This is a genomic window from Variovorax sp. VaC1 (genome assembly GCF_043658315.1).
Lineage (GTDB): Bacteria > Pseudomonadota > Gammaproteobacteria > Burkholderiales > Burkholderiaceae_C > Variovorax.
Map to the genome: position 1 here is coordinate 891,901 of NZ_JBIGLT010000003.1, position 96,050 is coordinate 987,950.

Sequence of the window (96,050 nt, forward strand, 5' to 3'; positions counted from 1 at the left end):
GAAGACGATGTCCGACTTGTCGAGCAGCGAGATCGCGTTGTCCTCGAACGGAAAGCTCGCGGGTTGCTTCGTGGGGTCGGGCATGTTGGGCGCGTCGGACTTCAGCCGCTTCGGGCCCCATGAGCCCATGTGCAGCCAGATCGAGGCGGAGCCGGGGCCGCCGTTCCACAGGAAGGTCACGGGGCGGTCTTGCTTGGGCAGGTCGTCCCGGGTGTACGAGGTGTAGAAGATGGCCGCCTCGGCCTTCTTTGTGGCGCCGACACCTTTGTAGGCCACCAGATGCCCTGCGCGCGCCACGTAGTTCAGGGCCTGGCCGTCGATGGTGATCGTGTGCTGCTTGAGGGAGGTGTCCTCGTTGATCGACGACAGCGCGATCGAGCCGGTCCGCGTCGTGTTGTAGGTGTTGGGATCGTCCAGAACCTTGTCCACCACGGCCACATTGGCCGGCGGATTGCTGACGTTCGGCGCGGGTGCGTCTGCGGCTTCCTTGGACGCGGGTGCACTTGAAACCGGCGCGAATGACGAGGCGCTGTCGCCCCCGCCGCCGCACGCCGCCAGGGCGGCCGCTGCAAAAGCCGTGAAGACGGCTCGACTCAAAGTTCTGCGATGCATGGATGCGATCTCCGAGAGGTCAAAAAAAGAACGGCAAGCTGGTGGGCGCCGTTCGCCTTCGAGCCAGGTCGCGATGCCATCCGACTGCGAATGGACGCGCACCCCGGCTCGTTTCGGCGCTCGTTGTGCAAGCACCGAAATTCGATGATCTTTCAGTCTTCCCTCTGTGCTGAGAATTCAAAAAACGCTCGCCGAATCTGAATTGAACGGCAGAGCCGTTGGTTTTCAAAAATCAGAAAATGAATGTTTTTGAATCAGCTTCTCGAAAAATACTATGCAAGCATTAAAGGAGAATTCCAAAAAATGGAACGTTGTTTTTAATTTCTCCCGGGATGACGTTTAATTAATATCTCTTACACCATGGAGAAATGCATTCTTTTTATTTCAGACCTTTAATCGATGAATTAATTATTTGGCAGGCGAATTTATTTTTCGCCACCTGACTGTCAGCTGACTTGAATTGATTCAAAAGAAATGCAAATGCTGCGCGTGACTCTGCAGCCTCGACCGAGAGGGGAAAGGAAAAGCGTTGGGATTTGTGTCGGGCGATCCGCGTTGCGGGGCCCGATTGAGACCGGGAGGTCGGTCTGCGGACGCCGTTGCAGCGCCCGCCTGGCTTTGTTCAGTGCCTACATCGACGCTTCGAGCATCGCCCTGTAGTCGTCGCGCGAGGCCAGCCGCGGATTGGTCTTGTGGCAGTGGTCGGCCATGGCGCCGTCGATGATCTGCTCGAACAGCGCGGGCGTCACGCCCACTTCGGCCAGGCCCTTGGGCAGGCCCAGGCGCGCATTCATGTCGCGGATGGCATCGCCGAGGTCGCCCGCCGAATCGAGGTGCATGGCCTGTGCCATGCGCTGCAGGCGCTGTTCTTTCTGCACCGATTCCGCGCCCGCGTTGAAGTGGATCACGGCGGGCAGGAAGAGGGCGTTGAGCGTGCCGTGGTGCAGGCGCGGATCGACGCCGCCCAGGCTGTGGCTCAGCGAATGCACGCAGCCCAGGCCCTTCTGGAAGGCCATGGCGCCTTGCATCGAAGCGCTCATGAGGTTCAGGCGCGCCTCGCGGTCGCTGCCGTCCTTCGTGGCGCGTTCGATGTGGCCCCAGGCGCGCTCCAGGCCATCGAGGCCGATGCCGTCGGCGGGCGGATTGAAGGCGGCCGACATGAAGGTTTCCATGCAGTGCGCGATGGCGTCCATGCCGGTGGCAGCCGTGAGCCGGGGCGGCAGGCCGAGCGTGAGCTCGGGGTCGCAGATGGCGGCCTTGGGCATCAGGAACCAGCTGTGGAAGCCCAGCTTGCGGTGGTCGTCGACGATGACGATGGCACCCCGCGCCACTTCGCTGCCGGTGCCGCTGGTGGTGGGCACGGCGATCAGCGGCACCGCGCGCTCGGTGATCCGTGGCGAGCCGCCTTCGATGGTGGCGTAGGTCTTGAGCGGCCCTTCGTGCGTGGCCGCGATGGCCACGCCCTTGGCGCAGTCGATGGCGGAGCCGCCGCCCACGGCGATGAGCCCGTCGCAGCGGCCGCTGCGGTACAGCTCGACGGCGGCGCGCACGGCCGCCTCGGTCGGGTTGGAGGGGGTCTGGTCGAACACCGAGACCTCGAGGTCGGCGATGGCATCGAGCGCCTTTTGCAGCACGCCGGCCGCACGCACACCCGCGTCGGTCACGATCAGCGGGCGATTGATGCCGATGCGGGCGCATTCGCTCGACAGGAGCTTGATGGCGCCGAATTCGAACTGGATCTGGGTGAGGTATTGGATGAGGGCCATGAGGGTGGAGTGTGTGGGGCAGTACGATTGCCGACCACCCAAATCTAACAAGCAGGGGCCGTCCTGCACATGAACAAAACCCTTGCCGCTGTCGCGCCCGGCACACGGCGGGCCGCTGCGGCGGTGCAGATGCCTTTTCAGTTTCCATGACGATGAACCCTCCTACGACACCGGCGCAACCGCCGCTCACCGCGAAGATGGCGAGCGTGGTCGAGCGCATGGCGCGCGCCGGCCATCCCACGCTCGAGCAGCTCACGCCCGACGAGGCCAAGGCCTCTTATGAAAAGGGCGCGGGCGTGCTCGAAGTGCCCAAGCCCGCGCTGGCGCGCGTCGAAGACTTCAGCATCGCCGCGCGCGACGGCTTCGCGATGCCTGCGCGGCTCTATGCGCCGTCGTCCGCCGTGCTGCCGGTGCTGATCTACTTTCATGGTGGCGGCTTCACGGTCGGCAACATCCGCACGCACGACACGCTGTGCCGCGTGCTGAGCCAGAAGAGCGGCTGCGCGGTGGTGTCGGTCGACTACCGGCTCGCGCCCGCGTTCAAGTTTCCGACCGCATCGAACGATGCGTGGGACGCCTTCCAGTTCATCGCGAAGGAGGGCGCAAGCCTCGGGCTCGATCCGCGCCGGCTGGCGGTGGGCGGCGACAGCGCCGGCGGCACCCTGGCCGCCGTGTGCGCCATCCTTGCGCGCGATGCAGGCCTGCCGCTGGCGCTGCAGATGTTGATCTACCCCGGCACCACCGCGCACCAGGACACGGCCTCGCACCTGCGCCACGCCAACGGTCCGTTACTGACGAAGGCCATGATCGATTTCTTCTTCGCCCAGTACGTGCGCACGCCGGCCGACCGAGACGACTGGCGTTTTGCGCCGCTGCTGGCCGACGACGTCGACGGCGTGGCACCGGCCTGGATCGGCCTGGCCGAATGCGATCCGGTGGTGGACGAAGGCATTGCTTACGCTGACAAGCTGCGCGCCGCGGGCGTGCAGGTCGACCTCGAAATCTACCGTGGCGTGATCCACGAATTCATCAAGATGGGCCGCGCGATCCCCGAAGCGCTGCAGGCGCAGAACGACGCGGCCCAGGCACTCAAGGAAGCACTGAACCCATGACCGACACCACACCCCAACGCAAGGATTTCCGTTTCTTTCATCGCCTGCGCGTGCGCTGGGCTGAAGTCGACATGCAGAAGATCGTCTTCAACGCCCACTACCTGATGTACTTCGACACGGCCATCTCGGACTACTGGCGCGCGATGGCGCTGCCCTACGAAGAGGCAATGCAGTCGCTGGACGGCGACCTGTACGTGCGCAAGGCGACCATCGATTTCCGTGGGTCGGCGCGCATGGACGACGTGATCGACGTGGGCATGCGCTGCGCGCGCATCGGCAATTCGTCGATGACCTTCGAGGGCGGGCTGTTCCGGCAAGACCGGTTTCTGGTCGGTTGCGAGCTGGTCTATGTGTTTGCCGACCCGGCCACGCAGACCTCCAAGCCGGTGCCGGCCGCCTTGCGCGACGCACTCACGGGCTTCGAGGCCGGCGAGCCGATGCGCACCGTCGAGACGGGCGGCTGGGACGCGCTGGGCGAAGGCGCGAGCGCCCTGCGTCGCGCGGTGTTCATCGAAGAGCAGAACATTCCCAAGGAACTGGAGTGGGACGAACACGATGCGGTCGTGCTGCACGCGGTGGCGCGCAACCGGCTTGGCCAGGTCATTGCCACCGGCCGCCTGCTGCCCGCTGAAGACGGTGTCTCGCACATCGGCCGCATGGCGGTGCACCGCAACCTGCGCAGTGGCGGGCACGGCGCGGCCGTGATGAAGGTGCTCGAAGACGCGGCCCGGGCCCGCGGCGACCGCGAAGTGGCGCTGAATGCACAGCGCAGCGCCGAGCGCTTCTACGCTCGGCTGGGCTACCTGCCGCACGGCGACGGCTTCGACGAAGCCGGCATTCCGCACATCGAGATGCGCCGCACGCTGCGCTGAAGCGGCCGCTTGTTTCTTTCTTCTTTCTTCGTTCAGTAGCGGCGCGGCGGGTCTGGCACGTAGCCGGAGTCCGAGCCGGGGAAGGGCGATGGGCCATTCGGGCGCGTCCAGCGCGGCGGAGGCTCGGGTGGAATCACGCCGGCGGCGATGAGGTTCTCGCGGCTGTCGTACCGGATGCGGACCACGTCGTCGGGCGACGACCGCGCGCGCTCGAAGGTGGTCTTGCCGACATACGAGTTCTCGCGGCGGCCATGGGCGGTGCCCAGGCTTGGGCTCGGCGCAGCCTGCGGGCGCGCGAGGTTGCCAGCGGGCGCTTCGGCGGCGACAGCGCTGTCGGCGCTGGACTTGGCGCGTGCATCGCCCATCGACGACGACGACGGCTCGCGCTGCTCCCGGTCCGCGCCATATTCGCCGCGGCGCGAGTAGGGCACGACCGGCGGCGGTGGTGGCTCGGGCATGCGCTCGCGGAACATGGCGACACCGATCACGCCCACGTCGTCCGGGCGGCCCGTGCGGCTCGCGTAGGAGTTGCCGGCCGATGCGAACTGAAAGGCGGCCACTTGCGAATCGCTCTTGCGCCAGCCGGTGATGTCGCCGCGCTCGCGGCTGCTGAAGACATAGCCGTTCTGCCCGGTGCTCGCGGTTTCGCCGGTGACGACGTTCACGCCGTCCACCGACATCACGGCCATGATGCGTTCGTTCATCACATTGCGCGCCCGGATCGCATAGCGCGCGCCGGGGCGGCCGGCCACCCAGTATTCGCCGCGATAGAAGTAGATCGGCAGCTCGATCCCGTTGTTGCGGTCGACCACGCTGATCTGCATCAGCGTGCCGATGGCGTTGGTGGGCGTCGGCGGAATGTAGGGCCGGGCCGGGCTGTCCGCGCAGGCCGCCAGTGCGGTGAGTGCCAGGACGGTTGAGAAGAGTCTGCGCTTCATGGTGTTCTTCCTTGCCAGGAGTGGATCGATGCAGACTTCTACGGTGCAGCAACGCAGGCGGGGTTAAACGAGGCGCAAAAAAATGGCGCTATCTGTTCGATAGCGCCAAACGCCCATTTGCAGGGACGTTGGGGGAATTACTGCTTCAGATGTCTTCGAGCAATGCGTAGGGCAGCGGCTCGACCGTGAGCGATGCGCCATCGGCCGGCGCTCCGGCGCGCAGGGCGCCGGCTTCGAGTGCCGCGATCTGGATCGAGACCAGCGCGGCCCAGCCACCATCGGGCGCCAATGCGGCCTGCGCCACGGTGCCCACGGGCTGCTCGATGTCGTTGCCGGCAAAGACTTCCTGGCCGGCTGAAAGGGGCGCATCGGCCTGCACGAGATAGGTCCGGCGCTTCAGCGTGCCGCGGAACTGGCTGCGCGCCACGATCTCCTGGCCGGGGTAGCAGCCCTTCTTGAAGTTGACGCCACCCACCGACTCGTAGTTGATCATCTGCGGCACGAAGGCCTCGATGACCGGGGTGGTCAGCGTGACGATGCCGCTGCGCACCTCGCTCCATTGCCACAGGGCCAGGTCGATGGCCGCACCGACCGGCGCGGCATGGTCGGCAGGCGCGATCCAGAGCGCGCGCGGCACGCCGTCGGCCGGGTACAGAGACACCGCGCTGATGTCGTCGCCGATGGCCGTGCGCTTGCCGGGCGGCGTCTCGGCATCGAGGCCATTGGCGGTCAATGCAGTGCCTGCCAGGCCATGCAGCGCGAACTGCTCGGTGGCGTCGGTGAGCTTGACCTTGGCCCGCAGCACATACATTGACAGGCGCTTGAGCGTGGCGGCCAGGATGTCGCGGCTGCACACCAGCAGGATCAATTCGGGTTGCGGCCGGATGCCGATGAAGCTCGCGATGACGCGGCCCTTGGCGGTGCACAGCGCGGCCAGGCGCGCCTCGGTGGCACCGAGCAGGGAGAAGTCCTGTGTGAGCTGGCCGTGCAGGAAGCTGGCGGCATCGGGGCCTTCGGCGCGGATCACGCCGAGGTGGGAGAGGGTGGTCACCCCATTGAGAACGACTGTGGTCATCGCTGAATTATCATGGCCGGGCCTGTTCCTTCGGGGCGGCAGGGGCTCCCGCCTTGCTGCACGCAGGGCCACCGTTTTTTCAGTTCCCGGGCGCTCTTTCTTTTCTCCCGTTTTCCCACCTTCCCATCGGATCCGTGCGCAGCTTTTTCCTCACGCTTTTCCTGCTCGCCGCCCTTGTCGCGCTCGCGCTTGGCGGTGGTGGCCTCTGGTGGGTGCACCAGCCTCTCAAGCTGTCGGCGCCCAGCGTCGATCTGTCGGTCGAGCCCGGCACCACGCCGCGCGGCATTGCGCAGGCCGTGGCGGATGCCGGTGTCGACGTGCAGCCGCAACTGCTCTACCTGTGGTTCCGCGTGTCGGGGCAAGACCGCCAGATGCGCGCGGGCAGCTACGAGCTGGAGCGCGGCGTCACGCCCAAGCTGCTGCTCAACATCCTGGTGCGCGGCGAAGAAGCCACGCGCAGTGTGGTGCTGGTGGAAGGCTGGAACATCCGCCAGGTGCGCGCAGCGCTGGCCAAGGCCGACCAGCTCAAGCCCGAGAGCGTGGGCATGACCGACGAAGCCCTGATGGCCAAGCTCGGCAAGCCGGGTCTGCACCCCGAGGGCCGCTTCTTCCCGGACACCTACACCTACTCGAAGGGCTCGACCGACATCGCCTTGCTGCAGCGCGCGATGCGGGCCATGGACAAGAAACTCGAAGCCGCCTGGGCCGCACGGGCGGCCGACTTGCCGCTCAAATCGGCCGATGAGGCGCTGATTTTGGCCAGCATTGTCGAAAAGGAGACAGGCAAGGCCAACGACCGCGCCGAAATCGCCGCCGTGTTCGCCAACCGCCTGCGCATCGGCATGCCGCTGCAGACCGATCCGACCGTCATCTACGGCATGGGCACGGCCTTCGACGGCAACCTGCGCAAGAAAGACCTGCAGACCGACACCCCCTGGAACACCTACACGCGCGGCGGGCTGCCGCCCACGCCGATCTCCATGCCCGGCAAGGCCGCGCTGCTGGCGGCGGTGCAGCCGGCGCAGAGCAAGTCGCTGTACTTCGTGTCGCGCGGCGACGGCACCAGTCAGTTCAGCAGCTCGCTCGACGACCACAATCGCGCGGTCAATCGCTACCAGCGCGGTGGCGGCGACTCCAAACCCAAGGCAAACCCATGAGTGATAACGGCCTGTTTCTGACGCTGGAAGGCATCGACGGCGCGGGCAAGTCGAGCCACCTCGACGCGCTCGAAGCCCTGTTCAGGGCGCAGGGCCGCAATGTCGTGCGCACGCGCGAGCCGGGCGGCACGCCGCTGGCCGAAACGCTGCGCGGGCTGATCCTCGAACAGCCGATGGACCCGCTCACCGAGTCGCTGCTGGTGTTCGCGGCGCGGCGCGACCACATCGCCCAGGTCATCGAGCCGGCGCTTGCGCGTGGCGACGTGGTGCTGTGCGATCGCTTTACCGACGCCACCTTTGCCTACCAGGGCGCGGGGCGCGGCTTCGACGAGGCCGTGCTGGCGACGCTGGAGCAATGGGCGCAGGCGGGCAGGGCGTCGCTGCCCGCGTCGCAACTGCTGCAGCCGCAAGTCACGCTGTGGTTCGATCTGGCCCCCGAGATCGCGGCGCAACGGCTGGCCGGTGCGCGCGTGCCCGACAAGTTCGAGGCACAGCCGGTCGAGTTTTTCCGCCGCGTGGCGCAGGGCTATGCGGCCCGTGCGGCCGCCGACGCAAGGCGCTTCGTGCGCATCGACGCCAGCCAGTCGCGCGACCAGGTCTGGCAGCAGGTCGAAACCGCGCTGGTGGCGCGCGGCGTGCTGTCGCCGGCGGGTGGAGTTGTCCGATGAGCATTCCGGCACTTTCGCCTTGGCTCCACCAGCCGCTCGCGGAGCTTCTGCGTCAGCGCGGCCATGCCTGGCTGCTGCAGGGGCCCTCGGGCATCGGCCAGTACGAACTCGCGCTGGCGCTGGCCGCCGCCTGGCTGTGCGAGCAACCAACGGAAGAGGGCGGTACCGCCTGCGGCCACTGCCCGAGCTGCCACGCCATCGAGGTTCGCACCCATGCCGACCTTTGCGTGCTGATGCCCGAAGTCGCGATGGGCGAGCTGGGCTGGCCGCTCGATGAAAAGGCACAAGCTGACATCGACGACAAGAAGCGCAAGCCCAGCCGCGAAATCCGCGTCGAGGCGATGCGCGATGCCGTCGGCTTTGCCCAGCGCACCAGCGCGCGCGGCCGTGGCAAGGTGGTGCTGGTGTATCCGGCCGAGCGCATGAACACCATCACCGCCAATGCGCTGCTCAAGACGCTGGAGGAGCCGGTCGGCGACGTTCGCTTCGTGCTCGCCAGCGAAGCCGCATGGCAATTGCTGCCCACCATTCGCAGCCGCTGCCTGGGCTTTACGCTGCCCTGGCCCGAAACCGCCGAAGCCGAAGCCTGGCTGGTGGCGCAAGACGTGCCCGCTGCCGATGCGACCGCGCTGCTGCGCGCCGCTGGTGGCCGCCCCAGCGATGCCTTGCGGCTGGCCCGCTCGGGCCAATCGCCCAAGGCCTGGTCCTTGCTGCCCAAAGCCATGACTCGCGGCGACGTCGGCGCGCTGGCCGACCATGCGCCGGCCCAGGCCGTCGGTGCGCTGCAAAAGCTCTGCCATGACCTGATGGCTGTCGGCAACGGCGCCGAACCCCGGTTCTTCGATGCCGCCGACCTGCCGGCCGCTCCGCCGCGCCTTGCGCTGGCGCGGTGGTCCAAGTCGCTGGCAAACGCCGCCAGAACCGCGGAACACCCGTTCAATGCGGGCCTCATGCTCGAAGCGCTTGTGAGCGAGGCGCGAAGCACCCTAAACTCAGCCGCTCGTCGCACATGAATCAACCTGTCGCCCCCGCTGCATCCGCCCCCACGCCCGCCCGGCCGAGCGTCATTCAGCTCGCCATCAAGGAGAAGGGCGCGCTGTACGCGGCTTACATCCCGCTGTTTGCCGAGGGCGGCATCTTCATTCCGACCTCGCGCGAATACCGCCTGGGCGACGACGTCTATGTGCTGCTGACGCTGCCGGAAGACCCGCAGCGCTATCCGGTCGCCGGCAAGGTCGCCTGGATCACGCCGGCACGCGCCGCAGGCAACCGGGCGCCCGGCGTGGGCATCCGTTTTCCGTCCGACGAGAAATCGCGCCAGCTCAAGGCGCGCATCGAGACTGCGCTCGGCGGCTCGATGGCCTCCGATCGCCCGACCCAGACCATTTGAGTTCTCTGCCGTCTTCGTGACGCGGAACTCCGTACACGGCGCGGCCTCCCATAGGCGTGCGCGCCGCGCACCACACCATTTCCGATGTTCACCGACTCCCACTGCCACCTGACCTTTCCCGAGTTCGCGGACCAGATGCCGCAGATCCGCGCCGCCATGGCCGCCGCGCAGGTCGATCGGGCCCTTTGCATCTGCACCAAGCTCGAAGAATTCGATGACGTGCAGGCCCTGGCCGCCAGCTACGACAACTTCTGGGCCAGCGTGGGCGTACACCCCGACAACGAAGACATCGCCGAGCCCAGCGTCGAAGACCTGGTGCGGCTGTCGGCCCGGCCCCGCGTGGTCGCCATCGGCGAAACCGGCCTCGACTACTACCAGATGGAAGAGCGCAAGGGCGGCCGCAGCATCGCCGACATGGAGTGGCAGCGCGACCGCTTCCGCGTCCACATCCGCGCCGCGCAGCAAACGCGCAAGCCGCTCGTCATTCACACCCGCGAGGCATCGGCCGACACGTTGGCGATCCTCAAGGAGGAGGGCGAAGACGGTGCCGGCAACGCGGCAGGCGGCGTGTTCCATTGCTTCACCGAAACCGCCGAGGTCGCGCGCGCGGCGCTCGATTTGGGTTTCTACATTTCGTTCTCGGGCATCCTGACTTTCAAGAAGGCCCAGGACCTGCGCGACGTGGCAGCCTTCGTGCCGCTCGACCGCATGCTGATCGAGACGGACAGCCCCTACCTGGCGCCTGTGCCGTACCGTGGCAAGACCAACAACCCGTCGTACGTGCCCTTCGTGGCGCGACAGATCGCCGAGCTGCGAAAAGTGCCCGTAGAGGACATCGCCAGGGCGACGAGCGACAGCTTCGAAACTTTGTTCAGGGACGTCAAATCATGAAGAACTACTTTAAGAAATCAATTTATCTTATTGTCATTGCTGCATCTTTTGCAGCGCATGCAGGCTCGTTCGAAGACTTCTTCCGGGCCGTGCGCGGCGACAACGGCAGTGGTGTCCGCAGCCTGCTGAAGCGCGGGTTCGATCCGAATACGCGTGACGAACACGGCCAGACCGGCTTGCTGATTGCCATGCGCGAGCCGTCGCCCAAGGTCATCCAGGCGCTGCTCGAATCTCCGCAGACCGATGTCGACTTGGCCAGTCCCAAGGACGAAACCCCGCTGATGCTGGCCGCCATCAAGGGCCAGCAAGACCTGGTCGCCCAATTGCTGAAGCGGGATGCGGCCGTCAACAAGACCGGATGGACGCCGCTGCATTACGCCGCCACCAGCGGCCAGTTGGCGATCATGAAGGTGCTGCTTGAGAACTACGCCTTCATCGATGCGCAATCGCCCAACGGCACCACGCCGCTGATGATGGCCGCGATGTACGGATCGAGCGATGCCGTGAAGCTGCTCCTCGACGAAGGCGCGGACACGACGATGAAGAATCAACTCGGCATGACCGCCGTCGATTTCGCGAACAAGGCGAATCGCTCGGATGCAGCCGCGATGATCACGGCCGCGGCGGCAGCAAGAGCCAACGCGCCGAAGGCCGTGCCCAAAGACGGAAAGTGGTGAGTCGCGCGGACTCGATCACTGGAGATTTGCCAGCGCATTGAGCGCTGAATTCATCGCCTCAACGTGTTCGGCGAGACACGAAAAAAGGGCGTCTTCGCACTCGTGCGAGACTCTGCAAAGAAGGAGAAGCAGAGATGAATACGTTCCTATTCATGGTCTTTTTGCTGGTTGTCGGCGTGCTTGCGTTCGCACTGATCACCAGGAATAGATCGGCTCGAAACAGCAGCAGCGGCTTCGTTGACAAGCCCAAGGCGCGAGCACCACTCACAGCACGCGAACAGGCGATGTACAACCGCCTGGTGCAGACCCTGCCTGATCTGGTGGTGCTCCCGCAGGTCAGCTTCGGCGCGTTGCTCACGGCGCGCACGCGTGCCGCACGAAGCACGTTCAGCCGCAAGATCGCCGACTTCGTCGTGTGCGACCGGGCATTCAAGGTCGTGGCTGTGATCGAGCTTGGTGACAAGAGCAAGAACCGCACGGGCAAGTCACAACGCGACGCCGAGCGCGATGCGTTGCTGATCGAGGCCGGGTACCGGGTGCTGCGGTATCCGAGGGTTCCGGACGTTGGTCGGGTCGAGGCCGATTTCGATCCTTCGTTGGCCTCGGTCAGTCCTTTGGGGTGATCTCGAATATCTACACAATGTGCATTATGTAAAATCATATGCGCAAAAAAATTCCCTCACGTCGAGAGCTGGACGAAGACTCTGTCAGAACACGCGAGTGCAAAGTTGCAACATTTTTTGAGCAAAGTTCCAACAAACGCCCTTTTGGCGTGGGTCGCAGGAAAAGTTGCAACTTTGCTCACCGCGCCTGAAATGTTGCAGCTTTGCTCGCAGGCCGCCGTTGCATGGATAGTTCGACGACGAAATTGAAAAACAGACGTTAACTACTGGTCTTGTCGCCCACTGTTTCACAGAATGCGCCTGATGATGCGAGCGGGCGCTAGTTCTGTGGAGACGCACGATGGCAACACTTCAACCTTCGAATGTCGACTCGGTAAGTTGGCTGTACTACGACCGGAAGCTTCTTCATCCCCTCCTGAAGCGTCGAAAGCTGATTGGACGTGTCGAGGTGAGCGAAGCGGAAGCCGCTGACTGGGCAGCTGCGCAATTGGGCATGACGCTCATCGAGCTTTCTGATCTCTTGCTCAGCGCGTTCATGTGGCTGACGTCGGAAGCCGAGCCACTTCCAATAGTTTGGCGTGCTTGGCAGACGCAGAACCGCTGCCTCTATTTCACCCCGATGGATCAGGCTCACTGGCGACTACACCGGTGCGACAGGTATTTTGACGAAATCCTGACCGCTGACGCCGCCGGCCTGTGTGCCACCGAGTTCGCGATTGATGTGCATGTTTCGGAACTTACAATGTTTAGTGCTGCAGCCTCTTCGGGCCGTCGCCTGAGACAGCGCTTGGCCGACTACAGGTACATGCACCCAGAAGGCCCTCGTATTTCCACCGTTCTGGACTGAAGAACTTGCCTGACGCCTCATCACCTCAAGAGCTAGGTGCGGCACATCTGTTCACTATTTTTTGGCGGGCGCGAAGCGCTGTTTGCCGCCCCTGTATGGTCTTGTTTTCTCCGAGAGCGCGCTGGCCAGCAAGCCGCGCGTTGCTTCGTGTGCGCGCTCCTCTCCTGCCAAGCGGGTGCGGGATTCGTCGTGTGCTTGTCGACTCGCGCGCAATTCGGCGTGCGATTGCACCGCCTCGGCCGATTTGGCGGCCAGTGCAGCGCGCAGCTCGTGCGCGAGCGCTTCCGCGGCGCGCGTGGCAGCCAGCTGCGCCTGTAGCTTCCCAGCATTTTCTTCCTCGCCGCGGCTGCGCAGCTTCTGCTCTTTGATGAGTTCTGCGGCGATCTGGCGGGCCGCCAGGCGCTCTCGGTCGATGTCGCCTAGGAGCCGGTGTTCGCGCGCCGTATGGCGCGTTTCGGCCTCCTTAAGCGCCTCGTCCCGTGCGGCGCCGGCCGCCCGGTGCTCGCGCCGCAGGGCCTCCAACTGCGCTTGAGCCTGTGTCTGGGTCTGGGCCTGTGACTCGCGCAGGCGCCGGATCTCGCCCTGAGTACTGTCCTGCAGACGGTTGGCCTCCAACAGCTGCGCGTGGGCGGATTCAAGCGCCTGGCGCGATGCGTCGAGCGCGCCGTCCAGGCTCGCTCGGGCGGCTTCGAACGCCAGTTCGCGCTGCTGGAGCTGCGCCTGCTGATCCTGCAGTGCAGCGGTCTTGAGTTCGATGTCGCGGCGCAGGGCCTCGGCCTGCTGCGTTTGCGCCCGGGCGGCCTCCTGGCGTGTCGCCTCCCAGAGTGTCTGGACAGCCTGCAGCAGCGCCGGCGGCAGGCCGCTCGCCAGGTTGCCCGCCTGGTCGGACGCGGGGCTGCCCGCCCCTTGGCCCAACCGCTGGCCCAGCGTGGCGAACCAGGCGTCCAACATTGGGCTGACCGTGTTAGGCGAGCCTCGGCCAATTTTTTGCCGCACCCGCTCGATCGTGGGTCGCTGGCCTTCGGCGATCAGGGCATCGGCGGCCGTCCAGACGTCGCTTTGCTGAATTCCACGTCCCAAACTTTTGCTTTCCATGCCCAGGCTCCGATCTTAGAATTTACCCACGATAATTGAATGTTATCGGGACTTATTGAGATTTTGTGTTAGACATCATATATGTATATATAATTTGATATGAAAAATGGCCCTGCCTCCCACGCGGTGACCCTGCCGCTCGAGACCCCCTCCCCCCTCGATTCGCTGGGCGACGCAAGCCGCGATCCCGCACTGCTGGGGGCCGTGGCCGAGCAGGCCGCACGCGAACTCCTGCGCGAAGGCGAGTCGCCCAACACCCGCGCTTCCTACCGCAGCGCCATGCGCTACTGGGCGGCCTGGTTTGCCGCCACCTACGAGAAACCGCTGTGCCTGCCGGTGCCCGTCGCAGCGGTGATCCGGTTCATCGTGGACCACGCCGATCGCACGACTTCCGAGGGGCTGAGCGCGGCCATGCCCGCCTCAGTGGACCGTGCGCTGGTCGACGCCGGGCACAAGGCCGCCCTCGGTACGCCGGCACTGAGTACCGTGGTGCATCGCATCTCGGTCCTGTCCAAGGCACACCAACTCGCCGGCGAGGTCAATCCATGTGCCGACGAAGCCGTGCGCGAACTCCTGGCCAAGACGCGCCGCGCGTATGCCCGACGCGGCGTCACGCCGCACAAGCAGCAGGCATTGACCAAGGAACCGCTGGACGCCCTCCTCGCGACCTGCGATGAATCCTTGCGCGGTGTGCGAGACCGCGCGCTGCTCCTGTTCGCCTGGGCCACGGGAGGGCGGCGTCGCTCCGAGGTCGCGGCGGCCACCATGTCCAGCTTGCGTCGCATCGCACCGGGCGCTTACCTCTACACGCTGACCCATTCGAAGACGAATCAGAGCGGCGCGCAGCGCCCACAGGACACCAAGCCTCTCGTGGGCGCTGCCGCGGCGGCGATGGATGCCTGGCTCGCGGCCAGTGGGGTGACGGCCGGCGCCCTCTTCCGCCGCGTGCGCAAGGGTGGACATGTCGGCGAGGCGCTCAGTGCTGCGGCCGTGCGCGACATCGTCAAGGAGCGTTGCCTGCTGGCGGGCATCGAGGGGGAGTTTTCCGCGCACTCCCTGCGCTCGGGCTTTGTGACGGAGGCCGGTCGGCAGAACATGCCGTTGGCGGAGACCATGGCCATGACCGGCCACCAGAGCGTGGCCAGTGTCGTGGGCTACTTTCGCTCCGAAGCCAGTCTCGCGAGCAGCATTGCCCGGCTTTTCGACGATAACGCTGACTGAGCTCGGCCATACACAGATCACTCGCGCAGCCTGTTTCTTCTTGCCCATGCCCGGGAGGAGCACGCCATCACGTCCAGTACGAACAAGAAAACTTCTTGATCGGAGCCTCGCCGAAGCTTCTCCCCAAAGCACTGCGCCGCTCGGTCTCCTGGAGGTCTATTCGCGATGACGCCAGGCCCGTTTGGCGGACATGCGCTCTTCGAGTAGTTCCTCGTCCGTCAGGTGGAGCAAGGTATAAACACCTTCGGAAAATCTGATCGAATGCTCTTGGACGTCAAATCGATCCTCGGGAACCGATTCGAACCACAGTTCCGCGGGCATCTTGCCCTGCTTCTTCGTACTCGCTGCTCCCGCCTGTAGCAAATCGCTCGCGTAGCTGTCGCTTTCAACCTGCCGCTTGAGCCATAAATGCTCGGGGACACGGCGAGAGCGTGCAGACCACCATCTGCCATCGCCAGCGCCGTTGAAAATCAGGACGACTGGTTCTCCGGACAACTCCGCGAAGCGGATGGCAGCTGCCGGAAAGCTGACCTTGAACGCTGCCCCCAGGTCGCTTATGAGCGCCAGCGACACCCCACTCTTGCGAGCCTTGATGGCTTCCTTGAACATGTTGGGGGGCATCATGAGTGACGAAGCGTAGTCGTCGGCTTCACGCTCCTTACTTTTCTCGGCCTTATCTAGAGCCCTTTCTTCGACTCGGCACGAGAAGCTCTGGCCGTGGTGCTGCTCCCAGTGCCCGATCTCGTGCGCGATCGAAAAGCGTCGGCGCTCCGGGGATATACCGGTCGTCACGGTAACGATCCCTCGATTTCCAACGCCTACCAAGCTGGCTTCGCAGCCAGTCATCGCTCGATCACGCACCTGCAAGCCCGCTTCGAAGGCGATCACCTCAAGATCGATGTCGTCAGGGCTGTCGACATAGCAACGCGCCAGGAGGTCTTCAGATCGCCGCATGGTCGTTACCGATTCAATTCCTCGATCTGCCAATACAAGTCCAAGACCTCCTCTTCGCTCATATTCTTAGGATCACGGTTACGTGCGGCCAGCGTCAGGCGCCCATCGTTGGCCGCCTGCATCTGTGCAATCCGTTGTCGCGCAAGCTCCGCCGACACAGCTTGATCGCGCGGGGCCATCGCATGGTCGCGCGCCGATGCCATCTTTTCGCGCAGCTGCGCACGATGCAAAGCCCGCGCTTGGGCAATGCCGTCCTCTATGGCCTTCTTGCCCTTCTGCGCTGCCGTGGCTGGGTCGAGACCCAGTTCCTTGAGCTCCGCGTCGATTTCGCTCTCGCTCATCGCCATCAGATCTTCAAACGCAGCTTGCCAGACGTTGGAAAGCTGCTTCCGTGCGTCAGGCTTTGTCATTCATCTCTCCTATAGCTGGCCAACCGACGAGCGATCAAGCGCTGCACGGAGGCAAGCTGGGCTTGGTCCAGACCGGCTGCCTCAGCCAATGCGGCACCTTTGAAACCTTCGGACCGGCCAATAATGACCAATTGGGCGTCTTCCCGGTCGGCGAACAAGCTCAATATTGCATCCATTTCCTGCTTGAAGGCCAGCTCCTGCTCGGGACTGGCTGCCTGTGCATTTTCGGGGATGGCAATGACCTCGAACGGATCCTGCGTTTTCCCTTCGTCATCCGCTCCAACCAAATCCTCGACACTGATCTCAGGCCTTCGCGCACGCCGCTTGTGCCAGCTCGAGGCGATGCTGCGCATGATGCCGAACACGTTCACGTCGATAGGTACCTTGCGGCTCAATGTGCGCCGCCCTGCGAGGACTCGCAGGACCGTCTCGCGCAGCAATTCCTCCGGATCTACAGGCAGGCCCTTGAGCAGACGCGCTGCCCACAGCAGCCACCGTTTTCGATCGGCGTTGCTGGCCATGTTGCCGTCTATCCACTCTTGGAATTCTGCGGCTGTCCATTCGCCTTGCGCGTCCATCACATCGTTGTTGTTCCCAGTCACACCAATTGCTCCTTTCGGTGCTGATCTCGGACGTCGCCATCCGTCGACCACGACAACAGCATAGGGCACGCGGATCGCGAGCGCGTCCCCCATTCGAGGGATGGCATCAGGCTGTTGCAAAACAGCGGCCTTGGAGCATTTCCTAGGAAGGTTGCTCAACCAGGCAGGAATCGAATTTCTTGGCCAATGTCGCGAAAAGGTTCGAGCTGGAGCACTTGAAGGTATGCGGCGCGGACTTCCTGTTGCCGACCGCACCCACCATTGAGAAAGGGTTTACCCATGCACGAGAAGCACGACCCCAAGCCCAAGACCTACAAGTTCTTCGTGGGCAACGAAAAGTTCGAAACCGACCAGCCCGCCTTGACGGGCGCACAAATCAAGGCTTATGTGGCCAACGTGCCCCCCGGCACCAAACTGTCACTGGAAGGTCATGGCAACGATCCCGACCAGATCATCGCCGACGACCAGCTGGTTTCGCTGGACGAGCAGCATGGTGGTCCGCGCCGCTTCACCCTGGTGCCGCCGGCCAACTTCGGTTGATGCAGATGGGACCGATCGACATGCACCTGGACCGGTTGCGTCAGCGCGAGCCGCAGATGCTGGTGCGCCAGTTGCCGGACGGCAGCCAGTTGGTCTCGATTCCGCAAGTCTCGCTACCTGCGGGCTGGAACAAGCCCCACACGACCGTGCACCTGTTGGCGCCGCAAGGCTACCCCTTTGCCCAGCCAGATTGCTTTTGGGCCGACGGAGACCTGCGCCTCAGCTCGGGCAACGTGCCACAGAACTCGGGCTTGGGCACGCCGATCCCCCATCTACCCGGCGAGCCGGCCCTCTGGTTCTCCTGGCACCTGCAGGTATGGAACGCGGCACGCGACGACCTGATGACCTGGCTGTCGGTGATCCGCCAACGCTTGGCGCAGCCCGTATGAAGCGGGTCGCATTCCCTTGGGGGGCACTCGCCCAGTTGCATGCTGCCGCTCAGACGCAGGTGGTCGAGACCTGTGCTGTCGGTTTTGTGCACGCCGCCGGTGGGCCAGCTGACCGGCCACGCTACACGGTGCAGGACCTGCTGCTGGCGCCTGAGAACGCCTACCAGGAGCGCAGTGCCGTACGTGCGTCGCTGACGCCGGAGTTCATGCTCGAAACCGCGAATCGCGCGCGAACCATGGGGGCGGGCGTCATCTTGCTGCACACGCATCCCGGCGAGCGGCCACTGGAGGGGTTTTCGCAGGCGGATGACGCCGGCGAAGCTGCACTGGTCAGCTATTTCAAGGCCCGAATTCCGGACCGCGAGCACTTCGCGGCCGTCGTCACGGGTACGCGAGTGCATCTGCGCGAATTGGGCGGCGGCATCGCGGCTTCCGCCCTGGCCGTTGGCCCCACCGTGCGCGTCTATTCGGGCGCTGAGGGCTTCGAGGCGGACGATCGTTATGACCGGCAGATCCGTGCCTTCGGCGTCGAAGGACAGGCCGCGCTGAGCCAACTGACCGTCGCGGTGATCGGCCTCGGCGGTACGGGCTCAATCGTCGCGCAGCAGTTGGCCCATCTCGGAGTGGGGCGCTTCGTGTTGATGGACCATGACGTGGTTGACGCCACGAACCTGAATCGCTTGCTCGGAGTCACGCCGAAGGATGTCGGCCTGCCCAAGGTGCAAGTCGCCGAGCGCGCGATCACGACGATCAATCCTTCCGCTGTATGTGAGACCCGCGTCGGCGACATCACGTGCAGCGCGCTGGCGGCGCAACTACTCGAGGTCGACTTCATCTTCGGCTGCACCGATTCGATGGCCAGCCGAGCGGTCCTCAACCAGCTCGCCTACCAATACCTGATCCCCGTGATCGATATGGGTGTGGCCATCCGGGTCGAGGCCGATCGACTGGCATCCGTCACTGGACGTGCACAAATGCTGGCGCCAGGCTTGGGCTGCCTGGTCTGCGCCGACGGCATCGACGGCCAGCAGGTGCGCTGGGAGATGATGACTCCTGCACAGCGCAGGGCCGATCCCTATTTCGAGAACGCATCCGTTCCGCAACCTGCCGTGATGCCACTGAACGGCATGATCACGTCGGCGGCGGTCGCCATGTTCCTGTCCGCGGTGACCTCCTATCCCGGCGAGGCGCGACTATTGCACTACGACGGCATGCGCGGTTCGACACGGCCACAGCTTCTATCACCGCGGCCGCACTGTATCGTGTGTTCGGCGGAAGGCGCTCTTGCACGAGGCGACAGTTGGACACTGTCGGTACGCACATGATGCTTCACCGACCTGAGCGTGCCAAAGTTCTGTGGCTGGGAGCGGCGCCGCAACCGACCCACCGCACCGAGCACGCCCATCGGGGGCTGGCGTTGTGCGAAGTGGAACTTGAAGACTTCCAGCACGGGGCTCTTGATCTGGCGCATTCTCGTGGGCTCGTGCTGTGCGCCATGCCGCCCAAGGTGTCGGCCGTGACGGCTGTGCTCGACTGCGTGGCCCACGCCCTCAACCATGGCCTGTATGTGGTCGTCATGCTGGCCGACAGCCTAGCCCACGGCTTCGTACAGGAAAAGCTCGAAAAACTCCTGCCCAAGGGGCCTGCTCTCGACCGAGTGCAATACCGCATTGGCGCGACGCCTCCAGAGATAGCAGAGATTTTTGCACGCCACGATCCCGGGCCAGCAGTCAACCGGGGACTTCATATCCACAGGCCGGATGGTCTCTTGCTGACAGAGGCGCAGACGTTTCTGCTGCAGCGCGCGTTCGCCGACTGCGATTCGGTGGCCTTGAGCCCGCTGACAGGCGGCCGTTCCGCAATGACAGTGCTGGTGCAGGCAACGCTGTCGAACTCGATGGCAGGCCCGCACCCTCTTCCGTTCTTTGCCAAGCTCGATCGTGCTGCGTACATCGTCACTGAACGCGAGTGCTACGAGCGCTACGCAGACAGTCATATCGCCTGGCATTTGCGGCCCAATCTGCAGCCGAGACGCTGCATCGTGGGCACCGATCTTGGCATCCTCGTCGGTAGCTTCGTCACCCGATCCGAATCGTTTTGGGCGCTGATCCTGGAGGGCCGGGCCGGGCGTGCCATTACCAACTTGTTCGAGGAAACCCTTTCGGGTTGGCGGGCCCCCGAGGCAGCGCTACAGAGTGAAGTTGGCTCGATCGCGCCAGCGCTGTGCAAGGTGTTCGTCTATCAGAATGTGCGCAAGCGCTACTTGCAGGCTGCTGCCGGTCTTGGATTCGTGCGAGAGCCGCAAGCTGTCTGGGAGTCCTTCCTGAACCTGCCGACGCGGATCTGGCCGAAGGCTCCTGTGCATGGCGACATGCACGCAGACAACGCACGGGTGCGTGGAGAAGACACGATCATTATCGATCTGGCAAGAGTGGTCCTGGGGCCGCCCAGCGCGGACCCGGCGTGTATGGAGGTATGGATTGCCTTCCAGATGCCGCCTTCCCAGTACGGCGTTGACGAAGGCCAATGGCTAGCAACGGTCAAGGACCTCTTCGCCGTGCGCCACGTGCTTACACCGCCAGCCGCTCAGCCGGACGGTTCGCTGCCGTGGTTGCGCGACGCGGTGCTGCAAACCAGGCACGTGGCACTGGCCAGCAGCCCGGGCGTTGACTACGCCATCACGCTCGCACTGTATCTGCTGCGTCGCGCAATGTTCGAGCCGGACGCAGACGCACCGCAAGCCGACTCGGCACGCCGCACCTGGGCTTGGATTCTCGGATGCCAGTTGCTCGAGGGAGTCCGAGCCCAGTGTCTTGAATATCGTGAGGCCGCATGAAACAACGCGCCAAATTATTGAATTTCCGCGGGCTCGTAGAACACCGGCACGATGCCGACGAGCAACTGGCCGCGCCTGGGCACGCCGTTCTGGTTCGCCGCGGCGTGGACCGTTCACTGGCTCTGCGATGCCCAGACGGCTGCGGCGAAACGCTGACGATCAACCTGGACCGTCGAACCGGGCCAGCGTGGCGTGTATACATGGAGGGTCAAACGGTCAGCCTCTACCCATCTGTGTGGCGCCACACGGGTTGCAAGAGTCATTTCATCATCTGGCGATCGCGGATCTACTGGTGCGATTGGGATGACTCTTTCGTTCGGACAGGCGAAGACTTCGAGCAGCGCGTCTTGGAAACGCTCACCGCGAGCTGGCTACCCTACGCGACAGTGGCCGAGCATTTGTCTGCTGTGCCGTGGGCAGTTTTGTCGGCCAGCTTGACGCTTCAAGCACGTGGCTTGGTGCAACGCGGAAGCGGAGACAACCAGCACTGCTTCCGCCTAGCTCACCAAGCGCCATAACTCAGCCGAGGAATGGTCGCCCTGACGCGTTTGCCGAGCTCGGTGTATAGCTCGACCGCTCGAATTCCGTCTTCGTGCGAATACATAAACTACCTCCTGACAGTCCGATTTTTTGTCCGCATCCCCTGTGGGTCGATTGAAGGCGGAAATCGGTACTCTGTCCGAAGAGAACCAGCCGAGGTGTTCACAATGCCTAGTTCCTAGTCCAATGGACCTTGCGATCCATGCGCTCGGTCTTCAGTGAAGCGAAAAATTGTGCCATGGCCGAGTTGCACCAGGCTTTGCTAGCATGACTCTTGCTGCCGGTGATATCTTCTTCCTTCGGCAGGCCCAGGAGGTTCACGTTGCCGCACTGACCTCTTTGGTCGAGTGATGAGGTAATGCGACCAGCTTGCCGAAATGCTACTCGGCCATCACCAACGCATCGGTGAAGAACTGCGACGTCATGCCGTCTTGCCATTGACCGGCGCTAGGCCTTCTTCGACCAAGCGCTGCACCAGCCCTTTGCATTTACGGGTTTCCCCGCAAACAGAGCGCAATTGCCGGTGACATCTGCCGGCTTCGACTGCCAGAGTGCGCAGCCGTTGCACAACTGGGCGTTGTCGTGCTTGGGGAATTTCTTGGCGTCGGCCTTCGACGAATCAGCGACATAGCCCAAGGCCACGGCCTGCGGATCCTTTTCATCAAGCCGGGTCTGCGCGAAAGAATTGGGGGCGGAGGCGGCAGCGCCCGTCGCGGCAAGCGCGATCATGAAAGTGCGGCTGGAGTTCATCGTGAGTCTTTCGTTGTGTAGGGAGCGGAGATCAGGCTGCCCGACGCAGAGTCGCGCTCATTCAAACCAGCGAGCACGAGAACACCCATGGCCAAGAGCGTAGTGATGCAGAACCCCAAGATTCGCAGGGCTCCGCTTACTGTGATGTTGTTCATGGGACGACCTCGTTGCAGGTGGATGGTGGTGCCTGCGATCATTCTTGGGCGAGCGATCGCGCGCGGCTTTGCGCAGGATCAATTCCGCGACTATTGCCGGGCCCAATCACCGTATGAACCGGGCCTACCTCGAACAGCAACTGCCCATGGATCGCGGCCAGCGAGAGCGCTTGTGTCAGCACGGCGACCAGACTGGGCGCGCACAACTGCGGCAGCAGTTCGAATGCGGCCCACCGGAAGCCATCCATTTCGGGGCGCAGGCGCCCCTGACGGTCGATGTAGAAGCTGGAGCACACGCAGGATTTCGCCTCGAAGTGCGCCACCAACGTTGCGAAGAGCCAAAGGTCCTTGTTCTTGCGATAGGGGAATATTCCGATCTCCCTCAATTGTTCGGGCAGCAGCCGAAGGCCGCACTCCTCGAACGCTTCGCGCGCAGCGGCCTGCGCGCCCTGCTCCTGTCCGGCGCGAACACCCTTAGGAATGTCCCAGTACCGGCTGTTGGTCGCGTGGCAAAGCAACAGTTGTCCTGCCGGGTCGAAGATCAGAGCGCCACAGCTGGCGGACCTTCCCGTTGGACAAGCCTCACGGCGTTCGCGCGGTGGCATCGCTGACGCCTCGCGCGACAGCGGCACGCTGCGGGCTGCGCGGGAGAATTGGCACGTAGCTGCGGGCCGAGCCGCGCAGGACCAGCAAAGCGACCGTATCGGTCTCCTTGATGGACCGGATCGCCGCATCGAAATCTGCCAAGCCGGCCACTTGCACATCGTTGACCGCGATCAGCATGTCGCCATAGCGCAATCCCGCCCGCTGAGCCGAGCCTGACACCGATTGCACAATGAGACCTGGGTCCAGCAGGCTGATGCCAAGCACACCCTTTCGCTCCAAGAGTTCAAGCCCAAAACGCGTCTCTGGCGGCAAGGCATCTGCAGTCAGCCGAGGTGCGAGGTCTGGTGGGATTTCGGCCACGCCTACCTGCATCGTCAACAGCGCCTTGTGACGCCAGACTTTCAGTGCGAGCAGGCTGCCCTTGCGGGCTCCGGCTACGCGATCCTGTATGTCGGCATAAGGCATTGCGGCGGCGTTATCGACGGCCAGCACCACGTCGCCGCTACGAAGCCCCGCCTGTTCGGCGGGGCTGTCCAGATCGACGCGCACCACGAGCGCCCCCAATGCGGTATCGAGGCCGAACGCCGGCGCCAATTCCACGGTCAGCGGCTGGATACGAGCACCGATATGCCCCCGCATTACTTTTCCGGAAATACGAAGCTCGTCCGCAATGCGCATTGCCGTGTCAATCGGCAGGCTGAACGACATACCGGAGTAACCCCCGCCCGGGGAGTAAGCCATCGAGTTCATACCCACCACCTGGCCTCGTTCATCGAACAATGGTCCACCCGAGTTGCCGGGATTGAGCGCGACGTCGGTTTGTATCAGCGGTACCCCACTCCCACCTGGCACGTAGCGCGGATTGGCGCTCACAACGCCAGCGGTCACGCTGCGCTCGAAGCCAAAAGGTGCTCCCATCGCGGCGACCCATTCGCCTGGGCAGAGATCGCTGCTGCGGCCCACAGTGACAACCGGCAAGTCGGATGCCACGACCCGCAACAGCGCCACATCGGTGCGGCGGTCGATGCCTAGCACTTCGGCATCGAAACGGCGTTGATCTTCGGTGACGACGGAGATCGCTTGAGCACCGGTCACCGCGTGCGCACTCGTAAGAATGTAGCCGTCGCGTCGGAAGATGAACCCCGACGCGAAACTGCGCTCAAAGCTGCGGCCCCATTGCGTCGACGTGTGCTGATCGCTGGCCGCTGCCCAGTCGCTTCCCGTGCCTGCAACTGTCACGCCCACCACCGCGGGTGACTGTCGCGCAGCGGCGGCCACGAAGTCGGAGCCGTGCGCTGCCGACGACGCGCGCTCAAGGCACGATGCTCGAGTTTGTGACCAGGAACTCGTTCCGCTCGCCAATGCGAATGTACTGAAGGCGGCGACGATCGCGCCCCGCGCGAAGTTGACGGCATTCATTCAGCGCACCAGCAAGACCGGCACTGTGCACGCGGCCAGCACCTTGGTGGAAACCGAACCCAGCACCAGGTTCGTCAGGGTGCCGTGCCCCCGCGAGCCCATGATCACGAGATCGAACTTTCCCTTCTGCGCAAGTGCGGCGATCTCTTCGGCGGGGTGGCCGATGCGGTGTTCGAAGCGGGCTTCGATCCCGTTCCCGGCCAGCATGGCGCGCACAGGCTCGAGCACCATGCGTGCGTCATCTTCGTAGTACCCATGCACGATGTCGGGCCCCGCGAAAGCCGCAGCGCGGTGCGGCACGGGCAGCACCGCGTGAAAGACGGTGAAGTCGTGCCCCGCCCTCGACCACTCCTTGTGCTCGATCAGGTAGGTCAACATGCGCTTCGTGTAGTCGCTGCCATCGATGGCGAGCAGGATTTTCATGGTGGCTCCTTCGACGGAATACTTCCGATGACCGAATGGTGGCTGCAGGGTCCGCTGCCTGCCTTGCGCCACATCAAGCCGGTGGTGGTGCATGGCGCCTAAATTGGCTGCACATGAACGCAGCAGAGGCAACCATGAACAACGTCCTTGTGATCGTCTACTCCTACACCGGCACTTGCCGTCGGCTTGCCCAACTTCTTTGCAGCCAGCAGGGTTGGGAGATGGCTGAGATCTACGACGAGGAAGCCCGAAGCGGCGTGCTCGGCAACTTGCGTTGCCTGATCGACTCGTTCTTCCGCCGGCTGCCGGCCATCCGATACGACGGCCCGCCGCCCGGCGACTACAAGGCCGTGGTGCTGGTATCTCCCATCTGGGGGCAGCGGCTGGCGGCCCCGATGCGCACCTTCGTGGACCGCAAAGGCGCGCGCCTGCCCGACGTGGCGCTGATCTCCGTCATGGGCGGGCGCGGCGCACCGAACGCCGTGGCCGAAATCGGAAAGCTGCTGGGGCGCGCGCCCCTATTGACCACCGCGTTCACCATGCACGAGGTCGATGACGGCAGTTGCGCTGCCCGCCTGCAGGCATTCGGCACTGCCGTGCAGAGCGCGGAAGACTCGCGCACCATCGTGCGCCCCGCCACCTTGTCACCCCAGGCGGTCTGACCTATGCGTGTGTTCGATGCAGCAGCCCTCTTCCACATCGCAGGCCGTTGGCGCCATCGCGCCGCCTGCGTGGCGGGCCTGCTCGCCTGTGGCGTTTTTCTCTCGGCCTGCGCCGCCGGACCGACGGCCGCGACGCGTGCCGCAATGCCGGCCGGCCCTCAGCCGGCACCCGAGTTCGCGTCGCTCGTTGCCAGCCGCAGCGCGTGGGTGGTCGACATCAGCACACTGCGCATCGGGCGCGACGAGAACTCGGAAGACATCGAACTGGAGATCGCCCCCGAACGCGACTTCGCCGATCGCCTGGCCTGGCCCCTGCCGGCAAGCGCCCGGATCAGCCAGATCCGCGACCTCGCCTCGGGCGTGATCATCGACAGCAACGGCCTGATCCTTACCAGTGCCCACGTGGTCACGAACATCGACGAAGCGCAGGTCCAACTGGACGACGGACGCCGCTTCACGGCGCGCGTGGTCGGCGTCGACAAGCGCACCGACGTGGGCCTGCTGAAGATCGACGCGAGCGGATTGCCCGTGGCCATCGTCGGCGACTCTTCGGCGGTCGCGCCCGGCGACTGGGTTGCGGCGATCAGCTCGCCCTTCGGGTTCCACGGCAGCGTGACGGCGGGCGTTGTCAGCGCGGTTGGGCGCGTCCTGGGCGGCGCGGGCGAAATTCCTTTCATCCAGACCGACGTCGCCATCAACCCGGGCAGCTCGGGCAGCCCCCTGCTCAACAGCCGAGGCGAGGTCGTTGGCATCAACTCGATGATCTACAGCGGAAGCGGCGGCTACATGGGCCTTTCTTTCGCGGTGCCGATCAACCTAGCGATGCAGATCGCGGGGCAGTTGCGAGAACATGGCACCGTGCGCCGCGTCTACCTGGGGGCCGAGTTCCAAGAAGTGACGCCCGCGCTGGCCCAGTCTTTCGGCCTGCCATCGGCAAGCGGCGCACTGGTGGTCCGCGTCGAAAAGGGCAGCCCCGCGGAGGCATCGGGCCTTGTGCAGGGAGACGCCGTGCTGGTCTTCGACGGCAAGCCGCTCGCGCACTTCATCGATCTTCCGCAACAGATCGCGCGACGCCAGCCCGGCAGCCGCATGCAGCTTGAGGTGTGGCGGCGCGGCAAGAGCCGCACGCTGCAGGTGGCCCTGGCGGCGCAGCCCGCGGCAGTAGGAACATCCTTTGCGGCGGCCATGCCCGAATGGAACGACGGACTGGGGCTGAGCCTGGGCGATCTTTCGCCGGCGCAACGGCTGCAGCTGCGCATCGACAGCGGCCTGTTCGTGCGCGAGGCTTCCGGCGTCGCCCGCAGCGAAGGCGTGCGCATCGGCGACGTGATCGTGGCCCTGAACACCGACAAGCTCTATCGCGTGGACGATTTCAGGAAAGGCCTGGCGCTGGTGCCCGCCGGAAAAACCGTCGCGTTGCTGGTGATGCGCGACCAGCGGCTCGCCTACGTGGCGGTGCGCATGCCGGATGCACGTACCGGGCGCCCTTGACCCCACCTGATGCACGACAACCCCGCCCCATCTTCCATCGCAAGGACACACGCCATGAGACATCTGAGCACCACCGATCGCCACACGCTTCACCAGCAGCTCGAGCAGTTGAAGCGCCAGGTACTCGAAGAACTGCGCGCCTCGGCGCCCTCGGCCTACCTTGTACCGGCCGAGGGCGAGCACGAAGTGAAGTCCCACGCCGACGAAGCCGAGGCGGAGCGCGCCGCCGACGTGCACATGGCCGAGATCGAAATCGCTCACACCCGGCTCGAAGAGATCGAACGGGCACTCGCGCGCCTGGCGGACGGGCGCTACGGCATCTGCGAAGACTGCGGCGCCGAGATTCCCCGCACGCGGCTGTTTGCGCAGCCCACCGCCATTCGCTGCACGGCTTGCCAGGCGGCGGCAGAGGCACGCCATCGGCACTGAAGGCAAAACGGAGACGGCGCAAGAAAGACGCGCCCCGTTCCCGTTCCCGCCCTACTCGCCGTCGTTCTCCGGGCGGTCCTTGGCCTTCTTCTGCTTCTTTGCCTTCCTGCTCTTTTTCTTCCCGCCTGACGACCGCCCTTCTTCGCCGACATGCTGATGGCCCGCGGCGTGCAGCAGCGCCTTCTTCACGTTGCCGGTCGCGGCTTCGTCGCGGGCATAGCTCACGACCCGGTACACCGAGCGCGCGCCCGCACCGCAGCCCATGCTGCAGATCACCGTGTCGTTGTTGCTGTCGCTCTCGTTCTCGAAGTCGGGCGCTTCGTCTTCGAGCCAGTCGTGGTTCTCGATGGTGGTCTCGATCCGGTACTCACGCGGCACCACGATGCCCAACCTGCGCAGAAATTCGCGCGGCCTTCCCAGGTAGGCCCGGAACTCGGCGGGCGTGCATTTCCAGAAATGCGCGTTGAAGGGTTCGGCCCGAATGACTTCGGACCGGGCGGAGAGATCGACGATCCTGGACGGCATGTTCAGCTCCGGTGGGTTGAAGGGCGAAAGTCGCAAAGACACGTTCTCCACAGCGTAGAGGCGCCCGCCGGTGACACCTTGACGCCCATCAAGCCGAACGGCGCTCGCGCCTTGCAGACTCGGTGCGAGATGCCCGGAGACCGGGTGTCGCGACTTTCCCGCAAGGACCCGAAGTGACCCAGGACCACAACGATCTCGACCGAACCCTTCATGCGGCCTGGAGCCGGCTCGTCGGCGGCATGTCGCCGGCGGCGCAGATGCTGGCATGGTCCGACTGGGCCATCCATTTCGCCACCCAGCCCGGGCGCAGCACCGGGGTTGCCCTGCGGCGGCTCCCTCCTCCCGGCCAGCTGTCAGCGCACGATCCCCGGCTGGGTGCCGACGACTGGGCGTCGTGGCCTTTCGGCATGTACCGCGAGGCGTTCGAAACGACCGGGCGCCGCCTGCTCGACCTGCTTCACGGGGTGCCCGGCGTAGACCGGCATCACGAGCAGCTGGTGAGCTTCATGGCGCGGCAATGGCTGGAGATGGTCTCGCCGGCCAACACCCTTGCGACCAACCCGCAGGTGCTGCAAAAAACCGCCACCACGGGCGGCGCCAACCTGCTCCGGGGCGGCGTGCACTGGCTCGAAGACCTTGGCCGCGGCGCCCTCGGGCAGCCGCCCGTGGGGGCCGAGGCGTTCAGGCCCGGACACGAGGTCGCCGTTACGCCCGGCAAGGTCATCCTGCGCAACGGGCTGATCGAGCTCATCCAGTACGCACCGACGACGCCGACGGTGTACGCGGAGCCGGTGCTCGTGGTCAGCGCGTGGATCATGAAGTACTACGTGCTCGACCTTTCGCCGCACAACTCACTGATCCGCTACCTGGTCGACCGGGGGCACACGGTGTTCGCGATCTCCTGGAAGAACCCCGACGCCTCGGACGCGCAACTCGGCATGACCGACTATCTGCAGCTGGGCATTCGTGCCAGCCTGGACGCCATCGAAACCGTGCTGCCCGAGCGCCGCGTGCATGCCCTGGGCTATTGCCTGGGCGGCACGTTAATGGCCATTGCGGCGGCGGCCATGGCCCGCGATCGCGATGACCGCCTCGCCTCGCTCACGCTGCTGGCCGCGCAAACCGATTTCACCGAGCCCGGCGACATCAGCCTGTTCATCGACGAGAGCCAGCTCGCATTTCTCGAAGACGTCATGTCGCAGCAGGGCTTTCTGAATGCGGCGCAGATGGCGGCCGCGTTCCAGGCGCTGCGTGCCGGCGAGCTGCTCTGGACGCCCATGGTGCGCAACTACCTGCTGGGTGAACGCATCCCGATGACCGACCTGATGGCGTGGAATGCGGACGGCACGCGCATGCCCTACCGCATGCACGCCGATTACCTGCGCAGCCTCTTCCTCGAAAATTCGCTGGCCGAGGGCCACTACCTGGTCGACGAAAAGCCGGTGTCGCTGAACGACATCGACACGCCGGTCTTTCTGCTCGGCACGCGCACCGACCACGTGGCGCCCTGGCGCTCGGTCTACAAGTTCAACCTGCTGTGCGATGCCGACGTGAGCTTCGTGCTCACCTCGGGAGGTCACAACGCGGGCATCTTGAGCGAGCCCGGGCACGCGCACCGCAGCCATCGCGTGCTGCATCGCAAAAGAAACAGCGCCTATGTGTCGCCCGACGACTTTCTCGAAGTGTCGACGGAAGTCGAGGGCTCGTGGTGGCCCGGCTTCCAGCATTGGCTGACCTCCCACTCGGGGCCGCGGCGCCGCCCGCCGGCCATGGGCGGCCGCCTGCCGCTGCTGTGCGATGCACCGGGCACCTACGTGATGGCGCGCTGAGGAAGGCGGTTCGGGTCAGGCGCGAGGAAAGGCCAAGGCGCCTAAAGCGCCGGCCCCAGGCCGATGGGCGCGGGCACGAGGTTCACGATGCGCGTGAAGAGCGCGTTGTATTCCAGGTCGGCCACGTGCCCGGTGAGCGGGTCGCGGTTCTGCGCGAAGGCTTCGTCCAGGTCGCGCCAGTCGTTGTCGGTCAGCACGCGCTCGGCCAGCGGAAGAATCTCGCGCTCTTCCAGCGCCATGTGGTTCAGGTAGAAATCGACGTACTGGCCGATCGCGCTCTCGAAGGCTTCGCGCCGAGGCTCGCCGAGCATCTCGAACGCCAGCAGCGCGTGCTCGACATCGCGGATCTTGCGCTCGCCACGGGCATGGTCGTCGTCGAGCCTGTCCAGCAGCTCGCGCGAGATTGGCGTCCTGGCGCGCAGCTTCGGGAACAGCAACTCGGTTTCCTTGCGGTGATGGCGCTTTTCGGGAAATTCATCGACATAGAACAGCATCGCCCGCAGCGTCGTGAAGTCGGGCATGGTGTTCGTCTTGCGGTGCTGTTCGAGCAGCATGAGGGTCGAGCGAAGCATGGCCGCGAGTGCGGCGTGTTCCTGGCGAATGATGCGAATAGTGGCGTGGGTCATGGGTGGCTTCCTGTGAATGCCTGAAGGGTCGCGGCTCCGGTGGCGCGGAGGCTTGTTCCAGATCAAGGCCCGGCCGGGGCGAGGCTTCGCGCTTGATGAATGTCAATCCGTGCGACAGGTACATCCGGATACTGGACTGATCCTTTCAACACATCGGAGTCGTGCCATGTACCAACGCATTCTTGTTCCCATCGACGGCAGTTCCACGTCCAGCCGTGGCTTGGCCGAAGCCATCCAGGTGGCCAAGCTCACCGGCGGGCGTCTGCGCCTAGTGCACGTCATCGACGAACTCTCGTTCGCCCTAGCCATGGACGCCTATGCGGGCTATGCCGGCAACTGGCTCGAAGAACTGCGCGGTGGCGCCAAGAAGCTGCTCGAAGAGGCGCATGCCAAGGCCGCCGAAGAAGGCGTCGAGTCCGACACGGTGCTGCTCGACAGCTTCAACAACGGCGCGGTGCACGACCAGGTGATCACGGAAGCGCAGGCATCGAAGGCCGACCTGATCGTCATCGGCACCCACGGCCGCCGTGGTCTTGGCCGTTGGGTCATGGGCAGCAGCGCGGAGCACATCCTGCGTGTGTCGCCCGTTCCCGTGCTGCTGGTCCGCGCGCCGGAAAGCGCCAAGACAGAGTCGGAGCGCTTCAAGCTGCCCAGCGGAACGGTCGCCAGCCAGTGAAGATTCAGTAAGGGCTCAGTGGCTCAGGGTCGCGGCGCGCCAGCGTGCCGCGATTTGCGCGATGTCCACGGCGTCTTCCGTCGAAACCTCGATGGCCAGCGCACTTTCGTCGGGGGCCAGCGGTTCGTGCGTCTGGAGTTGGCGCTCCAGCACCGCCAGGCCGGCTTCCGAGGCGTCCGTGCCCGCCACATCGCGCTCGGCGACGCGGCGGCGCAGCGTGGCGTTGGCGGCGCGGCAATCCAGGATCGAAAAAGGCACGCGAAGCTCGGCGGCCAGTGCCTCGAAGCGGTGCCGCTCGGCAGCGCGCAGAAAGGTCGCATCCACGATCACCGGGTAGCCGGCCAGCAACGCATCGCGTGCACAAGCGCGCAGTCTGTCGAAGGTCCGGCGGGTGGCTTCCGCACCATAGATGTCGAGCCCGCGCGTGGCCGAGCGTGCCAGCGCATCGAGCCCATGCAGGCGCTTTCGCTCCACGTCCGAGCGCACCCGGATGGCGCCCATGGCGCACAGCAGTTGCAGGGCAACGCTGGATTTCCCCGAGCCCGAGAAGCCATGCGTGATCAGCAGCCGGGCCTTGCCTTCCGGCTGCTCGATCAGTTCCGTTGCGCAGGCCAGGTAGTCGGGCCGCCCGGTGCCGTCGCCGTCGGCCTGGCGCGGGCCCAGCCCCGACGCCATGGCCCGCACCAGCGCCCGGTAGACCTCGTAGAAGCGCAACACCTGCAGGCCCTGATAGTCGCCGCTGTGCTGCAGCCATGCGTCGAGAAAGCGAGCCGCGAGATCGCCGCGGCCGCGGGCCTTCAGGTCCATGGTGAGAAAGGCGATGTCGCTCATGACGTCGATGTGGCTCAGTGCCGGATCGAACTCGATGCAGTCGAAGGGCGTGAGTGCGCCGTCGACCAGGACCACGTTGGCCGTGTGCAAGTCGCCATGGCATTCCCGCACGGCACCGGCCTGCTGGCGGGCGATCCAGGCCATGCGCAGCGCCTGGCTCTGCGCCTTGATCCATGCGTCCAGCGCCGCGAGGCGGTTGCCGTTGCCCTGGGCCCGCAACGTAGCCACCACGTCGACCGCCGCCTTGGCGATCGGGTCGGGGTTGCCGAAGCCCGACACCGGCGCCATGCGCTCCGCTGTCTCGTGCAGCGTGGCGAGCCGCTGCGCGAAACCGTCGAGCCATTCGGGCCGGACCTGTTCCGCCGCCAACAGGTTGCGCAGCAACGACGACTCCGGAAAGCGCCGCATGCGAACCACATGGTCGATGGGCGTGCCGCTGCCACCGATGCGCGGCGATGTGGGCGTGCCGCAGACCGGTGCCACGTCGATGTAAAGCGAAGGGGCAAAGCGCTGGTTGAGTCGCAGCTCTTCGTCGCAGAAGTGCTTTCGGGCTTCGACGCTGCTGAAGTCCAGGAACGGCAGGCACACCGGCTTCTTGAGCTTGAAGGCCTGCATTGCCGTCAGCAAGACCCAGGAGATGTGCGTCTCCACGCGCAAGACCGGCTGGCCGGTTTCCTGCTGGAGCGCTTGCCGCAATGCATCGACCAGGGTGGTGTCCATGGCGTACCCTGGCGACCCGATGGCTGTCGGTTGTTGCGGAGGGCCGGCTACGCGCCCGGCCATCTCAATGCGCCATCAGAACCGGCACCGTCATCTGCGCAAGGATCTGCCGTGTCACGCCACCCATGATCCGCTCGCGCAGGCGCGAGTGGCCATAGCCGCCCATCACGAGCAGATCGGCGCTCATGTCGGCTGTTCGCGACAGCAGCGCGTCTGCGAGATCGATCTCGGTCACTTCGCACTCGGCACGCGCCTGCACGCCGTGGCGCAACAGGTACTGGATCATGTCCGGCAGCAGCAGCCGTTGCGTGTTGTCTTGGTCGTGCGGGTGGCGCAGCGAGATGAGCATGACGCGCCCTGCCCGCCGCATCGCCGGCAATGCCGCCTGGAGGGCGATGGCGGATTCACGCGAGCCGTCCCAGGCCGCGATGATGTTCTTGGGGCACCCCTCGAACACGCCGGCTGAAGGCACGATCAGCACCGGCCGCCCTGCTTCCATCAGCACCTGTTCGGCCAGTTCGCGCGCTCCGGCGTCCTTCTTGTCCACGTCATCGCCCTGCCCCAGCACGATGAGGTCGCTCGCGCGTCCGTGGCGCATCACGGCATCGACCGCCACGCCATCGACCAGTTTCACCTCGTAGGACAACGGGCCCGACCTGGCGATGTCAGCCCTGAACTCGCGTGCGATGGCCTCGGCGCGCCGGCGCAGGCGGTCGCTCGAATCGACGATGTAGTCGGTCATGCCCGTGGCGATCGCATCGACCGGAATCACGCCGTCGTACAGGCCCGTGGGCACGAGGCCGACAAGATGGCTCTCGTGCGCCCGAGCCCACTGGGCGGCCATTGCGGCGCGCTGGGCGCTACGCACCGAAGGGGCCAGGTGAACGAGGATGGTCTTGAAGTTCATGCGAGCCTCGCGAGGTGGCGCGCCGCGACGGCGGCGCAAGAAATGGACGGTGGACATCGGACGGTAGGCCGATGTTCGTACGGCCGGCACGCGAAGGCATTGACGGCGATCAAGCCAGCGCGTCGGCGCTGGCCTGGCCTACAAACGACAACGATTCGCTTCTTCGACTCGGGGATTTATGCGGGGCCCGCTTTGCGCGCAGCTATCGGCTCACGTAAGCTCGCGGCCCTCGAACCCTATCGATATGCCGAGCCAGTGTCTTCGCCGCGCGATGCGGCGCCTCATCGAGCCACACGTCGGGTGGTGGTGTGTGCTCGGCGTTCTGCTCACAGCCCTGCAGCCATTCATGGCGGTGCATTTCCGCGAAGACGGCTGGGAAGACGAGCCGGGCTTCCGCATCCGGGCTGTGAGCGCGGTCGCGCAGTTCGAGCCCGACGAGCGGCCCGACCATGCCACCAGCCACGAAACCACGATGTTCGTGCCCTCCGGTGCCGGCATCGACCTGCCGAATGTCTTTCAGCACGGGCTTGACGGCCTGATGGCGCTGGTGCTGGCCCTCCTGCCGCTGCTTGTGGCGTTGCGCACGTTGGCAATACCGGCGCCACGCGAATTGCGCGACCGCTTGCGTGCGGTCATCCGGGCGCCTCCGCGCACACGGCCGTGGCGGCGCCGTCCGCCCAAAACCGCACCACCCCCGAAGACCTGACAAGCGCCATCGCTCGACGATGGCCGCCGTTTCCTGCCTGTTTGCCGTGCACATCCGCGGATACGCGCGTCGCACATCTCATACGGCAGGTTTCCTTGTCCCTGGTCCAAAGGTCCATCGTGATGTCATCGATTCATGCAGGCGCGCTGCGCCTCTTCCCGCTCCTGCTTCTTCCCGTTGCAGGCTCATTTTCTGCGCCCGCCGCGGCGGCACCCGAAGAGATACAGGTCTATCTCGACGACATGAACGCGCCCGGCCAGTTCGGCATGGACGTGCACAACAACTACGTGTTTTCAGGCACCACCGCGCCGAGCTACCCCGGCGAGCAGCCGCCCTCGCATGTCTTTCGGCTCACGCCGGAGTTCTATTACGGCCTGAGCGACACGGTCGAGCTCGGCCTTTACGTGCTCACCAGCCACGCACCCAACGCCGGCGCGAAGGTGGATGGCGGCAAGGTGCGCATCAAGTACATCGCGCCACACGACAAGACACAGGGGTTCTTCTGGGGCGCCAACCTGGAGGTCGGCAAGACCAGCCTGCGCGTGTCGCCCACCGGCTGGAACGCCGAACTCAAGGGCATCTTCGGCTACCGCACGGGGCCATGGACGCTGGCGGTCAACCCCAACATCGACTGGAGCCTTTCGCGCGGGGGCGGCCCCGTCACCCTCGACGTGGACGCCAAGGTGGCCTACGCGCTGAACGACAAGACGCAGGTCGGGTTCGAGACCTACAACGAGCTGGGGCCGCTGTCGCATCTCGATTCCTTGAGCAAGAACAGCAAGACGCTCTTCATGGTGGTGGACCATGCGTTCGAGCATTTCGACGTGAACTTCGGCATTGGCAAGGGCCTGACGCGGGACTCGGATCGTTGGGTGCTCAAGTTCATCGTCGGCACGCATTTCTGAAGGAGAGAAGAACATGGCATTCAAGAACTCGAGCACCCGCTACGGCGCATGGGTCATCGGCCTGCACTGGTTGATGCTGCTCCTGCTGGTGGCCGTGTATGCCAGCATGGAGCTGCGCGGGTTTGCCCCCAAGGGCAGCGATTTGCGCGCCGGGCTCAAGCCGCTGCATTTTTTGCTGGGGCTGAGCGTGCTTGCGCTTGTGGTGGTCCGGCTCGCCGTTCGCTGGGGCGCGGGCACCGCGCCCGACATCCAGCCGCCGGTGGCGAAGTGGCAAGACAGGCTGGCGCGGTTGATGCACGTCGCGCTCTATGCCTTCATGGTCGCCACGCCGATCCTGGGCTGGCTGACGCTGAGTGCGGAAGGCGATCCGATCGTCCTGTTCGGCCTGCACGTGCCGTCGCTGGTGGGGGCGGACAAGGCGCTGGCCGACCAGCTGAAGGACGCGCATGAATCGTTGGCCACGGCCGGCTACTTCCTGATCGGTCTGCACGCGGCGGCTGCACTGGCCCACCACTACGTCACGCATGACGACACGCTCCTGCGCATGCTGCCCAGGTGCGGTTCGCGCTAAGAAGCCTGCGAACGACAACCACAACTACAACGACCACAACAATCGATGAAATCATTCCACTACCGCGCCCACCCCGAGCTGCACCGCACCGAGCACATCGGCTGGCTGCGCGCCGCCGTGCTCGGCGCCAACGACGGCATCATCTCCACGGCCAGCCTGGTCGTGGGCGTCGCGGCGGCGCATGCCAGCCACGCCAACATCGTGACGACGGCCATGGCGGGCCTCGTGGCCGGCGCCATGTCGATGGCCGCGGGCGAGTTCGTCTCGGTGTATTCCCAGGCCGACACCGAAAAGGCGGACCTGGAGCGCGAGCGCGCCGAGCTGTCTTCGGACCCGGAATCGGAGCAGCGGGAGCTGACGGCGATCTACGTGCGCCGTGGCCTCGAATACAAGCTCGCCAGCGAGGTCGCGACGCGGCTCATGGCGCACGATGCGCTCGGTGCGCACGCGCGCGACGAGCTGGGCATTTCCGACGCGCTCAGCGCGCGCCCGTTGCAAGCCGCCATGGCTTCCGCCGGCAGCTTCGCCGCCGGCGCGGCCACGCCGCTTGCCGTGGTGATGCTGGCACCGGCGCAGTCGTTGCTGCCCTGGGTGATCGGGACGGCCATCGCATTCCTGGCGATGCTCGGGGCGCTGGCCGCCAGGATCGGCGGCGCGCCGGTCGCCCGTAGCGTCGGGCGCGTGGCGTTCTGGGGCACCTTCGCCATGGGCATCACGGCGGGAGCGGGTGCGCTGTTCGGCGCGGGCGCGTGAGTGCGTGAGTGCGTGAGTGCGTGAGTGCGTGAGTGCGTGAGTGCGTGAGTGCGTGAGTGCGGGTGAATGGGCCGGCCCGGGCCCTTCACTCATTCACTCACATCGATGCCTTGCGAAGTGCGCTGCGCAGGCGCGCCGAGGCCTGCCCTACTTCGGCTTCCAGCGCCTGCCATTGCGCCGTGCCAGCAGCGTCCATTTCGGCCACCTTGTCTTCCACGGCCTTCTGGTTCTGCCGCAGCTCCCGGATCTGCTGGTCCGTGCGCGCCTTGGCGTCGCTGCCGTCTTGCGGGGCGTTGCGCTCGAGCTGGGCGATGGCTCGCCGTGCCTTGTCGACCTCCTGCATCGCCTGGTCGACGACCGCGCTCTGCGTGCGGGTGATCGGTGCATGGAGAAAAGCGGGCTGCGACGCCAACGCCTGCCGGTCGGCATCGGGCAGCACGAGGCGCCCGCCCCGCACCTGCAGTTGCGCCGCCGGCACGGCGACCAGATGCTTGTGCGTCTGCATAGTGCCGAGCGTTTCGACGATGAGAAAAGTCACGCGCTTGTCGGTGCCCACGATCAGGTCGAGCGCCTTGCCGAGCCTTTCTCCCGAGGCGTTGTAGACGGGCCGCCCCAGAATGCTTTGCCTGGCGCTCCATCCGGCAACGACCTGATCGGTCTCGGTCGTCGTGGCGCCCAGTCGCGTGGCACCGGCCACCTGGGCGCCCGTGCCGCCGCTGCCCACGAGCGTCAGCACCGTGCACAGGGCGGCGATGCGGTGCCGCATCTTCATGAGAAAGGCCACGAGGTTCACCCGGCCTTCATGGGCGCTGCCATGCGCGCGTGCGGCGAGAAATAGCGCCGCGCCAGGGCCACCAGCTCGTTGGTGCTCATGTGCCCCACCGTCTCCCAGCCGACGATGCGGTGCGCGACCTCGGGGCGATGCTTCTCGACGTAATGGCGAAAGTCGGCCAGTGCGGTGTGGGAGCCAGTGACAAGCACCTCGGTGATCTCCTTCATCGCATCGCAGACCTCGCCGAAGAATTCATGCTCGCTGCGAACGGTGCTGCCATGCTGGCGCGTGCAGTGCACATGCGACTTCACTTGCTGCGCAAGAACCTGCGCGGCGTCGAATTGAAGAATTTGCGCGGTGTGGTGGTCGACCCAGGCGACGGCATGAAAAAGCGACATGACGGAATCCGTTGAAAAGAATGGAAATAAAACAGAGGCACGAGTGAAGAGGCACGTCGGGCGCGCAGGCTCCCAACCACCCCACCCGCATATGCGCCCTACGCTTCGATGATCACTTTCAGCGCATGCGTCTCGGCCGCGCGCCCGAAGGTGTCGTAGGCGTCCAGCACCTTGTCCAGCGTGAAGCGGTGCGTGATCAGCAACGCCGGGTCGACCTTGTGCGACTGCACCGTCTTCAGCAGCATCGGCGTGGACACCGTGTCGACCAGCCGCGTGGTGATCCCGATGTTCTGCGACCACAGCCGCTCCAGGTGAAGCTCGGCCGGGTGCCCGTGCACGCCAATGTTCGCGATGGTGCCGCCGGGCGCCACGATGTCCTGGCACAGCACGAAGGTGGCCGGTATGCCCACCGCCTCGATCGACACGTCGACACCCCGCCCGCCCGTCAGCGCGAGCACCGCTTCGGCCGCTTTGCCGTCGGCGCTGTTGACCGTGTGCGTCGCGCCGAAGCGGCGCGCGACCTCGAGCCGCCCGTCGTCCAGGTCGATCAGGATGATCTGCGCCGGCGAATAGAACTGCGCCGTGAGCAGCGTGGCCAGGCCGATCGGCCCTGCGCCCACGATGGCGACCGTGCTGCCGGGCGCGACCTTGCCGTTGAGCACGCCGCACTCGAAGCCGGTGGGCAGGATGTCGCTCAGCATCACCAGCGCCTCTTCGTCCGCGCCCGGCGGAATCGGATACAGGCTGGTGTCCGCATGCGGAATGCGCACGTACTCGGCCTGCGTGCCGTCGATGGTGTTGCCCAGGATCCAGCCGCCGGTGCTGCAGTGCGAGTACATGCCCCGGCGGCAGTTCTCGCACTTTCCGCACGACGAGATGCACGAGATCAGCACGTGATCGTCGGGGCGAAAAGCCGTCACGCCCGCGCCCACCGTCTCGACGATGCCGACGCCCTCGTGCCCGAGCACGCGGCCCGGTGTGCAGGTCGGCACGTCGCCCTTGAGGATGTGCAGATCGGTGCCGCAGATGGTCGTCTTGAGGATCTTGACGATGGCGTCGCCCGGCGCCTGGATCTCCGGCTTGGGATGGTCTTCGAGCGATTTGAGGCCGGGGCCCCGGTAGATGAGTGCTTTCATGGCGCCCACGTTATGCGGCGCGGCACCCTTGCCGTTTGAGATAGCGCAAGAAACGCCCGCATCGCCCGGCACAACGGCGCTACCGGCCCTCGCGCCCCAGCACCGTGAACTGGCGCAGCCATTGCCCGCGCTGGGTGTCGCTCATGCCTTCGATCATGCCGACCAGTGTTTCGTGCACCGGCGCAATGCCCACGAAACCGAGGATGTTGCGCTCCAGCGCCTTCAGGCTGTGGGCACGGAAGTACCAGCAATAGACCAGCGCCGGCATGCCCATGGTCACGACGATGCGCGCCGAACAGCCCTTGAGCAGCTTCGTGCCCATGCCGCCTTCCGACGGCCGCCCCAGCGCGAACCCCGGGCGCAGCACCTGTTCGAGGAAGCCCCTGGCAATGGCGGGCATGCCGCCGAGCCACAGGGGGAAGAACAGCACGATGTGCTCGGCCCACAGGATCGCGTCCTGCGCGGGTTGCAGCACCGGCGGAACGGGCTCGGTGTCCCACGCGGCCTTGCTGCGCAGCAGGGGAAAGTCCAGCTCTGCGAGCCGGATGGCGCGAACCTCGTGGCCGGCCGCCTGCGCACCGCGCGCGTAGGCATCCGCGAGCGCGTGGCCGAAGTGCGTGGCCGACGCGTCGGGGTGTCCTTGCAGCAAGAGGATTTTTCTGGACATGGTGAATGAGCGCATGCTGCGCACCGCACGGTGGTCCCGGCTTGCGGAAGATCAAATCCGCGCGATCGCGCGGCGCAACCGGCGCTTGCCGAGTCTTGACGTGGCGCGGCCCGGCGCGACACTGAAGCCATGAACATTCCCAGCCCATCGGCTGCGATGGTCGGGCTGGCCGTGGCGCTGGGCATCGGCCTTCTGGTCGGCATCGAGCGCGAACGCCGCAAGGGCGACGGCGACCGGCGCGCCGCCGCCGGCTTGCGCACCTTCGCCATCGTGGCGCTGGCCGGTGCGGTCGCGCAACTGCTGCCCATTGCGGCGCTGGTCCCCATCGGCGGCGCGCTCGTCGCCGCGCTGGCGGCGGTGTCGCACTGGAAGAGCCGCTCGCAAGACCCGGGCATGACCACCGAGATCGCCCTGTTCGCGACCTACCTGATCGGCGTGCTGTGCGTCGTGGAACCCGCGCTCGGTGCGGCCTGCGGCGCGGGCCTGGCGTTGCTGCTGGCGGCGCGCAGCAGGCTGCACAGGTTTGCCACGGAATTGCTCAGCGAGCAGGAGCTGCACGACGGTGTTCTGCTGGCGGCGCTCGCGCTGATCGCGCTGCCGCTCATTCCTTCGCGGCCCATCGAGATGCTCGGCGGCATCGATCCCCGCCCCCTGGCGGCGATGGTATTGCTCATCATGGCCATCCAGGCGGCGGGACAGGCGGCGGTGCGGTGGCTCGGCGTGCGCGGTGGCCTGCTGGGCTCGGGTTTCGCGTCGGGGTTCGTGTCGAGCACGGCCACCGTGGCCTCGTTCGGCAATCGCGCACGCGAGCAACCGCTGCACACCGGCCTGCTGGCCGGTGGCGCGGCCTTGTCGGCGGTTGCGACCTGGGTGCTGGCCCTGGCAATGACCACGACCTTGTCTCCGCAGGCCGGTGTCGCGCTGCTGCCGGTGGCACTTGCCGGGGCGGCGGGCGCGGCGGCGGTGGGCATGCTGCCGCTGATGTCGCACCCGCCGTCGACCGTCGCGCCCACGGTGCCCGCAAGCACACGCAGCGCGCTGCACCCGCGTGAAGCGCTCGCGGTTGCGTTGGCGCTCGGACTCGTCGCGTTGCTGGTAGGCACGGCGCAACGGCACTTCGGCAACGCCGGCCTGCAGGTCAGCATCGCGCTGGCTGCCCTGGTCGATGCGCATGCGCCCGTGGCCTCGCTCGCCTCGCTGCATGCAGCGGGCACCTTGACGACGGATCACTTCGTGCGGGGCGTGCTGGTGGCGGTGGGCACCAACACGCTCACGCGTTGCGGGGTGGCCTTGGCGGCCGGCGGCAGGATGTATGCGCTGCGCGTGGCGGCCGCATTGGCGGCCAGCCTGGCCTGCGCATGCGCCGCGGCTATCTGGTTCGGCGCCTGAATCGCTTCATGCGGACGGAACCGGCGCCGCGCACCCACTGCATGACGGCCGCGAACGGGCCTCGAGCACCGCGCCCGTCGAGGCGTTGGGCCGGTAGGTCGTCAGGCCCTTCAATCCAAGTTGCCAAGCCTGCATGTACAGATCCTTGAAGTCTTCGTAGGCACAGTCCGCAGGCACATTGACCGTCTTCGAGATACCCGCGTCGATGTACGGCGCCACGGCCGCCACCATCTTCACGTGTGCCAGCGCACTCATCTCCAGCGCGCTGACGAAGGCCGGACCGAGCGGCGCCTCTGCCCCCATGCGCTGGCGATAAAGCCGCAACGCGTGGTCTTCGACTATGTATTCCTCGGTGCCACCATCGGGCAGGCGCTTGCGCCGCGCAAAACGCCATGCGTACGCTGGCTCGATGCCGTTGCTCACGTTGTCCGAAAAGGCAAGGCTGATGGTGCCGGTGGGCGCGATCGACAGCAGGTGCGAGTTGCGCACGCCATCCGCGCGAATCCGCGCCTTCTGTGCCTCGGGCAGCCGCGAAGAAAACGTGTTGCGGCTCAGGTAAAGGTCGGCATCGAAACGGGGAAAGGCACCGCGCTCCCGGGCCAGTTCGCACGACACGGCGTAGGCCGCATCCCTCAGCGCCTGGGCGATTCGCCGCGCCGCATCGCGGCCCTCGTGGGCGTCGTAGCGCAGGTTGAGCATGACCAGCGCATCGCCCAGGCCGGTGAAGCCGAGTCCGATGCGTCGCTTGTCCAGCGCCTCCTGGCGTTGGCGCTCCAGCGGCCACGCGGTGATGTCCAGCACGTTGTCTAGCATGCGCACGGCCAGGCCGGCCAGACGCGAGAAGCCCTCTTCGTCGAAGCGGGCGGACGGCTCGAACGGGTTCTTCACGAAGCGCGTCAGGTCGATCGACCCGAGGCAGCAGCACCCGTAGGGCGGTAACGGCTGCTCGCCGCACGGGTTGGTGGCGGCGATGGTCTCGCAGTAAGACAGGTTGTTGTCGGTGTTGATGCGGTCCAGGAACAAGGCGCCGGGCTCCGAGTGCGCGTAGGCCGATTGCATGATGCGCTCCCACAGCGCCCGCGCCGGCTGCACGCCGTACACCCACAGCCCGTCACCCCGCTGGTGCTGGGCATCGGTGCGGATGCGGGGCCCCGGTTCGGCCCGGTGCACCAGCTCGATGTGCCGGTCGTCGCACACCGCTTGCATGAAGGCGTCGGTCAGCCCGACCGACAGATTGAAGTTTGTTAGCTCGCCGTGGTCTTTGGCGGCGATGAAGTCCTCGATGTCCGGATGATCGCAACGCAGCACACCCATCTGGGCACCACGCCGCGCGCCGGCAGACTCCACCGTCCGGCACGAACAGTCGAAGACGCGCATGAAGGGCACGGGGCCCGACGCGCTCGACCGCGTGCCGGCCACCCACGCACCGTGCGGACGGATGCGCGAAAAGTCGTAGCCCACGCCCCCGCCGCGCCGCATGGTCTCGGCGGCCTCGGCCAGCGCGACATAGATGCCCGGGTACCCCTCGTCGTTTCCGGTGATCGAGTCGCCGACGGGCTGCACGAAGCAGTTGATGAGCGTGGCCGCCAGTGTCGTGCCGGCCGCCGACTGGATGCGCCCGGCAGGCACGAAGCCGTCTTGCAATGCCTGGAGAAAGCGCGACGCCCAGATCTCGCGGTGTCCGGGTCTTTCTGCCTGTGCCAGAGCTCGCGCCACGCGCTGATGGATGTCATCGATGCAATGCTCATCCCGCTGGACGTATTTCTCCATCAGCACGTCGTGGCTGATTGATTGCGCCGGCAGCGCCGGGAGGCGCGGGCTGTTGATGGAGTCGCTTGTCATGGGTGCCACCAGAAATCAACATGCGGGCCCCCATGATGGGCAAATGCCCTCGCAGCGAATTGATACAACGCAAGGTGGCCCCTAGGGCGAACTCCTAAAGTGAATTACGTCCATCACATTCGTACCGGGCGATGGGGCGGGCACTGTAGGGCCTGCGCATCCGCGAGAAAGAAAGCATGGCAAACAGCTATCGGAAAGCGGTCATCACGGTCCTGATTCCCTTCGGGACAACAGCACCGAGGCGCAATGTCTTGTTCAGGGCCGCCACTGCTCCTTGGGGTGGGCACAACGACGTTGCAAAAGGGGGGCCTGCACAGGCCACCCCGGCCCGGCCTGCAACCTGCCTCAGCCGCGCATGGAGCCCGCAAATGAACACGCTGCGCTCGATCCTTGTCCATCTCGACGGAACCGCGCGTGCCGAGGCGCGGATGCGGCTGGCGCACCGGCTCGCGGCTGCACACGAGTCGGCGTTGACCGCGCTCTTCGCGGTGTGCCCGAGCGTGCTCGCGGTGCTGCCCATGATCGGCGGGATGTCTCCCATGCCGGTGTCGGGCGATATCGACCCCGACCACCGCGCCCATGCCGCCGCCGTGTTCGAGCGGCTCCTGCACGACCACGCCAACCGCACCGACTGGCGCGAGCTGCGCGGCGAGCCTGTCATCGAGACCTTCATCCGCCATGCGCTCACCTGCGACCTCATGGTGCTGGGGCAGCGCAACCCGCGCGACGCCAGCGGCTTCGACGTGCCCGGCGACTTCGTCGAAGCGGTGCTGCTGGGAAGCGGCAAGCCGGCGCTGGTCATTCCTTCCGTCGGCAGGATATCTCCGGCACCCGAAAGAGTGCTGGTCGCCTGGCGCCCGACACGCGAATCCGCGCATGCACTCACCAGCGCCCTGCCCCTTCTGAGGTCGGCGAAAGAGGTCCATCTGGTCTGCTCGGTAGACAGCGAAGACCCGGGGCCGCCGATGGTCCGGCTGCGGGACTATCTGCACCTGCATGGCATCGGGCAGACCCATGGGCACGCGGCCCTGAAAGACAGGCACGCCGGTGAGGCGCTGCTGTCGCTGGCCGCGCAGATCGGCGCGGGGCTGATCGTGATGGGCGCTTATGGCCACAGCCGCGCGCGCGAACTGGTGCTGGGGGGCGCCACGCGCACGGTGCTGGAATCGGCCACGGTTCCTGTCTGGATGGCGCACTGATCCCGCTGCGCCTCGATGAAGAGGGCCGCAGGTCGATGCCTCGTGGCACCTGAAACGAACCGCACGCCCAGGGGGCAATGCAATTCAACAGACAGCCCGCGCGCCGTTCGCCTCCGAGATCACCCGCGCGGCCTTGCCGCTGCGCCCGCAACGGGTGGTCTCGCCGCTGCGGCAATGGATGCGAATGCCCTGTGCGCCCTGCGCCTCGAGGAATGCCGCCAGCACAGTGCGCGCCCTGCGCAAGGTCTGCCCGGCCGTTTCGCCTTGCGCGCAGGACATCAGCAGCAGGTCGTGCGGCCCCTGCTGCACGAGCTGGAAGTCGAACAGGCCGGCCTCTTCCTCGAGCACCGTGCTCACCGCGAGCGGCACGACGGTCACGGCCGGCCTTCCGGCGCCGCCCGCCAGCCGCAGCATGTCGTCGTCGCGCCCCTGCACCTCGATGGCCGGCAGGTGCGAGCCGCATCGGCAGGCCGTGTCGAGCAGCGTGACCCGGTCGCCCAGGTCGTAGCGAATCAGCGGCTGCAGGTGGTTGGCCAGGTTGGTCAGCAAGGTCGTGGTGCCCGCCTGGCCGCGCGGCACGGCGCGGCCTTGTGTATCGACCGGTTCAAGGATCGCCCAGTCGCTGTTGAGGTGCAGCACGCCCAAGGGGCACTCGAACGCCAGCGACAGGAACTCCGAGGCGCCATAGCTGTTGGCCACCGGGCAGCCGAACGCGCTGCGCACGAACGCGCGGCTGGCGGGCGACAGCGTCTCGCCGCCGGTCCAGATCTCGCGCGGCATCGCCTTGAGCCGGCCGGCGCGCCGCTCCTGTGCGAGCAGCACCGCCGCGCTGGGATAGGTCGCCACCACCGTGGGCTCGAATGCATCGAGCTCGGCGCACAGCTTGTCGAGTGGCTGCAGGAAGGAAATGCCGCGCAGCCGGTCGGCAAGGCCCGGTTGCAGGCGCCGCAAACGCTCGACCGATACCGTGCTGGCAAAGTGCCCCTGCGTGGCCCCGACGAAGGCGATGCGTTCGGTGAGGCTCCACGGGTCGAGCAGCCGGTCGAGCGGGCGCAGCAGCGGGCGCCGCAGGGCCTCCAGCGCGTCGTACACCGCCATCGCCTGCGCGTCTTGCACGAAGACCGCAGGCTCGCCGGTGCTGCCCGAGCTTTCCCACACGGTGTAGCGGCCGAGGCAACTCGCCGCGATGTTCGCGGGGTCGGCAATGAAGCGGCGCAGCACCTGCAGCGACAGCGCGGGGTCTGCCACCCAGCCCTCGAAATCGCGCATCAGCTCGGCCTTGCGCGACACCGGCAGGTCTTCGAGCCGCGCGGTGGACGGATCGCACCCGGCGAGCAGGCGCCGGTATCGCGGCGAATGCCCGGCCGCCGCCGTCAAAAGCGCCGCAAGCCGCTGCGCGCGCAACGCGGCGAGCGACTCGGCCGAGGCCCGCGTGGCCATCGACACCTCGGCCGCGACCACGTACGCCTGCCATGGATCAAATGTGGGCGGCATCGGACGCGGCTTCAAGGCAATGGGAAAGCATGGCGGTTCCTTCGCATCGGGAGCTTGCGCTCGCCGCATCGCAGCGGGTTGACCTGCATCAAGCCAGCGGCCTGCCCCGCCCCGCACCATGGCCGGCCACTACGGAGCCGCCCTTGAGCATTCGCCATATCGATCGCCTGCTGTCGCCAGCGTCCGTTGCCGTGTTCGGCGCCTCCAACCGGCCCGGCAGCGTCGGCGCCACCGTCTGGCGCAACCTGCGCGCCGGCAAATTCGCGGGGCCGGTCTACGGCGTGAATCCGAAGCACGCAACGCTGGACGGCGTGCCGGTTTTCCCCGACACCGCGCACCTGCCCGCCGCGCCCGATCTGGCGCTGATCTGCACGCCGCCGGCCACCGTGGCCCCGCTGGTCGCGGAACTGGGCGCGCTCGGCACGCGCGCGGTGGTGATCGTCACGGCGGGCTTGAGCGCGCAACAGAAGCAGGCCGCGCTGGAGGCGGCGCGGCCCTTCACGCTGCGCCTGCTCGGCCCCAACTGCCTGGGGCTGCTGAGCCCCCATATCGGCCTGAACGCCAGCTTTGCGCACACCGACGCGCTGGCGGGCGACGTCGCTTTCGTTTCGCAGTCGGGCGCGCTGGTCACGGCCGTGCTCGACTGGACGCGCAGCCGTGGCGTCGGCCTGTCGCACCTGATCTCGCTGGGCGACCACTGCGATGTCGATTTCGGCGACCTGCTCGACCACCTGGCCAGCGACGCGCACACGCGGGCGATCCTGCTGTACGTGGAATCGATCGAGTCGCCGCGCAAGTTCATGTCGGCCGCGCGGGCGGCGGCGCGCAACAAGCCGGTGATCGTGGTGAAGGCCGGGCGCGCGGGCAACGGCCTGAAGGCAGCGGCCTCGCACACCGGCGCGCTGGCGGGCTCGGACACGGTCTACGACGCTGCCATCCGGCGTGCCGGCATGCTGCGCGTGGACACCTTGCAGGAGCTCTTTGTCGCTGCGGAAACGCTGTCGCGCTTTCGCGGCAACCGGAGCAGCACGCTCACCGTCATGACCAACGGCGGCGGCGCCGGCGTGATGGCCGCCGATGCGGCGGCGCGCGAAGGCGTGAGGCTCGCCGACCCCGGCGCGCGATTGCTGGAGCGCCTCGATGCGCTGCTGCCGCCCAATTGGTCGCATGCTAATCCCGTCGACATCATCGGAGACGCTCCGGTGGAGCGCTATGCCGAAACGCTCTCGGCATTGCTGGCCGACCAATCGGCGGGCGCCGTGCTCTTCGTACATGCGCCGACGGCCATCGTGCGCAGCGAAGACATCGCGCGCGCCTGTCTGCCGCTGGTGCGCGGCCACACCTCGCGCGTGATGAGCGCCTGGCTTGGCGACAACGCGGTGGTGCAGGCGCGCAAGCTCTTTGAAGAAGCGGGCGTGGCCGACTACGCCACACCCGAAGAAGCGGTGCACGCCTTCGCGATGCTGCAGACCTACCGGCGCAATCAAGAGATCCTGATGGAGACTCCGAGCGCCAGCCGCAACCCCATGCCCGACAGCGGCGTGGTGCGGGCAACGCTGGAGGCGGCCCTGGCCGACGGGCACGAGTGGCTGGGCGAAGCGGAAGCGAAGGCGCTGCTGCAGGCCTACGGCATTCAGGCCGTGCCCACGCTGGCCGTGGCGGCAACGCCCCAGGCGGCCATCGAAGCCGCGCGCGGGCTGGGCTATCCGGTGGCGCTCAAGATCCTTTCGCGCGACATCACCCACAAGTCGGACGTGGGCGGTGTGCGGCTCGGGCTGGCCGACGAGGCCGCCCTGGGCCGCGCGGCCGGCGAGATGCTCGACGCGGTGCGAACCGCCCGGCCGCTGGCGCGCATCGACGGCTTCACCGTGCAGCGTTCGGTGCAGCGCCCGCATGCGCAGGAGATGATCGTCGGGGCCAGCATCGACAGCGTTTTCGGCCCGGTGATCCTTTGCGGCCAGGGCGGCACCGCGGTCGAAGTCACGGGCGACACCGCCATCGCGCTGCCGCCGCTCAATCGCACGCTCGCGCACGAGCTGGTGTCGCGCACCCGGGTTGCCCGCCTGCTGGCCGGTTTTCGCGACCATCCGCCGGCCCGGCTCGATGCGCTGTACGACGTGCTCATCGCGGTGTCGCAGATGCTCGCCGATCTGCCGCAGTTGGCCGAGCTGGACATCAACCCGCTATGGGTCGACGAGAACGGCGCGCTGGCGCTCGATGCGCGCGTGCGCTTGTCGCGCACACCGGTGAGTGGTGCCGAACGCTTCGCGATCCTGCCCTACCCCGCCCAGTGGGTGCGCGCGCAAACCTGGAATGGCCGCGCGATCGTGGTCAGGCCGATCTGCCCCGAGGACGAGGCGCAGCACCGGCGCTTTCTCGAATCGATGGATGCGGAAGACATCCGCATGCGCTTTTTTTCTCCCCGCAAGGAACTGCCGCGCAGCGAGCTCGCGCGCCTGACCCAGATCGACTACGACCGCGAGATGGCCTTCATTGCCGAGGCCACCGATGCCCAGGGCCTTGCCGAGACGCTGGGCGTGGCGCGCACGGTGAGCGACCCCGACAACGTGGAGGCCGAGTTCGCGATCATCGTGCGCTCCGACCTCAAGGGCCAGGGGCTGGGCGCCCTGCTCTTCGAGCGCCTGATCGAGCATGCGCGCCGCCGCGGCATCGAGCGGCTGGTCGGCTTTGTGCTGCGCGAAAACACGCGCATGCTGAAGCTTTCGGCCGCGATGGGCTTCAAGGCCGATGCGGCTGAGCCGCCCGCGTCGGGCTTGCGGCGGATGGTCCTGGAACTGAAGACTTCAGCAAGCCCGTCGTGCTCGTCGGCGTGAAACCGTAGAAGCGCTCGTTGAGATAGCGGGCGACTTCTACGATGTCTTCGTCGCGCCAGTTGAGCGAAGAGGCCTGCTGCCAGCGCCGCACCTGCTCTTCGAGGCTGTCCCAGTCATAGACCAGCTTTCTGCCGCGCCAGTGCATCTTTTCGTTGTGGCAGGCCACGCAGCTCATGTTGTAAAGCAATTCACCCCGGGACTGCGACTGGCCCTGCGCCCGGGCCGGACTCCCGTGCAGGGCCGCGAAGAGGACGAGCGGCGCGATCAGCAAGGCCGCCGCCAGCCCGGCCCGTTGCGGTCTGCGGTGGCCATGGGGTGACGCGGCAGGCATGGGACGCGTGGAGTGCATCAAGTGCGAGGGCTGCATGGGTTGCTCCTGTTCGATCGCGGACAGCGACAGCGCCATGGTCTCGCGGTAACAAAACGCGCACTTGATCCAGCGCAACGGAGCCGCCGATGCGCCTGCCTAAAGTGGATTTCCCTCAACTCATTCATGGAGCATCGCGCATGAACACCGCACTGTCCCGCCTGGATCGCATTGAAAACCTCTTTCCCGAAATGCTGCGCCGCTGGGCACGGCCGTTGCAAATGTTCGACGAGACCGATCTGCCCGCGGACATCCGCGTCGACGTCGCCGAGAACGACAAGGAATACCTCATCACGGCCGAGATTCCCGGCGCGAAGAAAGAAGACGTGCGCGTGTCGGTCGACGGCAGCTACGTTTCGATTTCCGCCGAGATCAAGAAAGACGAAGAGAAAAAGCACGGCCGCTCCATCGTTCGCGAGACCTACCACGGCAGCGTGTCGCGCGGCTTCTCGCTGGCCAGCGAAGTCGACGACAAGAACGCCGTGGCAAAGCTCGAGGACGGCGTGCTGCGCCTGACGCTGCCCAAGCGCGCGAACGGCACCCACAACGTCTTGAAGATCCAGTAACCCCCACGCAAACCGGCGCTGCCGGCAGCGGGCTTCCCGCGCGGAACGCCCAGGTCTTCCGAGGTTTTCCGAGGAGCCCGCATGCTCAGCGCCTACATCACCCACTCCGACTGCGCGCGCCACGACATGGGCGCGGGCCACCCGGAATGCCCCGAGCGGCTTTCCGCCATTCACGACCGGCTGCTGATCGCGGGGCTGCTCGACTACATGGCGCCGCACGACGCGCCCCTGGCCACCTGCACCCAACTCGCGCGTGCGCACACGATGTCGTACGTGCGCGAACTCATCTCCGAGGCCCCGGCCGAGGGGCACCGCTTCGTCGATCCCGACACCCTCATGAACCCGCACACGGTGCGGGCCGCGCTTCGCGCCGCGGGGGCCGTGGTGCTGGCCACCGACCTGGTGCTGGCCGGCAAGGCGCCCACGGCCTTTTGCAACGTGCGCCCACCGGGCCACCATGCCACGCGCGATGCAGCCATGGGCTTTTGCTTTTTCAACAACGTGGCGGTCGGCATCCGGCATGCGCTGGACGTGCACGGCCTGCGCCGCGTGGCGCTGATCGACTTCGACGTGCACCACGGCAACGGCAGCGCCGACATCTTTCGCGGCGACGACCGCGTGCTCATGTGCTCGATCTTCGAGAAGGGCATCTACCCTTTTTCGGGCGAGGACGACAACGGCCCGCGCATGGTGAACGTGGGCCTGCCCACGCGCTCCGGCGGCGACGCGTTCCGCGCGGCCGTCACCGACCGCTGGCTGCCGGCGCTCGATGCCTTTGCGCCGCAGCTTGTCTGCGTCTCGGCGGGTTTCGACGGGCACCGGGAAGACGACATGGGCAACCTCGGGCTGGTGGAGAAAGACTACGCCTGGGTCACGCGGCAGATCATGGACGTGGCGCAGCGGCATTGCCAGGGGCGCGTTGTCTCGTGCCTTGAAGGCGGCTATGCGCTCAGCGCCCTCGCCCGCAGCGCGGCAGCGCATGTCAAGGTGCTGATCGGCGCGGACTGACCACGGCGCCTGCCGTGGTCAGTGGGCCTGTGAATCAATGGCCGGCGCCTGGGCCCATTCAGTGCCCGCTGGCGCCATGCGCGCCGATGCCGGTCTCCGAGCGCACCTGCTGGGCGAGGAAGCCGCCGCGATCGACCTGCGCACGCGAGCTGCGGTCGAGCACCGAGAACAGCCAGATGCCCACGAACGCGATGCTCATCGAGAACAGGCACGGCGAGGTGTACGGGAAAAGTGCCGAGCCGGCCGGGTAGCCGAAGGTGGCCTCCCAGACCGAGGGCGACACCACCGTCAGCACCACCGACGACACCAGCCCGAGAAAGCCGCCGATCACCGCGCCGCGCGTGGTGCAGCCCTTCCAGAGCACCGACATGAACAACACCGGGAAGTTGGCCGAGGCCGCGATGGCGAAGGCCAGCGACACCATGAAGGCGATGTTCTGCTTTTCGAACACGATGCCCAGCAGCACCGCCAGCGCGCCGAGCGCCACCGTGGTGATCTTCGACACGCGCAGCTCGGCCGTGCTGCCCGCGTCGCCCTTCTTGATGACGGTGGCATACAGGTCGTGCGACACGGCCGAAGCACCCGACAGCGTGAGGCCCGCCACCACCGCCAGGATGGTCGCGAAGGCCACCGCCGAGATGAAGCCCAGGAACACGTTGCCGCCCACCGCATTGGCCAGGTGAATGGCCGCCATGTTGCCGCCGCCCTTGAGCACGCCCTTGGCGTCGAGAAAGTCGGGGTTGGTCAGCACGAAGGTGATGGCGCCGAAGCCGATGATGAAGGTCAGCAGGTAGAAGTAGCCGATCCAGCCCGTGGCCCACATGACCGACTTGCGCGCCTCCTTGGCGCTGGGCACGGTAAAGAAGCGCATCAGGATGTGCGGCAGGCCGGCCGTGCCGAACATGAGCGCCATGCCGAAGGAGATGGCCGAGATCGGGTCTTTCACGAAGTTGCCCGGCCCCATGATCGATTGCCCGATGCTTGCGGCCACCTGGGCGGTCTTGCCGTCCTTCAGTGCCAGGTCGGTCTTGACCTTCACCGCACCGGCGAACATCGCCTCGGGGCTGAAGCCGAAGTGCCACAGCACCGAGATGGCCATGAAGCTCGCGCCGCCCAGCAGCAGGCCCGCCTTGATGATCTGCACCCAGGTGGTGGCCGTCATGCCGCCGAAGAGCACGTAGACCATCATGAGCGAGCCCACGATGACCACGGCGATCCAGTACTCCAGGCCGAACAGCAGCTTGATGAGCTGCCCGGCGCCGACCATCTGCGCGATGAGATAGAACGCCACCACCACCAGCGTGCCCGAGGCCGCGAAGATGCGCACCGGCGCCTGCTTGAAGCGAAAGGCCGCCACGTCGGCGAAGGTGAACTTGCCCAGGTTACGCAAGCGCTCGGCCATGAGGAAGGTGATGACTGGCCAGCCCACCAGGAAGCCGATCGAATAGATCAGCCCGTCGTAGCCCGTGGCCATCACCGCCGCCGAAATGCCGAGGAAGGAAGCGGCCGACATGTAGTCGCCCGCAATCGCCAGCCCGTTCTGGAAACCGGTGATGCCGCCGCCCGCCGTGTAAAAGTCGGCCGCCGAGCGCGTGCGCGTGGCGGCCCATTTGGTGATGAACAATGTGCCGACCACGAAGAACGCGAACATGCTGATGGCGGTCCAGTTGGTCGGCTGCTGCTGAAGCTGCCCCAGGTCGCCACCGGCGGCAAGGGCACCTGCGGAGGCGGCGCACAGCGCGAAGAGAAAGGCGGCGGAACGCGCGCGCAAGAGACGGGCTTTCATTTCTTCACGCCCTTCTGCGCACCCTTCGAAGCGCCGGGTTGCATGGCCTTGATGACGGTTTCGGACAAGACGTCGAACTCGGCGTTGGCACGCCGCACGTAGTAGGCGGTGATGGCAATGGTGAAGACGATCACGCCGAAGCCGATCGGCATGCCCAGCGTCATCACGCCGTCGCCGATGCGCCGCGCCAGGAAGTCCTTGTCGAAGGCCACGAGCAGAACGAAGCCGTAATACACGATGAGCATCAGCAGCGCGAGTGTCCAACCGAAACGGTCGCGCCGGTGCTTGAGTTTCAGATACTGGGGATGCGCTGCGATGCGCGCGGCGAGGTCGTCTTCCATGGTGTCTCCTTGGGTGCGGGTGAGCGGATTAGGGCCCCGCGCGCCGGGTCGAAGCTTGCGCTGGCGCAAACTTTATTCTTCGCGCAAGCGTCACGATGCGCTCACCCCCTTCCATGCCTGCGCACGCTTGCGGCGTGTCGGCGTGATGTCGTCAACCAACGAAAGACACGAGACATGAACGCACCCGATCTCTTGCCCAAGCTGCCCACCTATGCGCCGCCCGAGGCGCTCCAGCGCACCGCGCACGTTGCCGGCCGGGCCGCCTACGACGCGCTGGTGGCCGAAGCCGACGCCGACCATGAGGGCTACTGGGCTCGGCTGGCGCGCGAATTCCTCGGCTGGAAGACGCCTTTCACCCAGGTGCTCGACGGCAGCAAGGCACCGCACTACCGCTGGTTCGACGACGGCACGCTCAACGTTTCGTGGAACTGCCTGGACCGCCAGGTGGCCGCTGGCAAGGGTGACAAGGTGGCGATCGTCTTCGAGTCGGACGACGGCAAGGTCACCCGCACCACCTATGCGCAGTTGCTCGCACAAACCTGCCGCATGGCCAACGCGCTGAAGGCGCGCGGCGTGAAGAAGGGAGACCGCGTCGTCATCTACATGCCGATGTCGGTCGAGGGCGTGGTGGCCATGCAGGCCTGCGCGCGGCTGGGCGCGGTGCACTCGGTTGTGTTCGGCGGCTTCTCGGCGCATGCGCTGCGCGACCGCATCGCCGACACCGGCGCAGCCGTGGTCATTACCGCCGACCAGCAGGTGCGCGCGGGCAAGCAGCTGCCGCTGAAGGCGCTGGTCGACGAGGCGATCGCGCTGGGCGGCTGCGAGGCCGTGGCGTCGGTCATCATCTATCGCCGCACCGGCGGCCCCATCGCGTGGACGCCACGCGACCTGTGGATGCACGAGATCACCGGGGCGCAGAGCGAGCTTTGCGAACCCGAATGGGTGGGGGCCGAGCACCCGCTGTTTCTGCTCTACACCTCGGGCTCCACCGGCAAGCCCAAGGGTGTGCAGCACAGCAGCGGCGGCTACCTGCTGCACGCGGCGCTGACCACGACGTGGACCTTCGACATGCACGACGACGATGTGTTCTGGTGTACCGCCGACATCGGCTGGGTGACCGGCCACACCTACATCGCCTACGGGCCGCTGGCCATCGGCGCGACCGAGGTGGTGTTCGAGGGTGTGCCCACTTTCCCCGACGCGGGGCGCTTCTGGCAGATGATCGAGCGGCACGGGGTGACGGCCTTCTACACCGCGCCCACGGCCATCCGCTCGCTCATCAAGGCCGCCGAAGGCAACCCGGCCGTGCACCCCGACCGCTACAACCTGCGCAGCCTGCGCGTGCTGGGTTCGGTGGGCGAGCCGATCAACCCGGCGGCCTGGGAGTGGTATCGCACGCACGTGGGCGGCGGCCGCTGCCCGGTGCTCGACACCTGGTGGCAGACCGAGACCGGCGGCCACATGATCACGCCACTGCCGGGTGCCACCGACCTGGTGCCGGGCTCCTGCACCCTGCCCTTTCCGGGCATTGCCGCGGCCATCGTCGACGAGACCGGCAACGACGTGCCCAACGGCGAGAGCGGCCTGCTGGTCATCAAGAAGCCGTGGCCGAGCATGATCCGCGCGGTGTGGGGCGACGACGCGCGCTACCGCTCGAGCTACTACCCGCCGGAGCTGCGCGGCTACTACTTGGCGGGCGACGGTGCATCGCGCGATGAGGCAACGGGCTACTTCACCATCGGCGGGCGCATCGACGACGTGCTGAACGTCAGCGGCCATCGCATGGGCACGATGGAGATCGAATCGGCGCTGGTGGCCTGCACGGCGCTGGTGGCCGAGGCCGCGGTGGTCGGGCGACCCGACGAGACCACGGGCGAGGCGATCTGCGCGTTCGTGGTGCTCAAGCAGCCGCGGCCCGCCGGCCCCGATGCGGACCGCCTAGCCGCCGAGTTGCGCACCTGGATCGGCAAGGAGATCGGCCCCATCGCCAAGCCGAAAGAGATCCGCTTCGCCGACAACCTGCCCAAGACGCGCAGCGGCAAGATCATGCGGCGCCTGCTGCGCTCGGTGGCCAAGGGCGAGGCGATCACGCAGGACGTGTCGACGCTGGAGAACCCGGCCATCCTCGATCAGTTGATCGAGGCGCACTGAGCCCGCCTCGCGCCTCCCCGCCCTGCCCTGCCCGGCTAGCCTTGGGCCGGGGGGCGGTGCACCGGCAGCGCGTTCAACGGAATGCGCAGGTACGCGACGCCGTTGTCGTCGGCGGGAGGAAGCCGCCCCGCCCGCACGTTCACCTGGATCGACGGAAGGATCAGCGTCGGAACATCCAGGGTTGCATCGCGGGCCGTGCGCATCGCCACGAACTCGTCGACACCGATGCCGTCGCGCACATGGATGTTGTGCGCCCGCTGTTGCGCAACGGTGGTCTGCCAGGCGGCTTGCCGCGATGCCGGCGGGTAGTCGTGGCAGACGTAAATGACGGTCTCGGGCGGCAACTCGAGCAGCCGGCGCATCGACTTGTAGAGCTGACGCGCGTCGCCACCGGGAAAGTCGGCGCGCGCGCTGCCAAGGTCGGGCATGAAGAGCGTGTCGCCGACGAAGACGGCACCGTCGACCAGATAGGCCATGTCCGCGGGGGTGTGCCCCGGCACCAGCAAGGCGGTGGCTTCGACCTCGCCGATCCGGAAGACTTCGCCATCCTTGAACAGATGATCGAACTGGCTGCCATCGGGCACGAAACCCTGTTCGAGGTTGAAGAGCTTCTTGAAGGCCGCCTGCACGGCACGGATGTTCTCGCCGATGGCGATCTTTCCGCCGACCTGCTCCTGGATATGGCGGGCACCCGACAGGTGATCGGCGTGTGCGTGGGTTTCCAGAATCCAGTCGACCTGCAGGCCGTGCGCCTTGATGCAGGCCAGCAACCTGTCGGCGGCCACGGTGCGGGTGTGCCCCGACTTGAAGTCGTAGTCGAGCACCGGGTCGATGACTGCGGCGTGCTTTGTCGCGAGGTCCCAGACGACGTAGGAGACCGTCCACGTTGCGGGATCGAAGAAACCCTGGATCGTCGTGCGGGCTGTCATGGGTGTTCCCTCCATCGAGGTTCAGTTGGTCAACAAACAATATATATTTAAATATAATATATCAATCGCAAGCAACGCCACGAACCCATGAAAACCTCATCCACGGCCATCGACCCCGAAGTCCTGCGCGGTGCCGCCGGCAAGGCGGTCGTGGCGCTCAAGCTCCTGGCCAACGAAGACCGCCTTCTCCTGCTTTGCCAACTGTCGCAAGGCGAGATGTGCGTGAGCGACCTGGAGCAGAAACTGGGCATTCACCAGCCCACGCTGTCGCAGCAACTGGGCGTGCTGCGCAACGAAGGCGTGGTCGACACCCGCCGCGAAGGCAAGAACATCTTCTACCGCGTGGCCGACCCAGCCATGCTGGAGATCCTCGCGGTTCTCTACCGTATCTACTGCCCCAAGGAGGAATGATGGCCATCGACTGGAATCACTTCACGCCGCTTGCCGCAACGGCCGGCGGCGTGCTCATCGGCGTCGCGGCCGCGATGTTCGTGCTGCTCAACGGGCGCATCGCCGGCATCAGCGGCGTGCTTGGGGGCCTGCTCAGGCCGTCGAAGGGCGACGTGGCCTGGCGTGCGGCGTTCGTGCTCGGGCTAGTCGGCGCGCCGTGCGTGTATCTGCTCTTTGCCGTGCTGCCCAGGCCGCAGATCGACGCGGGGTACGGCGCGTTGATTCTTGCCGGTCTGCTCGTCGGCATCGGCACCCGCTACGGGTCGGGCTGCACCAGCGGCCACGGGGTCTGCGGCATTTCCCGCCTGTCGCCGCGCTCGCTCGCGGCCACCGTCACTTTCATGGCCGCCGGTTTCGTCACCGTGTTCGTGGTGAGCCACCTGCTCGGCGCCTGAGGAGGCTTTCATGATCCAGCTTGCTTCGCTGCTCGCGGGCCTTGTCTTCGGGCTCGGTCTCATCGTCTCCGGCATGGCCAATCCGGCCAAGGTGCTCGGTTTTCTGGACCTTGCTGGCGCGTGGGACCCGTCGCTGGCCTTCGTCATGGCGGGCGCCATCGCGGTCGGGATGGTCGCGTTCATGGTGGCCCGGCGCCGCACGGTGTCCTTTCTTGGCGCCGAGATGCGCCTGCCCTCCGCGCGCCACATCGATCGCCGTTTGATCGTCGGCAGCCTGCTCTTCGGCGTCGGCTGGGGCATCGCGGGCTTTTGCCCCGGGCCGGGCCTCGTGGCGCTGGGAATGGGCGAAACCAAGGCCCTCGTCTTCGTGGCCGCGATGCTGGCCGGCATGGTCATCTTCGAGCTGCTCGAGTGGCGCGCACACCGGGCGGCAATGCGCCTGCTCTGAGGGCGGCTCGCCCTTTTTCGTCAGCTCTTTCCCGTCAACCCACCCGACGGTCGACGCGCCAGTTCACAGGCCGGCTTCGCGCAATCGCTGCAGCAGTTCGAACTCTTCGTCGCGCGTGTGCACGGGTGCGCGCCGCCTGAAGGCGGCCAGGCATCGGGCCAGTATTTTTTTCATGGGGTTCCTCGCAATTTGCCGGATGGCATAGCGGCCCATTCTGGACACGCCGCACGAATGCGGCTTGACGTGAATCAAGCGAACGGCGCCACTGGCGCCCGCCTCCAACGTTGCGTCAGATCAACCGCCGCCATGCGCCGCGTGCCTATCCTGCGCACACAGGGCGGATCTTCAACGACAACACAGCACCTCAGAAGGAGCCATGACGTGTACCAAAAGATCCTCGTCCCTTTCGATGGCAGCGCAACTTCGGCGCATGGGCTGCAGGAAGCGATTGCCATCGTGAAGCTGACACACGGGCGCCTGCGGCTGATGCATGTGATCGACGAGCTGTCGATCGTCTATGCCGGCTGGGCAACCAATTGCATGCCGGCACTGCGCAAAGAGGCACTCGGGCTCCTGGAATCTGCCAGGCAGATCGTGCAGGCCGAAGGCGTGGAAGTCGACACCGTGCTGCACGACACCTTCGAAGGCGTCGTTTTCGAACTGATCGTTGCCGAAGCCGCAAGGTGGCCCGCGGACCTGATCGTGATCGGCACGCATGGCCGGCGCGGCTTCGATCGGTTGACGTTGGGCAGCAGCGCGGAGAACGTGTTGCGCCATGCGACGGTGCCGGTGCTGCTCGTTCGCGGCCCGAGCCCTGTCGCGCCGCTCGTCGCGCAGCGGCAAACCTGCATCGGCGCACCTGTGAGCTGAGCACTTTTCGCCTTCGCCGATCTGGAACAGGCCGGACCGAAGGCAAAGGCTCAATCCTGCGCGGATGTCGGCAAGACGCGCTCGGCGGACGGTGTTGGCCTTGCGCCGCCTGGTACGGCGCCGGCTGCAGCATCGGCTGCGGGCACCGCCTCGTGCACCAGCAGCACCGGCACCGACGCCTCGCGCGCGATCCGTTCCGCGCTGCTGCCCAGCAACAGGCGGCCCAACCCGCGCCGGCCATGCGTGCCGATCACGATCACGTCGGCGTGCCATTTGTGGGCCTCACTGTTCACGAGGTCGGCGACCGTCCCGTCGGAGGCGTCGTACAGCACTTGGTCGACCTCGATGCCCGCCGCCCGGACCTGCTCGGCGGTACGCACCAGCAGGCGTGCGCCTTCTTCGTGCAATTCCGGCGATCCATCCCACGCGTAATCGGCGTAGGCGTATGCCAGATCATCGATCACATGAAGCAGCCGTACCCGGCTCCTCTTGGGTGTGGCAACGCGTATCGCCTCCTCGACACCCTGTGCCGACGCCAGGCTGCCGTCGATGGGAATGAGAATTCGCTGGTACACGAGATGCTCCTTGCAGAAGTAAGACAGGCCGACCAAAGCAGTGAAGCCCTTGTTGCAGCCGCAATTGCAGCCACAGCCGTCGATCGATCCTAGGGAGCGCCGGCCCCGGTTTCTTGCGCCGCGTCAAGTCTGTCGCCGCTTTGCCTACTTGCTTGCGCAGGATCAAGCAGGCCCACAGGCGCGCCGCCTAACCTGAACTCACTGCTCTCACAAAGACTCACCCCAGGCGATCCGAAAACCCGATCACCCGCACCACCGCCCCGCCCATGGAAGCAAGCACCGTCACCGCAAGACAAGAGGCCGTCATCGCCTCGGGCCTGACCAAATACTTTGGTGAGGGCGAGGCGCGGATGACCGCGGTGAACCACGTGAACTTCGTGGCGCATTTCGGCGAGATGGTGTTTCTGGTCGGCCCCTCGGGCAGCGGCAAGACCACCTTTCTGAGCATGATCTCCGGCATCCTGCGGCCCGATGAAGGCACCGTGAACGTGAAAGGGGCCGACATCTGGGCACTGGGCAAGGAGGCGCTGGCCGATTTCCGGTTGAACACCATCGGCTTCGTGTTCCAGGACTACCACCTGTTCCCGCGCCTGACCACGGCCGAGAACATCGCGATCCCGTTGATCCTCAAGCACCTCGACTGGCATGATTCCATCGCACAGGCCAGAAAGTTCCTGGACATCGTCGGCCTGCGCGGGCGCGGCGACATCGTGCCGGTGAAGCTCTCGGGCGGCGAGCAGCAACGCGTGGCGATCGCACGTGCCATCGTGAGCAGCCCGGAGATCCTGATCCTCGACGAACCTACCGCATCGCTGGACGGAGACACCGGCCGGATGATCATCTCCTTCGTCAAGGAGAAGGTGCTCGATGCGCGGCGTTGCATCCTCATCGTGACGCACGACGCGCGCATCAACGAGTACGCCGACCGCATCGTCCACATGGAAGACGGCCGCATCACCGGGCTGGACAAGGGCACGGAATGAGAAAAAAACTGATCTTCGTGCTGTCGGTGACCGGCCTTCTGGCCGCGCTGGTGGCAGCCTACGTCTTCGGCATCGAACGAAAGGCGCAGCCGCCCGCGTACGCGCCGGTCAGCAATCCCTACGTAACGGCGATCTACGCGAACGGCATCGTCGAAAGCAACCAGGGCGGCGGCGCCAACATCAACATCAACCCCGAGGTTTCGGCCATCATTGCGCGGGTGCTCGTGCACGAGGGGCAGGCCGTCAAGGCCGGCACGCCGCTGGTGATGCTGGACGACACCGTGCAAAAGGCCACGACCGAGCAACTGCGCCTGCAGTCCGAAGCCGCGCTCGCCCTGCTGAACGAACTCCAGGCCCAGCCGCGCAAGGAGGTGCTGGCCATTGCCAAGGCGCAGGTGAACCTGGCCGAATCCAACCTCAAGGTGGCGAGCAACCAGTTCGCCAAGCGGCGCGCCAGCTTCGAGATCGACCCGCACTCGATCAGCAAGGACGTGCTCGACACCGCCGAAGACGCTGTGCGGCAGGCCAACGCGGCGCTGGAAGTGGCGCGCCAGCAGTACGTGCTTTCACGTGCGGGGGCGTGGAGCTACGACATCCTCAACCAGCGCCGGCAGTACGAAGCGCTGCAGCAGTCCTATCAGGCCGCGCTGGCGCTGCTGCAGAAGTTCACCGTGACCGCCCGCACCGACGGCGTGGTGCTGGCCGTCAACGCATCGGCCGGCAGCTACACGTCGTCGCTCGGCGTGCTGGACAGCTACACGCAGGGACAGGCGCCGCTGGTGGTCATGAGCGCGCCGCAAGACTACCTGGCGGTGCGCTGCTATGTGGACGAGATCCTGGTCTCGCGGCTGCCACCGCCCGACCGCATCCAGGCCCAGATGTCGCTGCGCGGCACCGACGTGAAGGTGCCGCTGGAGTTCGTGCGCGTGCAGCCCTATGTGTCGCCGAAGCTCGAACTCTCGAACCAGCGCCAGGAGAAGGTCGACCTGCGGGTGCTGCCCGTGATCTTCCGCTTCAAGATGCAAACACCGACCATGGTCTACCCGGGCCAGCTCGTCGATGTGTTCATCGGACAGAAATGACAAAGCCCGATGCACCGGCCCGCAACCTGCGCACGATCGCACTCGCCGCAGCCGGCGTGGCCTTGCTGGCGGGCTGTGCGGTCGGCCCCGATTTCGTGCGGCCCGCGGCACCCGGCGTGGATCGCTACACGCGGGAGCCGCAGGCAGCGGTGACCGACATCGCTGACGGGCAGTCGCAGCGCTTCATGCCGGACGCTGGTGTGCCCGCCGACTGGTGGCGCCTTTTCAGATCGCCCTCGCTGGATGCCGCGATGCAGCAGGCGCTGCGGCACAACCCGACGCTTCAGTCGGCCGAGGCCAGCTTGCGCCAGAGCCAGGACAACCTGCGCGCGGGCAACGGCGTGTTCTATCCACGGGTCGACGCGGCCCTGGCCGCCACGCGCGCACGCACGGCGCCGGCCGTGCAGGGCTCCAGCGCGGCCAGCACCCTCTACAAGGTAGTGACCCTGAGCGGCAGCATCAGCTATCCGCTGGACGTCTTCGGCGGCGAGCGCCGCACCGTCGAGGGCCTGGCCGCGCAGGTCGACAACCAGCACTTCACGACGAAGGCGGCGTACCTCGCGCTCGAGGCGAACCTCGTCAATGCCTGCATAGCGCGCGCGGCCTATTCAGCCCAGTTGCGCGCGACCGAAGAGCTGATTGCGCTGGAGGTCGATCAGCTGCACAGCATCGAGGCCCAGGTGCGCGCGGGCACGGCGCCCTATGCCAACCAGCTGAGCCAGCGCAGCCTCATTGCGTCCAACAAGGCGCAACTGGCCACGCTGGCGCAGAAGATCAGCCAGACCGACCACTTGCTGGCGCTGCTTCAGGGCGACGCGCCGGCCGAGGCCTCGCTGCCCGAGATCGACCTTGCCGAGCTGGTGTTGCCGCAAGACCTGCCCCTGAGCCTGCCCTCGCAGCTGCTGCGGCAGCGCCCCGACATCCTCGCCGCCGAGGCGCAGCTTCGTGCCGCCAGCGCCAACATCGGCGTCGCGACGGCGGCCATGTTTCCCAGCTTCACCCTGAGCGCCGACTACGGCACCGCGGGCTCGGGGTTGGGCAACCTGCTGGCCGCCGGGGGACGGTACTGGAGCTTTGCGCCCGCCATCGCGATGCCGCTGCTGCGCGGCGGCACCCTGCGGGCCCAGCGACAGGCCGCGATTGATGCCTACGACGCCCGGCAGGCCGACTACCGCCAGACCGTGCTCGCCGCGTTCGCGCAGGTGGCCGATGTGCTGCAGGCGCTGGCGCATGACGCGCAGGTGCTTCAGGCGCAGGCGGACGCGCAGCGCGCGGCGGCCGATGCCTTGGCGCTGCAGCGCGCCAGCTACCGCGCGGGCATGGTCGCGTACCTCGATGTACAGGCGGCCGACGTGCAGTTTCACAGCGCCACCATTTCCTACCTGGCCGCCGTGGCCCAGCGTCACCAGGACACGGTCGCGCTGTTCGCGGCGCTCGGCGGCGGCTGGTGGAATGCAAAGGCCGCCGAAACCGATACAGGGAAAGTCGCCACGCCATGACCCTGAAATACAGCGGCATCCTGCGCATCGGCTTCAAGCTGCTGGTCAATGACCGGGCCAAGTTCTCGGCGCTCCTGATCGGCATCACCTTCGCCGTCTTCCTGATGATGCAGATGACGGCCATGTTCGCGGGCATCCTGAACCGCGCCTACTCCACTGTCACAAACGTCGGGGCGGCGATGTGGATCATGGACCCGGCCGTGAACACGCCCACCAGCGCCATTCCCCTGCCCGACTACCTGCTGGACAGCGTGCGCAGCATGAACGGCGTGAGCTACGCCGTGCCGCTGTTCATCGGCAGCGCACTGGTCAAGCTCGACAGCGGCACCTACCAGTCTGTTTCGGTGGTCGGGCTGGACGACACCAGCCTGCTCGGTCGCCCCGAGATCGCACAAGGACGGCTGGAAGACATCTACGCCGACAACTCCTTCTTCGTGGTCGATGACGCCGAGTTCGGCAAACTGGAGAACCCCCGCATCGGGACCACCTTCGAGCTCAACGACAACCGCGGCGTGATCGTCGGCATCGCCAGGGTCGCATCGAACGGCCTCAATGGCGTGCCCACGCTCTACACCACCTACAGCCGCGCGATCCAGTACCTGCCGACCATGCGCTTCACCATCTCGTACGTGCTGGTGCAGCCGCGCGACGCAACGGCCGTGGCCAGCATCAAGCGCGAAGTCGCGAAGCTCGGTTATGTGGCACTGACCCAGAAAGAGTTCAACCAGACCATCACCGACTACTACACCTACAAGACGGGCATCGGCACCAACATCCTGATCATGACGGTCATCAGCTTCCTGGTGGGGCTATCAATCTCGGGCCAGACCTTCTACAGCTTCATCCTGGAGAACCTCGAGAAGTTCGGCGCGCTCAAGGCCATCGGCGCCAAGGGGCGTGAACTCGTCTACATGATCCTCTTCATGGCGACCTTCACCGCATTGACCGGCTTCGGCCTGGGCGTGGGCCTGGTCACGCTGATGATCACGGTCGCGCGCTCGCAGTTGCCGACCTACGCCGCCATCGTGACGTTCTGGAACCTGGGCCTGGCCTTTGCCATGGTGCTGGTGATCGCGGCCATCTCCAGCTACTTCGGCATTCGCCGGGTCTTGCGCATCGAGCCTTTCGACATCTTCAGGGGCTAACCCCAGGATGCGGTCGCGAACGCCTCGACGAAACGCGGCAGCTCGTCCTGCGGCAGCCGGTCGATGCCGGCGGCGCGCGAGCGGCCGGCGCCGCCGAAGCGGCTGCACAGCGCATGGGCGCCGTGCGGACGTGCCAGCGGCGCGCGCACGCTGACGACGTAGCCGTCGCCCTGCGCCTTCAGCACCGCGTGCGCAAGGTCGGGCTCGCTGTTGGCCAGCGTGTTGGCCAGGCAGCCGAGCACGCGCCGACTCCACGGCGCATCGGGCAGCACGCGCACGTTGCCGTGAGCCCCCTGCCAGAACGAGGCAGTGCCCGCGGCCTGCCGCAGGTCGTTGCGGCGTACCGCATCGATTTCGTCGACGATGGGCTCGTGCGCCAGCATGTCGCGCGGGTCCGCGTGGCGCGCCATCAGCGGAAACAACAGGCGCGGCGCAATGCACACGTCGCGCTCGTCGTCGCCGTAGGCGTTGTAGTTGATCAGCTCGCCCAGCCGCCGCAGCCCCGCGCAGTCGCCGGGCTCGAAGCCGCCCTGCAGCGCCATCCGGTCGGCCACCTTGCCGAGGTTGTCGCCGTAAAGCCCGACGAGTGTCCACGCGCGGTAGGCGCCGCCCAGCCGGCGGTCGACCAGTAGACTGGTGCAGACCTCGCTCGTTTCGTCGATGTGCGCCTCGAGATGGGGGTGCACCGGCACCTCGCCGGCCGCGTGATGGTCGAAGTAGCGCACGCGCACGCCATCGCCGAGCAGGCGCAACAGGTCGTCGCGGTTGCGTTGCATCGAGAGGTCGAACACGTTCACTTCGTCGCCGGCCCGCCCCGGCACGCGGCCGAGCAGCGCGATGTCGCGCTTGAGCCCCGTCACAAGTTCGGCGATGCCGGGCTTATGAAGCCGCCATTGAACGGCAGCACAAAGGCCATCGGCGTCGCCGTTGCAGACATCGAATCGCCGGAGCATGGCTGCCTGCCCACCCAGGGGCTACCCCGAAATGCGCCAGCTGCCATCGGCCTGCCGGCATGCGCTGCCGCCGATGCTGTCGGGCCGCCCGCCAACCACGACCTCGAGCCTGAAGTCGCGGCACCGGGTGCCGCGCTGGTCGAAGCTGCGCGTGGGCGTGAACACGAAGCTGTCACCCGTCTCGCGGTTGCGCCAGGCCGACCACTCGCCGCTGGGCGAGGCTTCCAGTGCGCTCGCCGCGCGGCGGCGGTCGTTGTCATCCATGGCCCGTGCCGCCACGCTGCCCGGTGCCACGCCCGCGAGCGATCCGACCAGCGTGCTGCCGGCGGGTGCCTGCGTGGCCAGGCCATTGCAGGCGGTCAACGCCAGCACGGCAGACATGGCACACACGGCGGAAATTGCGGGCACCGGCTTCATTCGCGTCTCCTGAGTTCGGGGCCGTTCAGGCATAGGAACGCAGGCGCCGGGAAAAGTCGGCCAGCGGTGCGATGCCGCTCGCCTCGGCGCGCTGGCACCAGTCCTGCAACTGCCGGGCAAGCTGCTCGCTGGTCGCGGCGGAGCGGCTCCACAAGGCGGTCAATTCCCTGCGCATCGAATACATCGTAGTCAGCGCCTGCGATGCATTCAACGCCTGCATCACCTGAAGCTGCCGCGACGGGCCCAACACCCTCTCGTCTTTGCCGAGCAAGGGCTTTACCGACTTCAGCGCGCGCGCGGCTTCCGGCGACAGGCGGCGCAGGCGATCGAGTTCCGTGACGCAGGCCTTCTTCAGCGAGCGCGTGTAGTTCGACAGCACGTCGTAGTGGCAACGGATGATCGCCTGCACCGTGGCCAGGTCGACGCTCGCTTTGGGCGCGACCAGGCGCGGCGTCGGTGCCACATGTTTCACCTTGGCCAGGCCCAGGGCCTGCAGCGTGCGGATGTAGAGCCAGCCGATGTCGAACTCGAACCACTTGCTCGACAGCTTGGCCGAGGTCGGAAAAGCGTGGTGGTTGTTGTGCAGCTCTTCTCCGCCGATCAGGATGCCGATCGGCGAAATGTTGGTGCTGGCGTCGAGCGCGGGCCAGTTGCGGTAGCCCCAGTAATGGCCGATGCCGTTGACCACACCGGCCGCCCAGAACGGAATCCACGCGATCTGCGTGAGCAGGATCAGGCCGCCCAGCACGGCACCGAACAGCACCATGTCCACCACGCCCATCAGCACGATGCCGAGGATTTTGTAGCGCGAATAAACGCGGCGCTCCATCCAGTCGTCGGGCGTGCCGTGCCCGTAGCGCTCCAGGGTTTCCGCGTGCGCCGCTTCGCGCACGTACAGGAACACCCCACCCCACAGCACCCGGTTGAGGCCGTACACCTGCGGGCTGTGCGGGTCTTCCGGGGTTTCGCACTTGGCGTGGTGCTTGCGGTGCACCGCCGCCCATTCCTTGGTCACCATGCCGGTGGTCAGCCACAGCCAGAACCGGAAGAAATGGCTGGCAACAGGATGCAGTTCGAGCGCGCGATGCGCCTGATGCCGGTGCAGGAAGATGGTGACCGAAGCGATGGTGACGTGCGTGAGCGCCAGCGCGACCAGCACCGCACCCCACCAGGGAAGATCGAAAACGCCGGAATAGAGCAAGGATTGCATTCGTACCTCAAGAACAGTGCGAAGCATTCTGCGGACTGCGGCTGTATTGAACCTTGATACAGGTCAACGCCCGGCCCGCGCTTGAACGGCCTGGGCAAATGTCGAGTTCGAACGATATTGACGTGGCGCAAGCCCGACGGAGTCGCATGGCCGAAAAATCCGTCTGCCCGTCGCGCCGGGGCCGGCGGCAGGTGTCTGTTTCAGGCGGCCCCGAGGAGAGAACACCATGTCCCTGTACACGCACATCCTGGTTCCGCTGGACGGTAGTTCCACTGCCGATCGCGGCCTGCAGGAGGCGATTCACCTGGCGTCGGCGCTCAAGAGCAAGCTGCGGCTGCTGCATGTCATCGACGACTTCCCGATGCTTGCGGACCTCTCGACGATCGCCAGCTTCGAGGCGGGCCTCCAGAGGATGCGCCAGTACGGGGAATCGGTGCTCGCCAAGGCCCTTGCACAGGCCACGATGGCTGGTGTGGAAGCCGAAACCGTGATGCGCGAAGTCACGCAGGACCGCGTTGCTGACGTCGTGATCGAAGAGGCCAGCAAAGCGGCCTGCGACCTGATCGTGATGGGCACCCATGGCCGCCGGGGTCTCAGCCGGTTGGCGCTGGGCAGCGACGCAGAGCGCATCGTGAGAAGCAGCGCCGTGCCTGTTCTGCTGGTGCGCCTGGAAGGCACCGCTTGAACGTTCGAATGGCCAACCCAAATCTTTCAACCCTTCACTTCAACGAGAACACCATGACCACCTCTCACACATTTCGCGCCTTGCTGGTGCCCATCGCCATTGCGCTCAGTGCCACAGCCTTTGCTGCGGACTACACCGTTCCCGCTCAATTGAGCCCACCCGAAAGCGCGTTGCAGAAGAAGACACGCGAGGCGGCGCACAAGGCCGCGCAAGACGCGGAGCGGGCTGCCCGTAAGGCCGCAGACGCCGCCAAGGATGCGGCGGAAAAAGGCAGGGTCAACGCAGGCAAGGTGTCGCAAGCCATGGCGGAAGGCATACGCCGCGCCGCGCGAAAGGCCGCGCAAGCCGCCACGCGGGTAGAAGAAAAGACCGCCACGGCGAGTGCAAAGGCGCTCGATGAAAGCAAGGATGCCGCGCGGGCCGCCGAAGAAGAAGGCAGCAAGGCTGCGTTCGCGACCAAGGAGGCCCTTGCCCGGGCCGAAGAATCGGTCGCGCGCTCTGCGCAGGCCAGCAAGGAAGAGGCTGAGAAGGCCGCGAACGCCACGCGCGAGGCACTCGACAAAGCAGAAGAAGCCACGCGTGCCGCCGCCAAGGCGGCCGCGGACGCCTCTGCTCGGACGCTCGAAGCCATGAGGCGCTCGGTCCGTTCCTCGGGTTCCGACAAGACCTGATCTCACCCGCTCTTCACTTGCCCGTTCTCCGAAAGGACTGCCATGAACCCCGACATTCAACTCAGGCACGATGTCTTCGCCCAGCTCAACTGGGATCCTGCCGTCAACGCTTGCGACGTCGACGTGTGTGTGGATAACGGTGTGGTGACCTTGCGCGGCAAGGTGGCCGACGAAGCCCAGCGGCAGGCCGCCGAGCGCGCCGCGCGCCGTACCGAAGGACTGACCACGCTGGTGAACAGACTCATCGTGCGGCCCGCCAGGCAGGCAGCGCTCGATGGCACGACATCCAGCGCGCACGTGGCCTGATTTCGACGTTGCTACACGGGCTTACTCAACGCACAACTTGATGCAAATCAAGGCGCGCTGATGATCGCGCTTCAAGAATGGGCTTCCAGCAAGACAGAGGTAGTTTGATCTTGGACGCATTCCCGCCCAGCACCGACAAGCCGCCGTTGACCCGCGGAGCGCCCCAATGGCTTGCCAGGCTCGAGAGCCCACCTTCAGAAAGCGCGTGCGAAGCGCTGTCGAATCCTTGGCCTGATTTTCTGGCCGGCCAGGCCGACAGGCCTGTGCGCGTGCTTCTGATCGACGAGGACGCCGGTGCACGGCGTGTCATTGCCCACGAACTCACCAGGGACGCACGGGTGTGCGTCGCCGGCGAAGCGGGCAGCATGCTGGAAGGCAAACGGTTGCTGATGCACTGTCAATTCGACGTGCTGATCCTCGATGTGCGACTCGGTGGCGGCAAAGGCTTCGACCTCATCCAGTGTGCCAGGCAGCATCGCAGTTCGGCCGAGATCATCGTGCACACGACGCTGGAAGACGAGGCCCACGTGCACCGCGCATTCGCGGCGGGAGCGTCGGGCTATCTCGTCAAGAATTCCTGGTTCCAGAACTTCACGCAGGCCGTGCTGCAGGTCGTGAATGGCGGAGCGGCGGTATCACCGAGCGTGGTGCGGCATCTGCTCATCCGCTTCAAGCGCCTTGGGCATAGCGGGGCAGAGCGCGGCAGCGAGCCGCCCAAAGCCGTCCTGTCGGCGCGCGAGCGCGAAGTGCTCCAGCTTGTCGCCAAGGGACATGTCACACGGAACATTGCCGCCCAGTTGTCGATCAGCGTGCAGACCGTGAGCGCGCACATGAAGAGCATCTGCCGAAAGCTGCAGGTTCGCACGCGGGCGCATGCGGTCATTGCCGCCGCCAGCCTCGGGCTGATGTGATGCGGCGAGCGGCCGGCGCGCCAGTTGGCGGGTCAGCGCATCAGTGCGCCATGAACACCGGGATGGCGGCGCGCGCCAGCACATCGCGCGTCACGCCCCCCAGCATGCGCTCGCGCGCGCAGGCATGGCCGTAGCCGCCCATCACGAGCAGATCGCTCTGCATCGTGGTGGCGTGGTCCAGCAAGGCATCAGCGAAGTGCATGGCGGTCAAGCGCTGCTCGATGCCTGCCTGGACGCCGTGCCGCGAAAGCCAAGCGATCATTTCGGCGGGGCACAGCGTCCGGCCAGCGTTTGCGTCGCCTCCGCGCAGGAGCGAAATCAAGGACACCTTCGCGGCCTTGCGCAGCAGCGGCAGCGCGCCGCGCAGCGACATCGAGGCTTCGCGGCTCCCGTCCCAGGCCACCAGGACCCTGTCGAGTGCAGCGTCGAAGCGACCGGCGCGTGGAACGATGAGCACGGGCCGCCCCGCATGCAGCATGACCTCTTCGGGCAACTGGCGCACCGCGGCGTCCACAGTGGCGCGCTCGTCCGCCTGGCCCACGATGATGAGGTCGCTGGTGCGGCCATGATCGACCACGGCATCGACAGGCTCGCCATCCACCAGCCGCGCATCGAATGACGGGGGCGTCAGCTCCGCGATGCGGCAGCGGAACACATGTGCGACGGACTCGGCCCTTCTGCGCAGGTAGAGCGACGCGCCGACGATGCAGTCGGCCATCTCGGTGTGTGTCGACGCGGGTGCCTCGTCGGGCTGCACACCGGTCGTCACGATGCCCACCAGATGGCCGCCATGCAGTCTGGCGAGCCGCGCCGCCAGCACGGTGCGGGTTTCGCACCGCTCGGTGTGGTCGAGGTGGACGGCGATGGTCGAGAGCGTCATATCTTTTTTCGCGTCGCTGTTGCCGCAGCCTTGGCATGCGATCGGTGCGGCATCGGTGTCGGTGCCGTAGCCAGCGCCGTGTGCAGGTTGCACAGCGCGTCATGCACCACGTCGCGGCGCGAGGCCGGCCCGGCAGCCGCATGCGCCTGGGTGGCCGCGCTTTCCGTTGATTTTGCCGGTGGTTTGCACGACGAGGCATGGCCAAACGCTTGTTCGCCCGCCCGAGGCCAGAGCGCGTACACCGGCGTCATGGCCAGAGCCTGCCAGTCTTCGGCGCGCATGACGGCGTCTGTCTCGGCGCGGGTTTCCTCGATGCCTTGCTGCAATGCGTTCGCGCCGAGCGTCTCGAACATTTCGAGCATATGCAGCCAGATGCTCCACTGCGCCTTGCACAGCGCTAGCGGAAAAGTGATTTCGGTGCTCATGGGGTGTCCTCTCGGCCGGTGGCCACGGAAACCAATGCTGAGGCTGCGCCGCCGCGCCAGGCTTGCGCGGGATCAAGGAAACGCGCAGGAAGGCCACCGTATCGGTTGTTGCCGCATTGACGAAGGTCAAGCCGATGCGCGGGCAGATGTCCATACTGAGTCGCTCCGCCACGATGAAAGAAGTCCGACATGGCCCCCTCCTCCACCCCGGCGATTCCGAACGACTTCCGGCTGCTCGACGCCTGGTGGCGCGCGGCCAACTACCTGTCGGCGGGTCAGGTCTACCTGATGGACAACCCACTGCTGCGCGAGAAGCTCACGCTCTCGCACATCAAGCCGCGCCTGCTGGGGCACTGGGGCACGACGCCGGGGTTGAACTTTATCTACGCGCATATGAACCGCGCCATCAATGCGCGGGACCTCGATGCGATCTTCATCGCCGGGCCGGGCCACGGCGGGCCCGGCGTGGTGGCCAACACCTACCTGGAAGGCACCTACAGCGAGGTGTACCCCAACATCGGGCAGAACGCCGAAGGCCTGCGGCGGCTGTTCACCCAGTTTTCTTTTCCGGGCGGCATTCCGAGCCACGTCGCGCCGGAAACACCCGGCTCGATCCACGAAGGCGGCGAGCTGGGCTACTCGCTGCTGCACGCCTACGGCGCCGTGTTCGACAACCCTTCGCTGCTGGCCTGCTGCGTGATCGGCGACGGTGAAGCCGAAACCGGTGCGCTCGCGGCGAGCTGGCATTCCAACAAGTTCCTGAACCCCGCGCGCGACGGCGTGGTGCTGCCGATCCTGCACCTCAACGGCTACAAGATCGCCGGCCCCACGGTGCTCGCGCGCATCGGCGACGAAGAATTGGTCGACCTGCTGCGCGGCTACGGGCACGAGCCGTATTTCGTGGTGGGCGACGACCCGGCGCAGATGCACCCGCTGATGGCGCAGGTGCTCGACAGCGCACTCGACCGGATCCGCGCCATCCAGGCGGGGGCACGCAAGAACGGTTTTCACGAGCGGCCGCGCTGGCCAATGATCGTGCTGCGCTCGCCCAAGGGCTGGACCGGGCCGCGCCGCGTCGATGGCCTGCCGATCGAAGGCACCTTCCGCGCGCACCAGGTGCCGCTGGCCGATTTCGACGCGAAGCCCGACCACATCGGGCTGCTCGAAGGCTGGCTGCGCAGCTACCGGCCCGAAGAACTCTTCGATGCGGCCGGCGCCTTGCGGCCCGAGATCGCCGCGCTCGCACCCCGGGGAACACGCCGCATGAGCGCCAACCCGAACGCCAACGGCGGTCTGCTGTTGAAGGATCTGGCGATGCCGCCCTTCCGCGCGCATGCGGTCGCGGTCAAGGCGCCCGGCGCCACCGATGCCGAGGCCACCCGCGTGACCGGCGAGTTTCTGCGCGAAGTGATGCGGCTCAACGCGGACGCGGCCAACTTCCGCGTGATGGGGCCGGACGAAACCGCCTCGAACCGGCTTGGCGCGTTGTTCGACATCACGCAGCGCACCACCACCGCCCGGGTTGTTCCGGGGGACGACCACCTCTCGCCCGACGGCCGCGTGATGGAAGTGCTGAGCGAGCACCTCTGCCAGGGCTGGCTCGAAGGCTACCTGCTGACCGGCCGGCACGGCTTCTTCTCGTGCTACGAGGCCTTCATCCACATCATCGACTCGATGTTCAACCAGCATGCCAAGTGGCTCAAGGTGGCCCGCGGCATCGGCTGGCGGCGGCCGATCGCCTCATTGAACTACCTGTTGACCAGCCATGTCTGGCGGCAGGACCACAACGGCTTCAGTCACCAAGACCCGGGCTTTCTCGACCACGTGGTGAACAAGAAGGCAGAGATCGTGCGCGTGTATCTGCCGCCCGACGCCAACACCCTGCTCTCGGTGGTCGACCACTGCCTGCGCAGCCGCGACTACGTCAACGTGATCGTGGCGGGCAAGCAGCCCGCGCCGCAATGGCTGGACATCGACGCGGCCAGCCGCCATTGCGCCACCGGCCTGGGCATCTGGGACTGGGCCAGCAACGACGGCGGCAAGACGCCTGACGTGGTGATGGCTTGCGCCGGCGACGTGCCCACGCTGGAGACGCTGGCCGCCGTCGACCTGCTGCGCCGGCAAGTACCCGCGCTGAAGTTGCGGGTGGTGAACGTGGTCGACCTGATGGCGCTGCAGTCGCCCAGCGCGCATCCGCACGGGCTGTCCGACGCCGATTTCGATGCCATCTTCACCACCGACAGGCCGGTGATCTTCGCGTTCCACGGCTATCCGGCGCTGATCCACCGGCTGGTCTACAAGCGGCGCAATCACCCCGGCTTTCATGTTCACGGCTATTGCGAGGAAGGCACCACCACCACGCCCTTCGACATGACCGTGCTGAACCGGTTGGACCGCTTCCACCTGGCCGCCGACGCCATCGAGCGCGTGCCGCGCCTGTGCGACAGCACCGGCCATGTGCAGCAGCACCTGCGCGACAAGCTGCTGGAGCACCGCGCCTACATCAACCGCCACGGCCGCGACATGCCCGAAATCGAGCACTGGCGCTGGGCGGCGCGGGACGCCGCGCGCGCCGAGTAGGCGTACCAATCAGGCGAATTGGGTAGGTAGATAGGTAGGTAGAAACCGGGCCTTTCGGGGCCTGCCGCCGGCACGGCTTGCATGCTACGCTCCGACCGATTTCTGAATGTTTCAACCAACATTCGCGCCCTATTTCCTTGCCCTCGCATGAAACCTGCACCCCACATTGCGGTGCTCGACGATGAAGTCGACATCACGCTGCTGCTGGCCAACTACCTTCAGGACCATGGCTTTCGCGTTACCCAAGTCCACAACGGCCGCTCGCTGGTAGCGCTCATGGATACGGACCCGGCAGACCTGGTGCTGCTCGACCTGGGCCTGCCCGGCGAAGACGGTTTTTCCATCGCCCGCCGCATCCGGGAAAGCTGGCGCTGCGGCCTCGTGATCGTGACCGGTCGCGGCGATGCCGTGGACAAGGTGGTGGGCCTGGAGGTCGGGGCCGACGACTACGTGACCAAGCCCTTCGACCTGCGCGAGCTGGTCGCGCGGGTCAAGGCCGTGCTGCGTCGGCTGACACCCGAGACGCCCGCCGCCACCGCAGCAACCGCTGCGGTGCACGCCTCCCCCGATCGGCTGCGCTTCGCCGGCTGGCGGCTGGACACCGCCGCGCGCAGCCTGCACAACCCGCAAGGCGACGAGGTACCCCTGACGACCGGCGAGTTCGACCTGCTCCGCGCCTTCGCCCGGCACCCTGGGCGCGTGCTCTCGCGCGACTTCCTGCTCGAAGAGACGCGCGGCCGCGAAGCCGCCCCCTTCGACCGCACGATCGACGTGCAGGTCGGCCGCCTGCGCAAGAAGATCGAGCGGGATGCGGACGACCCGCAGCTCATCAAGTCGGTTCGCGGCGCGGGCTACATCCTCGTGCCGCCCGTTTCCCATGACTGACCCCGCGAACAACCCGCCGTTCGTGCTCGACGTGCCCATTCCGGGCCTGCCTTCGGGCATCGAGGAAGGCAGCGTCTTCCGCTCGCTCTTCGTCTCCTACCCCGACTCGCTGCTGCTGGTGGACCAGTCGGGCCACATCATGCTGGCCAATCCCTCGGCGGCCGCGCTGCTGGGCTACGCCGTCGACGAGTTGGTCGGCCTGAACGTGGACGTGTTGGTGCCCGACAGCATCCGCCCGCGCCATGCGTCGTACCGCGAGGCCTACGGCCGCGCCCCGCGTCCACGCCCCATGGGCACGCACATGGAGTTGGTGGCCAAGCGCAAGGATGGCAGCGAGGTCATGGTCGAGATCGCGCTAAGCCCGCTGCAGACCCACGGGCTGCCCTTTGTGGTGGCGGCCATCCGCGACATCGGTGCCTACCCCCGTGTGAAGCAGGCGCTGCAGCGCGCCCGTTACAGCGAGCACCTGGCCCAGTTGGGCCGCCTTGCCGTCGACACACGCGATCTTCAAGTGGTGCTCAAGCATGTGCCCGAAATCATCACCATGGCCTTGCAGGTCGAAGTGGCCGTGGTGTGGCTTCTCGATAACAACCGCCTTGAATTCCGCGTGGCCAGCGGCGTCGGCCTGATCGCCGGCGAAGAGGTCGGAATGCGGGTTGCCAACCGGCCCGACACGCCACCCGGCTTCGTTCTTTCCCAAGGTCGGCCGGTGGTGGTGCCGGACTACCGGAGCGAGCATCGCTTTACCGTGCCCCAGGCTTACCTCGATGCGGGCCTGATCAGTGCGCTCGCCGTGCCGCTGTCCGACCGCGGACGCGTGATCGGCATGCTGTCGGTGCGCTCGAAAGAGGCCAAGCGCTTTGGCGACGAAGAGCTGCGCTTTCTGGAGTCGCTGTCCAGCCTGCTTGCCACCAGCCTGCAGCGCGTGCAGACCGAAGAAGCGCTCAACCACGCACAGCGGCTCGAAAGCGTCGGCCAGCTCACCGGCGGCATCGCGCACGATTTCAACAACCTGCTGACCGTGATTCAGGGCAACCTGCAGGTCCTCGAGGAGCTGCCCGCGCTGGCGCAGGACGCCTATGCGCAGCAACTGGTGAATGCCGCCACGCGCGCCTCGCGGCGCGGCGCTGAACTCACGAGCAAGCTGCTGGCGTTTTCCAGGCGGCAGGTGCTGCAGCCGATCGCGGTCGACACCCACGTGCTGATGCATTCGCTGGCCGACATGCTGCGCCGCACGCTCGACCAGCGCATCAGCATCGAGATCGATACCGTGCCCAGTTGCCCGCCGGTGCTGGCCGACCCGAGCCAACTCGAATCGGCATTGCTGAACATCGCGATCAATGCGCGCGACGCCATGCCCGAGGGCGGCGTGCTGCGGTTTCGCACCGAGATGTGCGAGTCGTTGCCGGCCGTGCTGTACACCGAGCACAACGACGCACAAGGCCACGCGCATGGCCGCTTCGTCGCGATCTCCGTCGCCGACAGCGGCACGGGCATGGACGAAGATGTCAAGGAGCGCGCCTTCGAGCCCTTCTTCACCACCAAGGAGGCCGGCCGCGGCACCGGCCTGGGCCTGAGCACGGTCTATGGCTTCGTCAAGCAGTCCCGGGGAGCGATCGCCATCGACAGCAAGCCGGGCCAGGGCACCACGGTAAGGCTCTATCTGCCGCAATTGGAAGAAGCCAGGTCAAAGGGCGCCGGGGAAGAAGAACACCCCGACGAGACGGTCCCGTCCGGCCTGCGCGTGATGCTGGTGGAAGACGATGCCGAAGTCCGCAATGTGATCCACACCTTCCTGGCAACGCTGGGCTGCAAGATCACCACCGCCGCCACAGCCGAGCAGGCGCTCATGGTCATGAACAGCAGCGGCGAGGCCGGCTTCGACCTGCTCCTGAGCGACATCGCGCTGGGCCCCGGCATGCGCGGCACCCGGCTGGCCACCGAGGCGCAGCAGCGCTTTCCCCGGCTGGCGGTGCTGCTGATGTCGGGTTTTTCGTCCGAGTTGCTGGATGCGGACCGCGAGGTGCCGCAGGACTGGGAGCTGCTGCGCAAACCCTACACGCGCTCCGAACTGGCGCGGGCCATCTCCAGGGTGCTGGCCGGCCGCGCCTGAACGCGGCGGCCACGCCGCCCTTTCACTGCAGCATCGAAGGTGCCGGCGCCAGGCAGCGCTGCACGAAAGCCGACAAGGCGCCTACGTCGGGAATCTGCACGTCGCGGCGACCCTTTTCGGCAAAGCCGATGACCTTGTCGCGAGCCAGCCGCGACAGCGCCCGGCTCACAGTTTCCAGCGTCATGCCAAGGTAGTTACCGATCTCGGCGCGGGTCATGCGCAAGGTGATCTGGTCGGTGCGCATGCCGCGCTCAGCCAGCGACTCGGCCCAGTAGCGCAGGAAGTCGGCCACGCGCGCGTCGGCCGGCAGCGTGCAGACCGACATCAGCGAATCGCGGTCGTGGGCGATCTCGCGGCTCATCGCGCTGTGGAGCACCTGCAGCAAGTTGGGTTGCGAGACACAGGCGCCCATCAACGATTCGTAGGAAACGACCCAGATCTCGCCGGTGTCCATGGCCACGGCATCGCAGGAATAACGCCCCCCGGCGATGCCGTCGAAGCCGAGCCAGTCGCCCCGGAACTTCAGGCCAACCACCTGCTCGCGGCCGTCCGCCGAGAGGTTGACGATCTTGAAGAAACCCGAGTTCAGGATGTAGAGGTTGCCGAAGCGCTCGCCGGCCTGGTAGATCACGTCGCCCGTGTGCACCACACGGCGCTGCGGCTTCAGTTGCTCGCCCAGCAGCCGGAGGGTGTCGGACGTGTGCCGGCCCGCACGCTCCTGGGCTTCGGGGGCCTTCTTCGCGAATGCAGCGGTGCTGGTGGCCATCAGGCCGGTCATGGCCGTTGCTGTCTTTTCGGGGGTGGCGATCGTGAGCATTTGGAACTCCTGGGTTGTCGGTGGCGTGTCGATGGATGGATGCTAGGAAGCCCCTGGCAATGCACGGACAACAGTCGGAATCGGTGGGTAACGCTCGGTGAATGGTGTGTGTCCGGCGTGTATCAACGCCATGCGCTGTGCACCAAGTCACAGGACAGCGCCCACGACTTTGACCTGTATCAAGCCCGAGGCAAACGGCGCGACTAGCCTCGATACGTCACATATCGACCATTCCCATGCGCCTTCCGAACCGACTCCGCGAGCCCGAGGCCGCGCCCCAGCTTTCGCCACTGGACGTGTCGAGCCTGCTGTGCCGGGCGCGCATCCTTCAGCGTGCCGCATTGGAGGGAGCCACATCCAGGCCGCTGCGAGGCAAGAACCTGGGCCTGCTGTACGAAACCCCTTTCGATGCGGCGCAGGCGCTGTTCTGCGGCGCCGCCGAAGAGCTGGGCGCGCGCGTGGCCACGATGCGGTCGAGCCTGTCGCTCGAAAGCTCGCCGCAAGAGGTTCAGCACACGGCACGCATGCTGGGCCGCCTCTACGAGGCCGTGGAGTGCCAGGACCTGGACCCGGCCCTGGTGCGCCAGATCGGCGAGCACGCGGGCATTCCGGTCTTCGACGGCGCAGCCATGGAAGACCACCCTGCCGTGCGACTTGCCGAGTTGCTCGGCGACAAGACCTCGTTGGCCGACAACCAGCGTTTCATGGTGCAGGCCCTGCTGCTGGAAAACATCGGCTGAGCTGCCGGGCGCGTTCCGCGCCCGCTCTTGATCCAGCGCAATGCGGGTGGCCCGCCTGCTTCCTACAGTGGATTCCACGGTCGTTGCAATTTCCTTGCGACGGCCGCCTCTCCTACCACTCATTGCAAGGAATCCCCATGAAGACCGATACCCAACTGCGCAACGATGTCCAGGCCGAACTGAGCTGGGACCCCGCATTCAAGGCCTCCGACATCGGCGTCATCGTCAAGGACGGCGTGGTCACCCTCACAGGCCATCTCGCCAGCTATGCAGAAAAGTACGCTGTGGAGCGCGCCGTGCAGCGCGTGCACGGCGTGAAGGCGATGGCGGTCGAAATGACCGTGAAGCTGCCCTTCGACAACGAGCGCACCGACGCCGACATCGCCATGGCCGCCGAGCGCGCGCTCGAATGGAACGTGCTCGTGCCGAACGGCAAGATCCGCCCCATGGTGGAAATGGGTTGGCTCACGCTCGACGGCGAAGTCGAGTGGGGCTACCAGCGCAACGCCGCCGAAGCCGCCGTGCGCGACCTCATGGGCGTGACCGGCGTGTCCAACCTCGTAAAGGTCAAGCCGAAGGTGAGCCCCGCCGACGTGGAAAAGAAGATCCACGATGCGCTTTCGCGCCAGGCCGATCGCGAAGCGAACCGGCTGTCCATCAGTGTCACGGGCTCGCAGGTTACGCTGCGCGGCACGGTGCACTCCTGGACCGAACGCGATGCGGTGCAAGGCGCTGCCTGGGCAACGCCTGGCGTCTCGGTCGTGGTGAACGACCTGCTGGTGGACGCCTGAGCATGCGCGTCGCACTCGTCACCGGTGGCACCTCCGGCATCGGTGCGGCCACGGCCGAAGCCCTGCAGGCCGCGGGCTACCGCGTGGCTGCGAGCTTCGCAAGCCGCACCGAAGCGGCGCAGGCCTTTCACGCGCGCACAGGCATTCCGGTCTTCGGCTGGAACGTGGCCGACTTCGCGGCCTGCGAGACCGGTGTCGCGCGTGTCGAGGAGGCCCTCGGGCCGGTGGAGGTGCTGGTCAACAACGCCGGCATCACGCGCGACGGCATGCTGCACAAGATGAGCGCCGAGCAGTGGCGCGAGGTGATCGACGTCAACCTCGGCGGCTGCTTCAACATGTGCCGCGCCGTCATCGCCGGCATGCGCGAGCGGCGCTTCGGGCGCATCGTGAACATGGGCTCGGTGAATGGCCAGTCGGGGCAGATGGGCCAGACCAACTACGCGGCGACGAAGGCGGGCCTGATCGGCTTCACCAAGTCGCTGGCGCTCGAAGGCGCCGCGCGCGCCATCACGGTCAACCTGGTGGCGCCGGGCTACACCGACACGGCCATGGTGGAGGCGGTCGCGCCCGAGGTGATGGCGCGCATCTTGTCGGACATTCCAGCGGGCCGCCTCGCCACGCCGGCCGAGATCGCACGCGCGGTGGTGTTCCTGGCGGCCGACGAGTCCGGGTTCATCAACGGCGCCACGCTGTCGATCAACGGTGGCAAATACATGGCCTGAGACGACTGCGAAGGCGTCTCGGAGGTTCCTCCTTTCATCCCTTTGCCAGAAAGGCCCGTTATGCCCATGATCGAAGTCGCCCCCTCGGGCGTGCCTGCCCGGCAAAATGGGCCCGACCGACAAAACCCGAGCATCATGCGTGCGATGGTGCTTGGCGCGGCTTGGCTGCCCCTTGAACTGGAATGCCGCGCAACCCCGCAACCAGGTCCCGGTGAACTGCGGTTGCGCGTACTGGCCTGTGCGGTCTGCCGCACTGACCTGCACATCGTCGACGGTGAACTGCCGCTGCCTGTGCTGCCGATCGTGCCGGGGCACGAGATAGTGGGAGTGGTAGAGGCGATCGGTGCGGGCGTCGAGGGCCATGCCATTGGCGACCGCGTCGGCGTGCCGTGGTTGGGCCACAGCTGCGGCTGCTGCGCCTTCTGCCTGGACGGCCACGAGAACCTGTGCGATGCGCCGCGCTTCACCGGCTATCACCGCAACGGCGGCTTCGCCAGCCACGTGATCGCCGAGGCGGCCTTCTGCCTGCCGCTGACCCTGCCCGAAGCCGATGCCACCCGCATCGCCCCCCTGCTCTGCGCGGGCTTGATCGGCTGGCGCAGCCTCAAGGCCGCGGGCGACAGCGCGCATGCCCGCCGGCTGGGGCTTTACGGCTTTGGCGCCGCGGCCCATCTCATCGCGCAGGTGGCCATTGCTCAGGGACGCGAGGTGTACGCCTTCACGCGGCCGGGCGACCAGGCGACGCAGGCCTTTGCGCGCAGCCTTGGTGCAAAGTGGGCAGGCGGCTCGGACGAACAGCCGCCCGAAGCGCTGGATGCGGCCATCCTGTTCGCGCCCGCCGGCGAGCTCGTGCCGGCCGCGTTGCGCGCCGTGCGCAAAGGTGGACGGGTGGTCTGCGGCGGCATCCACATGAGCGATATCCCCTCTTTCGCGTACCGGCTGCTGTGGCAAGAGCGCAGCGTAGTCTCTGTAGCAAACCTGACGCGCGCCGACGCCCGCGAGTTCCTGGACTTCGCCCAGACCCATCCGCTGCAGGTGCACGTGAAGACCTATGCGCTCACGCAGGCCAACCAGGCGCTCGACGATCTGCGCGCGGGCCGGATCGAAGGCGCTGCGGTTCTGGTGCCCTGACCTGCCACGCCACGGCAGCGCTCAAAGCTCCTGCGATTCGCGGTAGTCGGGCACCGTGCACGGCCAGCCGTGCCGTTCTTCGATGGCCAGCCGCAGCGCATCGGCGGCCACGGGCTCGCCGTGCGTCACGAACACCCGGCGCGGCGCGCGCTGGGTATCGAGCCACGTGAGCAGCTGATTGCGGTCGGCGTGCGCCGAGAGCGTTTCGATGTTCGCAACCTCCGCGCGCACCGGCACATAGGCGCCGTGGATCTTCACGGCGTCGGCGCCCGCCACCATGGCCGCACCGCGCGTGCCTGCAGCCTGGAAGCCTGCAAAGAGGATGGTGTTCCTGGCATCGGGCGCATAGGCTTTCAGGTGATGCAGCACCCGCCCGCCAGTGGCCATGCCGCTGGCGGAAACGATGATCGACGGAAAGCTCAGCGTGTTCAGGCGCCGGGACTCTTCTTCGGTATTGATGATGATGGTCTGCCCCTGCATGGCCGCGCACTCCTGCGCGCTCAGCCGGTGTTCGTCGGTATGGCGCTGGTACAGGCGGGTGGCGTCCGCCGCCATGGGGCTGTTCAGGTACACGGGCATGTCGGGAATGCGCCGCGCCTGCTTGAGCAGGCGAATCGCATGCAGCAGCGTCTGCGCCCGGCCGACGGCAAAGGCCGGCACCACCACAATGCCGCCGCGCGCGGCCGTTCTGTTGACGATGGCGGCCAGCGCGGTCAGGGTGTCGCTTTCAGGGTGCCGCCGGTTGCCGTAGGTCGACTCGATCACCACGTAGTCGGCTGGCTCGGCGGCCTCGGGTGGGCGCATGAGCAGGTCGTCGCTGCGGCCGACGTCGCCCGAGAACAGCAGGCTCGTGCCCTCCCAGCCGATCCGCACGCTGGCCGCACCCAGGATATGCCCCGCGCGGTGCAACTGCCAGGACCAGCCGGGCCACGGCGCGCATTCCACGCCGAACGGAACCACCTCGAAATGCTTGAGCGCCGTGCGCGCGTCCTGCTCCGTGTACAGCGGCAGCGCGGGCTTGTGCTTGGAGTGTCCGTGGCGGTTGGCAAAGGCCGCGTCTTCCTCCTGCAGGCGGCCCGAGTCGGGCAGCAGCAGTTCACAGAGTTCGCGCGTGGCCGAGGTTGCGTACACCTTGCCCTTGAAGCCGAGTTGCACCAGCCGCGGCACAAACCCGCTGTGGTCCATGTGCGCATGCGTCAGCAGCACCGCGTCGATGCTCACCGCTTCGACCGGCAACGACTCCCAATTGCGCAAGCGCAGCTGCTTGAGCCCTTGGAAAAGCCCGCAATCAATCAACAGGCGCCGGCCTTCATGCGTCAGCAGGTACTTCGAGCCAGTGACGGTGCCAGTGCCTCCCAGGAAATCGATGCGCATATCGTCGGACTCAATGCGACATCAGAACCGGGAGCGTCATCCATTGAAGGATCGACAGCGTCGCCCCGCCCATGACCCATTCACGCGCCCGGCTGTGGCCGTAGCAGCCCATGACCAGCATGTCAGCACTCAGGTCGGCCGCGAACGACAGCAGCTTGTTGCCCGCGTCGTCGTCCTTGTCGCCACCGGGGTGCAGCGTGACGTTCACGATGCCTTGCACCCGCAGGTAGTCCTGCAGGCACTTCAGGGCACTTTCGGCGCCTTCACCATAGGTGACGACGTGCACGCGCGACGCTGTGCGCAGCCAGGGCAGCGCGGCCGTCACGGCGCGGGCCGATTCGCGGGTTTCCTTCCAGGCCACCAGCACGTTGCGCCCGATCGGGCCGATCGGCCCCGCATACGGCAGCACCAGCGCCGGGCGGCCGCTCTGCACCAGCACGCTGGGCAGGAAGTCGCCGGGAAGCTCACCGTCCATCGGGTCGTTGCGGTCGCGCTGGCCCAGGATCATCAGGTCGGCATAGAGTGCACGCCGCGCGAATCCCCAGGGGCCGTCGCTTTCGGGCTCGGCCCAGTGCAGGCGTTGCGAGCCCGCGCTGTGCGTCATGAAGGTGCTGTGCATCTTGTCGCGTGCCGCCTTGTCGATCTCTTGCATGATCGCGACGGCTTCCGCCGCGGCCTCAATGGCGAACGGGTAACGCATGAGCGCCGACAGGGTGCAGGGCCTGGCCGTGACCTCGGCATCGAAGATCTCTGCCAGTTGACGCGCCAGCCTGATGCGCTCCACCGTGCGGGCGGAACCGTCGAGGTGAAGCAGGATGGATTTTGGGGTCTGCATGAGGGCTCCTTCGGCAAGCGGTGAACGATGTGCAGACCTTAGGTCCGCGCTTGCCACATGGCCTTGCGCTGCGTCAATCGCCCGCTCGCTTGCATGCCGCCGCACCATTGCTTGACCGGGCGCAAACCCGGACCGGACATGCATCCCTAGTCTTGGGCTTCTTCTTTCGACACCGATGCCACTGCCTCGTGTATCGAACTCCCATCACCAAAGGAACCACACCATGACCCGCTTTCAACAAGCCTGCATCGTCGGCAGCGGCATCGGCGCGCTGTCGGCCGCCGTGCTGCTGATCCGCGACGCCGGCATGCCCGGCTCGCGCATCCGCATCATCGAAGAGGCGCCGTTGCCGGGCGGCGCACTCGACGGCGCCGGCAACGCGCACCAAGGCTACGTGACACGCGGCGGCCGCATGTTCACCGACGAGACCTACACCTGCCTGTGGAACGTGCTCGAGAGCATTCCCTCACCTTCTGCGCCCAGCCGCACGGTGCGCGACGAGATTCGGGACTTCAACGCGGCGTGGCACTCCGACGCGCACGCCCGGCTGATCGACCGGAACCACCGCATCCTCGACGCCAGCGATCTGGGCTTCGATTTCCAGGATCGTATCGAGCTGATGCGCCTGCTGGCCACGCCCGAGCGCGCGCTGGGCACAAAGCGCATTGAGGAGTGTTTTTCCACGCACTTCCTGGACACGCATTTCTGGGCCATGTGGCGCACCACCTTCGCGTTCCAGAACTGGCACAGCGCGGTCGAGCTGAAGCGGTACATGCTGCGCTTTCTGCAGGAGCTGCCGCGCATCCACACGCTGGGCGGCGTGCGGCGCACCACGTTCAACCAGTACGACACCATCGTGCGCCCGATGGTGAAGTGGCTGCTGGAACACGGCGTGCGCTTCGACTACGGCATGCGCGTGGTCGATGCCGATTTCAACACTAGCAGCGAAGGTGGCCTGCGGATCGATACCCTGCATTGCGTGCAGGACGGCCACCCGCTCAGCTACAAGGTCGGCGCGCAGGAGTGCGCCTTCATCACTATCGGCTCCATGACGGCCGACTCGCGCAACGGCAACGACCACCAGCCGCCGGAACTGGTGCGCGACCAGCGCGACGGTGCATGGACGCTGTGGCGGAACATGGCACGCAAGGCGACGTGCTTCGGCCGGCCGGAGGCCTTCTGCGGCAACGTCGACGAGAGCAAGTGGGAGTCCTTCACGCTCACGATGCGCAGTCCGCTGCTCATCCAGCGCATCCAGGCCTTTTCGGGAAACGCGCCCGGCACTGGCGGGCTCATGACCTTCAAGGATTCGAGCTGGCTGATGTCGATCGTGGTGCCGCATGCGCCGCATTTCGAGAACCAGCCCGACGGCGTCTTCACGCTGTGGGGCTACGGCCTGTTGCTCGACACCCAGGGCAACTACATCGCCAAGACGATGTCCCAGGCCAGCGGGCAGGACATCCTGACGGAGCTGATGCACCACCTGGGTTTCGAGGACATCCTCGACGAAGTGCGGCGCACCACGACCGTGGTGCCGGTGATGATGCCGTACATCACCAGCGAGTTCGAATGCCGCAGCGCGTCGGACCGGCCGGCCGTCATCCCCGATGGCGCAAGAAACTTCGCCCTGCTCGGGCAGTACGTCGAGATTCCCGAAGACGTGGTCTTCACGGTCGAGTATTCGGTGCGCGGCGCAATGCATGGGGTGTACGGGCTCATGGGCCTGGACACCGAGGTGCCCCCGATCTACCACGGGATCGCCGACCCCAAGGTGGCGCTGGCCAGCCTGCGCACCCTGATGAGCTGACGCCGTTGGCGGCGGCGCTCGAAGCTTGATCCATCTCAAGCACTTTCGCCGCGTGGCCGCGCAAGATGTTTTTCTATCGAGCCCAAGGAGAAAACCATGTCCTTCCTGTCGAACAACGTAGGAACCCTCGACCGCGCGGTGCGCATCGGCGCAGGCGTGCTGCTGATCGCGCTGGCTGCCATGGGCACCATCGGCGTGTGGGGCTACATCGGCGTGGTGCCGCTGCTGACCGGCGTGGTCGGCACCTGCCCGGCCTATTCGCTTTTCGGGTTCAGCACCTGCGCGCGCGACGGCGGGCGCTGAACGCCGGACCTGTTTACTCATTCATCCGCAAAATCAGGCCGGGAGGTTCCCCATGTCCTTCTACTTCTGGTTGCGCATCGCGCTCTTCGCGGCGCTGGGTGCCCTGGTCCTGTGGGCCGCGCTCCGGTCGCTCATCATGTGGCTCACGCTCGACTGAGGCCTTTACGGAGACAGGTCGATGTGCATGGATCTTTTGAGAAAGCTCGCGCAAGCGCGCCTTCCTCTGACCGAAGATGACCCCGCCATGATCGACAGGCTGCGCGTGCTGGAAGCTGCCGGCCACATCAAGGTCTTGATTCCTCCCGTCCACGTGGACTGCGACCACTGCATGCGCCAGCCCCCGGCCACGGTGCTCGAGATCACGCCCCAGGGGCACCGGGCCCTGAGCATGGAAATGGCCGAAGAAGAAGCGCTGTTGCCCGCCATGCGCCGGCCGGGCCGGCCCTCACTGGCGTCGCGGCCAAAGGCCGCAAGCGCGGCACTCAACATCGCGCAGCTGACCGCGTGGTTCAGCGGCACCAGGCATCGAGACTGAGGTCCGACCACAGCGCCTGCAGCGCCAGGGCCGCCAGCAGCACCCCGGCCAGCCGCGTTCCCCAGGTCTGCCGTGCGGCGCCGTCGCCCCCGCGCAGCCGCTGCCAGAGCCAGGGCGCCAGCATCAGCGACACGCCGCTGCCCACGGCAAACAGCACCATCGCCGCGGCGCCCTGCAGCGGCCCGTTGCCCAGGCTCGCCAGCATCAGCGCCGAATAGAGCAGCCCGCAGGGCATCGCGACCCAGAGCGCGCCGGTGGCCAGCAAGCCCAGCGGCGAGCCTCCGACGAGCGGGTGAAGGCGCGATTCGAGCAGGCGGCCCGCGCGCTGTGCCCACAGCGGCTGATGCCCCGCGACGGCGAGCATCGCGCCCCATGCGAACACGAAGACGTGCAGCAACACCCATAGCGGCCGCAAGGCCCCGACCTGAACGCTGGCCTGCGCCAACATGTCGACACTGCCCGCCGCGACGGCCCCCGCCACGGCATAGCTTGCGATGCGCCCCAGGTGAAAGCTCGCGGGCGCAGACCATGCGGCCCGGGTGCCTGTAGCAGGCCCTGCCGGCACGATGCGGATCACGCCCGCCTGCGCGGCGCAGCACATGGCCACGCAGTGCGGGCCGCCTGCCAGGCCCATGAGCAGCGCAGCACTGGCAAGCGCGAGCTGCATGGTCAGACCAGCCGCGAAAACCGCGTGCGGTTCGCTTGGGCGTAGCGGTCGAACACCATCGCGACGGCACGCACGAGGAACCAGCCTTGCTCGGTGACCGTCACGTCGTGGTCGCTCAGCCGCACCACGCCCTGCGCGGCCAGCGGTCCGAGCGCCGCGAACTCGGCGGCGAAGTAGTCGCGGAAATCGACCGCATAGGCCTCACCCATGGCGTCGAAGTCGATGCGGCCGCGGCACATGAGCGCCATGATCACCGCGCGGCGCAGGAGGTCGTCGCGCGACAGCGCAAGGCCGCGCACCACGGGCAGGCGCCCCTGGTCGAGGTGGTCGTAGTACTCGTCGAGCGTCTTGGCGTTCTGGCTGTAGGTGGCACCCACGCGCCCGATGGCTGAAACGCCCAGCGCAACCAGATCGCCATCGGGCCGCGTGCCGTAGCCCTGGAAGTCGCGCTGCAGCCTTCCGTGCCGCTTCGCGACGGCGAGCGGATCGTCGGGCAGTGCGAAGTGATCCATGCCTATGTACACATAGCCCGCCGCGGTGAGCACGTCGATGGCGCGGGCGAGCATGCGCACCCGTGCGACCGCATCGGGAAGCTCCTCGGCCACGATGCGCCGCTGCGGCTTGAAGCGCTCGGGCAGGTGTGCATAGGCGTAGAGCGCGATGCGGTCAGGCCGCAGTTCGCGGATCTGCGCCAGCGTGCGCTCGAACGAGGCATCGTTCTGCCGTGGCAACCCGTAGATCAGGTCGACGTTGATCGACTCGAATCCCAGCGCACGCGCGGCCGCCATCAGCGCAAAGACCTGCGATGCGGGCTGGATGCGGTGCACGGCCTGCTGCACCGCGGGGTCGAAGTCCTGCACGCCGAAGCTCAGGCGGTTGAAACCCAGCGTGGCCAGGCTCGACAGCCGCTGCGCGTCGACGGTGCGTGGATCGATCTCGATGGACCGCTCGCCGCCGGGCTCGAAGAGGAAGGAGCGGTGCAACAGCGCCATCAGCTCCCCGAGTTCCGCATCGTCGAGAAACGTCGGCGAGCCGCCGCCCAGGTGAAGCTGGCTCACGGTGGCGCCGCGCCCCAGCTGCGCCACCTGCAGCGCGATCTCGCGCGCCAGGTAGGCCAGGTATTGGCGGCCCCGTTCCCGATGCCGCGTCACGACCTTGTTGCAGGCGCAGTAGTAGCACAGCGATTCGCAAAAAGGGATGTGCACGTACAGCGACAACGGCGCGGCCTGCCCGCCGCTGTCTCGCCGGCGCCGCAGCGCCTGCAGATAGTCGCCGGCACCGAAGGCCTCGACGAAGCGGTCGGCCGTGGGGTAAGAGGTATAGCGCGGCCCCGGAACATCGAACTGCCGCAGCAGATCGATGGGCAAGGCCGGCGAGGCGGGGTCAAGGGCGACAGAAGACATGGTCATCACGAAGAGGTTCGCGGCGGTGCCTCGCGGCGCCGCGGCGCGGGCGACCTGGCGAGCAGCACCGTGCAGGCGCTCGATGCCGCCGCCATCAGCCAGAAGACAAAGAACGCCGCGGTGTACACACCCTGGCGCGACATCCGCAGTGCGTCGGCACCGCAGAAGGCGTTCAGCGGATCGAACAGCGCGAACACCAGCACCTCCATGCCGCAAGCCACCAGAAACGAAGGCCAGAGGATGCCCGCGAGCTGGCGCCATCCGTTCATGACCCCGGCCCCCGTGGCGACAGCGGCACGTCGTCCGCGGGCGTGGCCGCATGGTTGCGGCCCGTGAGCGCGGGCATGAGCTTCTTGTCGGCCAGCGTCTTGTTGATCTCCATGCCCTCGCGGTAGTAGTCCTCGGACACCAGCGCTTCGGGTCGGCTCAGCGCGAGCCAGAGCGTCACGAAGCTCGCCACCACCACCACGGCGGGCCCTGCGATCACCATCCACAGCATGGGGTAGCGCCACCACGCCAGCGCGGCGGGTTCCATCGTTGTCGTCGTTGTGTTCATGTCGACCTTTCAGCGCGGCACCAGGAAGGCCGCTTTTTCAGAAACCTGCGCCGCGCCACCCTCTTCCCGGATGTCGAAGTGCACGGTGTGGGAGCCGGCCGGCACCGCGCCGTAGGGCGCCTGCAATCGCACCGCGACCCAGCGCGACTGGGCCGGCTCGACCGCGACCGCTTCGTCCGGCGAGACGCTCAGGCCCTCGATGCCGCGCGCGGCGATCCGGTAGCGCTGGGGCCGCTCGGTGGCGTTCATGATCTGCAGCCGGTAGACGTTTTCCAGGCGCCCGCCCTCCACGATGCGGGCCAGCGAGGCGCGGTCGCGCACCACGTCGACCTTCAGCGGCGTGCGTGTGACAAGGCTGGCGAGCAGCCCCGTCACCAGCAACGCAAGGATGGCCGTGTAGACCAGCACGCGCGGACGCAGCACGCGGCGCACCAGTTGGCGGCCGGTCCAGCGGCCCTCCATGCCGTTCTGCGTGTCGTAGCGGATCAGCTTCGGCGGATAGGCCATCTTCGTCATGACGGTGTCGCAGGCGTCCACGCACAGGCCGCAGCCGATGCACTCGTACTGCAGGCCTTCGCGAATGTCGATGCCGGTCGGGCACACCTGCACGCACAGGCCGCAGTCGATGCAGTCGCCCAAGCCCAGCGTGTGCGGCTCGGGCCCCTTGCGGCGCGGCGCGCGTGGCTCGCCGCGCGCCGGGTCGTAGGTGACGATGAGCGTGTCGCGGTCGAACATGGCGCTCTGGAAGCGCGCATAGGGGCACATGTACTTGCACACCTGCTCGCGCATGAAACCGGCGTTGCCATAGGTGGCGAAGCCGTAGAAGAAAACCCAGAACACTTCCCACGAGCCCATCTGCGTCTGCAGGAAGGCCATGCCCAGCTCGCGGATGGGCGTGAAGTAGCCCACGAAGGTGAACCCGGTCCACAGCGCAATGCCGATCCACACGAGATGCTTGAACCACTTCTTGACCAGCTTCTCGAGCGACATCGGCTCGGCGTCCAGCCGCATGCGCGCGGTGCGGTTGCCTTCTATCTTGTGCTCGACCCACATGAATATCTCGGTGTAGACCGTCTGCGGGCAGGCATAGCCGCACCACAGGCGCCCCGCCACCGCGGTGAACAGGAAGAGCGACAGTGCGCTGATGACCAGCAGCCCCGAGAGGTAGATCAGGTCCTGGGGGTACAGCACCACGCCGAAGATGTAGAAGCGGCGCGCGGCAAGGTCGAACAGCACCATCTGCCGGCCGCCCCACTCCGCCCAGGGCATGCCGTAGAACACCAGTTGGGTCAGGAAGACCATGGCCCAGCGCCAGCGCGCGAACATGCCGCGCACCGTGCGCGGGTAGATCTTCCTGGAGGCCTCGTAAAGGCCGATCTCCTCGGCGGCCGGAGCGCTGGCGATGGGGATGATCTTCTGCGTCATGCGCCCGCGGCCTCAGGGAGTGGCCGCCACCGGCGGCGCGGCTGTCGATGTGTTCGAGAAGCCCCACACATACGACGCCAGCAGCTTGATCTGCGCCTCGGTGAGGCGGCCTTCCTGCGCCGGCATCTGGTTGTGCTTGCCCTCGTTGATCATCTGGACGATGGCGGCCTCGCCGTAGCCGTGCAGCCAGATCTTGTCGCTGAGGTTGGGCGCGCCCATCGCCTGGTTGCCGACGCCGCCGATGCCGTGGCAGGCCGCGCAGACCGTGAACTTCGACTTGCCGAGGCCGGCGCGCACCGAGTCGTGCGGCTCGCCCGACAGGCTCAGCACATAGTTGGCCAGGTTCTTCACGTCGTTCGGCGTGCCGACCGCCGCCGCCATGGGCGGCATCGTGCCGATGCGTCCCTTGGTGATGCTTTCGACGATCTTCTCGGGTGTGCCGCCGTGCAGCCAGTCGTTGTCGGTGAGGTTGGGAAAGCCCTTGCTGCCGCGCGCGTCGGAGCCGTGGCACTGCGCGCAGTTGTTCATGAACAGGCGCTCGCCGATGGCCTTGGCCTGCGGGTCGCGCGCGATCTCCTCGACTGGCATGGCGGTGAAGCGGGCGTACACCGGGGCCAGCGCCTGCGTGGCCTTGGCGACTTCGGCCTCGTACTCGCCGCGGGAGCTCCAGTCGGATTTGCCGCGAAAGCTCCCCAATCCCGGAAAGATGGCGAGGTAGCCGAGGGCGAACACGATGGTCAGCACGAACAGCCCGATCCACCACATCGGCAGCGGGTTGTTGGCTTCGCGCAGGTCTTCGTCCCAGACGTGGCCGGTGGTGTTGTCGGCGTTGGCCGGCACGCGCTTGCGGGCCGTCATCCACAGCAGCAGCACGCAGCCCAGGATGCTCAGCAGCGAAGCCACGGCAATGTAGTTCGACCAGAAATGGCTGATGAAATCGCTCATCGTGGTTCTCCCTTCAGTCCTGCTCGAACGGCAGGCGGGCCGCTTCCTGGAAGTCGCGCGCGTTGCGCCGCGAATAGGCCCAGATCACGATGCCGATGAAAAGCACGAAGCAGACGACGGTAGCTGCAATGCGCAAGGTGGTGATGTCGATCATGGTTTCGGTCCTTCGCTGCTTACTTGAGAGCCAGGCCCAGCGACTGCAGGTAGGCCACCGTGGCTTCCATCTCGGTCTTGCCGGTGACCTCCTGCGCGGCCTTGTCGATTTCCGCATCGGTGTAGGGCACGCCGACGCGGCGCAGGGCACGCATGTGGGCCGGCAGGGATTCGGCGTCGACCTGGTTCTTTTCGAGCCAGGTGTAGGCCGGCATGTTCGACTCGGGCACGAGGTCGCGCGGGTTGTTCAGGTGAATGCGGTGCCACTCGTCGCTGTACTTGCCGCCCACGCGGTGCAGGTCGGGCCCGGTGCGCTTGCTGCCCCACTGGAAGGGGTGGTCGTAGACGAACTCGCCGGCCACCGAGTAGTGGCCGTAGCGCAGCGTCTCCGAGCGGAAGGGGCGGATCATCTGCGAATGGCAGTTGTAGCAACCCTCGCGCAGGTAGATGTCGCGGCCGGCGAGCTGCAGCGGCGTGAGCGGCTTGACGCCCTCCACCGCCTCGGTGGTGGACTTCTGGAAGAACAGCGGCACGATCTCGACGAGTCCGCCGATGGCCACGACCACCAGGATCAGCACGATCATCAGCAGGTTGTTGGTCTCGATCTTCTCGTGGCTGAAGCCTGCGGACTTGGGGGTATTCGGGTTCATGGTGTGTCCTCGGGTCCTCAGGCGTGGGCCATGGCAGGGGGCGGGATCTCGGCGCGCACCGAATAGCCCGAGATGACGGTCATCCAGACGTTCCAGGCCATCACCAGCATCCCCGACAGGTAGAGCAGCCCGCCGATCAGGCGCACCACGTAGAACGGGAAGGTGGCCTTCACGCTTTCCACGAAGGTGTAGGTGAGCGTGCCGTCGGGGTTGATCGCGCGCCACATCAGGCCCTGCATCACGCCGGCGATCCACATGGCGGCGATGTAGAGCACGATGCCGATGGTGGCCATCCAGAAGTGCACCTCGATGGCCTTGACGCTGTGCATCTCGGTTCGGCCGTACATGCGCGGGATCAGGTAGTACAGCGAGCCCATGGTGATGAAGCCCACCCAGCCGAGCGCGCCGGAGTGCACGTGGCCGATGGTCCAGTCGGTGTAGTGGCTCAGGGCATTGACGGTCTTGATGGACATCATTGGCCCCTCGAAGGTCGACATGCCATAGAACGACAGCGCGACGATCAGGAACCGCATGATCGGGTCGGTGCGCAGCTTGTGCCAGGCACCCGAGAGCGTCATCACGCCGTTGATCATGCCGCCCCAGCTCGGCGCCAGGAGAATGAGCGAGAACACCATGCCCAGCGACTGCGTCCAGTCGGGCAGCGCCGTGTAGTGCAGGTGGTGCGGGCCGGCCCACATGTAGGTAAAGATCAGCGCCCAGAAATGCACGATGGACAACCGGTACGAGTACACCGGGCGGCCTGCCTGCTTGGGGATGTAGTAGTACATCATCCCGAGGAAGCCGGCCGTGAGGAAGAAGCCGACCGCGTTGTGGCCGTACCACCACTGCACCATCGCGTCTTGCACGCCCGCGTAGGCCGAGTAGCTCTTCATCCAGCCGGCCGGAACCACCGCGCCGTTCACGATGTGCAGCAGCGCCACCGCGATGATGAAAGCGCCGTAGAACCAGTTGGCCACGTAGATGTGGCGCACGCGGCGCTTGCCGATGGTGCCGAAGAACACGATCGCATAAGCCACCCAGACCACCGCGATCAGGATGCCGATGGGCCATTCGAGTTCGGCGTACTCCTTGCCCCGGGTGTAGCCCAGCGGCAGGCTGATGGCGGCCGCCACGATCACGAGCTGCCACCCCCAGAACACGAAGGACGCCAGCGCGGGTGCGAACAGCCGGACCTGGCAGGTGCGCTGCACCACATGAAAGCTGGTCGCCATCAGCGCGCAGCCGCCGAACGCGAAGATCACCGCGTTGGTGTGCAGCGGCCGCAGTCGTCCGTAGCTGAGCCATGGAATGCCGAGGTTGAGTTCGGGCCATGTCAACTGGAAGGCGATGATCACGCCGACCAGCATGCCGACCACCCCCCAGACCACGGACATGAGAGCGAACTGCCGTACGACGGTGTCGTCGTAAATCGCGGCGGGTGGGTTCGTTGCTTGCATCGTCGTGCCCTTGAGTGAATGGTGGGCAGTCTCTCTGCCACCCTGCTCCCCGGACTTGATGCAAATCAATCGTTGTGCAGGATGCGATCGCCTTCGACGTCGATGTTCTCGAACTGGCCGCGCTCGATGGCCCACCAAAGCCCGCCGAGAATCGCGAGCACCAGCACCACCGACAACGGAATGAGCAGGAAGAGGATGTCCATCAGGTGCCCACCTTCGCCTGGGCGGTGAGCCGCGCCGCATTGAGGACCACCACGAGCGAACTTGCGGCCATGCCCAGGCCGGCCAACCACGCTGGCAACCAGCCGGCGACGGCGAGCGGTACGCACAGCGCGTTGTAGCCGGCGGCCCAGAAGAGGTTCTGGCGCACGGTGCGCAGCGTTCGGCGTGCCTGCGCAATCGCCTCGGGAATGGCCACAAGCCTGTCGCCCAGCACCACGAAATCGGCACGCGCCCGCGACAGTGGCACCGCGCGGCCGAAGGCGAAGGAAGCGTTCGCGCGGGCCAGCGAGGGGCCGTCATTGAGGCCGTCGCCCACCATTGCGATCCGCCTGCCTTCGGCCTGCAATCGCCAGAGCACGTCGAGCTTGTCTTCGGGCGTGCAGCCGCCCTGCGCGAAGGCAATGCCGGCGCGCGCACCGATCTCCCTGGCCGCGCCCTCGCGGTCGCCCGACAACAGCCGCACCGTCAAGCCTTGTTCCCGCAATGCGGCCACAGCGGCGACGGCATCCGCGCGCAGCTCTTCGGCGAACACGAAGCTGGCGACCCACCCCTGTGCGTCGGCCAGATGGACTTGCGCGGCCTCTACCTGCAGCGACGGCACGCCGCAGAAGGCGGCTGACCCGAGCCGCATCTTCTGCCCTGCATTCGATGAATGGTCGCGGCTGCGGCGCATCAGGCCTTCGAGCCCGAGGCCGGCGCTCTCGCCGACGTGCGCCACGGTCCAGCCGGGCGGCGCGCAGAACTGCGCGTTCCATGCATTCACCAAAGCCTGCGCAATGGGGTGCAGCGATTGCGCGGCGAGCGCGGCCGCCATTTCCAGTGCATCGCCGGGGCGCAAGCCCTGCCGGCAATAGACGCGCTCAAGCCGAGGAACGTCGCCGGTCAAGGTGCCCGTCTTGTCGAACACGACCGTGTCGACCGAAGCCAATGCCTCCAGCGCCTGCAGATTGGACGTGAGCACACCGCCGCGTGCCAGAGCGCCCGCGCTGGCGAGCATGGCGGCCGGTGTTGCGAGCGAGAGCGCGCAGGGGCAGGTCACGATCAGCACCGCCACTGCCACCATCACCGCCTTGCCCGGGTCCACCGGCCACCAGAACGCCGCAGCGGCCGCTGCCGATGCAAGCACCACGATGAGGAAGGGCCGTGCCACGCGGTCGGCCAGCAGCGCCAGGCGCGGCTTGTGCAGGGCCGCGCTTTCCATCAGCCGCACGATCTGCGAGAAACGCGTGCCCTCGCCCACCGATTCGATGCGCACCCGCACCACCGCCAACAGGTTGTGGCTGCCGGCCAGTACGCGGTCGCCGCACGGGCGCGGCACGGGGTGTGACTCGCCCGTGAGCAGGGCTTCGTCGGCGCTGGTGTCGCCTTCGATCACCACCCCGTCGGCCGGGAACGCCTCACCAGGGCGCACCCGGACCACGTCGCCGACCGCGAGCCGCCGCACCGCCACCCGCGCCCAGCTGCCATCGGCGGTCAGGCGCTCGACGCTGTCGGGCAAGCGATGCATCAGCGCCTCGAGCGATCCGGCCGTGCGGTCGCGCAGGCGTGCCTCTAGCCAGCGACCGGTGAGCAGGAAGAAGACGAACATCGTCAGCGAGTCGAAGTAGACCTCGTGGCCCAGCGGCCCGCCGCCGTCGAAGGTCGCGGCGCTGCTGACGACAAAAGTCATGAGCACGCCGAAGGCCACGGGCAAGTCCATGCCGATCCGCCTGGCGCGCAGGTCGCGCCACGCACTGCGAAAGAACGGGCCGCAAGAAAAGAGCACGACGGGCAGCGTGAGCACCCAGGAGGCCCAGCGCAGCAGTTGCGCCGCATCGGCCGTCATATCGCCGGGCCGCGCGACGTAGGCCGGGTAGGCGTACATCATCACCTGCATCATGCAAAAGCCCGAGACCAGCCAGCGCCACAGCGCCATGCGCAGCTCACGCGAGCGCTGCTCGCTCGCGGGCTGGCTGCCGGCGGGAACCAGCGGATACCCGGCGGCAGCCGAAGCCTCGAACCAGCGCGACGGGCGCGTGGCCGCGGCTGACCACACGATGCGCGCACGCCGGCTCGCTGCGTTGACCTGTGCCTCTTGCACGCCGGGCACCTGAAGCAAGGCCGCCTCGACCGTGAACGCGCAGGCGGCGCAGTGCATGCCGTCTACCGCAACCTGCGACTCCCAGGTGCCCGTGGCCGCATCGCCTTCCACGACATGGCCGAACGCCTGCCATCCCGCGGGATCGTCGAGCACGCGCCAGCGCTCGCCCAGGGGCGGCATGGGCAATGAATGCGAGGGAATGGAGGCGAGCGCAGCTTGCATCGAGCGAGGCTAAGGGCGCGCTTCGCGGTGCTCCTTGATCTGCGTCAACCCCCGAAACCACCGCCTGCCTAAGCTCGCGGCACACCACATCTTCGGAGACCCTTCATGTTCAAACGCATCCTCGTTGCCACCGATGGTTCCACGCTCTCGAAGAAGGCCGTGACCAGCGCGATCGCCCTCGCCGCCCAGAACGACGCCGACCTCGTCGCGCTCAACGTGATCCCGCGCTACCCGAGGAGCTATTTCGAGGGTTCGATGACGTTTTCTGCTGAGGACATTGGCCGCATCGAGAAGCAATGGGCAGACAAGGCCCAGGAGATGCTCGACGCCGTGAGTGCGCGCGCCAAGCAAAGCGGCGTGCGGGTGCGCACGGCAACGGCCAACTCCGACCTGGTGGCCGAATCGATCATCGCAGCGGCGAAGAAATACAAGAGCGACCTGATCGTGATGGCATCGCACGGCCGCAAGGGCATCAAGCGGCTGCTGCTGGGGAGCGAAACGCAGCACGTGCTGGCTCGCTCGACGCTGCCTGTGCTTGTGCTTCGCTGACGCGGTGAGCGCTATGTGGGTCCAAGCCTACAGATCCAAGCGGATATTCTGCTGATGACTCAGAGTGCCAGTTTGACTATTTCAATGGGTTTACCACCTGATCCAAGCAGGCGCCATCATGCGATTTTCCACATTGCCTCCATCAGGCTACACCTCCGTAACCAGGACCTAAGTCTCGCAGTACTTCCAGATGAACTCACCTGCGAAGTCCATGAAATCGAGGAACATAAGGTGTGTATTCCACGCCGCTTCGTCGGCACCGTCGATCGCGGCCCTCGTCAACGGCACTTGCCACAGTTCCCGCACGACGATAGTGTCGAGCACTACATCTGCTGCTTGAAAATGCCACAGCCGCACATCATCGCCACGCGTGATGGTCGAGATCCGATGACCCGACCGGGACGCAAGTGTCCCGATAGTCTTGCCGATCAGCTTGTCGCACTGATAGTGAAACGCCACGTTGTTTCGCACCTTCTCGACCAACTGTCGAAACTGATCGTGCTTCGCTCCGCCATGCAGAAATGGCAGCAGATTGGCGAATGACTCTCGGGTTCGGCGATCGCACTGATCGACGAAGTTCATCAGATCCGGGGTATCTCTAATCTGATTGATGATGACGAAGGCTTCGGACATGTGCGCAATTTGCAAGCGCACCCAATACAACCCACCATTCGGACGCACGTTCCGGTCTCCGCGTTCAACGGCTGCCTTATAGTCGGCCAGATTCTGATTCGCGTACGACATGTCATTTGCAGCCATCATCAGTTTGATGACTACCACTGCACTGGCACCGCGGAGCTTCAGCGTTTCGAAATTGATTTGTCGAGTAGTCGTGCGCGTCATGGCGGCTCCCGTTCGATTCCTTTTGCTCGAATGAGCATAGCGCGCGGCGAACGCCCTCGGAATGCGATCCACACCCAACGGCCAGCCTCGCCATCCTCGAGATGAAAAGTGCAACTACAAACTGCGTGACAAGTCCTCAAGCACAAGCTTGCGCGCCTAGCTCCGCCCTTGCGGCGAACTAGTCACGCCTGCCGGAGGCATCGCGAATGCGGGCTCATCCGCCAGAAAGGAAGGCTCCTCCTGCGCGAGCCTAGTCGAACTGCCAGTAGGCATCGTCGAGCGCGACCCATGGCTCCTCGACCGATTCATGAATCTGGAGCCAGGCGAGGATTTCTCCTTCTCGCTTCTTGTACGGAGGGGGAAGCCCGAAGCCCGAGTGCGGTGTGGCCCCAAGAATCCGGGCCCGGATGTCGCTGGAGAACGGTTTCAGCAAGGTCTTGTAGAGAAGCTGCTCGCGCCAGGATGAACTGATCACGATCTTCACGTGCGGGAATTCGCGCAGCAACGCCTCCAGGCGCGGCAGGAGGCAGAAGTCGGCGCCGCCGTTGAGGACGTGATCTTCCCCCTCTGGGTGCAGCACGCCGTCGAAGTCGAGAAACAGGATCACCCTGAACCTCTCAAGCCGCTCCTATCGCGCCTCATACGACGCCGCCGTGCTGGATGGCATTGAGCATTGATCGGACCTTTTCCGAGCCGCCTCCAACAGCGAACGCTGCGGGCGTCTGGCCGTCGAGCAGCTCATGAGGTTTGTCCAGCCAGGTTCGGGCCTCTGCGCCAAAGACCTGGGTAGCGAGATCCAACAAGTCTTGTGGAAGACCATCCGACTCAAGCCGCCCCTGCGAGTGCAGCGGCCATGCCAGGTGCGAGCCCATGTCGACGCCGAAGGCGCGAAACGGTGCTGCAGCACTCTGCATTCCTTCCGCGAGATAGTCGATGTTCTGATGATGGTGTCCATGGACCACCAGTTGAACGCCAAGCGCCTCAGCGAGTTCGTCGATCGCCTTCCAGCCATGCGGGTGAACCGCGGGCGCTTCGTGCGTCACCAGGAAGTCGGCAGGGCCGCTGCGCAGCAGTTGCTGGTAGTCGGCCGGGAAGATGACCGCCGTGCTCAGGCTGCTGACGTTGCTGGTGGCCGTGCTCAGGCCCGTCGACAAGCTGACGACGCCCGTGGACAGGCTACTGATCCCGGTCGAAGTCGATGTCGACAAGCTGCTGATGCTGCTCGTCGCCGTGCTCAGGCCGGTCGAGGTCGACGTGGACAG

104 protein-coding genes (1 of these 104 running past the window's edge) are annotated in these 96,050 nt (G+C 66.3%); 54 read left to right on the forward strand and 50 right to left on the reverse strand.

Annotated features, from left to right (window positions below; all coding sequences use genetic code 11):
* Together ACGLHS_RS16385 and ACGLHS_RS16390 are read right to left on the reverse strand one after the other, a co-directional pair.
* Positions 1-612, reverse strand: partial view of a peptidase gene (locus ACGLHS_RS16385; RefSeq protein WP_394481231.1) — the beginning only. Its footprint begins 1,158 nt before the window's first position; only the first 612 of its 1,770 coding nucleotides appear in the window; the start codon lies at positions 610-612; its stop codon lies beyond the left edge, outside the window.
* Between the two features lie 629 nt (positions 613-1,241).
* Positions 1,242-2,378, reverse strand: coding sequence for an iron-containing alcohol dehydrogenase (locus tag ACGLHS_RS16390; RefSeq protein WP_093240065.1), 1,137 nt, complete (start codon positions 2,376-2,378; stop codon positions 1,242-1,244).
* A gap of 146 nt (positions 2,379-2,524) precedes the next feature.
* On the opposite strand from ACGLHS_RS16390, the gene ACGLHS_RS16395 reads away from it, so the two are divergent.
* Together ACGLHS_RS16395 and ACGLHS_RS16400 are read left to right on the forward strand one after the other, a co-directional pair.
* Positions 2,525-3,490, forward strand: coding sequence for an alpha/beta hydrolase (locus ACGLHS_RS16395; protein WP_394481234.1), 966 nt, complete (start codon positions 2,525-2,527; stop codon positions 3,488-3,490).
* The gene (locus tag ACGLHS_RS16400) at positions 3,487-4,362 is read left to right on the forward strand and encodes a YbgC/FadM family acyl-CoA thioesterase (RefSeq protein ID WP_394481236.1); all 876 of its coding nucleotides are present in this window, start codon (positions 3,487-3,489) and stop codon (positions 4,360-4,362) included. The genes ACGLHS_RS16395 and ACGLHS_RS16400 overlap by 4 nt, the downstream gene beginning before the upstream one ends.
* A 32-nt stretch (positions 4,363-4,394) precedes the next feature.
* Here the strand turns inward: ACGLHS_RS16400 and ACGLHS_RS16405 are convergent, their stop codons facing one another.
* Together ACGLHS_RS16405 and ACGLHS_RS16410 are read right to left on the reverse strand one after the other, a co-directional pair.
* Positions 4,395-5,300, reverse strand: a complete 906-nt coding sequence (locus ACGLHS_RS16405) for a hypothetical protein (protein ID WP_394481238.1) — start codon at positions 5,298-5,300, stop codon at positions 4,395-4,397.
* A 145-nt stretch (positions 5,301-5,445) separates the two neighbouring features.
* Positions 5,446-6,375, reverse strand: a complete 930-nt coding sequence (locus ACGLHS_RS16410; RefSeq protein ID WP_394481240.1) for a YgfZ/GcvT domain-containing protein — start codon at positions 6,373-6,375, stop codon at positions 5,446-5,448.
* 134 nt (positions 6,376-6,509) lie between these two features.
* Between ACGLHS_RS16410 and mltG the strand changes: the two genes are divergently transcribed.
* From mltG to ACGLHS_RS16450, 8 genes are all read left to right on the forward strand, one after another.
* Complete coding sequence (mltG, locus tag ACGLHS_RS16415; RefSeq protein WP_093240054.1) at positions 6,510-7,532, forward strand: endolytic transglycosylase MltG; 1,023 nt, start codon at positions 6,510-6,512, stop codon at positions 7,530-7,532.
* Positions 7,529-8,200: a dTMP kinase gene (gene tmk / locus ACGLHS_RS16420; RefSeq protein WP_394481242.1), complete on the forward strand. Its 672-nt coding sequence runs from the start codon at positions 7,529-7,531 to the stop codon at positions 8,198-8,200. The genes mltG and tmk overlap by 4 nt, the downstream gene beginning before the upstream one ends.
* Positions 8,197-9,213, forward strand: coding sequence for a DNA polymerase III subunit delta' (locus ACGLHS_RS16425; RefSeq protein WP_394481244.1), 1,017 nt, complete (start codon positions 8,197-8,199; stop codon positions 9,211-9,213). Before tmk ends, ACGLHS_RS16425 begins: the two co-directional genes overlap by 4 nt.
* Complete coding sequence (locus tag ACGLHS_RS16430; protein ID WP_093240048.1) at positions 9,210-9,590, forward strand: PilZ domain-containing protein; 381 nt, start codon at positions 9,210-9,212, stop codon at positions 9,588-9,590. Before ACGLHS_RS16425 ends, ACGLHS_RS16430 begins: the two co-directional genes overlap by 4 nt.
* Before the next feature lie 84 nt (positions 9,591-9,674).
* Complete coding sequence (locus ACGLHS_RS16435) at positions 9,675-10,481, forward strand: TatD family hydrolase (protein WP_394481247.1); 807 nt, start codon at positions 9,675-9,677, stop codon at positions 10,479-10,481.
* The gene (locus ACGLHS_RS16440; RefSeq protein ID WP_394481249.1) at positions 10,478-11,158 is read left to right on the forward strand and encodes an ankyrin repeat domain-containing protein; all 681 of its coding nucleotides are present in this window, start codon (positions 10,478-10,480) and stop codon (positions 11,156-11,158) included. The genes ACGLHS_RS16435 and ACGLHS_RS16440 overlap by 4 nt, the downstream gene beginning before the upstream one ends.
* 134 nt (positions 11,159-11,292) lie before the next feature.
* Positions 11,293-11,781 carry a DUF2726 domain-containing protein gene (locus ACGLHS_RS16445; RefSeq protein WP_394481251.1) on the forward strand — a complete coding sequence of 163 codons (489 nt, stop codon included), beginning with the start codon at positions 11,293-11,295 and terminating at the stop codon, positions 11,779-11,781.
* Positions 11,782-12,121: 340 nt separating this feature from the next.
* Positions 12,122-12,628, forward strand: coding sequence for an antirestriction protein (locus ACGLHS_RS16450; protein WP_394481253.1), 507 nt, complete (start codon positions 12,122-12,124; stop codon positions 12,626-12,628).
* A gap of 54 nt (positions 12,629-12,682) precedes the next feature.
* On the opposite strand, the gene ACGLHS_RS16455 is transcribed toward ACGLHS_RS16450, so the two are convergent.
* Complete coding sequence (locus tag ACGLHS_RS16455; protein WP_394481255.1) at positions 12,683-13,723, reverse strand: DNA-binding protein; 1,041 nt, start codon at positions 13,721-13,723, stop codon at positions 12,683-12,685.
* A gap of 99 nt (positions 13,724-13,822) precedes the next feature.
* On the opposite strand from ACGLHS_RS16455, the gene ACGLHS_RS16460 reads away from it, so the two are divergent.
* On the forward strand, positions 13,823-14,944 hold the full coding sequence (locus ACGLHS_RS16460) for a site-specific integrase (RefSeq protein ID WP_394481257.1): 1,122 nt from the start codon (positions 13,823-13,825) through the stop codon (positions 14,942-14,944).
* Between the two features lie 156 nt (positions 14,945-15,100).
* On the opposite strand, the gene ACGLHS_RS16465 is transcribed toward ACGLHS_RS16460, so the two are convergent.
* From ACGLHS_RS16465 to ACGLHS_RS16475, 3 genes are read right to left on the reverse strand one after another with little or no spacing between them, the layout of a single operon-like run.
* On the reverse strand, positions 15,101-15,898 hold the full coding sequence (locus ACGLHS_RS16465; RefSeq protein ID WP_394481259.1) for an ImmA/IrrE family metallo-endopeptidase: 798 nt from the start codon (positions 15,896-15,898) through the stop codon (positions 15,101-15,103).
* 5 nt (positions 15,899-15,903) lie between these two features.
* Positions 15,904-16,308, reverse strand: a complete 405-nt coding sequence (locus ACGLHS_RS16470) for a hypothetical protein (RefSeq protein ID WP_394481261.1) — start codon at positions 16,306-16,308, stop codon at positions 15,904-15,906.
* Positions 16,305-16,910: a hypothetical protein gene (locus tag ACGLHS_RS16475; RefSeq protein WP_394481263.1), complete on the reverse strand. Its 606-nt coding sequence runs from the start codon at positions 16,908-16,910 to the stop codon at positions 16,305-16,307. The genes ACGLHS_RS16470 and ACGLHS_RS16475 overlap by 4 nt, the downstream gene beginning before the upstream one ends.
* A 279-nt stretch (positions 16,911-17,189) precedes the next feature.
* Between ACGLHS_RS16475 and ACGLHS_RS16480 the strand changes: the two genes are divergently transcribed.
* From ACGLHS_RS16480 to ACGLHS_RS16500, 5 genes are read left to right on the forward strand one after another with little or no spacing between them, the layout of a single operon-like run.
* Positions 17,190-17,450 (forward strand): hypothetical protein, encoded by a 261-nt coding sequence (locus ACGLHS_RS16480; protein ID WP_394481265.1) that lies wholly within the window; start codon positions 17,190-17,192, stop codon positions 17,448-17,450.
* Positions 17,451-17,455: 5 nt separating this feature from the next.
* On the forward strand, positions 17,456-17,839 hold the full coding sequence (locus ACGLHS_RS16485) for an E2/UBC family protein (RefSeq protein ID WP_394481267.1): 384 nt from the start codon (positions 17,456-17,458) through the stop codon (positions 17,837-17,839).
* On the forward strand, positions 17,836-19,164 hold the full coding sequence (locus tag ACGLHS_RS16490) for a HesA/MoeB/ThiF family protein (protein WP_394481269.1): 1,329 nt from the start codon (positions 17,836-17,838) through the stop codon (positions 19,162-19,164). Before ACGLHS_RS16485 ends, ACGLHS_RS16490 begins: the two co-directional genes overlap by 4 nt.
* Positions 19,164-20,675, forward strand: a complete 1,512-nt coding sequence (locus tag ACGLHS_RS16495; RefSeq protein WP_394481272.1) for a phosphotransferase — start codon at positions 19,164-19,166, stop codon at positions 20,673-20,675. The genes ACGLHS_RS16490 and ACGLHS_RS16495 overlap by 1 nt, the downstream gene beginning before the upstream one ends.
* Positions 20,672-21,193, forward strand: a complete 522-nt coding sequence (locus tag ACGLHS_RS16500) for a DUF6527 family protein (protein WP_394481274.1) — start codon at positions 20,672-20,674, stop codon at positions 21,191-21,193. Before ACGLHS_RS16495 ends, ACGLHS_RS16500 begins: the two co-directional genes overlap by 4 nt.
* 469 nt (positions 21,194-21,662) lie before the next feature.
* On the opposite strand, the gene ACGLHS_RS16505 is transcribed toward ACGLHS_RS16500, so the two are convergent.
* From ACGLHS_RS16505 to ACGLHS_RS16525, 5 genes are read right to left on the reverse strand one after another with little or no spacing between them, the layout of a single operon-like run.
* Positions 21,663-21,965, reverse strand: a complete 303-nt coding sequence (locus tag ACGLHS_RS16505; RefSeq protein ID WP_394481276.1) for a high-potential iron-sulfur protein — start codon at positions 21,963-21,965, stop codon at positions 21,663-21,665.
* Entirely contained in the window at positions 21,962-22,120 is a 159-nt protein-coding gene (locus ACGLHS_RS16510; RefSeq protein WP_394481278.1) for a hypothetical protein, read from the reverse strand. The genes ACGLHS_RS16505 and ACGLHS_RS16510 overlap by 4 nt, the downstream gene beginning before the upstream one ends.
* A 38-nt stretch (positions 22,121-22,158) precedes the next feature.
* Positions 22,159-22,725, reverse strand: a complete 567-nt coding sequence (locus ACGLHS_RS16515; RefSeq protein WP_394481280.1) for an NUDIX hydrolase — start codon at positions 22,723-22,725, stop codon at positions 22,159-22,161.
* Positions 22,703-24,145: a trypsin-like peptidase domain-containing protein gene (locus ACGLHS_RS16520; RefSeq protein WP_394481282.1), complete on the reverse strand. Its 1,443-nt coding sequence runs from the start codon at positions 24,143-24,145 to the stop codon at positions 22,703-22,705. The genes ACGLHS_RS16515 and ACGLHS_RS16520 overlap by 23 nt, the downstream gene beginning before the upstream one ends.
* Entirely contained in the window at positions 24,146-24,568 is a 423-nt protein-coding gene (locus ACGLHS_RS16525) for a universal stress protein (protein WP_394481284.1), read from the reverse strand. It abuts the gene before it with no gap.
* Positions 24,569-24,702: 134 nt separating this feature from the next.
* On the opposite strand from ACGLHS_RS16525, the gene ACGLHS_RS16530 reads away from it, so the two are divergent.
* Genes ACGLHS_RS16530 through ACGLHS_RS16540 form a run of 3 tightly spaced genes read left to right on the forward strand, consistent with a single transcriptional unit; the run spans position 24,703 to position 27,150 of the window.
* A complete protein-coding gene (locus ACGLHS_RS16530; protein ID WP_394481286.1) occupies positions 24,703-25,230 on the forward strand; it encodes a flavodoxin family protein in 528 nt (175 codons plus the stop codon).
* A 3-nt stretch (positions 25,231-25,233) separates the two neighbouring features.
* On the forward strand, positions 25,234-26,721 hold the full coding sequence (locus ACGLHS_RS16535) for a trypsin-like peptidase domain-containing protein (protein ID WP_394481288.1): 1,488 nt from the start codon (positions 25,234-25,236) through the stop codon (positions 26,719-26,721).
* Positions 26,722-26,775: 54 nt separating this feature from the next.
* On the forward strand, positions 26,776-27,150 hold the full coding sequence (locus ACGLHS_RS16540; protein ID WP_394481290.1) for a TraR/DksA family transcriptional regulator: 375 nt from the start codon (positions 26,776-26,778) through the stop codon (positions 27,148-27,150).
* A 51-nt stretch (positions 27,151-27,201) separates the two neighbouring features.
* On the opposite strand, the gene ACGLHS_RS16545 is transcribed toward ACGLHS_RS16540, so the two are convergent.
* Positions 27,202-27,675: a hypothetical protein gene (locus ACGLHS_RS16545; RefSeq protein WP_394481292.1), complete on the reverse strand. Its 474-nt coding sequence runs from the start codon at positions 27,673-27,675 to the stop codon at positions 27,202-27,204.
* Positions 27,676-27,848: 173 nt separating this feature from the next.
* Between ACGLHS_RS16545 and ACGLHS_RS16550 the strand changes: the two genes are divergently transcribed.
* On the forward strand, positions 27,849-29,504 hold the full coding sequence (locus ACGLHS_RS16550; protein ID WP_394481294.1) for a PHA/PHB synthase family protein: 1,656 nt from the start codon (positions 27,849-27,851) through the stop codon (positions 29,502-29,504).
* A 41-nt stretch (positions 29,505-29,545) separates the two neighbouring features.
* Here ACGLHS_RS16550 and ACGLHS_RS16555 read toward each other — a convergent pair whose 3' ends face one another.
* On the reverse strand, positions 29,546-30,130 hold the full coding sequence (locus ACGLHS_RS16555) for a hemerythrin domain-containing protein (RefSeq protein WP_394481297.1): 585 nt from the start codon (positions 30,128-30,130) through the stop codon (positions 29,546-29,548).
* Positions 30,131-30,296: 166 nt separating this feature from the next.
* Between ACGLHS_RS16555 and ACGLHS_RS16560 the strand changes: the two genes are divergently transcribed.
* The gene (locus tag ACGLHS_RS16560; RefSeq protein ID WP_394481299.1) at positions 30,297-30,806 is read left to right on the forward strand and encodes a universal stress protein; all 510 of its coding nucleotides are present in this window, start codon (positions 30,297-30,299) and stop codon (positions 30,804-30,806) included.
* Between the two features lie 15 nt (positions 30,807-30,821).
* Here the strand turns inward: ACGLHS_RS16560 and ACGLHS_RS16565 are convergent, their stop codons facing one another.
* Together ACGLHS_RS16565 and ACGLHS_RS16570 are read right to left on the reverse strand one after the other, a co-directional pair.
* Positions 30,822-32,357, reverse strand: a complete 1,536-nt coding sequence (locus tag ACGLHS_RS16565; protein ID WP_394481301.1) for an AAA family ATPase — start codon at positions 32,355-32,357, stop codon at positions 30,822-30,824.
* Between the two features lie 64 nt (positions 32,358-32,421).
* On the reverse strand, positions 32,422-33,264 hold the full coding sequence (locus ACGLHS_RS16570; protein ID WP_394481303.1) for a universal stress protein: 843 nt from the start codon (positions 33,262-33,264) through the stop codon (positions 32,422-32,424).
* Between the two features lie 346 nt (positions 33,265-33,610).
* On the opposite strand from ACGLHS_RS16570, the gene ACGLHS_RS16575 reads away from it, so the two are divergent.
* From ACGLHS_RS16575 to ACGLHS_RS16590, 4 genes are all read left to right on the forward strand, one after another.
* The gene (locus ACGLHS_RS16575) at positions 33,611-33,970 is read left to right on the forward strand and encodes a hypothetical protein (RefSeq protein ID WP_394481305.1); all 360 of its coding nucleotides are present in this window, start codon (positions 33,611-33,613) and stop codon (positions 33,968-33,970) included.
* 122 nt (positions 33,971-34,092) lie between these two features.
* Positions 34,093-34,875 carry a hypothetical protein gene (locus ACGLHS_RS16580; protein ID WP_394481307.1) on the forward strand — a complete coding sequence of 261 codons (783 nt, stop codon included), beginning with the start codon at positions 34,093-34,095 and terminating at the stop codon, positions 34,873-34,875.
* A 13-nt stretch (positions 34,876-34,888) separates the two neighbouring features.
* The gene (locus ACGLHS_RS16585) at positions 34,889-35,446 is read left to right on the forward strand and encodes a cytochrome b (RefSeq protein ID WP_394481309.1); all 558 of its coding nucleotides are present in this window, start codon (positions 34,889-34,891) and stop codon (positions 35,444-35,446) included.
* Positions 35,447-35,491: 45 nt separating this feature from the next.
* The gene (locus ACGLHS_RS16590) at positions 35,492-36,199 is read left to right on the forward strand and encodes a VIT family protein (protein ID WP_394481312.1); all 708 of its coding nucleotides are present in this window, start codon (positions 35,492-35,494) and stop codon (positions 36,197-36,199) included.
* Positions 36,200-36,296: 97 nt separating this feature from the next.
* On the opposite strand, the gene ACGLHS_RS16595 is transcribed toward ACGLHS_RS16590, so the two are convergent.
* The 4 genes from ACGLHS_RS16595 to ACGLHS_RS16610 all read right to left on the reverse strand — a co-directional run bounded on the left by ACGLHS_RS16595 (position 36,297) and on the right by ACGLHS_RS16610 (position 39,172).
* Positions 36,297-36,992: a PRC-barrel domain-containing protein gene (locus ACGLHS_RS16595; protein ID WP_394481314.1), complete on the reverse strand. Its 696-nt coding sequence runs from the start codon at positions 36,990-36,992 to the stop codon at positions 36,297-36,299.
* Positions 36,989-37,369 carry a hypothetical protein gene (locus tag ACGLHS_RS16600; protein ID WP_394481316.1) on the reverse strand — a complete coding sequence of 127 codons (381 nt, stop codon included), beginning with the start codon at positions 37,367-37,369 and terminating at the stop codon, positions 36,989-36,991. Before ACGLHS_RS16600 ends, ACGLHS_RS16595 begins: the two co-directional genes overlap by 4 nt.
* Before the next feature lie 98 nt (positions 37,370-37,467).
* Complete coding sequence (locus tag ACGLHS_RS16605) at positions 37,468-38,505, reverse strand: zinc-dependent alcohol dehydrogenase family protein (protein ID WP_394481318.1); 1,038 nt, start codon at positions 38,503-38,505, stop codon at positions 37,468-37,470.
* 79 nt (positions 38,506-38,584) lie between these two features.
* Positions 38,585-39,172 carry an NAD(P)H-dependent oxidoreductase gene (locus tag ACGLHS_RS16610; RefSeq protein WP_394481320.1) on the reverse strand — a complete coding sequence of 196 codons (588 nt, stop codon included), beginning with the start codon at positions 39,170-39,172 and terminating at the stop codon, positions 38,585-38,587.
* Positions 39,173-39,301: 129 nt separating this feature from the next.
* Between ACGLHS_RS16610 and ACGLHS_RS16615 the strand changes: the two genes are divergently transcribed.
* The gene (locus ACGLHS_RS16615) at positions 39,302-40,561 is read left to right on the forward strand and encodes an MgtC/SapB family protein (protein ID WP_394481322.1); all 1,260 of its coding nucleotides are present in this window, start codon (positions 39,302-39,304) and stop codon (positions 40,559-40,561) included.
* A gap of 6 nt (positions 40,562-40,567) precedes the next feature.
* On the opposite strand, the gene ACGLHS_RS16620 is transcribed toward ACGLHS_RS16615, so the two are convergent.
* Positions 40,568-42,403 carry an adenosylcobalamin-dependent ribonucleoside-diphosphate reductase gene (locus ACGLHS_RS16620; protein WP_394481324.1) on the reverse strand — a complete coding sequence of 612 codons (1,836 nt, stop codon included), beginning with the start codon at positions 42,401-42,403 and terminating at the stop codon, positions 40,568-40,570.
* A gap of 368 nt (positions 42,404-42,771) precedes the next feature.
* Here ACGLHS_RS16620 and ACGLHS_RS16625 point away from each other — a divergent pair, with 368 nt between their 5' ends.
* A complete protein-coding gene (locus ACGLHS_RS16625) occupies positions 42,772-43,602 on the forward strand; it encodes a universal stress protein (RefSeq protein ID WP_394481327.1) in 831 nt (276 codons plus the stop codon).
* Between the two features lie 84 nt (positions 43,603-43,686).
* Here the strand turns inward: ACGLHS_RS16625 and ACGLHS_RS16630 are convergent, their stop codons facing one another.
* The gene (locus tag ACGLHS_RS16630; RefSeq protein WP_394481329.1) at positions 43,687-45,096 is read right to left on the reverse strand and encodes a phenylacetate--CoA ligase family protein; all 1,410 of its coding nucleotides are present in this window, start codon (positions 45,094-45,096) and stop codon (positions 43,687-43,689) included.
* Positions 45,097-45,239: 143 nt separating this feature from the next.
* Between ACGLHS_RS16630 and ACGLHS_RS16635 the strand changes: the two genes are divergently transcribed.
* Entirely contained in the window at positions 45,240-47,930 is a 2,691-nt protein-coding gene (locus ACGLHS_RS16635) for a GNAT family N-acetyltransferase (protein WP_394481331.1), read from the forward strand.
* On the opposite strand, the gene ACGLHS_RS16640 is transcribed toward ACGLHS_RS16635, so the two are convergent.
* Positions 47,836-48,336, reverse strand: a complete 501-nt coding sequence (locus ACGLHS_RS16640; protein ID WP_394481333.1) for a hypothetical protein — start codon at positions 48,334-48,336, stop codon at positions 47,836-47,838. The genes ACGLHS_RS16635 and ACGLHS_RS16640 overlap by 95 nt on opposite strands.
* A 101-nt stretch (positions 48,337-48,437) precedes the next feature.
* Between ACGLHS_RS16640 and ACGLHS_RS16645 the strand changes: the two genes are divergently transcribed.
* Together ACGLHS_RS16645 and ACGLHS_RS16650 are read left to right on the forward strand one after the other, a co-directional pair.
* A complete protein-coding gene (locus tag ACGLHS_RS16645) occupies positions 48,438-48,863 on the forward strand; it encodes an Hsp20/alpha crystallin family protein (protein WP_394481335.1) in 426 nt (141 codons plus the stop codon).
* A gap of 81 nt (positions 48,864-48,944) precedes the next feature.
* Positions 48,945-49,871, forward strand: coding sequence for a histone deacetylase family protein (locus ACGLHS_RS16650; RefSeq protein ID WP_394481337.1), 927 nt, complete (start codon positions 48,945-48,947; stop codon positions 49,869-49,871).
* 58 nt (positions 49,872-49,929) lie between these two features.
* Here ACGLHS_RS16650 and ACGLHS_RS16655 read toward each other — a convergent pair whose 3' ends face one another.
* Together ACGLHS_RS16655 and ACGLHS_RS16660 are read right to left on the reverse strand one after the other, a co-directional pair.
* Positions 49,930-51,657, reverse strand: a complete 1,728-nt coding sequence (locus ACGLHS_RS16655) for a cation acetate symporter (RefSeq protein WP_394481338.1) — start codon at positions 51,655-51,657, stop codon at positions 49,930-49,932.
* Complete coding sequence (locus tag ACGLHS_RS16660) at positions 51,654-51,998, reverse strand: DUF485 domain-containing protein (protein ID WP_394481339.1); 345 nt, start codon at positions 51,996-51,998, stop codon at positions 51,654-51,656. Before ACGLHS_RS16660 ends, ACGLHS_RS16655 begins: the two co-directional genes overlap by 4 nt.
* Positions 51,999-52,172: 174 nt before the next feature.
* Between ACGLHS_RS16660 and acs the strand changes: the two genes are divergently transcribed.
* Positions 52,173-54,149: an acetate--CoA ligase gene (gene acs / locus ACGLHS_RS16665; protein ID WP_394481341.1), complete on the forward strand. Its 1,977-nt coding sequence runs from the start codon at positions 52,173-52,175 to the stop codon at positions 54,147-54,149.
* A 35-nt stretch (positions 54,150-54,184) separates the two neighbouring features.
* Here the strand turns inward: acs and ACGLHS_RS16670 are convergent, their stop codons facing one another.
* Positions 54,185-55,078, reverse strand: a complete 894-nt coding sequence (locus ACGLHS_RS16670) for an MBL fold metallo-hydrolase (RefSeq protein WP_394481343.1) — start codon at positions 55,076-55,078, stop codon at positions 54,185-54,187.
* A gap of 87 nt (positions 55,079-55,165) precedes the next feature.
* On the opposite strand from ACGLHS_RS16670, the gene ACGLHS_RS16675 reads away from it, so the two are divergent.
* The 4 genes from ACGLHS_RS16675 to ACGLHS_RS16690 all read left to right on the forward strand — a co-directional run bounded on the left by ACGLHS_RS16675 (position 55,166) and on the right by ACGLHS_RS16690 (position 57,241).
* On the forward strand, positions 55,166-55,489 hold the full coding sequence (locus tag ACGLHS_RS16675) for a metalloregulator ArsR/SmtB family transcription factor (RefSeq protein WP_394481345.1): 324 nt from the start codon (positions 55,166-55,168) through the stop codon (positions 55,487-55,489).
* Positions 55,489-55,923: a YeeE/YedE family protein gene (locus ACGLHS_RS16680; RefSeq protein WP_394481347.1), complete on the forward strand. Its 435-nt coding sequence runs from the start codon at positions 55,489-55,491 to the stop codon at positions 55,921-55,923. The genes ACGLHS_RS16675 and ACGLHS_RS16680 overlap by 1 nt, the downstream gene beginning before the upstream one ends.
* A 10-nt stretch (positions 55,924-55,933) precedes the next feature.
* The gene (locus ACGLHS_RS16685; RefSeq protein WP_394481349.1) at positions 55,934-56,371 is read left to right on the forward strand and encodes a DUF6691 family protein; all 438 of its coding nucleotides are present in this window, start codon (positions 55,934-55,936) and stop codon (positions 56,369-56,371) included.
* Between the two features lie 231 nt (positions 56,372-56,602).
* Entirely contained in the window at positions 56,603-57,241 is a 639-nt protein-coding gene (locus tag ACGLHS_RS16690; protein ID WP_394481351.1) for a universal stress protein, read from the forward strand.
* Between the two features lie 50 nt (positions 57,242-57,291).
* Here the strand turns inward: ACGLHS_RS16690 and ACGLHS_RS16695 are convergent, their stop codons facing one another.
* The gene (locus ACGLHS_RS16695; RefSeq protein WP_394481353.1) at positions 57,292-57,816 is read right to left on the reverse strand and encodes a universal stress protein; all 525 of its coding nucleotides are present in this window, start codon (positions 57,814-57,816) and stop codon (positions 57,292-57,294) included.
* A gap of 266 nt (positions 57,817-58,082) precedes the next feature.
* Here ACGLHS_RS16695 and ACGLHS_RS16700 point away from each other — a divergent pair, with 266 nt between their 5' ends.
* The 4 genes from ACGLHS_RS16700 to ACGLHS_RS16715 are packed head-to-tail and all read left to right on the forward strand — an operon-like array spanning position 58,083 to position 62,525.
* Positions 58,083-58,799 (forward strand): ABC transporter ATP-binding protein, encoded by a 717-nt coding sequence (locus tag ACGLHS_RS16700; RefSeq protein ID WP_394481355.1) that lies wholly within the window; start codon positions 58,083-58,085, stop codon positions 58,797-58,799.
* The gene (locus ACGLHS_RS16705; protein WP_394481357.1) at positions 58,796-59,881 is read left to right on the forward strand and encodes an HlyD family secretion protein; all 1,086 of its coding nucleotides are present in this window, start codon (positions 58,796-58,798) and stop codon (positions 59,879-59,881) included. The genes ACGLHS_RS16700 and ACGLHS_RS16705 overlap by 4 nt, the downstream gene beginning before the upstream one ends.
* Positions 59,878-61,380: an efflux transporter outer membrane subunit gene (locus ACGLHS_RS16710; RefSeq protein WP_394481359.1), complete on the forward strand. Its 1,503-nt coding sequence runs from the start codon at positions 59,878-59,880 to the stop codon at positions 61,378-61,380. Before ACGLHS_RS16705 ends, ACGLHS_RS16710 begins: the two co-directional genes overlap by 4 nt.
* Positions 61,377-62,525: an ABC transporter permease gene (locus ACGLHS_RS16715; RefSeq protein WP_394481361.1), complete on the forward strand. Its 1,149-nt coding sequence runs from the start codon at positions 61,377-61,379 to the stop codon at positions 62,523-62,525. The genes ACGLHS_RS16710 and ACGLHS_RS16715 overlap by 4 nt, the downstream gene beginning before the upstream one ends.
* Here the strand turns inward: ACGLHS_RS16715 and ACGLHS_RS16720 are convergent.
* From ACGLHS_RS16720 to ACGLHS_RS16730, 3 genes are read right to left on the reverse strand one after another with little or no spacing between them, the layout of a single operon-like run.
* A complete protein-coding gene (locus ACGLHS_RS16720) occupies positions 62,522-63,478 on the reverse strand; it encodes a hypothetical protein (RefSeq protein WP_394481363.1) in 957 nt (318 codons plus the stop codon). The genes ACGLHS_RS16715 and ACGLHS_RS16720 overlap by 4 nt on opposite strands.
* A gap of 21 nt (positions 63,479-63,499) precedes the next feature.
* The gene (locus ACGLHS_RS16725) at positions 63,500-63,895 is read right to left on the reverse strand and encodes an RT0821/Lpp0805 family surface protein (protein WP_394481365.1); all 396 of its coding nucleotides are present in this window, start codon (positions 63,893-63,895) and stop codon (positions 63,500-63,502) included.
* Between the two features lie 25 nt (positions 63,896-63,920).
* Entirely contained in the window at positions 63,921-65,105 is a 1,185-nt protein-coding gene (locus tag ACGLHS_RS16730; RefSeq protein WP_394481367.1) for a fatty acid desaturase, read from the reverse strand.
* A gap of 226 nt (positions 65,106-65,331) precedes the next feature.
* Here ACGLHS_RS16730 and ACGLHS_RS16735 point away from each other — a divergent pair, with 226 nt between their 5' ends.
* From ACGLHS_RS16735 to ACGLHS_RS16750, 4 genes are all read left to right on the forward strand, one after another.
* The gene (locus ACGLHS_RS16735; RefSeq protein WP_394481369.1) at positions 65,332-65,790 is read left to right on the forward strand and encodes a universal stress protein; all 459 of its coding nucleotides are present in this window, start codon (positions 65,332-65,334) and stop codon (positions 65,788-65,790) included.
* An 86-nt stretch (positions 65,791-65,876) separates the two neighbouring features.
* Complete coding sequence (locus ACGLHS_RS16740; protein WP_394481479.1) at positions 65,877-66,461, forward strand: hypothetical protein; 585 nt, start codon at positions 65,877-65,879, stop codon at positions 66,459-66,461.
* Positions 66,462-66,503: 42 nt separating this feature from the next.
* Positions 66,504-66,767: a BON domain-containing protein gene (locus ACGLHS_RS16745; protein WP_394481371.1), complete on the forward strand. Its 264-nt coding sequence runs from the start codon at positions 66,504-66,506 to the stop codon at positions 66,765-66,767.
* Positions 66,768-66,877: 110 nt separating this feature from the next.
* Entirely contained in the window at positions 66,878-67,678 is an 801-nt protein-coding gene (locus ACGLHS_RS16750) for a LuxR C-terminal-related transcriptional regulator (RefSeq protein ID WP_394481373.1), read from the forward strand.
* 40 nt (positions 67,679-67,718) lie between these two features.
* On the opposite strand, the gene ACGLHS_RS16755 is transcribed toward ACGLHS_RS16750, so the two are convergent.
* Together ACGLHS_RS16755 and ACGLHS_RS16760 are read right to left on the reverse strand one after the other, a co-directional pair.
* Positions 67,719-68,558 carry a universal stress protein gene (locus ACGLHS_RS16755; RefSeq protein ID WP_394481375.1) on the reverse strand — a complete coding sequence of 280 codons (840 nt, stop codon included), beginning with the start codon at positions 68,556-68,558 and terminating at the stop codon, positions 67,719-67,721.
* Entirely contained in the window at positions 68,555-68,983 is a 429-nt protein-coding gene (locus ACGLHS_RS16760) for a hypothetical protein (protein WP_394481377.1), read from the reverse strand. The genes ACGLHS_RS16755 and ACGLHS_RS16760 overlap by 4 nt, the downstream gene beginning before the upstream one ends.
* Positions 68,984-69,172: 189 nt before the next feature.
* Here ACGLHS_RS16760 and ACGLHS_RS16765 point away from each other — a divergent pair, with 189 nt between their 5' ends.
* From ACGLHS_RS16765 to ACGLHS_RS16775, 3 genes are all read left to right on the forward strand, one after another.
* Positions 69,173-71,563 carry a phosphoketolase gene (locus ACGLHS_RS16765; protein ID WP_394481379.1) on the forward strand — a complete coding sequence of 797 codons (2,391 nt, stop codon included), beginning with the start codon at positions 69,173-69,175 and terminating at the stop codon, positions 71,561-71,563.
* Between the two features lie 147 nt (positions 71,564-71,710).
* Entirely contained in the window at positions 71,711-72,448 is a 738-nt protein-coding gene (locus ACGLHS_RS16770; protein WP_394481381.1) for a response regulator, read from the forward strand.
* Positions 72,441-74,561: a PAS domain S-box protein gene (locus ACGLHS_RS16775; protein ID WP_394481383.1), complete on the forward strand. Its 2,121-nt coding sequence runs from the start codon at positions 72,441-72,443 to the stop codon at positions 74,559-74,561. Before ACGLHS_RS16770 ends, ACGLHS_RS16775 begins: the two co-directional genes overlap by 8 nt.
* A gap of 22 nt (positions 74,562-74,583) precedes the next feature.
* Here ACGLHS_RS16775 and ACGLHS_RS16780 read toward each other — a convergent pair whose 3' ends face one another.
* Entirely contained in the window at positions 74,584-75,378 is a 795-nt protein-coding gene (locus ACGLHS_RS16780) for a Crp/Fnr family transcriptional regulator (RefSeq protein ID WP_394481385.1), read from the reverse strand.
* 236 nt (positions 75,379-75,614) lie between these two features.
* Here ACGLHS_RS16780 and ACGLHS_RS16785 point away from each other — a divergent pair, with 236 nt between their 5' ends.
* The 4 genes from ACGLHS_RS16785 to ACGLHS_RS16800 all read left to right on the forward strand — a co-directional run bounded on the left by ACGLHS_RS16785 (position 75,615) and on the right by ACGLHS_RS16800 (position 78,762).
* On the forward strand, positions 75,615-76,118 hold the full coding sequence (locus ACGLHS_RS16785) for an ornithine carbamoyltransferase (protein WP_394481387.1): 504 nt from the start codon (positions 75,615-75,617) through the stop codon (positions 76,116-76,118).
* A gap of 137 nt (positions 76,119-76,255) precedes the next feature.
* A complete protein-coding gene (locus ACGLHS_RS16790; RefSeq protein ID WP_394481389.1) occupies positions 76,256-76,909 on the forward strand; it encodes a BON domain-containing protein in 654 nt (217 codons plus the stop codon).
* Between the two features lie 2 nt (positions 76,910-76,911).
* On the forward strand, positions 76,912-77,631 hold the full coding sequence (phbB, locus tag ACGLHS_RS16795; RefSeq protein WP_394481391.1) for an acetoacetyl-CoA reductase: 720 nt from the start codon (positions 76,912-76,914) through the stop codon (positions 77,629-77,631).
* Positions 77,632-77,766: 135 nt separating this feature from the next.
* On the forward strand, positions 77,767-78,762 hold the full coding sequence (locus ACGLHS_RS16800; protein ID WP_394481481.1) for a zinc-dependent alcohol dehydrogenase family protein: 996 nt from the start codon (positions 77,767-77,769) through the stop codon (positions 78,760-78,762).
* A 21-nt stretch (positions 78,763-78,783) separates the two neighbouring features.
* On the opposite strand, the gene ACGLHS_RS16805 is transcribed toward ACGLHS_RS16800, so the two are convergent.
* The gene (locus ACGLHS_RS16805) at positions 78,784-80,136 is read right to left on the reverse strand and encodes an MBL fold metallo-hydrolase RNA specificity domain-containing protein (protein ID WP_394481393.1); all 1,353 of its coding nucleotides are present in this window, start codon (positions 80,134-80,136) and stop codon (positions 78,784-78,786) included.
* A 10-nt stretch (positions 80,137-80,146) separates the two neighbouring features.
* Complete coding sequence (locus ACGLHS_RS16810; RefSeq protein WP_394481395.1) at positions 80,147-80,971, reverse strand: universal stress protein; 825 nt, start codon at positions 80,969-80,971, stop codon at positions 80,147-80,149.
* A gap of 175 nt (positions 80,972-81,146) precedes the next feature.
* Between ACGLHS_RS16810 and ACGLHS_RS16815 the strand changes: the two genes are divergently transcribed.
* The 3 genes from ACGLHS_RS16815 (at position 81,147) to ACGLHS_RS16825 (ending at position 83,616) form a co-directional block, all read left to right on the forward strand.
* Positions 81,147-82,778, forward strand: coding sequence for an oleate hydratase (locus ACGLHS_RS16815; RefSeq protein ID WP_394481397.1), 1,632 nt, complete (start codon positions 81,147-81,149; stop codon positions 82,776-82,778).
* Between the two features lie 96 nt (positions 82,779-82,874).
* Positions 82,875-83,081: a DUF2892 domain-containing protein gene (locus ACGLHS_RS16820; protein WP_394481399.1), complete on the forward strand. Its 207-nt coding sequence runs from the start codon at positions 82,875-82,877 to the stop codon at positions 83,079-83,081.
* A gap of 244 nt (positions 83,082-83,325) precedes the next feature.
* Complete coding sequence (locus ACGLHS_RS16825) at positions 83,326-83,616, forward strand: hypothetical protein (protein WP_394481401.1); 291 nt, start codon at positions 83,326-83,328, stop codon at positions 83,614-83,616.
* Here ACGLHS_RS16825 and ACGLHS_RS16830 read toward each other — a convergent pair.
* The 11 genes from ACGLHS_RS16830 to ACGLHS_RS16880 form a co-directional block, all read right to left on the reverse strand.
* The gene (locus tag ACGLHS_RS16830; protein ID WP_394481403.1) at positions 83,591-84,283 is read right to left on the reverse strand and encodes a sulfite exporter TauE/SafE family protein; all 693 of its coding nucleotides are present in this window, start codon (positions 84,281-84,283) and stop codon (positions 83,591-83,593) included. The two genes, ACGLHS_RS16825 and ACGLHS_RS16830, sit on opposite strands and share 26 nt — an antisense overlap.
* A gap of 2 nt (positions 84,284-84,285) precedes the next feature.
* Entirely contained in the window at positions 84,286-85,686 is a 1,401-nt protein-coding gene (gene hemN / locus ACGLHS_RS16835; RefSeq protein WP_394481405.1) for an oxygen-independent coproporphyrinogen III oxidase, read from the reverse strand.
* Between the two features lie 5 nt (positions 85,687-85,691).
* Positions 85,692-85,955: a hypothetical protein gene (locus ACGLHS_RS16840; protein WP_394481407.1), complete on the reverse strand. Its 264-nt coding sequence runs from the start codon at positions 85,953-85,955 to the stop codon at positions 85,692-85,694.
* Positions 85,952-86,242, reverse strand: coding sequence for a FixH family protein (locus ACGLHS_RS16845; RefSeq protein WP_394481409.1), 291 nt, complete (start codon positions 86,240-86,242; stop codon positions 85,952-85,954). Before ACGLHS_RS16845 ends, ACGLHS_RS16840 begins: the two co-directional genes overlap by 4 nt.
* Before the next feature lie 9 nt (positions 86,243-86,251).
* Positions 86,252-87,667, reverse strand: a complete 1,416-nt coding sequence (ccoG, locus tag ACGLHS_RS16850; protein ID WP_394481412.1) for a cytochrome c oxidase accessory protein CcoG — start codon at positions 87,665-87,667, stop codon at positions 86,252-86,254.
* A gap of 12 nt (positions 87,668-87,679) precedes the next feature.
* Complete coding sequence (gene ccoP / locus ACGLHS_RS16855) at positions 87,680-88,612, reverse strand: cytochrome-c oxidase, cbb3-type subunit III (protein ID WP_394481414.1); 933 nt, start codon at positions 88,610-88,612, stop codon at positions 87,680-87,682.
* A gap of 13 nt (positions 88,613-88,625) precedes the next feature.
* Positions 88,626-88,766, reverse strand: coding sequence for a cbb3-type cytochrome oxidase subunit 3 (locus ACGLHS_RS16860; RefSeq protein WP_394481416.1), 141 nt, complete (start codon positions 88,764-88,766; stop codon positions 88,626-88,628).
* 19 nt (positions 88,767-88,785) lie between these two features.
* Positions 88,786-89,415, reverse strand: a complete 630-nt coding sequence (ccoO, locus tag ACGLHS_RS16865) for a cytochrome-c oxidase, cbb3-type subunit II (protein ID WP_394481418.1) — start codon at positions 89,413-89,415, stop codon at positions 88,786-88,788.
* A gap of 17 nt (positions 89,416-89,432) precedes the next feature.
* On the reverse strand, positions 89,433-90,872 hold the full coding sequence (gene ccoN, locus ACGLHS_RS16870; RefSeq protein ID WP_394481420.1) for a cytochrome-c oxidase, cbb3-type subunit I: 1,440 nt from the start codon (positions 90,870-90,872) through the stop codon (positions 89,433-89,435).
* Positions 90,873-90,937: 65 nt separating this feature from the next.
* A complete protein-coding gene (gene ccoS / locus ACGLHS_RS16875; protein ID WP_394481422.1) occupies positions 90,938-91,075 on the reverse strand; it encodes a cbb3-type cytochrome oxidase assembly protein CcoS in 138 nt (45 codons plus the stop codon).
* A complete protein-coding gene (locus tag ACGLHS_RS16880; protein WP_394481424.1) occupies positions 91,075-93,396 on the reverse strand; it encodes a heavy metal translocating P-type ATPase in 2,322 nt (773 codons plus the stop codon). Before ACGLHS_RS16880 ends, ccoS begins: the two co-directional genes overlap by 1 nt.
* A 105-nt stretch (positions 93,397-93,501) precedes the next feature.
* Here ACGLHS_RS16880 and ACGLHS_RS16885 point away from each other — a divergent pair, with 105 nt between their 5' ends.
* The gene (locus ACGLHS_RS16885) at positions 93,502-93,945 is read left to right on the forward strand and encodes a universal stress protein (RefSeq protein WP_394481426.1); all 444 of its coding nucleotides are present in this window, start codon (positions 93,502-93,504) and stop codon (positions 93,943-93,945) included.
* Between the two features lie 168 nt (positions 93,946-94,113).
* Here ACGLHS_RS16885 and ACGLHS_RS16890 read toward each other — a convergent pair whose 3' ends face one another.
* The 3 genes from ACGLHS_RS16890 to ACGLHS_RS16900 all read right to left on the reverse strand — a co-directional run bounded on the left by ACGLHS_RS16890 (position 94,114) and on the right by ACGLHS_RS16900 (position 95,942).
* Positions 94,114-94,788 (reverse strand): hypothetical protein, encoded by a 675-nt coding sequence (locus ACGLHS_RS16890; protein WP_394481428.1) that lies wholly within the window; start codon positions 94,786-94,788, stop codon positions 94,114-94,116.
* 250 nt (positions 94,789-95,038) lie between these two features.
* Entirely contained in the window at positions 95,039-95,395 is a 357-nt protein-coding gene (locus ACGLHS_RS16895) for an HAD domain-containing protein (RefSeq protein WP_394481430.1), read from the reverse strand.
* A gap of 31 nt (positions 95,396-95,426) precedes the next feature.
* Positions 95,427-95,942, reverse strand: coding sequence for an antitoxin Xre/MbcA/ParS toxin-binding domain-containing protein (locus tag ACGLHS_RS16900; protein WP_394481433.1), 516 nt, complete (start codon positions 95,940-95,942; stop codon positions 95,427-95,429).
* Positions 95,943-96,050 lie beyond the last annotated feature (108 nt).

Excerpts from the sequence above, each read along its gene's own strand:
- ACGLHS_RS16390 (WP_093240065.1), bottom strand. The coding sequence starts at position 2,378 with ATGGCCCTCATCCAATACCTCACCCAGATCCAGTTCGAATTCGGCGCC.
- ACGLHS_RS16395 (WP_394481234.1), top strand. The coding sequence starts at position 2,525 with ATGACGATGAACCCTCCTACGACACCGGCGCAACCGCCGCTCACCGCG.
- ACGLHS_RS16400 (WP_394481236.1), top strand. The coding sequence starts at position 3,487 with ATGACCGACACCACACCCCAACGCAAGGATTTCCGTTTCTTTCATCGC.
- ACGLHS_RS16405 (WP_394481238.1), bottom strand. The coding sequence starts at position 5,300 with ATGAAGCGCAGACTCTTCTCAACCGTCCTGGCACTCACCGCACTGGCG.
- ACGLHS_RS16410 (WP_394481240.1), bottom strand. The coding sequence starts at position 6,375 with ATGACCACAGTCGTTCTCAATGGGGTGACCACCCTCTCCCACCTCGGC.
- tmk (WP_394481242.1), top strand. The coding sequence starts at position 7,529 with ATGAGTGATAACGGCCTGTTTCTGACGCTGGAAGGCATCGACGGCGCG.
- ACGLHS_RS16425 (WP_394481244.1), top strand. The coding sequence starts at position 8,197 with ATGAGCATTCCGGCACTTTCGCCTTGGCTCCACCAGCCGCTCGCGGAG.
- ACGLHS_RS16430 (WP_093240048.1), top strand. The coding sequence starts at position 9,210 with ATGAATCAACCTGTCGCCCCCGCTGCATCCGCCCCCACGCCCGCCCGG.
- ACGLHS_RS16435 (WP_394481247.1), top strand. The coding sequence starts at position 9,675 with ATGTTCACCGACTCCCACTGCCACCTGACCTTTCCCGAGTTCGCGGAC.
- ACGLHS_RS16440 (WP_394481249.1), top strand. The coding sequence starts at position 10,478 with ATGAAGAACTACTTTAAGAAATCAATTTATCTTATTGTCATTGCTGCA.
- ACGLHS_RS16445 (WP_394481251.1), top strand. The coding sequence starts at position 11,293 with ATGAATACGTTCCTATTCATGGTCTTTTTGCTGGTTGTCGGCGTGCTT.
- ACGLHS_RS16450 (WP_394481253.1), top strand. The coding sequence starts at position 12,122 with ATGGCAACACTTCAACCTTCGAATGTCGACTCGGTAAGTTGGCTGTAC.
- ACGLHS_RS16455 (WP_394481255.1), bottom strand. The coding sequence starts at position 13,723 with ATGGAAAGCAAAAGTTTGGGACGTGGAATTCAGCAAAGCGACGTCTGG.
- ACGLHS_RS16460 (WP_394481257.1), top strand. The coding sequence starts at position 13,823 with ATGAAAAATGGCCCTGCCTCCCACGCGGTGACCCTGCCGCTCGAGACC.
- ACGLHS_RS16465 (WP_394481259.1), bottom strand. The coding sequence starts at position 15,898 with ATGCGGCGATCTGAAGACCTCCTGGCGCGTTGCTATGTCGACAGCCCT.
- ACGLHS_RS16470 (WP_394481261.1), bottom strand. The coding sequence starts at position 16,308 with ATGACAAAGCCTGACGCACGGAAGCAGCTTTCCAACGTCTGGCAAGCT.
- ACGLHS_RS16480 (WP_394481265.1), top strand. The coding sequence starts at position 17,190 with ATGCACGAGAAGCACGACCCCAAGCCCAAGACCTACAAGTTCTTCGTG.
- ACGLHS_RS16485 (WP_394481267.1), top strand. The coding sequence starts at position 17,456 with ATGGGACCGATCGACATGCACCTGGACCGGTTGCGTCAGCGCGAGCCG.
- ACGLHS_RS16490 (WP_394481269.1), top strand. The coding sequence starts at position 17,836 with ATGAAGCGGGTCGCATTCCCTTGGGGGGCACTCGCCCAGTTGCATGCT.
- ACGLHS_RS16495 (WP_394481272.1), top strand. The coding sequence starts at position 19,164 with ATGCTTCACCGACCTGAGCGTGCCAAAGTTCTGTGGCTGGGAGCGGCG.
- ACGLHS_RS16500 (WP_394481274.1), top strand. The coding sequence starts at position 20,672 with ATGAAACAACGCGCCAAATTATTGAATTTCCGCGGGCTCGTAGAACAC.
- ACGLHS_RS16505 (WP_394481276.1), bottom strand. The coding sequence starts at position 21,965 with ATGAACTCCAGCCGCACTTTCATGATCGCGCTTGCCGCGACGGGCGCT.
- ACGLHS_RS16510 (WP_394481278.1), bottom strand. The coding sequence starts at position 22,120 with ATGAACAACATCACAGTAAGCGGAGCCCTGCGAATCTTGGGGTTCTGC.
- ACGLHS_RS16515 (WP_394481280.1), bottom strand. The coding sequence starts at position 22,725 with ATGCCACCGCGCGAACGCCGTGAGGCTTGTCCAACGGGAAGGTCCGCC.
- ACGLHS_RS16520 (WP_394481282.1), bottom strand. The coding sequence starts at position 24,145 with ATGAATGCCGTCAACTTCGCGCGGGGCGCGATCGTCGCCGCCTTCAGT.
- ACGLHS_RS16525 (WP_394481284.1), bottom strand. The coding sequence starts at position 24,568 with ATGAAAATCCTGCTCGCCATCGATGGCAGCGACTACACGAAGCGCATG.
- ACGLHS_RS16530 (WP_394481286.1), top strand. The coding sequence starts at position 24,703 with ATGAACAACGTCCTTGTGATCGTCTACTCCTACACCGGCACTTGCCGT.
- ACGLHS_RS16535 (WP_394481288.1), top strand. The coding sequence starts at position 25,234 with ATGCGTGTGTTCGATGCAGCAGCCCTCTTCCACATCGCAGGCCGTTGG.
- ACGLHS_RS16540 (WP_394481290.1), top strand. The coding sequence starts at position 26,776 with ATGAGACATCTGAGCACCACCGATCGCCACACGCTTCACCAGCAGCTC.
- ACGLHS_RS16545 (WP_394481292.1), bottom strand. The coding sequence starts at position 27,675 with ATGCCGTCCAGGATCGTCGATCTCTCCGCCCGGTCCGAAGTCATTCGG.
- ACGLHS_RS16555 (WP_394481297.1), bottom strand. The coding sequence starts at position 30,130 with ATGACCCACGCCACTATTCGCATCATTCGCCAGGAACACGCCGCACTC.
- ACGLHS_RS16560 (WP_394481299.1), top strand. The coding sequence starts at position 30,297 with ATGTACCAACGCATTCTTGTTCCCATCGACGGCAGTTCCACGTCCAGC.
- ACGLHS_RS16565 (WP_394481301.1), bottom strand. The coding sequence starts at position 32,357 with ATGGACACCACCCTGGTCGATGCATTGCGGCAAGCGCTCCAGCAGGAA.
- ACGLHS_RS16570 (WP_394481303.1), bottom strand. The coding sequence starts at position 33,264 with ATGAACTTCAAGACCATCCTCGTTCACCTGGCCCCTTCGGTGCGTAGC.
- ACGLHS_RS16575 (WP_394481305.1), top strand. The coding sequence starts at position 33,611 with ATGGCGGTGCATTTCCGCGAAGACGGCTGGGAAGACGAGCCGGGCTTC.
- ACGLHS_RS16580 (WP_394481307.1), top strand. The coding sequence starts at position 34,093 with ATGTCATCGATTCATGCAGGCGCGCTGCGCCTCTTCCCGCTCCTGCTT.
- ACGLHS_RS16585 (WP_394481309.1), top strand. The coding sequence starts at position 34,889 with ATGGCATTCAAGAACTCGAGCACCCGCTACGGCGCATGGGTCATCGGC.
- ACGLHS_RS16590 (WP_394481312.1), top strand. The coding sequence starts at position 35,492 with ATGAAATCATTCCACTACCGCGCCCACCCCGAGCTGCACCGCACCGAG.
- ACGLHS_RS16600 (WP_394481316.1), bottom strand. The coding sequence starts at position 37,369 with ATGTCGCTTTTTCATGCCGTCGCCTGGGTCGACCACCACACCGCGCAA.
- ACGLHS_RS16605 (WP_394481318.1), bottom strand. The coding sequence starts at position 38,505 with ATGAAAGCACTCATCTACCGGGGCCCCGGCCTCAAATCGCTCGAAGAC.
- ACGLHS_RS16610 (WP_394481320.1), bottom strand. The coding sequence starts at position 39,172 with ATGTCCAGAAAAATCCTCTTGCTGCAAGGACACCCCGACGCGTCGGCC.
- ACGLHS_RS16615 (WP_394481322.1), top strand. The coding sequence starts at position 39,302 with ATGAACATTCCCAGCCCATCGGCTGCGATGGTCGGGCTGGCCGTGGCG.
- ACGLHS_RS16620 (WP_394481324.1), bottom strand. The coding sequence starts at position 42,403 with ATGACAAGCGACTCCATCAACAGCCCGCGCCTCCCGGCGCTGCCGGCG.
- ACGLHS_RS16625 (WP_394481327.1), top strand. The coding sequence starts at position 42,772 with ATGAACACGCTGCGCTCGATCCTTGTCCATCTCGACGGAACCGCGCGT.
- ACGLHS_RS16630 (WP_394481329.1), bottom strand. The coding sequence starts at position 45,096 with ATGCCGCCCACATTTGATCCATGGCAGGCGTACGTGGTCGCGGCCGAG.
- ACGLHS_RS16640 (WP_394481333.1), bottom strand. The coding sequence starts at position 48,336 with ATGGCGCTGTCGCTGTCCGCGATCGAACAGGAGCAACCCATGCAGCCC.
- ACGLHS_RS16645 (WP_394481335.1), top strand. The coding sequence starts at position 48,438 with ATGAACACCGCACTGTCCCGCCTGGATCGCATTGAAAACCTCTTTCCC.
- ACGLHS_RS16650 (WP_394481337.1), top strand. The coding sequence starts at position 48,945 with ATGCTCAGCGCCTACATCACCCACTCCGACTGCGCGCGCCACGACATG.
- ACGLHS_RS16655 (WP_394481338.1), bottom strand. The coding sequence starts at position 51,657 with ATGAAAGCCCGTCTCTTGCGCGCGCGTTCCGCCGCCTTTCTCTTCGCG.
- ACGLHS_RS16660 (WP_394481339.1), bottom strand. The coding sequence starts at position 51,998 with ATGGAAGACGACCTCGCCGCGCGCATCGCAGCGCATCCCCAGTATCTG.
- acs (WP_394481341.1), top strand. The coding sequence starts at position 52,173 with ATGAACGCACCCGATCTCTTGCCCAAGCTGCCCACCTATGCGCCGCCC.
- ACGLHS_RS16670 (WP_394481343.1), bottom strand. The coding sequence starts at position 55,078 with ATGACAGCCCGCACGACGATCCAGGGTTTCTTCGATCCCGCAACGTGG.
- ACGLHS_RS16675 (WP_394481345.1), top strand. The coding sequence starts at position 55,166 with ATGAAAACCTCATCCACGGCCATCGACCCCGAAGTCCTGCGCGGTGCC.
- ACGLHS_RS16680 (WP_394481347.1), top strand. The coding sequence starts at position 55,489 with ATGGCCATCGACTGGAATCACTTCACGCCGCTTGCCGCAACGGCCGGC.
- ACGLHS_RS16685 (WP_394481349.1), top strand. The coding sequence starts at position 55,934 with ATGATCCAGCTTGCTTCGCTGCTCGCGGGCCTTGTCTTCGGGCTCGGT.
- ACGLHS_RS16690 (WP_394481351.1), top strand. The coding sequence starts at position 56,603 with ATGCGGCTTGACGTGAATCAAGCGAACGGCGCCACTGGCGCCCGCCTC.
- ACGLHS_RS16700 (WP_394481355.1), top strand. The coding sequence starts at position 58,083 with ATGGAAGCAAGCACCGTCACCGCAAGACAAGAGGCCGTCATCGCCTCG.
- ACGLHS_RS16705 (WP_394481357.1), top strand. The coding sequence starts at position 58,796 with ATGAGAAAAAAACTGATCTTCGTGCTGTCGGTGACCGGCCTTCTGGCC.
- ACGLHS_RS16710 (WP_394481359.1), top strand. The coding sequence starts at position 59,878 with ATGACAAAGCCCGATGCACCGGCCCGCAACCTGCGCACGATCGCACTC.
- ACGLHS_RS16715 (WP_394481361.1), top strand. The coding sequence starts at position 61,377 with ATGACCCTGAAATACAGCGGCATCCTGCGCATCGGCTTCAAGCTGCTG.
- ACGLHS_RS16720 (WP_394481363.1), bottom strand. The coding sequence starts at position 63,478 with ATGCTCCGGCGATTCGATGTCTGCAACGGCGACGCCGATGGCCTTTGT.
- ACGLHS_RS16725 (WP_394481365.1), bottom strand. The coding sequence starts at position 63,895 with ATGAAGCCGGTGCCCGCAATTTCCGCCGTGTGTGCCATGTCTGCCGTG.
- ACGLHS_RS16730 (WP_394481367.1), bottom strand. The coding sequence starts at position 65,105 with ATGCAATCCTTGCTCTATTCCGGCGTTTTCGATCTTCCCTGGTGGGGT.
- ACGLHS_RS16735 (WP_394481369.1), top strand. The coding sequence starts at position 65,332 with ATGTCCCTGTACACGCACATCCTGGTTCCGCTGGACGGTAGTTCCACT.
- ACGLHS_RS16745 (WP_394481371.1), top strand. The coding sequence starts at position 66,504 with ATGAACCCCGACATTCAACTCAGGCACGATGTCTTCGCCCAGCTCAAC.
- ACGLHS_RS16755 (WP_394481375.1), bottom strand. The coding sequence starts at position 68,558 with ATGACGCTCTCGACCATCGCCGTCCACCTCGACCACACCGAGCGGTGC.
- ACGLHS_RS16760 (WP_394481377.1), bottom strand. The coding sequence starts at position 68,983 with ATGAGCACCGAAATCACTTTTCCGCTAGCGCTGTGCAAGGCGCAGTGG.
- ACGLHS_RS16765 (WP_394481379.1), top strand. The coding sequence starts at position 69,173 with ATGGCCCCCTCCTCCACCCCGGCGATTCCGAACGACTTCCGGCTGCTC.
- ACGLHS_RS16770 (WP_394481381.1), top strand. The coding sequence starts at position 71,711 with ATGAAACCTGCACCCCACATTGCGGTGCTCGACGATGAAGTCGACATC.
- ACGLHS_RS16775 (WP_394481383.1), top strand. The coding sequence starts at position 72,441 with ATGACTGACCCCGCGAACAACCCGCCGTTCGTGCTCGACGTGCCCATT.
- ACGLHS_RS16780 (WP_394481385.1), bottom strand. The coding sequence starts at position 75,378 with ATGCTCACGATCGCCACCCCCGAAAAGACAGCAACGGCCATGACCGGC.
- ACGLHS_RS16785 (WP_394481387.1), top strand. The coding sequence starts at position 75,615 with ATGCGCCTTCCGAACCGACTCCGCGAGCCCGAGGCCGCGCCCCAGCTT.
- ACGLHS_RS16790 (WP_394481389.1), top strand. The coding sequence starts at position 76,256 with ATGAAGACCGATACCCAACTGCGCAACGATGTCCAGGCCGAACTGAGC.
- phbB (WP_394481391.1), top strand. The coding sequence starts at position 76,912 with ATGCGCGTCGCACTCGTCACCGGTGGCACCTCCGGCATCGGTGCGGCC.
- ACGLHS_RS16800 (WP_394481481.1), top strand. The coding sequence starts at position 77,767 with ATGCGTGCGATGGTGCTTGGCGCGGCTTGGCTGCCCCTTGAACTGGAA.
- ACGLHS_RS16805 (WP_394481393.1), bottom strand. The coding sequence starts at position 80,136 with ATGCGCATCGATTTCCTGGGAGGCACTGGCACCGTCACTGGCTCGAAG.
- ACGLHS_RS16810 (WP_394481395.1), bottom strand. The coding sequence starts at position 80,971 with ATGCAGACCCCAAAATCCATCCTGCTTCACCTCGACGGTTCCGCCCGC.
- ACGLHS_RS16815 (WP_394481397.1), top strand. The coding sequence starts at position 81,147 with ATGCCACTGCCTCGTGTATCGAACTCCCATCACCAAAGGAACCACACC.
- ACGLHS_RS16820 (WP_394481399.1), top strand. The coding sequence starts at position 82,875 with ATGTCCTTCCTGTCGAACAACGTAGGAACCCTCGACCGCGCGGTGCGC.
- ACGLHS_RS16825 (WP_394481401.1), top strand. The coding sequence starts at position 83,326 with ATGATCGACAGGCTGCGCGTGCTGGAAGCTGCCGGCCACATCAAGGTC.
- ACGLHS_RS16830 (WP_394481403.1), bottom strand. The coding sequence starts at position 84,283 with ATGCAGCTCGCGCTTGCCAGTGCTGCGCTGCTCATGGGCCTGGCAGGC.
- hemN (WP_394481405.1), bottom strand. The coding sequence starts at position 85,686 with ATGTCTTCTGTCGCCCTTGACCCCGCCTCGCCGGCCTTGCCCATCGAT.
- ACGLHS_RS16840 (WP_394481407.1), bottom strand. The coding sequence starts at position 85,955 with ATGAACGGATGGCGCCAGCTCGCGGGCATCCTCTGGCCTTCGTTTCTG.
- ACGLHS_RS16845 (WP_394481409.1), bottom strand. The coding sequence starts at position 86,242 with ATGAACACAACGACGACAACGATGGAACCCGCCGCGCTGGCGTGGTGG.
- ccoG (WP_394481412.1), bottom strand. The coding sequence starts at position 87,667 with ATGACGCAGAAGATCATCCCCATCGCCAGCGCTCCGGCCGCCGAGGAG.
- ccoP (WP_394481414.1), bottom strand. The coding sequence starts at position 88,612 with ATGAGCGATTTCATCAGCCATTTCTGGTCGAACTACATTGCCGTGGCT.
- ACGLHS_RS16860 (WP_394481416.1), bottom strand. The coding sequence starts at position 88,766 with ATGATCGACATCACCACCTTGCGCATTGCAGCTACCGTCGTCTGCTTC.
- ccoO (WP_394481418.1), bottom strand. The coding sequence starts at position 89,415 with ATGAACCCGAATACCCCCAAGTCCGCAGGCTTCAGCCACGAGAAGATC.
- ccoN (WP_394481420.1), bottom strand. The coding sequence starts at position 90,872 with ATGCAAGCAACGAACCCACCCGCCGCGATTTACGACGACACCGTCGTA.
- ccoS (WP_394481422.1), bottom strand. The coding sequence starts at position 91,075 with ATGGACATCCTCTTCCTGCTCATTCCGTTGTCGGTGGTGCTGGTGCTC.
- ACGLHS_RS16880 (WP_394481424.1), bottom strand. The coding sequence starts at position 93,396 with ATGCAAGCTGCGCTCGCCTCCATTCCCTCGCATTCATTGCCCATGCCG.
- ACGLHS_RS16885 (WP_394481426.1), top strand. The coding sequence starts at position 93,502 with ATGTTCAAACGCATCCTCGTTGCCACCGATGGTTCCACGCTCTCGAAG.
- ACGLHS_RS16890 (WP_394481428.1), bottom strand. The coding sequence starts at position 94,788 with ATGACGCGCACGACTACTCGACAAATCAATTTCGAAACGCTGAAGCTC.